Annotated in this window: 118 protein-coding genes, 1 tRNA gene and 3 rRNA genes (2 of these 122 only partly in view); 90 read left to right on the forward strand and 32 right to left on the reverse strand. The window is 51.5% G+C overall.

Features of this window, described 5'->3' with window-relative positions; genetic code table 11:
* Both yrfG and H4F65_RS20050 read right to left on the reverse strand, forming a co-directional pair.
* Positions 1-499, reverse strand: partial view of a GMP/IMP nucleotidase gene (gene yrfG / locus H4F65_RS20045; protein WP_010277704.1) — the 5' portion only. The gene continues 188 nt to the left of window position 1, outside the view; only the first 499 of its 687 coding nucleotides appear in the window; the start codon lies at positions 497-499; the stop codon falls past the left edge of the window.
* 117 nt (positions 500-616) lie between these two features.
* Entirely contained in the window at positions 617-2764 is a 2148-nt protein-coding gene (locus H4F65_RS20050; protein WP_010277700.1) for an intracellular growth attenuator family protein, read from the reverse strand.
* A 438-nt stretch (positions 2765-3202) separates the two neighbouring features.
* Between H4F65_RS20050 and nudE the strand changes: the two genes are divergently transcribed.
* Positions 3203-3760 carry an ADP compounds hydrolase NudE gene (gene nudE, locus H4F65_RS20055; RefSeq protein WP_010277697.1) on the forward strand — a complete coding sequence of 186 codons (558 nt, stop codon included), beginning with the start codon at positions 3203-3205 and terminating at the stop codon, positions 3758-3760.
* 231 nt (positions 3761-3991) lie between these two features.
* The gene (locus tag H4F65_RS20060; protein ID WP_010277694.1) at positions 3992-5416 is read left to right on the forward strand and encodes a DUF1593 domain-containing protein; all 1425 of its coding nucleotides are present in this window, start codon (positions 3992-3994) and stop codon (positions 5414-5416) included.
* A 91-nt stretch (positions 5417-5507) separates the two neighbouring features.
* On the opposite strand, the gene mrcA is transcribed toward H4F65_RS20060, so the two are convergent.
* Positions 5508-8063 carry a peptidoglycan glycosyltransferase/peptidoglycan DD-transpeptidase MrcA gene (gene mrcA / locus H4F65_RS20065; RefSeq protein WP_010277693.1) on the reverse strand — a complete coding sequence of 852 codons (2556 nt, stop codon included), beginning with the start codon at positions 8061-8063 and terminating at the stop codon, positions 5508-5510.
* A gap of 111 nt (positions 8064-8174) precedes the next feature.
* On the opposite strand from mrcA, the gene pilM reads away from it, so the two are divergent.
* From pilM to trpS, 12 genes are all read left to right on the forward strand, one after another.
* On the forward strand, positions 8175-9026 hold the full coding sequence (gene pilM, locus H4F65_RS20070; RefSeq protein WP_010277690.1) for a type IV pilus biogenesis protein PilM: 852 nt from the start codon (positions 8175-8177) through the stop codon (positions 9024-9026).
* 2 nt (positions 9027-9028) lie between these two features.
* A complete protein-coding gene (locus H4F65_RS20075) occupies positions 9029-9598 on the forward strand; it encodes a PilN domain-containing protein (protein ID WP_010277688.1) in 570 nt (189 codons plus the stop codon).
* Positions 9591-10175 (forward strand): hypothetical protein, encoded by a 585-nt coding sequence (locus H4F65_RS20080; RefSeq protein WP_010277687.1) that lies wholly within the window; start codon positions 9591-9593, stop codon positions 10173-10175. Before H4F65_RS20075 ends, H4F65_RS20080 begins: the two co-directional genes overlap by 8 nt.
* Entirely contained in the window at positions 10172-10549 is a 378-nt protein-coding gene (locus tag H4F65_RS20085; RefSeq protein WP_010277684.1) for a HofP DNA utilization family protein, read from the forward strand. The genes H4F65_RS20080 and H4F65_RS20085 overlap by 4 nt, the downstream gene beginning before the upstream one ends.
* 99 nt (positions 10550-10648) lie before the next feature.
* The gene (gene hofQ / locus H4F65_RS20090) at positions 10649-11923 is read left to right on the forward strand and encodes a DNA uptake porin HofQ (protein WP_072152308.1); all 1275 of its coding nucleotides are present in this window, start codon (positions 10649-10651) and stop codon (positions 11921-11923) included.
* A gap of 351 nt (positions 11924-12274) precedes the next feature.
* Positions 12275-12796, forward strand: coding sequence for a shikimate kinase AroK (gene aroK / locus H4F65_RS20095; protein WP_005969451.1), 522 nt, complete (start codon positions 12275-12277; stop codon positions 12794-12796).
* A 51-nt stretch (positions 12797-12847) separates the two neighbouring features.
* Positions 12848-13933: a 3-dehydroquinate synthase gene (gene aroB / locus H4F65_RS20100; protein WP_010277670.1), complete on the forward strand. Its 1086-nt coding sequence runs from the start codon at positions 12848-12850 to the stop codon at positions 13931-13933.
* A gap of 165 nt (positions 13934-14098) precedes the next feature.
* Positions 14099-15115: an SPOR domain-containing protein gene (locus H4F65_RS20105; RefSeq protein WP_010277667.1), complete on the forward strand. Its 1017-nt coding sequence runs from the start codon at positions 14099-14101 to the stop codon at positions 15113-15115.
* A 79-nt stretch (positions 15116-15194) separates the two neighbouring features.
* Complete coding sequence (dam, locus tag H4F65_RS20110; RefSeq protein ID WP_010277664.1) at positions 15195-16007, forward strand: adenine-specific DNA-methyltransferase; 813 nt, start codon at positions 15195-15197, stop codon at positions 16005-16007.
* A 112-nt stretch (positions 16008-16119) separates the two neighbouring features.
* Positions 16120-16797 (forward strand): ribulose-phosphate 3-epimerase, encoded by a 678-nt coding sequence (rpe, locus tag H4F65_RS20115; RefSeq protein ID WP_010277661.1) that lies wholly within the window; start codon positions 16120-16122, stop codon positions 16795-16797.
* On the forward strand, positions 16790-17494 hold the full coding sequence (locus H4F65_RS20120; RefSeq protein WP_010277657.1) for a phosphoglycolate phosphatase: 705 nt from the start codon (positions 16790-16792) through the stop codon (positions 17492-17494). The genes rpe and H4F65_RS20120 overlap by 8 nt, the downstream gene beginning before the upstream one ends.
* Complete coding sequence (trpS, locus tag H4F65_RS20125; RefSeq protein ID WP_010277651.1) at positions 17491-18495, forward strand: tryptophan--tRNA ligase; 1005 nt, start codon at positions 17491-17493, stop codon at positions 18493-18495. Before H4F65_RS20120 ends, trpS begins: the two co-directional genes overlap by 4 nt.
* A 75-nt stretch (positions 18496-18570) precedes the next feature.
* On the opposite strand, the gene H4F65_RS20130 is transcribed toward trpS, so the two are convergent.
* From H4F65_RS20130 to nirB, 8 genes are all read right to left on the reverse strand, one after another.
* Complete coding sequence (locus H4F65_RS20130) at positions 18571-20028, reverse strand: M20 family metallopeptidase (RefSeq protein ID WP_010277647.1); 1458 nt, start codon at positions 20026-20028, stop codon at positions 18571-18573.
* Positions 20029-20122: 94 nt separating this feature from the next.
* Positions 20123-20992 carry a transporter substrate-binding domain-containing protein gene (locus H4F65_RS20135; protein WP_010277641.1) on the reverse strand — a complete coding sequence of 290 codons (870 nt, stop codon included), beginning with the start codon at positions 20990-20992 and terminating at the stop codon, positions 20123-20125.
* 76 nt (positions 20993-21068) lie between these two features.
* Positions 21069-21833, reverse strand: coding sequence for an ABC transporter ATP-binding protein (locus H4F65_RS20140; RefSeq protein WP_010277637.1), 765 nt, complete (start codon positions 21831-21833; stop codon positions 21069-21071).
* The gene (locus tag H4F65_RS20145) at positions 21830-22564 is read right to left on the reverse strand and encodes an ABC transporter permease (protein WP_010277633.1); all 735 of its coding nucleotides are present in this window, start codon (positions 22562-22564) and stop codon (positions 21830-21832) included. Before H4F65_RS20145 ends, H4F65_RS20140 begins: the two co-directional genes overlap by 4 nt.
* A complete protein-coding gene (locus tag H4F65_RS20150) occupies positions 22564-23280 on the reverse strand; it encodes an ABC transporter permease (RefSeq protein ID WP_010277628.1) in 717 nt (238 codons plus the stop codon). The genes H4F65_RS20145 and H4F65_RS20150 overlap by 1 nt, the downstream gene beginning before the upstream one ends.
* A gap of 487 nt (positions 23281-23767) precedes the next feature.
* Entirely contained in the window at positions 23768-25147 is a 1380-nt protein-coding gene (cysG, locus tag H4F65_RS20155; RefSeq protein ID WP_010277624.1) for a siroheme synthase CysG, read from the reverse strand.
* 26 nt (positions 25148-25173) lie between these two features.
* On the reverse strand, positions 25174-25542 hold the full coding sequence (gene nirD / locus H4F65_RS20160; protein ID WP_010277621.1) for a nitrite reductase small subunit NirD: 369 nt from the start codon (positions 25540-25542) through the stop codon (positions 25174-25176).
* The gene (nirB, locus tag H4F65_RS20165; protein ID WP_010277618.1) at positions 25539-28091 is read right to left on the reverse strand and encodes a nitrite reductase large subunit NirB; all 2553 of its coding nucleotides are present in this window, start codon (positions 28089-28091) and stop codon (positions 25539-25541) included. Before nirB ends, nirD begins: the two co-directional genes overlap by 4 nt.
* A 636-nt stretch (positions 28092-28727) precedes the next feature.
* Here nirB and H4F65_RS20170 point away from each other — a divergent pair.
* The 7 genes from H4F65_RS20170 (at position 28728) to ppiA (ending at position 36132) form a co-directional block, all read left to right on the forward strand.
* Positions 28728-29882 (forward strand): mandelate racemase family protein, encoded by a 1155-nt coding sequence (locus H4F65_RS20170; RefSeq protein WP_010277611.1) that lies wholly within the window; start codon positions 28728-28730, stop codon positions 29880-29882.
* A 99-nt stretch (positions 29883-29981) separates the two neighbouring features.
* Entirely contained in the window at positions 29982-31592 is a 1611-nt protein-coding gene (locus tag H4F65_RS20175) for an ABC transporter substrate-binding protein (RefSeq protein ID WP_039311390.1), read from the forward strand.
* Between the two features lie 131 nt (positions 31593-31723).
* Entirely contained in the window at positions 31724-32764 is a 1041-nt protein-coding gene (locus H4F65_RS20180; RefSeq protein WP_010277605.1) for an ABC transporter permease, read from the forward strand.
* Between the two features lie 38 nt (positions 32765-32802).
* The gene (locus H4F65_RS20185; RefSeq protein ID WP_085996924.1) at positions 32803-33684 is read left to right on the forward strand and encodes an ABC transporter permease; all 882 of its coding nucleotides are present in this window, start codon (positions 32803-32805) and stop codon (positions 33682-33684) included.
* Entirely contained in the window at positions 33656-34543 is an 888-nt protein-coding gene (locus H4F65_RS20190) for an ABC transporter ATP-binding protein (RefSeq protein ID WP_080727618.1), read from the forward strand. The genes H4F65_RS20185 and H4F65_RS20190 overlap by 29 nt, the downstream gene beginning before the upstream one ends.
* Positions 34544-34587: 44 nt before the next feature.
* A complete protein-coding gene (locus tag H4F65_RS20195; protein ID WP_172645013.1) occupies positions 34588-35364 on the forward strand; it encodes an ABC transporter ATP-binding protein in 777 nt (258 codons plus the stop codon).
* Between the two features lie 195 nt (positions 35365-35559).
* Positions 35560-36132, forward strand: a complete 573-nt coding sequence (gene ppiA / locus H4F65_RS20200) for a peptidylprolyl isomerase A (protein ID WP_010277593.1) — start codon at positions 35560-35562, stop codon at positions 36130-36132.
* 86 nt (positions 36133-36218) lie between these two features.
* On the opposite strand, the gene pelZ is transcribed toward ppiA, so the two are convergent.
* From pelZ to pelA, 4 genes are all read right to left on the reverse strand, one after another.
* Complete coding sequence (gene pelZ / locus H4F65_RS20205; RefSeq protein WP_010277586.1) at positions 36219-37496, reverse strand: pectate lyase PelZ; 1278 nt, start codon at positions 37494-37496, stop codon at positions 36219-36221.
* 176 nt (positions 37497-37672) lie between these two features.
* Positions 37673-38797 (reverse strand): pectate lyase PelC, encoded by a 1125-nt coding sequence (gene pelC / locus H4F65_RS20210; protein WP_010277583.1) that lies wholly within the window; start codon positions 38795-38797, stop codon positions 37673-37675.
* Between the two features lie 710 nt (positions 38798-39507).
* Positions 39508-40635 (reverse strand): pectate lyase PelB, encoded by a 1128-nt coding sequence (pelB, locus tag H4F65_RS20215; protein WP_010277580.1) that lies wholly within the window; start codon positions 40633-40635, stop codon positions 39508-39510.
* A gap of 668 nt (positions 40636-41303) precedes the next feature.
* Complete coding sequence (pelA, locus tag H4F65_RS20220) at positions 41304-42428, reverse strand: pectate lyase PelA (protein WP_010277576.1); 1125 nt, start codon at positions 42426-42428, stop codon at positions 41304-41306.
* A gap of 852 nt (positions 42429-43280) precedes the next feature.
* On the opposite strand from pelA, the gene H4F65_RS20225 reads away from it, so the two are divergent.
* The 3 genes from H4F65_RS20225 to argD all read left to right on the forward strand — a co-directional run bounded on the left by H4F65_RS20225 (position 43281) and on the right by argD (position 45810).
* Entirely contained in the window at positions 43281-43535 is a 255-nt protein-coding gene (locus H4F65_RS20225) for a hypothetical protein (RefSeq protein ID WP_010277568.1), read from the forward strand.
* 353 nt (positions 43536-43888) lie between these two features.
* On the forward strand, positions 43889-44464 hold the full coding sequence (locus tag H4F65_RS20230; RefSeq protein WP_010277561.1) for an aminodeoxychorismate synthase component II: 576 nt from the start codon (positions 43889-43891) through the stop codon (positions 44462-44464).
* A gap of 119 nt (positions 44465-44583) precedes the next feature.
* On the forward strand, positions 44584-45810 hold the full coding sequence (gene argD, locus H4F65_RS20235; protein WP_010277558.1) for a bifunctional acetylornithine/succinyldiaminopimelate transaminase: 1227 nt from the start codon (positions 44584-44586) through the stop codon (positions 45808-45810).
* 222 nt (positions 45811-46032) lie between these two features.
* Here argD and crp read toward each other — a convergent pair whose 3' ends face one another.
* On the reverse strand, positions 46033-46665 hold the full coding sequence (crp, locus tag H4F65_RS20240; RefSeq protein WP_004090925.1) for a cAMP-activated global transcriptional regulator CRP: 633 nt from the start codon (positions 46663-46665) through the stop codon (positions 46033-46035).
* A gap of 374 nt (positions 46666-47039) precedes the next feature.
* Between crp and H4F65_RS20245 the strand changes: the two genes are divergently transcribed.
* Positions 47040-47447 (forward strand): OsmC family protein, encoded by a 408-nt coding sequence (locus H4F65_RS20245; protein WP_010277531.1) that lies wholly within the window; start codon positions 47040-47042, stop codon positions 47445-47447.
* A 113-nt stretch (positions 47448-47560) separates the two neighbouring features.
* Here the strand turns inward: H4F65_RS20245 and H4F65_RS20250 are convergent, their stop codons facing one another.
* The 3 genes from H4F65_RS20250 to H4F65_RS20260 all read right to left on the reverse strand — a co-directional run bounded on the left by H4F65_RS20250 (position 47561) and on the right by H4F65_RS20260 (position 49827).
* Entirely contained in the window at positions 47561-48430 is an 870-nt protein-coding gene (locus H4F65_RS20250) for a phosphoribulokinase (protein WP_010277528.1), read from the reverse strand.
* 123 nt (positions 48431-48553) lie between these two features.
* Complete coding sequence (locus H4F65_RS20255; RefSeq protein WP_010277524.1) at positions 48554-48790, reverse strand: YheU family protein; 237 nt, start codon at positions 48788-48790, stop codon at positions 48554-48556.
* Positions 48787-49827: a hydrolase gene (locus tag H4F65_RS20260; protein ID WP_010277516.1), complete on the reverse strand. Its 1041-nt coding sequence runs from the start codon at positions 49825-49827 to the stop codon at positions 48787-48789. The genes H4F65_RS20255 and H4F65_RS20260 overlap by 4 nt, the downstream gene beginning before the upstream one ends.
* 106 nt (positions 49828-49933) lie before the next feature.
* Between H4F65_RS20260 and H4F65_RS20265 the strand changes: the two genes are divergently transcribed.
* Positions 49934-50536, forward strand: coding sequence for a LysE family translocator (locus tag H4F65_RS20265; RefSeq protein ID WP_010277514.1), 603 nt, complete (start codon positions 49934-49936; stop codon positions 50534-50536).
* Positions 50537-50602: 66 nt separating this feature from the next.
* Here the strand turns inward: H4F65_RS20265 and H4F65_RS20270 are convergent, their stop codons facing one another.
* Positions 50603-52510, reverse strand: a complete 1908-nt coding sequence (locus H4F65_RS20270) for an ABC transporter ATP-binding protein (protein WP_010277512.1) — start codon at positions 52508-52510, stop codon at positions 50603-50605.
* A 125-nt stretch (positions 52511-52635) separates the two neighbouring features.
* On the opposite strand from H4F65_RS20270, the gene kefG reads away from it, so the two are divergent.
* The 4 genes from kefG to slyD all read left to right on the forward strand — a co-directional run bounded on the left by kefG (position 52636) and on the right by slyD (position 55924).
* Positions 52636-53187 carry a glutathione-regulated potassium-efflux system ancillary protein KefG gene (gene kefG / locus H4F65_RS20275; protein WP_010277508.1) on the forward strand — a complete coding sequence of 184 codons (552 nt, stop codon included), beginning with the start codon at positions 52636-52638 and terminating at the stop codon, positions 53185-53187.
* A 1-nt stretch (position 53188) separates the two neighbouring features.
* Positions 53189-55000 (forward strand): glutathione-regulated potassium-efflux system protein KefB, encoded by a 1812-nt coding sequence (gene kefB / locus H4F65_RS20280; RefSeq protein WP_039320306.1) that lies wholly within the window; start codon positions 53189-53191, stop codon positions 54998-55000.
* Positions 55001-55024: 24 nt separating this feature from the next.
* Positions 55025-55219, forward strand: a complete 195-nt coding sequence (locus H4F65_RS20285; protein WP_010277506.1) for a YheV family putative zinc ribbon protein — start codon at positions 55025-55027, stop codon at positions 55217-55219.
* 120 nt (positions 55220-55339) lie between these two features.
* Entirely contained in the window at positions 55340-55924 is a 585-nt protein-coding gene (slyD, locus tag H4F65_RS20290) for a peptidylprolyl isomerase (protein ID WP_010277503.1), read from the forward strand.
* Positions 55925-56040: 116 nt separating this feature from the next.
* Here slyD and H4F65_RS20295 read toward each other — a convergent pair whose 3' ends face one another.
* The gene (locus tag H4F65_RS20295; RefSeq protein ID WP_010277499.1) at positions 56041-56259 is read right to left on the reverse strand and encodes a protein SlyX; all 219 of its coding nucleotides are present in this window, start codon (positions 56257-56259) and stop codon (positions 56041-56043) included.
* A gap of 282 nt (positions 56260-56541) precedes the next feature.
* Between H4F65_RS20295 and fkpA the strand changes: the two genes are divergently transcribed.
* Positions 56542-57360: an FKBP-type peptidyl-prolyl cis-trans isomerase gene (fkpA, locus tag H4F65_RS20300; protein ID WP_039320309.1), complete on the forward strand. Its 819-nt coding sequence runs from the start codon at positions 56542-56544 to the stop codon at positions 57358-57360.
* 137 nt (positions 57361-57497) lie between these two features.
* Here the strand turns inward: fkpA and pdxR are convergent, their stop codons facing one another.
* Positions 57498-58991 (reverse strand): MocR-like pyridoxine biosynthesis transcription factor PdxR, encoded by a 1494-nt coding sequence (gene pdxR / locus H4F65_RS20305; RefSeq protein WP_010277489.1) that lies wholly within the window; start codon positions 58989-58991, stop codon positions 57498-57500.
* A 103-nt stretch (positions 58992-59094) separates the two neighbouring features.
* Here pdxR and H4F65_RS20310 point away from each other — a divergent pair, with 103 nt between their 5' ends.
* Positions 59095-59907 carry a YggS family pyridoxal phosphate-dependent enzyme gene (locus H4F65_RS20310; protein WP_010277486.1) on the forward strand — a complete coding sequence of 271 codons (813 nt, stop codon included), beginning with the start codon at positions 59095-59097 and terminating at the stop codon, positions 59905-59907.
* A 32-nt stretch (positions 59908-59939) separates the two neighbouring features.
* The gene (gene glyA, locus H4F65_RS20315; protein WP_010277484.1) at positions 59940-61208 is read left to right on the forward strand and encodes a serine hydroxymethyltransferase; all 1269 of its coding nucleotides are present in this window, start codon (positions 59940-59942) and stop codon (positions 61206-61208) included.
* Positions 61209-61281: 73 nt separating this feature from the next.
* Here glyA and pmrB read toward each other — a convergent pair whose 3' ends face one another.
* From pmrB to eptA, 3 genes are read right to left on the reverse strand one after another with little or no spacing between them, the layout of a single operon-like run.
* A complete protein-coding gene (pmrB, locus tag H4F65_RS20320) occupies positions 61282-62376 on the reverse strand; it encodes a two-component system sensor histidine kinase PmrB (RefSeq protein WP_010277482.1) in 1095 nt (364 codons plus the stop codon).
* Complete coding sequence (gene pmrA / locus H4F65_RS20325) at positions 62373-63041, reverse strand: two-component system response regulator PmrA (protein ID WP_010277480.1); 669 nt, start codon at positions 63039-63041, stop codon at positions 62373-62375. Before pmrA ends, pmrB begins: the two co-directional genes overlap by 4 nt.
* Positions 63038-64684: a phosphoethanolamine transferase EptA gene (gene eptA / locus H4F65_RS20330; RefSeq protein WP_039320317.1), complete on the reverse strand. Its 1647-nt coding sequence runs from the start codon at positions 64682-64684 to the stop codon at positions 63038-63040. The genes pmrA and eptA overlap by 4 nt, the downstream gene beginning before the upstream one ends.
* Before the next feature lie 177 nt (positions 64685-64861).
* Between eptA and H4F65_RS20335 the strand changes: the two genes are divergently transcribed.
* The 39 genes from H4F65_RS20335 (at position 64862) to H4F65_RS20525 (ending at position 86512) form a co-directional block, all read left to right on the forward strand.
* Positions 64862-65584 carry a helix-turn-helix transcriptional regulator gene (locus H4F65_RS20335; protein ID WP_010277474.1) on the forward strand — a complete coding sequence of 241 codons (723 nt, stop codon included), beginning with the start codon at positions 64862-64864 and terminating at the stop codon, positions 65582-65584.
* Complete coding sequence (gene tusD, locus H4F65_RS20340) at positions 65584-65973, forward strand: sulfurtransferase complex subunit TusD (protein WP_010277471.1); 390 nt, start codon at positions 65584-65586, stop codon at positions 65971-65973. Before H4F65_RS20335 ends, tusD begins: the two co-directional genes overlap by 1 nt.
* Positions 65974-65982: 9 nt before the next feature.
* Complete coding sequence (gene tusC, locus H4F65_RS20345; RefSeq protein ID WP_010277467.1) at positions 65983-66342, forward strand: sulfurtransferase complex subunit TusC; 360 nt, start codon at positions 65983-65985, stop codon at positions 66340-66342.
* Between the two features lie 17 nt (positions 66343-66359).
* Positions 66360-66647, forward strand: a complete 288-nt coding sequence (gene tusB, locus H4F65_RS20350) for a sulfurtransferase complex subunit TusB (RefSeq protein ID WP_010277464.1) — start codon at positions 66360-66362, stop codon at positions 66645-66647.
* 131 nt (positions 66648-66778) lie between these two features.
* Entirely contained in the window at positions 66779-67153 is a 375-nt protein-coding gene (gene rpsL, locus H4F65_RS20355) for a 30S ribosomal protein S12 (protein WP_005969567.1), read from the forward strand.
* 96 nt (positions 67154-67249) lie between these two features.
* Positions 67250-67720, forward strand: a complete 471-nt coding sequence (rpsG, locus tag H4F65_RS20360; protein WP_009111198.1) for a 30S ribosomal protein S7 — start codon at positions 67250-67252, stop codon at positions 67718-67720.
* A gap of 96 nt (positions 67721-67816) precedes the next feature.
* Positions 67817-69931 carry an elongation factor G gene (gene fusA, locus H4F65_RS20365; RefSeq protein ID WP_010277445.1) on the forward strand — a complete coding sequence of 705 codons (2115 nt, stop codon included), beginning with the start codon at positions 67817-67819 and terminating at the stop codon, positions 69929-69931.
* Positions 69932-70000: 69 nt separating this feature from the next.
* Positions 70001-71185 carry an elongation factor Tu gene (gene tuf / locus H4F65_RS20370; RefSeq protein ID WP_010277443.1) on the forward strand — a complete coding sequence of 395 codons (1185 nt, stop codon included), beginning with the start codon at positions 70001-70003 and terminating at the stop codon, positions 71183-71185.
* A gap of 204 nt (positions 71186-71389) precedes the next feature.
* Positions 71390-71584, forward strand: a complete 195-nt coding sequence (bfd, locus tag H4F65_RS20375) for a bacterioferritin-associated ferredoxin (RefSeq protein ID WP_005970281.1) — start codon at positions 71390-71392, stop codon at positions 71582-71584.
* A gap of 72 nt (positions 71585-71656) precedes the next feature.
* Entirely contained in the window at positions 71657-72130 is a 474-nt protein-coding gene (gene bfr / locus H4F65_RS20380; protein ID WP_010286186.1) for a bacterioferritin, read from the forward strand.
* A 304-nt stretch (positions 72131-72434) separates the two neighbouring features.
* Positions 72435-72746, forward strand: coding sequence for a 30S ribosomal protein S10 (gene rpsJ, locus H4F65_RS20385; protein WP_001181005.1), 312 nt, complete (start codon positions 72435-72437; stop codon positions 72744-72746).
* A 32-nt stretch (positions 72747-72778) separates the two neighbouring features.
* Complete coding sequence (gene rplC, locus H4F65_RS20390; RefSeq protein WP_010286182.1) at positions 72779-73408, forward strand: 50S ribosomal protein L3; 630 nt, start codon at positions 72779-72781, stop codon at positions 73406-73408.
* A gap of 10 nt (positions 73409-73418) precedes the next feature.
* Positions 73419-74024, forward strand: a complete 606-nt coding sequence (gene rplD, locus H4F65_RS20395; RefSeq protein WP_010286181.1) for a 50S ribosomal protein L4 — start codon at positions 73419-73421, stop codon at positions 74022-74024.
* Positions 74021-74323, forward strand: a complete 303-nt coding sequence (rplW, locus tag H4F65_RS20400) for a 50S ribosomal protein L23 (RefSeq protein ID WP_005970277.1) — start codon at positions 74021-74023, stop codon at positions 74321-74323. The genes rplD and rplW overlap by 4 nt, the downstream gene beginning before the upstream one ends.
* Positions 74324-74340: 17 nt before the next feature.
* Positions 74341-75162 (forward strand): 50S ribosomal protein L2, encoded by an 822-nt coding sequence (gene rplB / locus H4F65_RS20405; protein WP_010286179.1) that lies wholly within the window; start codon positions 74341-74343, stop codon positions 75160-75162.
* A 16-nt stretch (positions 75163-75178) separates the two neighbouring features.
* Complete coding sequence (rpsS, locus tag H4F65_RS20410; protein ID WP_004929772.1) at positions 75179-75457, forward strand: 30S ribosomal protein S19; 279 nt, start codon at positions 75179-75181, stop codon at positions 75455-75457.
* Between the two features lie 14 nt (positions 75458-75471).
* Positions 75472-75804 carry a 50S ribosomal protein L22 gene (gene rplV, locus H4F65_RS20415; protein WP_005970275.1) on the forward strand — a complete coding sequence of 111 codons (333 nt, stop codon included), beginning with the start codon at positions 75472-75474 and terminating at the stop codon, positions 75802-75804.
* A gap of 17 nt (positions 75805-75821) precedes the next feature.
* Complete coding sequence (gene rpsC / locus H4F65_RS20420) at positions 75822-76523, forward strand: 30S ribosomal protein S3 (protein ID WP_005970274.1); 702 nt, start codon at positions 75822-75824, stop codon at positions 76521-76523.
* Between the two features lie 12 nt (positions 76524-76535).
* The gene (gene rplP / locus H4F65_RS20425) at positions 76536-76946 is read left to right on the forward strand and encodes a 50S ribosomal protein L16 (protein WP_005970273.1); all 411 of its coding nucleotides are present in this window, start codon (positions 76536-76538) and stop codon (positions 76944-76946) included.
* The gene (rpmC, locus tag H4F65_RS20430) at positions 76946-77137 is read left to right on the forward strand and encodes a 50S ribosomal protein L29 (RefSeq protein WP_005970272.1); all 192 of its coding nucleotides are present in this window, start codon (positions 76946-76948) and stop codon (positions 77135-77137) included. Before rplP ends, rpmC begins: the two co-directional genes overlap by 1 nt.
* Positions 77137-77391 carry a 30S ribosomal protein S17 gene (rpsQ, locus tag H4F65_RS20435; protein WP_010286161.1) on the forward strand — a complete coding sequence of 85 codons (255 nt, stop codon included), beginning with the start codon at positions 77137-77139 and terminating at the stop codon, positions 77389-77391. Before rpmC ends, rpsQ begins: the two co-directional genes overlap by 1 nt.
* A 161-nt stretch (positions 77392-77552) precedes the next feature.
* A complete protein-coding gene (rplN, locus tag H4F65_RS20440; RefSeq protein ID WP_000613954.1) occupies positions 77553-77924 on the forward strand; it encodes a 50S ribosomal protein L14 in 372 nt (123 codons plus the stop codon).
* Between the two features lie 10 nt (positions 77925-77934).
* Positions 77935-78249, forward strand: coding sequence for a 50S ribosomal protein L24 (gene rplX, locus H4F65_RS20445; protein ID WP_005970267.1), 315 nt, complete (start codon positions 77935-77937; stop codon positions 78247-78249).
* Positions 78250-78263: 14 nt separating this feature from the next.
* A complete protein-coding gene (gene rplE / locus H4F65_RS20450) occupies positions 78264-78803 on the forward strand; it encodes a 50S ribosomal protein L5 (protein WP_005970265.1) in 540 nt (179 codons plus the stop codon).
* Positions 78804-78816: 13 nt separating this feature from the next.
* Positions 78817-79122 carry a 30S ribosomal protein S14 gene (rpsN, locus tag H4F65_RS20455; RefSeq protein WP_010286114.1) on the forward strand — a complete coding sequence of 102 codons (306 nt, stop codon included), beginning with the start codon at positions 78817-78819 and terminating at the stop codon, positions 79120-79122.
* Between the two features lie 33 nt (positions 79123-79155).
* Positions 79156-79548 carry a 30S ribosomal protein S8 gene (gene rpsH / locus H4F65_RS20460; protein ID WP_005970261.1) on the forward strand — a complete coding sequence of 131 codons (393 nt, stop codon included), beginning with the start codon at positions 79156-79158 and terminating at the stop codon, positions 79546-79548.
* A 12-nt stretch (positions 79549-79560) separates the two neighbouring features.
* Positions 79561-80094: a 50S ribosomal protein L6 gene (gene rplF, locus H4F65_RS20465; RefSeq protein ID WP_005970259.1), complete on the forward strand. Its 534-nt coding sequence runs from the start codon at positions 79561-79563 to the stop codon at positions 80092-80094.
* A gap of 9 nt (positions 80095-80103) precedes the next feature.
* A complete protein-coding gene (rplR, locus tag H4F65_RS20470; protein WP_010286111.1) occupies positions 80104-80457 on the forward strand; it encodes a 50S ribosomal protein L18 in 354 nt (117 codons plus the stop codon).
* Positions 80458-80471: 14 nt separating this feature from the next.
* The gene (gene rpsE, locus H4F65_RS20475; RefSeq protein ID WP_005970257.1) at positions 80472-80972 is read left to right on the forward strand and encodes a 30S ribosomal protein S5; all 501 of its coding nucleotides are present in this window, start codon (positions 80472-80474) and stop codon (positions 80970-80972) included.
* A gap of 5 nt (positions 80973-80977) precedes the next feature.
* Positions 80978-81157, forward strand: coding sequence for a 50S ribosomal protein L30 (rpmD, locus tag H4F65_RS20480; protein ID WP_004846568.1), 180 nt, complete (start codon positions 80978-80980; stop codon positions 81155-81157).
* Positions 81158-81160: 3 nt separating this feature from the next.
* Positions 81161-81595, forward strand: a complete 435-nt coding sequence (gene rplO / locus H4F65_RS20485; RefSeq protein ID WP_010286086.1) for a 50S ribosomal protein L15 — start codon at positions 81161-81163, stop codon at positions 81593-81595.
* Between the two features lie 7 nt (positions 81596-81602).
* Entirely contained in the window at positions 81603-82934 is a 1332-nt protein-coding gene (gene secY, locus H4F65_RS20490) for a preprotein translocase subunit SecY (protein ID WP_010286083.1), read from the forward strand.
* A 33-nt stretch (positions 82935-82967) separates the two neighbouring features.
* Positions 82968-83084, forward strand: a complete 117-nt coding sequence (gene rpmJ / locus H4F65_RS20495) for a 50S ribosomal protein L36 (RefSeq protein WP_002227352.1) — start codon at positions 82968-82970, stop codon at positions 83082-83084.
* A gap of 146 nt (positions 83085-83230) precedes the next feature.
* On the forward strand, positions 83231-83587 hold the full coding sequence (rpsM, locus tag H4F65_RS20500) for a 30S ribosomal protein S13 (protein WP_010286058.1): 357 nt from the start codon (positions 83231-83233) through the stop codon (positions 83585-83587).
* Between the two features lie 16 nt (positions 83588-83603).
* Positions 83604-83993, forward strand: a complete 390-nt coding sequence (rpsK, locus tag H4F65_RS20505; RefSeq protein ID WP_002919257.1) for a 30S ribosomal protein S11 — start codon at positions 83604-83606, stop codon at positions 83991-83993.
* Positions 83994-84023: 30 nt separating this feature from the next.
* Positions 84024-84644 carry a 30S ribosomal protein S4 gene (gene rpsD / locus H4F65_RS20510; RefSeq protein ID WP_010286047.1) on the forward strand — a complete coding sequence of 207 codons (621 nt, stop codon included), beginning with the start codon at positions 84024-84026 and terminating at the stop codon, positions 84642-84644.
* A 25-nt stretch (positions 84645-84669) separates the two neighbouring features.
* A complete protein-coding gene (locus H4F65_RS20515) occupies positions 84670-85659 on the forward strand; it encodes a DNA-directed RNA polymerase subunit alpha (protein ID WP_005970247.1) in 990 nt (329 codons plus the stop codon).
* 40 nt (positions 85660-85699) lie between these two features.
* Positions 85700-86092, forward strand: coding sequence for a 50S ribosomal protein L17 (gene rplQ, locus H4F65_RS20520; RefSeq protein ID WP_005970246.1), 393 nt, complete (start codon positions 85700-85702; stop codon positions 86090-86092).
* 207 nt (positions 86093-86299) lie between these two features.
* On the forward strand, positions 86300-86512 hold the full coding sequence (locus tag H4F65_RS20525) for an alternative ribosome-rescue factor A (RefSeq protein WP_010286032.1): 213 nt from the start codon (positions 86300-86302) through the stop codon (positions 86510-86512).
* Positions 86513-86542: 30 nt separating this feature from the next.
* On the opposite strand, the gene mscL is transcribed toward H4F65_RS20525, so the two are convergent.
* The 5 genes from mscL to def all read right to left on the reverse strand — a co-directional run bounded on the left by mscL (position 86543) and on the right by def (position 91321).
* Positions 86543-86956 (reverse strand): large-conductance mechanosensitive channel protein MscL, encoded by a 414-nt coding sequence (mscL, locus tag H4F65_RS20530; RefSeq protein WP_010286030.1) that lies wholly within the window; start codon positions 86954-86956, stop codon positions 86543-86545.
* A gap of 91 nt (positions 86957-87047) precedes the next feature.
* Positions 87048-88424 carry a Trk system potassium transporter TrkA gene (gene trkA, locus H4F65_RS20535; RefSeq protein ID WP_010286028.1) on the reverse strand — a complete coding sequence of 459 codons (1377 nt, stop codon included), beginning with the start codon at positions 88422-88424 and terminating at the stop codon, positions 87048-87050.
* A 56-nt stretch (positions 88425-88480) separates the two neighbouring features.
* Positions 88481-89770 (reverse strand): 16S rRNA (cytosine(967)-C(5))-methyltransferase RsmB, encoded by a 1290-nt coding sequence (rsmB, locus tag H4F65_RS20540; RefSeq protein WP_010286027.1) that lies wholly within the window; start codon positions 89768-89770, stop codon positions 88481-88483.
* A gap of 67 nt (positions 89771-89837) precedes the next feature.
* Positions 89838-90785: a methionyl-tRNA formyltransferase gene (gene fmt / locus H4F65_RS20545; RefSeq protein ID WP_010287016.1), complete on the reverse strand. Its 948-nt coding sequence runs from the start codon at positions 90783-90785 to the stop codon at positions 89838-89840.
* A gap of 23 nt (positions 90786-90808) precedes the next feature.
* Positions 90809-91321: a peptide deformylase gene (gene def / locus H4F65_RS20550; RefSeq protein ID WP_010287013.1), complete on the reverse strand. Its 513-nt coding sequence runs from the start codon at positions 91319-91321 to the stop codon at positions 90809-90811.
* Positions 91322-91449: 128 nt separating this feature from the next.
* On the opposite strand from def, the gene dprA reads away from it, so the two are divergent.
* From dprA to H4F65_RS20580, 6 genes are read left to right on the forward strand one after another with little or no spacing between them, the layout of a single operon-like run.
* Positions 91450-92571 (forward strand): DNA-protecting protein DprA, encoded by a 1122-nt coding sequence (gene dprA, locus H4F65_RS20555; protein ID WP_039320746.1) that lies wholly within the window; start codon positions 91450-91452, stop codon positions 92569-92571.
* Positions 92543-93016, forward strand: coding sequence for a DUF494 family protein (locus H4F65_RS20560; protein WP_010287009.1), 474 nt, complete (start codon positions 92543-92545; stop codon positions 93014-93016). The genes dprA and H4F65_RS20560 overlap by 29 nt, the downstream gene beginning before the upstream one ends.
* Positions 93017-93036: 20 nt before the next feature.
* Positions 93037-93594: a DNA topoisomerase family protein gene (locus tag H4F65_RS20565; protein ID WP_010287008.1), complete on the forward strand. Its 558-nt coding sequence runs from the start codon at positions 93037-93039 to the stop codon at positions 93592-93594.
* Positions 93587-94156 (forward strand): L-threonylcarbamoyladenylate synthase type 1 TsaC, encoded by a 570-nt coding sequence (gene tsaC / locus H4F65_RS20570; RefSeq protein WP_010287006.1) that lies wholly within the window; start codon positions 93587-93589, stop codon positions 94154-94156. The genes H4F65_RS20565 and tsaC overlap by 8 nt, the downstream gene beginning before the upstream one ends.
* A 19-nt stretch (positions 94157-94175) precedes the next feature.
* Positions 94176-95003: a shikimate dehydrogenase gene (gene aroE / locus H4F65_RS20575; RefSeq protein ID WP_010287005.1), complete on the forward strand. Its 828-nt coding sequence runs from the start codon at positions 94176-94178 to the stop codon at positions 95001-95003.
* The gene (locus tag H4F65_RS20580) at positions 95000-95257 is read left to right on the forward strand and encodes a DUF1488 family protein (RefSeq protein ID WP_010287003.1); all 258 of its coding nucleotides are present in this window, start codon (positions 95000-95002) and stop codon (positions 95255-95257) included. The genes aroE and H4F65_RS20580 overlap by 4 nt, the downstream gene beginning before the upstream one ends.
* Here the strand turns inward: H4F65_RS20580 and H4F65_RS20585 are convergent.
* Positions 95242-95790: a gamma carbonic anhydrase family protein gene (locus H4F65_RS20585; RefSeq protein WP_010287002.1), complete on the reverse strand. Its 549-nt coding sequence runs from the start codon at positions 95788-95790 to the stop codon at positions 95242-95244. The two genes, H4F65_RS20580 and H4F65_RS20585, sit on opposite strands and share 16 nt — an antisense overlap.
* A 504-nt stretch (positions 95791-96294) precedes the next feature.
* Between H4F65_RS20585 and H4F65_RS20590 the strand changes: the two genes are divergently transcribed.
* From H4F65_RS20590 to aceK, 8 genes are all read left to right on the forward strand, one after another.
* A 16S ribosomal RNA gene (locus tag H4F65_RS20590) occupies positions 96295-97836 on the forward strand.
* Between the two features lie 140 nt (positions 97837-97976).
* Positions 97977-98052 (forward strand) — tRNA-Glu (locus H4F65_RS20595).
* Between the two features lie 227 nt (positions 98053-98279).
* Positions 98280-101185, forward strand: a 23S ribosomal RNA gene (locus H4F65_RS20600).
* Positions 101186-101325: 140 nt separating this feature from the next.
* A 5S ribosomal RNA gene (rrf, locus tag H4F65_RS20605) occupies positions 101326-101441 on the forward strand.
* The 16S, 23S and 5S rRNA genes sit together here with 1 tRNA gene alongside, the layout of an rRNA operon.
* A 237-nt stretch (positions 101442-101678) precedes the next feature.
* Entirely contained in the window at positions 101679-102608 is a 930-nt protein-coding gene (gene metA / locus H4F65_RS20610) for a homoserine O-acetyltransferase MetA (RefSeq protein ID WP_010283169.1), read from the forward strand.
* A 282-nt stretch (positions 102609-102890) separates the two neighbouring features.
* Entirely contained in the window at positions 102891-104489 is a 1599-nt protein-coding gene (aceB, locus tag H4F65_RS20615) for a malate synthase A (protein WP_010283167.1), read from the forward strand.
* A gap of 31 nt (positions 104490-104520) precedes the next feature.
* Complete coding sequence (gene aceA, locus H4F65_RS20620; protein ID WP_010283165.1) at positions 104521-105828, forward strand: isocitrate lyase; 1308 nt, start codon at positions 104521-104523, stop codon at positions 105826-105828.
* Between the two features lie 49 nt (positions 105829-105877).
* On the forward strand, positions 105878-107674 hold the full coding sequence (gene aceK, locus H4F65_RS20625; protein ID WP_010283163.1) for a bifunctional isocitrate dehydrogenase kinase/phosphatase: 1797 nt from the start codon (positions 105878-105880) through the stop codon (positions 107672-107674).
* 252 nt (positions 107675-107926) lie between these two features.
* Here the strand turns inward: aceK and iclR are convergent, their stop codons facing one another.
* On the reverse strand, positions 107927-108757 hold the full coding sequence (gene iclR, locus H4F65_RS20630; protein ID WP_010283162.1) for a glyoxylate bypass operon transcriptional repressor IclR: 831 nt from the start codon (positions 108755-108757) through the stop codon (positions 107927-107929).
* A gap of 193 nt (positions 108758-108950) precedes the next feature.
* Here iclR and metH point away from each other — a divergent pair, with 193 nt between their 5' ends.
* The 4 genes from metH to foxA all read left to right on the forward strand — a co-directional run.
* Complete coding sequence (gene metH / locus H4F65_RS20635; RefSeq protein ID WP_010283161.1) at positions 108951-112634, forward strand: methionine synthase; 3684 nt, start codon at positions 108951-108953, stop codon at positions 112632-112634.
* 118 nt (positions 112635-112752) lie between these two features.
* A complete protein-coding gene (locus H4F65_RS20640) occupies positions 112753-112902 on the forward strand; it encodes a hypothetical protein (RefSeq protein ID WP_155278064.1) in 150 nt (49 codons plus the stop codon).
* A 279-nt stretch (positions 112903-113181) separates the two neighbouring features.
* Complete coding sequence (locus H4F65_RS20645) at positions 113182-114138, forward strand: helix-turn-helix transcriptional regulator (RefSeq protein ID WP_010283158.1); 957 nt, start codon at positions 113182-113184, stop codon at positions 114136-114138.
* 191 nt (positions 114139-114329) lie between these two features.
* Positions 114330-114458, forward strand: partial view of a ferrioxamine B receptor FoxA gene (gene foxA / locus H4F65_RS20650; RefSeq protein WP_010283157.1) — the beginning only. 1977 nt of this gene lie beyond the right edge of the window; only the first 129 of its 2106 coding nucleotides appear in the window; the start codon lies at positions 114330-114332; its stop codon lies beyond the right edge, outside the window.

The raw sequence follows: 114458 nt of genomic DNA on the forward strand, positions 1-114458 counted from the left end.
CGGGGTTGAAGCCAGTCTGCTGCTGTACGGCCTGCCACAAACGCTGATTCTCTTTCGGATACCCATAAGTATGGGTGGAAAGTAATAAATCAAGGTGCTGATCCAGCCCGGTGTGTTCGATTTTTACCGCCAGACTGTGTGGATGGGCGTTGGTCAGCAGAATCGTCTTTTTACCGCATTCGCGTAGCGCCGCTAAAAATGGCGTCGTGTCATCGCGCAATCGGGCTCGCGTACCGATATCCGTCGTCATTTGATAGATATCCAGATCGAGACGTTCTGACCAATAATCGAAACAGTACCAGTTTAGCGTGTGTTGAACGGCCTGGTATTCGTGTTCGATAAGCTGGTGCGCCTGTTCAAGGCTGATGCGACGTTTTTCACTGAGCGACTGTGGTACCAGTTGAAGCCAGAAATAGCTGTCAAACGCCAGATCGAGCAGCGTGCCATCCATATCCAGTATCACGGTGTCGATGTCGTGCCAGTTAACGTGGGGATTCATAACGACTCCAGATGTCGCGTCGTGCTATAGGGGTGATGCAGCAGAAGACGCGCAATGCAATTGTGACGAGAGTGACGGCCGCTAGGTTAGCATAACCACGGAGCGGGCACGATGCCGCTAGCGGGGGAGCTGTGGGCGATTGTCCGGGAACGCATTCGTCATCATATTGAACCGTGAGGCGTAATAGCGCTGAATATCGGTCACTCGCTTCTGGCTTTTACGCATCTTAATCCCGGTCAAAACCGCATTAATGATAAACGTTGCAGAAAAGAGCAGCAGCAGCAGACACGTGCCGAGATAGCGCCAGACGGTAATGACATCGGGTTCGCTGTGCAGGCTGATGTGCTGGGTTCCGTTAGCATCGGTATTCAACTGCGTGATCACGCCCGTGGCATTAAACGGCGTATGCAACAGCATCGCGGAAAGCCGCTGGAGTTCCTGCCACTGATCCGACGGACGATATTCATTCAGCGGCATCGGAGGAAGCGGATGGTTAACGAACTGTCGGCCTTCGTCGCTGCGAATCAGGAATCCACCGGGCGGCGGGCTGTTCAGAGAATCTGCCGCGTTATTGATTTCCTGATAGAAGAATTGATCGGTAGAACTGTTGACCAAGGATTCTAGCGTTTCTGCGCTGACGGCGGGCAGCACCACATTCATACCTTTCAGCGTGCCGGAATTGGCGTCTTTTACCAGTGTATTCCAGTTCTTGACGTCGCTTAGATTCACCAGCGCATTTTTCAGGCGAGAGCAATCGTTTTCCTGCCGACACAAATCTTGTGTTCTCAGGACAACTTCAGCGAAGTTTTTCATCAGGATCAGCCCTGATTTCTGGATCGTAGACGCTAACTGAGAGTTAACCTGACCTTCTTTTTCCGCTTGCGGATGGAGCTGGCTATTGACGGATTTCAGTAAGGCAGAGGCTTTTTCAATCGTCTCGGATTCCGGTAATGGCAGCGGCGCAGCTTTATTCCAGTAAATAGCGGAACAGTCAAAGGGGCTGAACGCATAGGACGATGGTGCGGAAACGGGATGAATGCCTGCGGGCACATAGCACATGCCGTTGCCACGGACAGCCAGCGTGTCACCAATGCGGAGCTGAGCGGTTTCCAGATCGCTGACCTGCGTGACCTGAATACGCTGCGCACCTTGAAGCCAGGCCAGACTGAGCTTGAGCGGCAGTTCAAGCTGTACGTTAGTGACGAGCAAAATCAGGCTGAGCAGTGAACCAGCGGCCAGCAGTAGATTCCTGCCCCAGCGCTGTAGCGGGAAATGTTTCACTTCATCATGCAGCGACAGGTGCTCTCCCTGACGGATCACCTGTCGGTTGAGATAGATATCGACATCCGTTTTTCGCCCGAGATCCTGCGTGATATAGGGCTGCCAGTGAGGCGGATAAATCAGATCGATATTACCGAGTGAGATATTGCCGAGCGGCCCCTGATTGGATTCGCCAAACAGCCCCAAGCCTTGCGGTGTGCCGTGAAGGCAGTGCACATCGCGCAGTTCCTGAGCGGACGGCGAGCGGAAAAGTTGCCACAGGCTCCAGCCTGCTAATAATGATGCGGTACCGATCAGCCAGGGGAGCAGGACGATAGGGCTATTCAAACTGATGAACAAAAGCAGAAAAGACACGCAGAGCACGGCGGTTTCCTTCAGGCCCCTAGAGTGGTGCATGGCGTGTTCTTCACGTGTTTCCTTACGGATAGTGACCAACTCGGCATGCTCACTCCCTTCCTGACGGATGGAGGCGTTCGGGACAGGGACTTCGCTCGGCAGTGGGGCGAGTGGACGATCTTCGAGACACTCGGTTAGCGAGTGTCCATTCAAGGAAATGACCAGTGGGATCGAGCGCGTCTTAATCAGTTCGACGGTGTTATTTTCGGTAATGAACGGTTCCCAACTGGGCGGCAGATGGATTTCTTGCGTATCAATATAGTAGCGCCACTTATTCTGAGCGTCGGTGCTCAGGCCATAGCGTGTAATCGTATGGGTGATGGGGTAAACCCGATTACTTTGCAGGGAACGCGGCAGTTTTGGCTGATCGTTGGGGGTATCAAGCGGCGTGGTTTGCTGGCTGTTTTCCTGAGCCAGATAACGCTCAATGGCGATCCGTTCATCTTCAGTTAACCGTCGCGGAAGCGATTGCGAAACGGGTAACGGCGGAGTGGAGAAGAAACGGTGTCGCATACGGTAGGCGATAAAACCCCCGACAACGATCAGACAGGCAAGCAATATCGCCAATAGGGTAAATATTGTGCTCATGTCATCTCCATTCCAAAACGCGATGCTCCTTGTTCTCGTCGGAGTTTAACAAAATTATACAATCGATGATAACCCGTATGGCATTGTTTTCTTAGATTAATAACGTAATTGTGAATGGAATTAATCGCATAAGGTGATGATAGTAACAAGCAAAAAACGCCTCTTGAATGAGGATATTCCTATTTTTTTTAAGTTATTGACTTTTTCTGGTGGTTTCTCATACAGGATGTATCCTTCATGTTGCCCACACGTAAATTCATCGTCACGATAGTTGCAGCGAAGGTGACTGTTAACGCACAATGTGAACAGAATCAAAAAAGAATATTTACGATCTCTTCTTATTCAACAGCATGCCATATTCAGGTTGCGATAAATGCAGCCTCTCATGCGCGTTGGGCTAAGGTGCCGTTCTGGTCGTAACTCTCTGGGGGGGCATCAATGAGTCATAACCTGAAAAAACCTAAAATCCTCAAGGTGGAAACAGTAGCGCGTTCGCGCTTGTTCAATGTGGAATCCGTCGATCTTGAATTTAGCAACGGGGTACGTCGGGTTTATGAACGGATGCGTTCAAGCGGCCGACAGGCGGTGATGGTTGTCCCGATCATTGATGATGAACTGCTGTTGATTCGTGAATACGCCGTCGGCATTGAAGAATACGAACTGGGCTTTCCCAAAGGGCTGATCGATCCCGGCGAAACGGTTTTCGAAGCCGCTAACCGCGAGCTAATGGAAGAAGTCGGTTTTGGGGCGGAAAAGCTGGAGTTGCTGGCGACGTTAACGATGGCCCCCTCCTATTTTTCCAGCCAGATGAATATCGTTGTGGCACGTGGGCTGTATCCGCAGAGTCTGGAAGGCGATGAGCCGGAGCCGATGCCCCAAGTCCGCTGGCCGATAGATAACATGATGTCGTTGCTGCAAGAGCCTGATTTCCGCGAAGCGCGTAATGTCAGCGCGCTGTTTTTGGCCCAAGACTGGCTGCGTCGTACACCTCGCTAATTTCCTGTGACATAACGGAGAGCGTACGTCTTTTCCGGTGATGTTGGTCACACATCCTTTTTTCGTTCGTTGTCGTGACAGGTGCAGGCGTCTATAACGTCTGCACAGGGCGTGACTGATAAATGAAGGCGAACCTGCCGTGGATAGCAAAACCTGCTATTCACGGCGGGTTTTTTTGTTTTTCAGCCCTGATAAATGTGTAAAACAACACCGACGAAAGAAGGAGATAAGATGAACATACCGAAGGGGATCATACGTGCGCCGTTGATGTTACTGGCGCTGGTGAGCACGCTGCTATTGCCTGCACTGGGGCAGGCAGCGGAAACCATGTCGGAGAAAACCCGAATACTTATCCTGACGGACATTGGCAATGAGCCGGACGATTCGCAGTCTTTGGTTCGTTTCCTGCTCTACAGTAATGAATTCGATGTTGAGGGAATTGTGGCAACCACCTCAACCTGGCTGAGGGATAAGGTCAACCCAGAGATGATTATGCAGCGCCTTGATGCTTACGAGAAGGTGTTGCCTAACCTGCGTCAGCATGCGTCCGGCTACCCGTCTGCGGAGGCATTGCGCCAGGTTGTCAGATCTGGCCGTGCCGGATTTGGCATGGACGTTGTGGGTGAGAATAACGCGACGGAGGCCTCTCGGTTGATTATTCAGGCGGTGGACAAACAGGATGCGCGCCCGCTGTGGATCACGGTGTGGGGCGGTGCGGTGGATTTAGCGCAGGCTCTCCATGACGTACGCGCTACCCGCACGCCGGATCAGGTGGCAACGTTTGTCAGTAAGATTCGCGTGTACGCGATCTCCGATCAGGATAATACCGGTGCCTGGATTCGGGCGAATTTCCCGACGCTGCGTTACATCACCAGTATCCACGCCTGGAATGATTACTTTATCTCCACCTGGATTGGCATGTCCTCGTCGTTTGCCGAAGGTAGCGACATGAGTCAGGTGAATAACGAATGGCTGAGCAAACGTATCCGTAGCAAAGGCCCGCTCGGGGCGGTCTATCCTGCGATTGAATATACGATGGAAGGTGACACGCCTTCATTCCTCTACCTGATCCAAAACGGGCTTGGCGATCCAGAACACGCGGAATACGGCAGTTGGGGAGGACGCTACGCGCCCATCGTACCGGGCGACACCAGCGGACTGCGTGTCAGCACCTCCGATCAGGTCATGAGTAAAAATGGCAAAATGTACCGTACCGCATCGGCCACGATCTGGCGCTGGCGCGACGCATTCCAGAATGATTTTGCCGCTCGTATGGACTGGACGCTGCCTAAGGAGAGTAGCAAGGCTAACCATAACCCTGACCTTGTACTGAATGGTCAGGCTGGGCGTTCTATTGTGACTTTGAGTGTGAAATCGGGTGAGACGGTGACGCTGTCCGCCGATGGTTCGCACGACCGCGATGGCGACAAGGTGAATTATACCTGGTGGCAATATAAGGAACCCACTGCCACCGCGATAGGCGTACATTTTGCACCAGAGGTGAAACTGGCCAACGAGTCAGGCATGCAAACGCAGTTTGTCGCCCCAGACGTTAAAGCACCAACGCCTTTCCATATTATTTTGCAGGCGAAAGATGAGGGAACGCCGAACCTGTTTTCCTATCGTCGGGCGATTGTCACCGTGATGCCGAAGTGATGTGCGGTGAAAGGCTAAGAGATTGATTGCTGACAGCGCCATAAAAAATGGCCTTCCGTCAGGAAGGCCATCAATAACGTGATGCCGGATATTAGAACAGTTCTTCGCTTTGTCCGTTATCCATCAACGTAGTGCCGACTTCATGCACTTCGTATTCTTTCGGCTGCGTTCCATCAATGAAGTATTCGGAACGGCTATTCCCGCCACCGTTGGACAGCTTGCCGCTGCTGCGGTCAATGACCACACTGACGATGCCAGGCGGCGGCGTCAGCGGTTGTTCCGGTACGCCATCCAGCGCGGCTTTCATGAAATCATCCCACGCAGGCTGCGCTGATTTCGCACCGCCTTCATAACCGGAGATCTGATCTTTGATGACGCCAGATGCGCTGCTGGCACCCAGATCGCGACGGTGATCGTCGAAGCCAATCCAGACTGAGGTCACCAGATTCGGGCCATAGCCGGAGAACCAGGCGTCTTTGGAACTGTTCGTGGTACCGGTTTTACCGCCGATATCACGACGTTTCAAATCACGACCCGCACGCCAGCCCGTTCCCATCCAGCCCGGTTCGCCAAAGACGTTGCTGTTCAGCGCGTCTTTAATCAGGAACGCCAACGGCGTATTGATCACGTGCGGTGCATAAGGCTGTGCAGCGCTTTGCTGTGCGGCTTCTGGCGTAACAGGTTCCAGCTCTGGCTGCGGCAGGCCTACCGGCGGCGCTTCGTTTGACGTGGCAACATCTTCAACGTTAGTGGTCGCCAACACCGGAGAACGTGGCGTTTCACCGTAGACCAGCGGTAGATTACAGGTATCACAAACGACTTTCGGCGTCGCAGTAAACACCGTACCGCCTGCCTCGCTTTCTATCTTACTTATCAGATAAGGGTCGACCAGATAGCCGCCGTTTGCCATGACGGCATAACCACGTACGACCTGTAGCGGGGTAAACGAGGCCGCGCCCAGAGCCAGCGATTCGGTATGAACGATATTCTGCGCCGGGAAACCGAAGCGTTGCAGGTAATCCGCAGCATAGTCTACGCCCATCGCACGCATGGCACGTACCATCACCACGTTTTTGGACTGACCCAGTCCCTGACGCAAACGAATCGGACCATCGTAGGTTGCCGGTGAGTTTTTCGGCCGCCAGTCAGATCCTGCACCGGCATCCCAACGGGTAATCGGTACGTCGTTCAGAATCGTTGCCAGCGTTAAACCTTTGTCCATCGCAGCGGTATACAGGAACGGTTTGATGTTGGAACCAATCTGACGCAGTGCCTGCGTCGCACGGTTGAATTTGCTTTGGTTAAAGTCAAAACCGCCAACCAGCGCTTCTATCGCACCGTTTTTCGGGTTAAGCGAGACGATGGCCGAGTTGACGTCCGGCACCTGTGCCAGCCACCAGTCATCGTTCACTTTACGGACCCAGACCTGCTGACCGGCCTGTACCACGTCCGTGACGCGCTTCGGTGTTGGCCCTTGCTGCGTATCGGAACGGTAGGCTCGTGCCCAGCGCATGCCCGCCATCGGCAGGGCAATATTGCTGCCGTCAGACAGGATCGCAATCGCGTTGTCAGCCGTGGTGCTGGTGACGATGGCCGGATAGAGCGGGCCGTAGACCGGCAACACTTTCAGGGCGGCAATCATCTTCGCCTGATCCCAGACGCCTTCGCCTACTTTCCAGAGCACTTTGCTCGGTCCGCGGTAACCGTGGCGCATGTCATAGGCGAGGATGTTATTACGCAGCGCATCCTGTGCAGCGGTTTGCAATTTTTTGGTGACCGTCGTGTAGACCTTATAACCGTCGTTATAAGCATCTTCACCGTAGCGTTTGACCATCTCCTGCCGTGCCATTTCTGCGACATACGGGGCGGAGAACGAAATATTCGGTGCGTGATAATTTGCGACCAGCTTTTCGTTACGTGCCGCATCGTATTGCGACTGGTTGATGTAGTTTTCATCCTTCATACGTGCAAGGACGACGTTGCGACGGGCAACGGCACGGTCGTAGGAATAGAGCGGGTTGAACGTCGATGGCGCCTTCGGCAGACCGGCGATCATCGCCATTTCGCTCAGCGTCAACTGGTCAACAGGGCGGCCAAAGTAAACCTGTGCCGCCGCGCCAACGCCATAAGCGCGATAGCCGAGGTAAATCTTGTTCAGATAAAGCTCAAGGATTTCATCCTTGGTCAGCATCTGCTCAATACGGATAGCCAGAAACACTTCCTTGATCTTACGAATCAGGGTGCGTTCCGGGCTCAGGAAGAAGTTCCTGGCGAGCTGTTGCGTAATGGTACTCGCCCCTTGAGAGGCGTGACCCGATGTGAGCGCGATAGACGCGGCGCGGATGATCCCGACGGGATCGACACCGTGGTGATCATAGAAGCGGCTGTCTTCGGTCGCGATAAAAGCGTGTACCAACTCAGGGGGAACCTGATCCAGCTTGAGTGGGATACGGCGTTTTTCACCAAACTGAGCGATCAGTTCGCCATCGGCGCTGTAAACCTGCATAGGCGTTTGCAGCCGAACGTCTTTCAGCGTGGCGACATCGGGCAGTTGGGGTTCGATATAACGGTACAAACCGTATATCGAGGCAGCTCCCAGCAGAATGCAAGAGACTGCAAGGATGAGTAGATACTTTACGAACTTCACCTGGGATTTTCCATTCAGTAGCGTTTGGACAGTTTATAAACAACCGGGCGCTAGTATAAAGGTAAGCCAGCACTGTGGATATGTTTATTGGATAAGGAAATCGGGTTGAACATGGGTTATCACATCTGGCGGGTTGGCGTGGATATACAAAACGGCTTCATGCGTGCGCTGGCGGTTCAGCGCCGCCGCGATGGCTGGCAGCTTCGTCACTGGTGGCAATATCCGCTACCAGACGACACCTTGCGCACGGGTAGTCTACACCATACTGAGGCACTTTGTGAGGCCTTGCGAACATGGCGTCGTTTACTGCCTGGACACATTTCGCTACGGGTGGGGTTCCCTGCTCAGTTGATTTTACAGCAGCATTTACCGATGCCCGACCCGCGTTTACAGGAGCCGGAGCGTAGCCTCTACATCGAAACCCTGGCGTCTCGTAAGCTACCGATCAGCAGTGAATCGCTGGCGATAGACTATCGGGAAGATCCACAGATGCAGGGTTCGCTGCTGGTGACGGCCGCGCGCCGACAGGAGGTCGATAACTGGCTGGCATGCCTGAATAGCGCGGGGCTACACCCCGATGTGCTTGAGGTTTCAACCTGTGCGCTTCGGGCGATGGCGCAGCGGGCTGGGCTTGAAACTCACCGTCTGTTGCTGCATCGCTTGTTGGATGGCTGGCTATGGGTTTCCCCGTTGAACCATGCTTTTCACTCGGGCGTGATACACCTTGATGAGCTGAATGACGAGGCCGATATCTTATCGGTTGTAAGCACTCGCTATCAGCATGATGTCGATGACATAGCCTATTACTCTAGCGTCTCGCCCGATTTACCCAGCCAACAACCCGATGTATTACAGCCGTGGTCGCCGTTAACGGTGTTTAACCACATGCAGCCGCCGCTGCCGAGTTTCCCCTCGGCTTTTGCGATTGCGGGTGGGTTAGCATTGCGTCCTGAGGATGCCTGACTATGTTGCTGATTAATCTTTTACCCTGGCGCAACACTCGGATGCGTCAGCGGGCACGTCGTTGGTTATGGCTGCTGTGGCTACAGACGGGGTTGATGCTATGCCTTATTGCGGCGAGCTATCTGCTTTGGCAAAACAGGCAGCAACGCGCGCAGGATGAACTCAATGCGGTGCTGGCCCAACAGCAGCAACTGACGGTGCAATATCAACAAACGCATCAGGCGCGAGAAGCGCTGCGTCGCTATCTGGAACAGGAGCGCAGCGAGGCGAGAGTCCGGCACGACAATCGTCGTAACCTCCATCTGTTAGATCAGCTTGCTGGCATGGTGCCCGCGCGTCTGTGGCTGACGGAAATCGCTGACCGCGAATCGTATCTGCTGCTGTCCGGTGTAAGTGAAAACTATCACGATATCATTACGCTACAGCACGCGTTATCACGTCATATTTCCGTCGAGCGTGTGCAGTTGCTGCATACGTCCCGAGAGCGTGGTGTGAATACCCCGTTGCGCTTTTCCTTTCAGGCCAACTGGCGCGATGCGGGTGTTTCCTTACCGGGGGAAGACCATGATTAATCAAGCGATCGTGACTGCTGTCGTACTGAATCGGCCTGAGCTAGTGAATAAACCGCTCTGGCAGCAGCTAGCGCTTCAATTGGCGTTTGTCGCCGCTGCTGGGCTGTTAGCAGGCTGGTTCCTCATCGGTGAAGTACGGCAGGCGGTGATTAGCATAGAAGAGCAAACCGTTCAGGCGCGTCTGGATGTAGGGGAACTCCAGCAAAAACTAGATGCGATGCCACTGCTCTCGGTGCTACGCACGCAATTAACGGAGAAAACCGCGCAAGACGATCCCTTTCAGCCCGACAGGCTGGCACAGCTTATCGTTGAGCCGCTGTCGCTGGCGGGGGCGTCGCTTCTATCCTGGCAGCCCGCTCCGCCTGATTCGGGAGCCCCCCATCAGGAACGTTGGCAATTGGCATTTAGCGCGAATTACACGGGCGTATTGCAGGTGCTTCGTGCGCTGACGGCGTTACCTTATGTGCTGCGAATAACGCAACTGACGGTAAAGCCTGATGGCGCTCCAGCGGCAGCGTCGGAAAAACCGCGGCTTCTGGTTGAACTAACGCTAATCAGGCCGGAGGTATCGCCATGAGCCACATAATACGTTGTATCGCATTGATACTGCTCTTTGCGCCACACGGCGTACAGGCGGAAAAACTCGCAGAGCGTATCGACCCTTTTCAGCCTCTGGCTGCTTCACGCTGTCTGCCCTCAGCGACACTGCCAGCGTGGCAGCTAAAAGGCGTGATTGGTTCTGGCGACCGTTGGACTGGCTGGTTAGCGCAGCCGGAGGCTGGTTGGCTCAGGCTGACACGCGGCGAGACGATCCCTCCCGGGAATTGGATGGTCAGTCAACTGGATAAATCAGGTGCCAAACTTGTCCCGACAGCGCATGAGGCAGGCTGTGACGGTCTGCCAGAGAATCTGCTGCTGATTTCTCCGTTTATCGCTAAGCCTGTGGAATAGATGCAGTCTGCCTGACGCACGTATTTTGAACGCCGTCTTTGGACAACAGTTTGTTGAAAACAATGCTGGCAACAGCGTATCTCGATAACAAGGAAGGTTATGAATATGAGGATGTTATGTCGGGTGGTGGCGTTGAGTGGGTTACTTCTTCTCGCCGCGCCGTTTCAGGCCAGTGCGGAAAGTTCGGTATCGATGGCGTTTGAAGATTCACCGATACCTCGGGTGCTACAGGCGTTAGCCGATCATCAACAACTCAATGTGGTGATCGCTCCGGGCGTGACGGGGAATCTTAGCCTGAGGTTGGTAGATATTCCCTGGCAGCAGGCACTGGATATTGTTCTACGCATGGGGAAGCTCAGTGTCGAGCGGAACGGCAACGTACTGATGGTTTTCCCTGCTGGGCACCTTGAATCCTTACAGAAAGAACGAGACGAACAGGCGGCGGAGCAGGCGCAGAAATTGCCGCTGCATAATATCTCTGTTGCATTGCAATATGCTGATGCGACGGAAGTGGCGGCCAGCGTTCAGGCTCAGCGTGGAACGCTACTCTCTACGCGCGGCAGCGTCACCGTGGATAAGCGGACGAATACCTTATTGATTCGCGATACGGAAGAGGCTCTGGCACAGCTCGAACCGTGGGTGAAAGAGCTCGATCTGCCGCTAGCGCAGGTGCAACTGGCGGCGCATATTGTCACCATCAGTAGCGAGCACCTGCAGGCGCTGGGCGTGAATTGGGGGTTGGGTGAAGGGAGCGCGGCGAACAAGGCACTCAGGTTGAATAATTTTAACGTTGGCCTGCCAGTCGATACGCCCGCGATCAATGCCGGATTCCATTTGGCACGCTTGAATGGTCGCCTGCTGGACCTGGAATTAATGGCGCTGGAACAGGAAAGTCAGGTCGAGATTATCGCCAGCCCTCGCTTGTTTACCGCGCACCAGCAGACCGCCAGTATTAAACAAGGCACGGAAATTCCGTATCAGGTCTCCAGTGGTGCCAGCGGATCGACGTCTATCGAGTTCAAGGAGGCGGTATTAGGGATGGAGGTCACGCCAGACATTCTGCGTGCCGGACGGATTACGCTGAACCTGAAAATTAGCCAAAACATGCCGGGGCAGACGATTAAGCAGGGCGATAATGGCGAAGCATTAGCGATCGATAAACAGGAAATCCAAACCCAGGTGACGGTCGCTGATGGAGAAACCATCGTATTAGGCGGCATTTTCCAGCAGCAAAAAAAGAACAGCGACAGACAGGTACCCATATTGGGCGAGGTTCCCGTATTTGGTCATCTGTTCAGAAACCATACTCAGCAGCATACGCGACGAGAATTGGTCATTTTCATTACGCCGACGCTGATACCCGCATCATCGTGAGTAAACTCAGGCGGGCTCTGATGTCATACGGTGTTTTTTGTTCGGATTGGGCGCAATATTTTGTCACGTTCGTCGCTTATGAGTTTGACGCTGCGGCGGATTTAGCTTACAAGGGTTAGCGAATTGAGCACTGAAGTGTTGTTCCACCGAAAATGTCGATAAAACATACTGCATTGACCCCCTGTGGTCGGTGTGACATTTTATTCGGTTGCCAAACTACCCTGAGTCTTGAGATAATTTTTTGTCTGATTCTCGCACTATCGCTCATGAGGTTTCAGTTTAGGTCCCGCCGCTGGGTTGATTGGCGGGGCGGGTTATCATTAACGAATTGTCTTAGTAATACCAAAAAACATGGCAGAGAAACGCAATATCTTTCTGGTTGGGCCTATGGGTGCCGGCAAAAGCACTATTGGCCGTCAGTTAGCTCAGCAACTCAATATGGAGTTTTTCGACTCCGATCAAGAAATTGAGCGACGCACTGGGGCTGATGTGGGCTGGGTATTCGATGTGGAAGGCGAAGAAGGCTTCCGCGATCGTGAAGAGAAAGTCATTAATGAATTGACGGAAAAGCAAGGCATCGTGCTGGCGACAGGCGGTGGCTCAGTCAAATCACGTGAGACGCGCAATCGTCTTTCCGCGCGCGGCGTTGTCGTTTATTTGGAAACGACAATCGAGAAACAGCTTGCCCGCACGCAGCGTGACAAGAAGCGTCCGTTACTTCAGGTTGAAACCCCTCCACGTGAAGTATTGGAAGCGTTGGCGAAAGAGCGGAACCCGCTTTATGAAGAAATCGCTGACGTTACCATTCGGACTGACGAGCAAAGTGCCAAGGTCGTTGCTAACCAGATTATTAATATGCTGGAAAGTAACTAAGAGCATACCTTATCCGCATTGAGCGGATCTTGAACGGGTTGTTTAACGCGCATGGAAAGAATTACCGTAACACTAGGGGAACGTAGTTATCCCATTACGATAGCCGCTGGATTATTTGATGATTCGGCTTCTTTTATGCCGTTGAAAGCGGGGGAGCAGGCCATGCTGGTGACGAACCAGACGTTGGCTCCTCTGTACCTTGACCGCGTTCGTGGCGTGTTGGAAAACAGTGGCGTGCATGTCGATCAGGTTATCTTACCTGACGGCGAGCAGCACAAATCGCTGACCGTATTGGATCAGGTTTTTACCGCGCTGTTGGCGAAACCGCATGGTCGTGATACGACGATTGTTGCCTTGGGTGGCGGTGTCATCGGCGATTTAGCCGGTTTTGCCGCGGCCAGCTATCAGCGTGGCGTCCGATTTATTCAGGTGCCGACAACGCTGTTATCGCAGGTAGATTCTTCCGTCGGTGGTAAAACCGCCGTCAATCACCCGTTGGGTAAAAACATGATCGGGGCGTTCTACCAGCCCGTATCGGTTGTGATCGATCTGGACTGCCTGAAATCTTTACCGGCACGGGAATTGTCATCCGGGCTGGCGGAAGTCATCAAGTACGGCATTATTCTGGATCGCGATTTCTTTCTTTGGCTCGAAGAAAACATTGAAGCCGTGCGTGCGCTACAGCATGACGCGCTGGCTTACTGCATTCGACGCTGCTGTGAAATCAAAGCGGCGGTGGTTGCAGCAGATGAACGCGAAAGCGGTATGCGTGCGCTGCTCAACTTGGGCCATACTTACGGGCATGCCATTGAAGCAGAAATGGGCTACGGTAACTGGCTTCACGGCGAAGCGGTTGCGGCAGGCATGGTGATGGCTGCACATACGGCACGTCGCCTTGGGCAGTTCTCCGTTGAGGATGTCGAGCGAGTCAAGTCTCTGCTGATTCGCGCTGGCTTACCTGTAAACGGCCCAACGCAAATGACACCTGAATCCTATCTTCCTCATATGATGCGCGACAAGAAAGTGCTGGCGGGCGAGTTACGTCTGGTGCTGCCAACGGCAATCGGTCAATCTGAAGTTCGTGGCGGCGTCGCGCATGACATGGTGTTGGCTTCGATAGCTGATTGTCTTGCCTGATGCGTAATGCTATCGGGTTATGAAAGACTGCAGTTATGAAAGATAAGTATTAACGACAGACACGCCCTAATGGGTTATGGTTAATAAAATACAATGCGTTACGATTCAATGATTCGCCTTGGCGACCGCTTGGTGAATTCGAGCTTTTTAGTGGGGAGATGTTAAATGGATGAGTTCAAGCCGGAAGATGAGCTGAAGCCTGATACCAGTGACCGTCGACCTACTCGTCAGCAGAAAAGCAGCAACTTCGCGGTACCTAAAATCGCGCTTTCCAGACAGCACCTGATGATTGGCATCGGGATTGTGGTGCTGGTGTTGCTGATCGTGGGTATTGGGTCTGCCTTGCAGGCACCTTCTCAGCCACAAACCTCACAGACGCAGAATCAAGCGAGTGGCGAGCGAAATATCGATCTCTCTTCCTCGTCCTCCATGACCCAGAACACGCAGCCTTCCTCTCCGAGTGAAAGCCCCGCGGCCGTTTCCGGCGAGGCCAGTCATGGTCAAATGCCAGGGCAGGCGTCTTCTCAAACGCCGACGTCGCCCCAGACATTGAGTGCTCCTCCGATTTCCGGTACGCCGACGGATGCACAGATTCAACCGCCGGTGGCAGGCCAGCAGCGTATTGAGCTGCCGGGCAATATCACCGATGCGCTGTCGCAACAGCAAGGGCGCGTGAGCGAATTCTCTCAGGGTGCGGCAGGAAACTCGACGCTGCCAACGGCACCTGCGACGGTTGCTCCGACCGGGAAAACGCCTGCGACCTCATCCGCTAAAAATACGCACAACACGACGCCTGCACATGCTAACAACGCTAAGCCTGCTGCGAACAGTGCGCCAAAAGCGCCAGTCGCAAGCAAACCCGCAGCTAACGCAAAAGCGGCGCCTGCTGCGGCCGGGCAGAACGTTTCCGTACAGAATGCGCCCGCCAGCAGTTTTACGTTGCAACTGAGCAGCGCATCACGCTCGGATACGCTGAAAGCCTACGCAAAACAACATAATCTCGCCCATTCGTGGGTGTATGAAACGAAACGAGACGGAAAATCCTGGTATGTGTTAGTGACCGGAGTCTATGCTTCTTCTGCGGAGGCGAAACAGGCAATTGCCGCGTTGCCCGCAGAGGTACAAGCGAAAAAACCATGGGTTAAGCCGATCCGCCAGGTGAAGCAGGACTTGAATAAGTAACACCAATTTTAGCCCTGATGTGCTGTCTGACACAGAGTACAATCCGCGGCTCTGAAACGTATGAGTAACTAACGACGGCATGAAGAAGAACCGCGCTTTTTTAAAATGGGCTGGTGGTAAATATCCGCTGGTAGAAGAAATTCGTCGCTATTTACCCGCAGGAGACTGTCTCATTGAGCCCTTTGTTGGCGCGGGTTCCGTGTTTCTGAATACGGAATACGATCGCTACATACTGGCTGATATTAATAGCGACCTGATTAATCTCTACAATATCGTTAAATCGAATGCAGATGACTTTGTTACCGACGCCCGTAAACTTTTTACGGATGAGGTCAACACGTCAGAGACGTTTTATCTGCTGCGTGACGAATTTAACCTTTGCAGCGATGCCTATCGGCGCGCGCTGCTGTTTCTCTATTTGAATCGCCACTGCTATAACGGCCTGTGCCGTTACAACATGCGCGGTGAATTCAATGTTCCTTTCGGGCGCTACAAGAAGCCCTATTTTCCTGAAGAAGAAATTCGCTGGTTCGCCTTCAAAGCGCAAAATGCCACTTTCGTCTGTGAGCATTATCAGGACACGCTGGAAAAAGCAGAGAAGGGATCGGTCATTTATTGCGATCCGCCTTATGCGCCGCTGTCTGCGACCGCGAATTTTACGGCCTATCACACCAATAATTTCAGTCGTGCCGACCAGCAGAGTTTGGCGCAATTGGCGCGCCGTTTATCAGCAGAAAGCCAGATTCCGGTACTGATTTCCAATCATGACACGTTACTGACTCGTGAGTGGTATCAGGAAGCGGTGCTTTATGTTGTTAAAGCGCGCAGAACGATTAGCCGTAATATTTTAGGGCGTAGTAAAGTAAACGAGTTATTAGCCCTATATCGGTAATACCGTTTGGGGTAAACAGAGCGCGGTGAATCGGCTAATGCTGTCTGAGAAGCGTCATTAGCCGGGAATAGGTTACCCGCAGGCATTCAGACTTTACCGTTTGGAGAAATGAATGAAACCGTTTTTAATCGCGCCGTCCATTCTGTCGGCTGATTTTGCCCGTCTTGGTGAAGATACCGCTAACGTATTGGCTGCCGGGGCGGATGTGGTCCATTTTGATGTCATGGATAACCACTATGTGCCAAATTTGACGATTGGCCCGCTGGTCCTGAAATCCCTGCGCGATTACGGCATTACCGCGCCGATTGACGTCCACCTGATGGTGAAACCGGTCGATCGTATCATCCCAGATTTCGCCAATGCGGGAGCCAGTTTCATTACTTTTCATCCCGAAGCCACGGATCATCTCGATCGTTCACTGCAACTGATCAAAGATCACGGCTGCAAGGCTGGGCTGGTGTTTAACCCAGCAACGCCGCTGAGTTATCTCGATTACGTCATGGATAAGCTGGATATCATTCTGCTGATGTCGGTTAACCCTGGATTTGGCGGTCAGTCCTTTATTCCCAGCACGCTGGATAAACTGCGTCAGGTTCGTCGCTTGATCGACGACAGCGGTTACGACATTCGACTGGAAGTCGATGGCGGCGTAAAAGTAGACAATATCGGCGCAATTGCTGAAGCGGGCGCGGATATGTTTGTGGCGGGCTCGGCGATTTTTGGTCATCCAGATTACCGTGCCGTCATTGATCAAATGCGCAGTGAAATTTCAAGGACGACACATGACTGAATTAACCGCAGTTCGCGGAGTAGCTTTTGATTTGGACGGGACGCTAATTCACAGCGCACCGGGTCTGGCGGCGGCGATCGATCAGGCCTTAGTGGCGCAGTCGTTGCCTGCTGCGGGCGAAGCTCGTGTCGCAACCTGGATTGGTAACGGTGCGGACGTGATGGTTGAACGGGCGCTGCGCTGGGCTGGCGTTGAGCCTACAGGTGCACGCTTGCAAGAAACGCGTGAGCGGTTCGATGTCTATTATGCGCAGACGGTGGATAGCGGCAGCACGCTGTTTCCACAGGTAAAAGAGACGCTGGCGCAGTTGGCGCAGCAGGGCGTTCCGATGGCGGTGGTGACCAATAAACCCACGCCGTTCGTTGCCCCGCTCTTGGCAGGCCTGGGGATTGGCGACTATTTTTCGCTGATCATCGGTGGCGATGATGTCATTGTGAAAAAGCCGCATCCTGCGCCGCTCTATCTGGTACTCGGTAAGCTGGGGCTGCGTGCCAGCGAGCTTCTGTTCGTCGGCGATTCCCGCAATGATATTCAAGCGGCACAGGCGGCGGGCTGTCGCAGTGTCGGCATGACGTATGGTTATAACTATGGTGAAGCGATCGAGCTGAGTCAGCCGGATGTCGTTCTGGATCGTTTTGCCGATATTTTGCCCCTGATCGGGCAGTCTTCTTCACACAATCAGGAACCCTTAGTATGAGCAAGCCCATTGTATTTAGCGGTGCGCAACCGTCTGGTGAATTGACCATTGGTAACTACATGGGGGCGTTACGTCAGTGGGTCAACATGCAGGACGATTACGACTGCATCTATTGCATTGTGGATTTGCATGCCATCACGGTACGTCAGGATCCGCAGGCGCTGAGAAAAGCGACGCTGGATACGCTGGCGCTGTATCTGGCCTGCGGCATCGATCCGAAAAAGAGCACCATTTTTGTTCAGTCGCACGTACCTGAGCACAGCCAACTGAGCTGGATACTGAACTGCTACGCGTATTTCGGCGAACTGAGCCGCATGACGCAGTTCAAGGATAAATCCGCGCGTTATGAAGAGAACATCAACGCCGGTCTGTTTAGTTATCCGGTGCTGATGGCGGCGGATATCCTGCTGTACCAAACGAATCAGGTGCCAGTGGGTGAAGATCAGAAACAGCATCTGGAACTGAGTCGTGACGTCGGACAGCGCTTCAACAGCCTGTATGGCGATATTTTCAAAGTGCCAGAGCCGTTCATTCCGAAATCGGGCGCGCGCGTGATGTCGCTGCTGGAACCGACCAAGAAGATGTCCAAGTCCGACGATAACCGCAATAACGTTATCGGGCTGCTGGAAGATCCGAAAGCGGTGGTGAAGAAGATCAAACGCGCCATGACAGATTCCGATGAGCCGCCAGTCATTCGCTATGATGTGAAGAATAAAGCCGGGGTATCCAACCTGTTGGATATTCTGTCTGGCGTGACGGGAAAACCCATCCCTGAGCTGGAGCAGGAATTCGATGGCCAGATGTATGGTCACCTGAAAGGCGCGGTGGCGGATGCCGTATCCGGTATGCTGTCTGAACTGCAAGAACGTTATCACCGTTTCCGCAACGATGAGGCTTTCCTGCAACAGATCATGCGTGAAGGGGCTGATAAAGCGAGTGCTCGCGCACAGGAAACGCTGAAGAAAGTCTACGACGCTATCGGTTTTGTTGCCCGTCCGTAAGTCTTAATTACCGTCAGGAGGCTCTCTCCTGACGGTTTCCTGCTACTGCTTATCTATTCCTTCGCATCCGCTATCTTATCCTTGCGGGATAGGCGGAAACACGTCGTCTGGAATCGGGTTCTCAAACGGTGTCTGCTGCAATCTTTCCTGATGGTCGGCTTTTGCCTGTGCAACCAGTTCGGGCGTGACCAGCAGATCGATAGCCAGTGAGGCCATCGCTTTCGCCGCATACTCCGTGCCTTTGTGTGCGGCCCCGGTTTTCCCCTGAGCGACCAACTGCCATGAATGTGCCGGCGTGCCGATGGCATAGGTGGCGCTGCGAATCTGTACGGTTGGTACAACCCAACTGACCGTTCCCACGTCGGTAGAACCAATGAAGGCATCATTCGGGCTATACAGCGGATAAATCCCGTCGTGCAGCGTTAAACCCGGTTGCGGTTTAACACCGAAACGCGCGTAGGATTCGGCAATGTCTTCGGCACTCAGCGCGGTCTGGAACATCGCTGCCATTTTGCGGTCTTCGTCATCGAACGGTATCGGGCCGAGCGCCAGCAGATGTTCGTGCATACGCGCTTCCAGCGGCGGGTTTGCCAGCAGATTGGCATCACCGCTAATCACTTCGCTGCTGACTTCGGTTTCCGTCATCAGCGCCGCGCCTTCGGCAATTTTCTTCACGCGCTTGACCAACTGGTGCAGTTCCGGTAACTGGCGAGCTCGTACGAGGTAACGCACGGTGGCATTGGCCTGAACGACGTTCGGAGCATGGCCGCCGCTGTCGGTAATCGCATAGTGGATGCGGGCGGAGGACGGCATGTGTTCGCGCATGTAGTTCACGCCAACGTTCATCAGTTCCACCGCATCCAGCGCGCTGCGCCCCAGATGTGGGCTGCTGGCGGCGTGAGCCGCGCGACCTTTGAAGTAAAAATTCAGTTCATTACAGGCCAGTGAGACCGGGCTGTTGACGCCGGTGAAGGTCGCCGGGTGCCAGCAGAGGGCGATATCGACGTCGTCAAAAACGCCTTCTTTGACCATAAAACCTTTGGACGATCCGCCTTCTTCTGCAGGGCAGCCGTAAAAGCGCACGGTTCCAGATAATGCGTGCTTTTGCAGATAATCTTTCACCGCCGTCGCTGCCTGTAGTGCCGCGGTGCCGAGCAGGTTATGTCCGCAGCCGTGGCCGTTGCCACCGTTTTCCAACGGCTTTGGCTCAGCGACATTCGCCTGCTGGCTCAGGCCCGGCAGTGCATCGTATTCACCCAGAATGGCGATAATCGGCAAACCTTCGCCGAATTCACCCAGCAGTGCGGTCGGCATGTCGGCGATGCCTTTCGTCAGACGGAAGCCTTCTACTTTCAGGATGGCTTCGTGCTGTGCTGCCGAACGATGCTCTTCGTAGTTCAGCTCTGGCGTATCCCAGATGCCGTCGCTCAGCGTACAGAACTGCTGCCGCTTGGTGGCAATCAGATCGCAGATTTCTTCCACGTTCTGGCGATTAACGGCCGGCAGCGTTCCTTCATTGTGTGTTGCATTCATGCGTGGTGTGCTCGTTTGATTTCTCGGATGGCATTGGCGAGGTGCGTGTCACAGCCAATCAGCCATGACACGCGATTCAGCGATTGGGTAATGCTTAGAGCGGCGTGGTGTCCATACCGAACCATTTTTCGCTCAGTTTTCTGATCGTACCGTCTTGCTTAGCTTGATCGATGGCCTTGTTGAACATGGCTTTCAGCTCTGGATCGCTCTTACGCAGGCCAACGGAAGAGCCGCTGCCCAAAATGCCGCCAATGAACTGTGGCCCTGGCGTTACGATATCGGCATTGCCCGGTTTTTCAGAAATGCTTTTCAGGTAAGGCGCGGAAGCGATAACCAGATCGACACGTCCCGCTTTCAGATCCAGATCGTGTTCTTGCGTGGTTTTATATTCACGTACCTTCATCACGCCTTTCATATACTTATCCAAAAAGGCGCTGGCGATAGAGGCGGACTGCACGCCGATGGTTTTGCCTTCCAGCAGCGGTTTCAGTTTCTCAATTTCAGCCTTTGCGGTGGCTTCATCGGCAGGATTAATGGAGAAACGTTGTCCTGCATCTGGGAATGCTTTAGCGAGTTTGCTGGATTTCAGCACGGCGAAAGTCTGTCCTGCCTGCGTGTACGGCTGGCTGAAATCGATCACCTCACGGCGTTTTTCCGTAGCGGACATACCAGAAATAATGGCGTCGAACTTACCAGCATTTAGGGCAGGAATGGTGCTGGTGAACGGTTGAACCATGATCTCGCATTTCACCTGCATGTTGTTACACAGCACTTTGTACAGTTCGATCTCCATACCATCCAGCGTACCGTCTGGTTTGGTGAAGTTATACGGGTGGTAAGCGCCTTCGGTGGCGATGCGGACGGTCGTCCATTTTTTCTCTTCCGCTGAGGCGGTGAATGAAGCGGCCAATGTTCCTGCCATGCACAGTGAACAGGCGAGCAGTGTGAGTTTTGATTTGATCATTGGTGTTCTCCCGGCGTTTTATATCGTTATATTTTGTTTATTTCCCACCACTGTGACGATAGTGGTGGGGTTGTGTTTACCAACTGGCAATAAATTGCCGGAAGCGAGCCGACTGGCTGGCAGTGAAAACGTGCTCCGGCGTTCCCTGTTCTTCAATTTCCCCCTGATGGAGGAAGACGATGCGGTTGGAGACTTCGCGGGCAAAATCCATTTCGTGGGTCACGACCAGCATGGTCATCCCTTCGTCCGCCAGCGTGCGCATGACGCGCAGCACTTCGCCGACCAGTTCTGGGTCAAGTGCGGAGGTCGGCTCATCAAACAGCATCACTTTGGGTTCCATCGCGAGCGCACGGGCAATTGCGGCGCGCTGCTGTTGTCCACCGGACAAATGCGCAGGATAATAGTGACGCTTATCCGCCAGACCGACTTTCTCTAACAGCTGCTCGGCGTGCTCTACGCACTCCGCCTGTGGACGTTTTAAGACGTGCACGGGCGCTTCGATGATGTTTTCCAGCACGGTCTTGTGTGACCAGAGGTTAAAATTCTGGAACACCATGCCCAACTGGGTACGAATTCTGTCGATCTGTTTGAGGTTCGACGGGCGATTCTGCCCTTTGCGGTTCGGCTTCATTTCAATTGCTTCTCCGCCGACGATAATCTCGCCCTGATCGGGAAGCTCAAGCAGGTTGCTACAGCGCAATAGCGTCGATTTGCCTGAACCGGACGATCCCAGAATTGAGATGACTTCCCCCTGATTGGCCTCAATCGAAATCCCTTTCAGGACGTCCAGAGAACCGAAGCTTTTATGAATGTTGCGCAGGCTAATGGCGGGTGTCGTCATTGCAGATCTCCCAATTTCTTGATTTTTTTCGCTGCCGGTTGCGCACCCGGCGCACGGAGATGAGGGGTAAGCGTAAATTCTGTCCACATCAGTAAACGGGTCAGAATAAGGTTAATAAACAGATAAATAGCACCAGCGACCAGGAATACTTCGAGCGCCCGGTAGGTTTCCGCGATGAGACGTGCAGCAATTCCGGTGATTTCCATCAGTGTGATGATGGAAGCCAGCGAGGTCGATTTGACCATCGAGATCAGCTCATTACCGTAAGCAGGGAGCGCCTGACGAATTGCCAGCGGAAAAACGATACGCTTGAAAATCATGAACGACGGCATGCCGCAGGCGCGCGCCGATTCAATCTGACCAACCGGAACGGACTGCAATCCGCCACGGATAATTTCACTGGCATAGGCTCCGGTACACAGGCTGAGTGACAGCAGGGCGCACCAGTGCGGTTCTCGCAGGAATGGCCAAAGCATACTTTCCCGAACCCAGGTGAATTGCCCCAGCCCGTAGTAAATCAGGAACAGCTGAACCAGCAGCGGCGTACCGCGGAAAAACAGCACGTAGGTCCGGGCAATTGAGCGCAGTACGGCAAAGGATGACAGCTGCATCAACGCCAAACCCAGCGCCAGGAAGAAGCCCAGAAAGACCGAGCTGACCGCCAGCTGCAGCGTTAACGGGATACCGGGAATAATCTCCAGAAACGTTTCGTACAGAAAAGGGAAATCCATCAGCGTTTCACACCCCGGGAATAATGAGACTCAGCACGGCGCATAATCCAGCCGGAACAGATTGAGATAGCCAGATACAGCAGCGCGGCCGCCATGAAGAAATCAAACGGTTTGCCGGTAGAGCCCGCGCCAGTTTGTGCCTGCGTCAATAGTTCAGCGACGCCGGTAACGGAAACTAGCGCAGAGGTTTTCAGCACCAGTTGCCATACGTTGCCTAGTGGGGGAATCGCGTGGCGCAGCAGAAGCGGGATGATGATGCGGCGCAGGCGCAGTAACGTTGGCATACCGCAGGCTTTGGCGGCCTCAATTTCCCCTTTGGACACGGCGTAGAAGGCACCGCGGTAGACTTCCGTCTGCTGCGCGCCGGAGGAAATGCCGACGGCGATGACCCCGGCGAGGAAGCCGGGAAAGCCAAAGAACTCATTGCTGCCAAACAGCTTGGCGAGCAGGGTTAACGCAGAGCTGCCGCCGAAATAAAGCAGGTAGATGATGAGTAGATCGGGGACGCCACGGATAAGCGTCGTGTAGCCATCGGCCAGATAGCGCACGGGGCGATTGCCGCAAATTTTGGACCAGGCACCGATCGTGCCGATCACTGCCCCTAGCAGGAAGCCGCCGATCGCCAGTGCGAGCGTCATTCCTGCCCCGATGAGTAATAATTTCCCCCAGCCATGTTCACCAAAACTGATGAGCTGCCAGAAAGTAACGTCTTCCACAAGTGACTCCAAACTGCTTGCTTATTGTTCTGCTGAGCAGAACTGTTTTTGTGATGAGAGGACTACATACTCCGTTCAGGAACGAGAGTAGAAATACGTAATGACGCGATGTATCACCTTTCGATATGTACTCGTTCGGTGAGGCACTCATTTCGATAAACCACGATGGCTTGACGATGAAATCGGTTCGATAGGAACGATTCAGAGGTCGTGCCGCGAATCTATTAGAAAGCTAAGCAATAGTCGGGCCACGTTTTACGTAAACGATTATTGATTATTTATTCATATAGTCTGCTTATTAATGGGTTTTGTTTTAGTCAAAATAAGGCAGATGTGGCCTGCGGTAAAGCATTAAAGTGACATTTTGTAAGGGAGTATGTTCAAAATAGTGCATTATTATGCTATTTGACGGGGCGTTGCATTATGATGGTGCATAACCGCTATCCGGTAGAGCGGATAGCGGGTGAGTAGGGTAGTAAGGAGAGGATTATGCTGTCTGGTCAGAGAACCAGCTCAATTTTTCCCGCAGCCCGACAACGTTACCGATGATGATCAAACTCGGGCTGCTGGCCTGCTGTGCTAATTCGCTCAGTTGGGAGAGCTGTCCAGTCAGAACGCGCTGTTTGGTTGAGGTGCCGTTTTCGATAATCGCGACAGGCACGGTTTCCGGTAACCGCTGTTCGATGAGCTTACTTTGAATGTGTTCAGCCTGCTGAAGCCCCATGTAAAACACCAGCGTCTGTTTTTCCGCTGCAAGGCTGGACCAGTCCAGATCGGTGTCGTGCTTGACGTGTCCGGTGATCAGCCTGACGCCCTGCGAGTGATCGCGATGGGTGAGCGGGATACCGCTGTAGGCTGAACAGCCCGATGCGGCCGTAATGCCGGGGACAACGGAGAACGGGACGCCCGCCTGTTGCAGGTGCTCCAGCTCTTCGGCTCCACGGCCGAAGATAAAGGGGTCGCCGCCTTTCAGCCTGACGACCCGATGACCGGCGCGTGCCTTTTCTTCCAGTAGCTGATTGATTTGATCCTGCGGCACGCTGTGATAGCCAGATGCTTTACCGACGAAAATTCGCTCGGCGTCGCGGCGTGACAGGTTGAGGATCTCTTTCGATACCAGTCGATCGTAAACGACGATGTCGGCCTGTTGGAGATGCTGAAGGCCTTTCAACGTCAGTAATCCTGCATCTCCAGGCCCTGCACCGACCAGCGTGACCTCGCCCCGGTCATCGAGCGGCGCGGAGAAAAGCAGTTCGGTCAGTTGTTGAACGCTCTGGCTATTGTCATTTGCCAGCGCCTGCGCCAGTCGATCGTGTACGAAGAGTTTTTCCCAGAAACGACGACGTGCGCTCATATTGCGGAACCGGCTTTTGACCCGACTGCGCAATTCACCTGCGTATGTCGCCAGCTTACCGAGATTTTGCGGCAGAATACTTTCCAGTTTTTCCCGCAGTAGCCGAGCCAATACCGGCGCAGCGCCGCCAGAAGACACCGCGACCATCAGCGGCGAACGGTCGATGATCGACGGCATAATAAAGCTGGCGCGTTCTGGTGAATCCACCACGTTACAGAAAATCCGGCGCTCGCTGGCGCTGGCATAGACATGGTTATTGACGTCCTGATCGTCGGTAGCGGCAATCACCAGCCACACCGCGTCCAGTAACGTAGGATCGAAGGTGCCGTGTACCAGCGTTAATTGAGCATCCTGCTCCCACGCCCGAAATTGATCGTTAAAATCGAGCGCATTGACGGTAATCACTGCGCCAGCATCCAGCAATAGCCGGGCTTTACGCTCGGCTATTTCACCCCCTCCCACCAATAGACAAGGTTTATCGTGCAACTGACAGAATATTGGCAGGTAATCCATGTAACGCCTCTTGAAAGCTCAGGTTATTAGGGTAATGGTTGGCTATTATCAACCGCGATGTCACGGTCTGCGATGGATATTTGCACATTACCGTTTGTTACCTGAGTATCATAAGCTGCAACAGAATAGGCTCCATCCTCCAGACAGAAGCCATCATAAAGGCGAAAATGCTGTTTTTTCAATGGGCTTGCGACCCAGAGATCGTCTTGATGCTCTCCCACTATCCCGCGACTTAATACGCTCGCCTGCGCGAACGGGTCGATATTGCTGATGGCGTAAACCTGCTCATCGTTACGTGGGCGGAACACGGCAATCTGTTGCTGCTCGACGAGTGCGCACACGCCTGTGCCGGGCAGGATGTCGTCTAACTTACATACGGTCGTCCACTGGCTCATGCGTTTTCCTCCTCTAGCGCAATCTGTTTCACCGGAATACGCTCGGCAGGGCGTGCCGGGCGGTGTTGTTGACGTTCATTCACCATTTGCACGTTCGGGTCACGTACCGGGCTGTTAATGAAGTGGGCAAAGCGCTTCGGTGCTTCCGGATCTTCCAGCGTCGCTTGCCATTCGCAGACGTAGCCTTCCCGCAGACGTGCGATATCGGCTTCAAGCTGATCGTTAATGCCCAGTTTGTCTTTCACAATCACATTGCGCAGATAGTCGATGCCGCCTTCGAGATTATCCAGCCAGACGGACGTACGCTGAAGCTTATCGGCCGTGCGAATGTAGAACATCATGAAGCGGTCCAGATAGCGGACTACCGTTTCGCGGTCTAAGTCGGCTGCCAGCAGGTCGGCGTGACGCGGCTTCATCCCGCCGTTGCCGCATACATAGAGGTTCCAGCCTTTTTCGGTGGCGATAATCCCCACGTCTTTACCCTGTGCTTCTGCACATTCCCGCGTACAGCCGGAGACGCCAAACTTCATTTTGTGCGGCGTGCGGATGCCTTTGTAGCGGTTTTCCAGCTCGACGCCAAAGCCCACGCTGTCGCCGACGCCAAAGCGGCACCAGGTGCTGCCGACGCAGGTTTTTGCCATACGTAATGCCTTGGCGTAAGCGTGGCCGGTTTCAAACCCGGCTTCGATAAGCTGAGCCCATACGTCAGGCAGGTCGTCTTTCTGTACGCCGAATAGCGCCATGCGCTGAGAGCCGGTCATTTTGGTGTACAGGTTATATTGCTTCGCGATACGACCGATGGCGATCAGGCCATCCGGCGTGATTTCCCCGCCTGCGGAGCGTGGGATCACGGAGTAGGTACCGTCTTTCTGGATATTGCCGAGGAAGTTATCGTTGGAATCCTGCAACGGCGTGTGCTGCGGTTTGAGTACGTATTCGTTCCAGCAGGAAGCCAGCAGGGATGCGACGGTCGGTTTACAGACCTCACAGCCGTAGCCTGAACCGTGTTTCTCCAGCAGTTGATCGAATGTTTTGATTTTTTCGATTTGGATCAGGTGGTACAGCTCCTGACGCGAATAGGCGAAGTGTTCACACAGGTGATTATTGACTTCGATCCCCTGTTTGCTGAGTTCTGCGTTCAACACCTGCGTAAGCAGCGGGATACAGCCGCCGCAGCCCGTACCAGCTTTGGTGGTTTCCTTAAGCGCCGCGACGGTATGACAGCCGCCGTTAATCGCTTTGATGATGTCGCCTTTGGACACGTCGAAGCAGGAGCAGATTTGCGCACTTTCTGGCAGCGCATCGACACCCAGCGTCGGTTTCGCACTGCCAGCGGACGCAGGAAGAATCAGCACTTCAGGAGAATCCGGCAGCGGGATTTTGTTCAGCATGAATTGCAGCAGGTTGCCGTAATCCCGCGTGTCGCCGACCAGCACTGCACCGAGCAGCGTTTTATTGTCGGCGCTGACGATCAGTCGTTTGTAGGTTTCTTTATTTTCATCCAGCCACATGTAGCTGCGGGAGCCCGGCGTATGGCCGTGTGCATCACCAATCCCGCCGACATCGACGCCCATTAGCTTGAGCTTGGCGCTCATGTCGGCACCCTGGAATCGGTTTTCGTGCCCTAACAGGTGGTCGACGGCAACCTGCGCCATCTTGTAGCCGGGGGCGACCAGACCAAACGGTCGACCATGCCAGGCGGCACATTCGCCGATAGCGTAGACGTCCGGGTCAGAGGTTTGGCACCAGTCGTTAATCGCGATACCGCCGCGTGGGCCGATTTCCAGCGCACACTGACGCGCCAGTTTGTCCTGTGCGCGGATACCGGTTGAGAACACGATGAAGTCGACTTCCAGCGTGCTGCCGTCGGCAAAAACCATCGTCTTGCGGTTTTCCAGACCGGAATGCTGAATGGCCTGCGTATTCTTGCTGGTGTGCACTCGCACACCCATGTTTTCAATCTTGCGTTGTAGCAGGGCGCCGCCCTGTGCATCCAGCTGTTCGGCCATGAGTACGGGGGCGAACTCAATAACGTGCGTTTCCACGCCAAGGTGTTTCAGTGCGCCAGCCGCTTCCAGACCTAATAGACCCCCGCCGATCACCGCGCCGCGTTTGCTACGGCGTGCGCAGTTTTCGATGGCGTTGAGATCTTCAATGGTGCGGTAGACAAAACAGTCTTGCCCGTTTGATCCTTTGATTGACGGGATCCACGGATAGGAGCCGGTGGCCATGATTAACTTATCGTAATACACGGTACGGCCAGAATTAGAGTGAATGGCTTTTTCACTGCGGTTGATGGTGATGGCGCGTTCACCGAGCAGGACTTTAACGCCATTTTTTTCGTAGTAGCCTTCGCGTACTAAAGAGAGCTCTTCTACCGTGTGGTGCGCGAAGTAAGAAGAGAGGTGGACACGATCGTAGGCGACGCGGGGTTCTTCACAAAAAACGGTAATCTCGTAGGTGGACGTTGGGGCCTTATCCAGCAACTCTTCGATAAAACGGTGGCCAACCATCCCGTTACCGATAACAGCGAGTCTGACTTTGTTCATTTTTGCCTCAAAATTGCTTCTTCTGAGGTTACCTTATCGCTCCACACTGGACGCTTATTGATGTACATCAAATTGTCTTTTGTATACTACTTTATGAGTATCTCGATGATTTTACTTATTTTTTCTTAAGTCTTGGTTTTTGCAGGAGTTTTAGTGGCGGGCAAAAATGAGATCTATAGCACGCTTTTGGTCAGAAGCCGACTGGTTAGCGGGCAATCCGCTATCAGAGTAATCGTCCCCCTCGTCAATCATTCACGTTCCTGAGCGCTTAAAAATAAAACTAAGGGATTATCCATTTGTTTAATAAGGATATGAAATGTTCTGGTGATAATGCTCACAAGGTTGTGTGCAATTGCACAGTTATCGGCGACATAATTTCGTCATATGGAAGAAATTGCCTAATGACTAACGGCATCACAACCTTAATAATTGAAAATAAAACAGCATTTTTTTTTAATTAGCACACTATTTCTTTTCTGTGACATTGATCGACTTATAAGGTCGTACCAGAAAAATAGCGGTGTTTTTTAGCGACAAGGCCAACACAGTCAGTGGAGTTATTCTTTAATTATTTATACGGCTTACATTCGTCAATCTTGTACATGAGTTGTGTTAAACATCAAGGCAGGTAACAACGTGAAAATAGAATCAATTGATGTCACCGTCTTCACTTATCCCACACGTCGGGTTTCCGACAGTGCGGGTCATTCACACCCGGGACCTGAAAATCAGGCCAAGATGGCGCTGTTAACCATCACGGCAGATGACGGCCAAAAAGGCTACGCTTTCGCGCCGCCGGAAGTGATTCGTCCTCATATCGTTAATGCTTTCTTCCGCAAAGTGTTGATTGGGCAAAACCCGTTCGACCGTGAGCGCCTGTGGCAGGATCTGGTTCACTGGCAGCGCGGTAGCGCCAACCAACTGACCGATCGCGCGCTGTCGATTGTGGAATCCGCACTGTGGGATCTGCAAGGTCGCGTGCTGAACATGCCTGTGCATAAGCTGCTCGGTGGCTATCGTGAAAAAGTCCCTGCTTACGGCAGCACCATGTGTGGTGACGAGCTGGAAGGCGGCTTATCTACGCCAGAGGAATATGGCCAGTTCGCAGAAAAGCTGGTGCAGCGCGGCTATAAAGCCATCAAGTTGCATACCTGGATGCCGCCGGTTTCATTCGCGCCTAGCCCGAAGATTGACGTACAAGCCTGTGCGGCAGTACGTGAAGCGGTCGGCCCGGATATCTGCCTGATGCTGGATGGTTACCACTGGTACAGCCGCAGCGATGCACTGTACATCGGCCGTGAACTGCAAAAGCTCGATTTCACCTGGTTTGAAGAGCCGATGGAAGAACAGAGCATGGCGTCTTACAGCTGGCTGACCAAGAGTCTGGATATCGATGTTATCGGGCCAGAAAGTCTGTCAGGCAAATACTTCAGCCGTGCTGACTGGGTTAAAGAAGGCGCATGCGACATTTTACGCGCGGGCGTGCAAGGCGTGGGCGGTCTCTGGCCGTGTATGAAAGTCGCGAGCCTGGCGGAATCCTTCGGTATGGACTGCGAAGTTCACGGTAACGGCGCGCCAAACCTCAACGTCGTGGGTGCGATCAAAAACTGCCGCTGGTATGAGCGTGGGCTGCTGCATCCTTTCCTCGATTATGACGAACCTGCTGCTTATCTGAATTCGATTGTCGATCCAATGGACCGCGAGGGCTTTGTGCATCTGCCGCAACGTCCAGGGCTGGGAGAAGATATTAATTTTGACTGGATCGAGGAGCATACCCTAAGTAAAGAATAACGCTTTGTTCTAATCGTTTTTTGTTCGACCTGAAAGATAGCCTTACCTAAAAAATAAAAAGTTGTCGTCTTCCATGCTCCCACACCTTGGAGAATAATGATGAAAGCACGAGCAATACTCCGTACCCTGCTGTTAGGTTCACTCTGCATGGCCGCAACGCCGGCCATTCTATCGGCAAAAACCCCTGACGATCAGCTGATCGTGGGGATGAACATGAACAACATGCTCTCACTTGATCCGGCCGCCATGACCGGTAACGAAGTGGTGGGCATTATCGTCAACCTCTATGACTCGCTGGTGGTGCTGGATCCCGCCAACCTGAGTAACATCCAGCCTTCTCTGGCGAAAAGCTGGAGCGTCAGTGATGATGGTAAGGTCATTACCTTCAATCTGGTGGATAACGCCAAATTCCATTCCGGTAATCCCGTAACGGCGCAAGACTTCGCCTGGTCGATGAAGCGTCTGCTTAACCTCAATATGGCACAGGCCACGACGTGGAAATCCTACGGCTTCACCGCGGAAAACGTGGAGAAAATGATCCGTGCCAAAGATGCTCACACCGTTGAAATCGAACTGCCAAAACCGAACGATCCAAAACTGGTGATCTACTCGCTGGCGACGCTGGGTAGCGGCTCGGTACTGGATAGCAAAACGGTGATGAAGCATGAGAAAAACGGCGACTGGGGTAATGGCTGGCTGACCACGAACGAAGCCGGTTCCGGCCCATTCAAGCTGGACGTGTGGCAGGCGAAAGATGTGCTGCGCATCAGCAAAGTTGAGAACAACTGGCAGGGCGACGCGAAAATGCGTCGCGTGATTTTCCGTCACATGACTGAATCACAGGCGCTGCGCCTGATGATTGAAAAAGGCGATATTGACGTTGCCTCTGGCATGTCGGTGCCGGATATCAATGCATTGAAACAAGATAAAAACGTTGTGGTTGATGAGGTGAAAAAAGGCACGTTGTACTACGTTGCCATGAGCTTGAAAAATGAATACTTCGCCAAACCGAAAGTGCGCGAAGCGGTTCGTTACCTGATTGATTACGATGGTGTCAATAAGACGGTGATGCCTGGCTATGGTTTCTATCATCAGCGCCCTATCCAGAAAGGAATGGATGCGACGCTGCCGGATCCTGGCTACAAGCTGGATGTGCCACGCGCCAAGGCACTGCTGGCCGAAGCGGGCTACCCGAATGGATTTGAAACCACGCTGCGTGTTTTGTCCGATCAGCCGTTCCTGAATCTGGCGACATCGGTACAGTCCACGCTGGCACAGGCGGGCATCAAAGCCAAAATCATCTCCGGCACCGGTAATCAGGTTTACGGCGCAATGCGCGATCGTAACTTCGATATGCTGGTCGGCCGCGGCGGTGGCGGCGTCGATCCGCATCCTCACTCCAGCCTGCGTTCTGTTGTCTATAACCCGGATAACAGCGACGAAGCCAAACTGACCAACTTCCAGGGCTGGCGCACGTCTTTCTACGATAAGCCTCTGAACGACATGATCGATCAGGCGCTATTGGAGAAAGACCCTCAGAAACAGAAGCAGATGTATATCAACGTGCAGAATCGCTATGAAGAACTGTTCCCGGCCATCATTCCGGTGTCGCAGATGATCGATTCTGTGGTGTTGCGTAAGGACGTGAAAGGCTATGTGCCACATCCGTCTTCTACGACGCATCTGCGTGAGGTGTATAAGCAGCGCTAGTGTCCACACGTTAAACCGGATGATTAGCCGATACGTTCCCGGCTAATCATCCCGATCAGATACGTTAAAAGAGATGACCGCGTGAGTGGTGATTTGCTGTCGCCGTTTACCGGGATATCAGGAGAAAGAACATGGTTTTCTCTGATTGGATCAAGCCGGGTGGAGTACTGCGTCGTTTGGCAAAACGTCTGTTTCAGGTCGTCGTCACGCTGTTCGGGTTATTAATCCTGACTTTCGTGATCGGCCGCGTGATGCCAATCGATCCAGTCCTGGCTATTGTCGGACAGGATGCCGACCAAAGTACCTATCAACAGGTTTACCAGCAACTGGGGTTGGATAAGCCACTGTATGTGCAGTTCTTTATTTACTTCAATTCATTGATGCACGGGGATTTGGGCAATGCCCTCCTGACTGGGCGACCGGTCGTGGATGACATTATCCGGGTTTTCCCTGCCACCATCGAGCTTGCCACCATGGCGATTATCGTCGGTGCCGGTCTGGGCGTGCCATTAGGCGTGTTGGCTGCGGCGCGACGCGGCAAGTGGGCGGATTATGTGGTGCGTTTTATCAGTCTGGCCGGTTATTCCACGCCAATATTCTGGGTCGGGATGATGGGGCTGTTGGTGTTCTACGCCTGGCTGAACTGGGTGGGCGGTGCCGGACGGGTTGATATGGCTTACGACGGTCTGGTGGAGAACCGTACCGGCCTGCTGCTGGTGGATTCGCTACTGGCGGGTGAGTGGGATGTGTTCCGCAGCGCGCTGAACCATCTGGTGTTGCCAGCCACGATTCTCGGTTTCCACTCGCTGGCCTATATCAGCCGTATGACGCGTAGCTTCATGCTGGCGCAGCTTTCACAGGAATACATCATTACCGCGCGAGTGAAAGGACTGTCTGAGTTCCGCGTTGTCTGGGCGCACGCGTTTCGCAATATTCTGGTTCAGCTTCTGACGGTGGTGGCGCTGGCGTATGGCTCGCTGCTGGAAGGGGCAGTACTGATCGAAACGGTCTTCTCATGGCCTGGCTTTGGTTCCTATCTGACAGGCAGCCTGCTGCTGGGGGATATGAACGCGGTTATGGGATGTGTGCTGCTAGTCGGGTTGATCTTCGTGACGCTTAACCTGCTGTCGGACATGTTGTATCAAATCTTTGATCCGAGGACGAACGCATGAATATTTCCTCTGAGCCGCCGGTCAGCCGTGAATCGGTAATGCGGACACCGCCGGAAAAACGTGTGAGCCGCCTGCGGCTTCGCGGTGCGCGAATCGGCGGGTTTCTGTTGACGATGATGCGCAACCCGCTGACCGCGATTGGTTCTGCGATTGTGCTGATGTTGGTTCTGGTCGCCATTTTTGCCCCGTGGATCGCCACGCACGATCCGCTGGTACAGGATTTGGCTAACTCGCTACAGGCCCCGAGTGCGGCGCATTACTTTGGCACCGATGAGTTTGGGCGCGATGTGTTTAGTCGTCTGGTCTATGGTTCACGCATCACGCTGTATATCGTTGCGCTGGTGTCGGTAACCGTGGGGCCTATTGGGCTGGCGCTGGGTGTGATCTCTGGGTATTACGGCGGCATCGTCGATACCATTTTGATGCGTATCACCGATATCTTCATCTCTTTCCCTAGTCTGGTGTTGGCGCTGGCGTTCGTTGCGGCACTCGGTCCCGGTCTGGATCATGTGGTAATCGCGATTACGCTGACGGCCTGGCCGCCGATTGCCCGTCTGGCAAGGGCGGAAACGCTGTCGCTGCGTCACGCGGACTTTGTGTCTGCCGTGAAGCTGCAAGGTGCATCCTCTATCCGTATCCTGCTGCACCACATTGTGCCACTGTGCCTGCCGTCGGTGATTATTCGTATCACCATGAATATGGCGGGCATCATTCTGACTGCGGCGGGTCTGGGCTTTCTGGGGTTGGGGGCACAGCCGCCCGATCCTGAATGGGGCGCGATGATCTCTGCAGGTCGTCGTTACATGATGGAGTGCTGGTGGTTAGTAACTATTCCGGGGCTGGCGATTTTGATTAACAGCCTGGCGTTCAACTTCCTTGGAGACGGCCTACGTGACATCCTCGATCCCAGAACTGAATAAGTCTTCTCAACGTGTGCCGGGAAGCTCGCCCCTGATGGAAGTGGAAAATCTGCGGGTAAGCTTCGTGAACCGTGGTGCCGTGACGGATGCCGTGCGCGGCGTCTCCTTCTCATTAGGCTGTGAAAAGCTGGCCATTGTCGGCGAATCCGGCTCCGGTAAATCGACGGTCGGCCGTGCGCTGCTGCAACTGCATCCGCACAGCGCGCGGATTACGGCGGATAAACTGCGCTTCGGCGATACCGATCTGCTGAAAGCGGATGAGGCGCGGATGCGTCAGATTCGCGGCAAGCGCATCTCCATGATTATGCAGGATCCAAAATATTCGCTGAACCCGGTGGTGTGCGTCGGCGATCAGATTGCCGAAGCCTATCTGGCGCACCATAAAGTGTCGCACCGCGAGGCGAAAGCAAAGGTCATGGCGATGCTGGACGTGGTACGTATTCGCCAGCCAGAGCGCGTCTACAATCTGTACCCTCATGAAATCTCGGGTGGGCAGGGGCAGCGCATCATGATTGCGATGATGCTGATTACTGAACCTGAAATCGTGATTGCCGATGAACCGACCTCCGCACTGGATGTGTCCGTGCGTCTACAGGTGCTGGCAATGCTGGACGATCTGGTCAGCGAGCGCGGTCTGGGGCTGATTTTCATCAGTCACGATATCAATCTGGTACGCAGCTTCTGCGATCGGGTGCTGGTGATGTATGCCGGACGCGTCGTGGAGTCCATTGCCGCCGCCGATCTGGATAACGCGCAGCATCCTTATACGCGTGGGTTGCTGAATTCGCTGCCGGATATCGACCATCGACGCCCGCGTTTGCCGGTGATGAATCGCGATCCAGCCTGGATCAATGGATAAAGGGGATAATCATGGCAACTGAAGCAATGAGTCAGCGCAAGCCGATGATCGAAGTGAGTAACCTGAATCTCTCTTTTGGGCAGGGCAGCACGGCGAATCAGGTGTTGTACGATGTGAACCTTACCGTCAACGATGGCGATATCTTTGGTCTGGTAGGGGAATCGGGTTCCGGTAAAACCACGGTGCTGAAGTGCCTGGCCGGGCTTTTTAATCATTGGGAAGGCACGCTGCATATTGACGGGAAGAAACTTGCACACCGAATCGATCAGGCGCGCTGTCGCCGAGTGCAGATGGTGTTTCAGGATCCGTACGGATCGCTGCATCCCCGTCATACCGTAGAGTCGATTCTGGAAGAGCCGCTGTCGATCCATCGCTTTGACGATCGTGACGATCGTATCGATACCTTGCTGGAGAAAGTGGGGCTGGGAACGCATTTCCGTCGCCGCTATCCGCACCAGCTTTCGGGTGGACAGCGTCAGCGTGTGGCGATTGCCCGAGCGCTGATTCTGGAACCGAGAGTGCTGCTGCTGGATGAGCCGACGTCGGCGCTGGATGTGTCGGTGCAGGCGGAAATTCTCAACCTTCTGACGGAGTTGCAGCAGCAGGAAAAGCTGACCTATCTGATGGTGACACATGACTTGGGCGTGATTTCCCACCTGTGCCATAAAGTAGCGGTGATGCAATACGGGAAGATACTGGAAACGTTGGAAACCGACGACCTGACCAGCGATGTACCGAAGGACGCGTATACCTCCATGCTGGTGGACGCCAGCCGTCAGTACAGCCGCGATTTGGCGGTGCGTTCGGAGCGTATGGGCTAGGTACGTTGCATGATAATCATCATCAGTGAGGGCCGAGCAATCGGCCCTTTTTTTATCTTACGTACCGGTTTTCGCTCACAGTTGGTTACGAACAGACTTTTATACGTAAAAAAAGGTAAATGGGTAGCGTTGAAGGGTGCGGATACTTACAATCATTACGCTTTCTGTAGTTGGCCTCTTCAAAAAGGAATTCTCATGTTCAAACGTACTCTGGTTGCTGCGGCAGCCCTTATTTCACTGACGGCATTTTCTCCTGCCTTTGCGGCTTCCGACACCACCACGCGCGTGCTGTTGACGACGTCTGCGGGCAATATCGAACTGTCTTTAGATAATCAAAAGGCACCGGTTTCGGTAAAAAATTTCGTCGAGTACGTTAACAACGGTTTTTATAACGGGACGACGTTTCACCGTGTGATCCCTGGCTTTATGGTGCAGGGCGGCGGCTTTTCTGGCGAAATGAGCCAAAAGGCGACGAACGCGCCGATCAAGAATGAAGCCGATAATGGTTTACGTAACCAGCGCGGCACAATCGCGATGGCACGCACGTCTGATAAAGACAGTGCAACCAGTCAGTTCTTTATCAACGTCGCGGATAACGCGTTCCTCGATCACGGCCAGCGTGATTTTGGCTACGCCGTGTTCGGTAAAGTCGTGAAGGGCATGGACGTCGTGGATAAGATCTCTCAGGTGCCAACGAAAAACGTCGGGCCTTATCAGAACGTACCGACTACGCCAGTGGTGATTCAGTCTGCCAAAGTGCTGCCCTGATTGGCAAGATAGATAAGCAAAGAACCGAGAATACGAAAAAGGCCACTGATGTGGCCTTTTGCGATCTTAACGTCTCGACTACCGCATTATTCCAGCGCTTTTGCCATCTGCTGTAGCCAGGCATCCACGCCGGTGCTCGGCACGTTCAACTGACGGTAGGTCGCTGTTGCAACGGGATAGCCGCCGACGTCTTCCTGACTATTCACGAAGCCACCTTTCCGCTGTTTGAAATTCTCCACGATACGTTTATCAACGGCATCACGATCTTTAGGGCGTGCGCCTGCGCTTTGCAGTACCTGATTGGTGACGGCGCTGGCCGGTGATGCCGTTAAGCCCGCAGGCCAAATAGGGGACACTTTGAGTAAATTAATTCCGCTGCCTGACGTTTGCGGTGCGGCTTTGCCCTTGGCATCGTACGCGAGGTTATCTGACATCCAGACATCGCCGGAGCTGTTGCTTCCTACCAATCCTAAACCTGCTTTGGTATTCGCGCCGTAGTGCATCACGTTACCTGCGACGGAGACGCGTGGGCTGGCAGGCATGGTTTTCCCTTCCCACTCTTTTGCTACTCCACCAACGCGAAGCCCCCAGATGCCGGGGTTGTAGATCAGGTTATTGACCATGACGCCCGTAGAACCAGCCTTGAACCAGGCATTACGCTCGTTGTTGTGCGCATAGAGGCTGCCCACAATCGATACGTCAGTCACGTTATCGTGAACCAGCGTCCCCATTGAGTGAATACCTTTGGTGTGAGCCGAATCGTATAGGCCTTCAGCAACGATATTATTCGAGAGTGTGATGCGGTGCGCCGTGCCCTGCGTCCCGTCATAGCGTGGGCCGGAAATAGACAGGTTTTCGTCCGTACCCCAGGCGAAGCTAGAATGGTCGATCACGACGTTGTAGGCATCTTTGCCGTTGATGGAAACATCGCGTTCAAAGCCGCTTTTTTTACCCGTACCGGCATCGCCGATGCGAAAACGAATATGCTGCATGAGCACATCATGGGTGCTGATCCCCATTCCGCCGCGAATGATGGTGATACCGGGAGAGGGAGCGGTCTGACCGGCAATGGTGACAAACGGCTCAGTTAACCGGAGGTCACTTTTATTCAGGTCGATAATGCCGCCAACCTCAAAAACGATAATGCGTGGCCCTTTGGCGGCCAGCGCTTCCCTGAGTGAACCCGCCCCAGAAGAGGCCAGCGTTGTGACGCGAATAATGCGTCCACCGCTGCCTGCAACTGTATCCGTTCCGAATCCTTTCAACTCTGGTGCTGCCGGAGTGGCGGCGCTAGCCATCGGTACGCCAACACTGAATACTAAGCCAGTGCTGAACAGTGCGGCGAACAGAAGAGAACGTTTCATTTCATTTCCTTGAATATTAACGATAAAAATGAGCGAGCCCTTAGGACTCGCTCAAGTGCGGCCCGAACGATAAACCGACGGGCGTTAAGCGCGCTTGCAGGCTCCGGTTAGCACAGGACAATGAGGGGCGGAGCCTGCAGTTTGCTTATTTACCCTTCACGCGTTACACATCGCAATTAGTTGCAATTTGCAGCTGTCAGCACGGCAAGGTTTTTGTTCACGCCAGCATAGTTCGCCAGTTTGTCCTTCACGCACTGTGGTGAAACGGTAGAGTAGCTGTAAGGAAGAGAAGGGAACGTGCCTGTGCTCTTCCAGTCTTCAGCATTCACGTAAGGCTTGGAATCTTTATCCCAGGTGATGTTGTATTTCGCGAAGTCAGCCGGGCTCATGACGTTGTTATTACGCAGATCCCAGGTACCGAAGTTGGAACCGTCGTAACGCGAGGTCACCGGGTTTTTCGCATTCTCGAACCAGTTACGTTCGATCAGCGCAATCCCATTCTGGCGCACGTTCAGGCCAGAACTGGTGATTCCAGTATACAGGTTGTTATAGGCGTGAACTTTACCGCCACGTTGCAGCGGGAGGCGAGCGTTAACGTCGTCGTAAATATTGTGATGGTAAGTCAGGTCACGGCCCGTATCGCTGCTGCTGAAGCCGCTCAGCCCCACTTTTTTGATGCCGTGAATGTAGTTGTACGATACCGTCACGTTGGTTGAGGCTTTCTTGATATCAATCGCCGATTCGAATGTGGTGTCACCGTCTTTTGTGCCTGCGCATTCAAAGTTTTTCGCGAAGATCTCGTTGTGGTCAATCCAGACGTTCGGCGTGTTATCGATACGAATGGCATCACCATCCTGTGCGCCGCCCGGCATGTAGCCAAAACGCATGTTACGGATGACGATATCGGATGATTTCGTCAGCCAGATCCCGAAGTTGGCGGACGATCCATTGGTTCCGATGATGGTAATCCCTTTGGTGAACTCTTTGATTTCTACACCGCGGGCGTCTTTCTTCCACTGACCACAGATATCGTTCTCTGCGGCTTTGATCAGCGCGTCTTCATTACCGTTATAGGTGATGACGAGCGGGTAAGCGCCACCTTTGACTTTCTTTCCATTGGAATCCAGCTTCGCGGCTTCGATGATATCAATAATATCTTGCATGGAGCGCGCCGTTTTTTTCACGGCACCGGCAACGTCACCACCATCAGTGGTAGCATAACCCCCCGTATTTGCCGCCATCGTTGGTTGGGCCGCAAGCAATAACAGCCCAGCGGCTGCAGAAGGCAGTAGGTATTTCATTAAGGTACTCTCCTTGGAATTGAATTTTTGTTTGGGCATTTATGATCCACATAACCCAGATTATATTATTTTGGCGTTTCAATAAAAATGAAATCAAGGTTTATTGAAACCCCAATTAAGTCTTACCATAAAAGAAAAATAATTCAATATTTCGATATTAAATATATAGGGTAAATAACGATGGAAATACGAATAGATAATAAGTGACTATTTTAAAAGGTAATATTTTTTTCATTTTTTCTAAAATCAATCCGCGTTGAATTTTTATGAAAAATAAAATTATATTTCGTTTTATTACCCGCTGCTGGATGAGATTTGATAGAGGTGATAAATGTGAGCGGCATCAATAAATAAGTAAAATCCCCTTATTGAGATGATGGTGTAAGAAATATTTGATGCCGATCAAATTATTAATTAATCATGTGTTGATTGAATGCTGTTATTTTTATCGATTAATCCTTAATTAAATAATGGTTTCTTTATTAATAAATTAAGCTATTAATTCAATATCTAAATAATTAGCATGGTATTTAATTTGTGCCTACTTTTTAGGAATACCTATCCACTCTCATGCGTAGGTTCCATAAAAAACGAGCGAGCTCTTAGAGCTCGCTCGGATAGAACCATGTCTTAGCGTGAAGAGTCATGGCCGCGGGACATTCAGGCTTATTGCTTCCTGTCTTGATTAGACAGAGAAAGCCTGACCGCGTTTATTTGCAGTTAGCTGCTGTCAGTACTGCCAGGTTTTTACCTACGCCGGCATAGTTTGCCAGTTTATCCTTCACACACTGCGCAGAAACTGGAGTGTACTTATAGGAGACGGAAGGGAATTTCCCCGTGGTCTTCCAGTCATCCGCATTGATATGAGGAGAGGACGGTTTGCCCCAGGTAATTTTGTATTTCGCGAAGTCTGCTGGGCTCATGACGTTGTTATTACGCAGCTCCCAGGTACCAAAGTTGGAGCTGTCGTTACGTGCCGTCACTGGGTTCAGCGCATTTTCGAACCAGTTACTTTCGATGAGGGCTTTCCCTTTCTGGCGGACGTTAAAGCCTGAACCGGTGATGCCGTCATACAGGTTGTTGTACGCGTGGACCAGACCACCACGTTGCAGCGGCAGGCGTGAGTTAACATCACGGTAGATATTGTGATGGTAAGTCAGGTTACGAGCCGTCGTATCCGAACTACTTGAACCGCTCAGGCCGACTTTCTTGATGCCGTGGATGTAGTTGTAGGACACTGTGACGTTGGTTGACCCTTTCTTGATATCAACCGCTGATTCAAAGGTGGTGTCATTGTCTGGCGTACCGGCGCATTCGAAGTTCTTGGCAAAGATCTCGTTGTGGTCGATCCAGACGTTTGGTGAGTTATCGATACGAATGGCATCGCCGTCTTGCGCGCCGCCCGGCATATAGCCAAAGCGCATGTTACGTACCACGACGTTAGAGGAATTCACGATCCAAACACCGAAGTTGGCGGATGAGCCATTGGTGCCCTGGATAGTAATGCCTTTGGTGAACTCTTTGATTTGTACGCCGCGGGCGTCCTTACTCCACTGGCCGCAGATATTCTTTTCAGCCGCTTTGATTAATGAATCTTCATTGCCGTTATAGGTGATGAAGAGCGGGTAAGCACCGCCTTTGACTTTCTTGCCTTTTGAATCCACTTGCGCGGCTTCAATAATATCCACAATTTCTTTCATAGAACGTGCTGTTTTTTTCACGGCACCGGATACGTCTCCACCATCCGTAGTGGCATAGCCGCCCGTATTTGCGGCCATCGCGGGTTGAGCAGCGAGTAATAATAATCCCGCGGCTGCCGTAGGCAATAGGTATTTCATTATGATTGTCTCCTTGGAATAGAATTTTCATGGGCATTTATCGATCCCTATGCCCGATGTAACAGGTACACGTTTTTCAAAAAAAATGAAACTCAATTTTGGTGAAAAACCAAGGGGAGTGTGGTCAAAAAATAAGATCAGTTCAAGGGTGAAATGTTAAATGTATTATGGTTGAAACATTTTGTAATACTGATGATTGGATAATTTGGGTTTTATAAGAAACGATTTTCTTTTAAAGTAACCGAAAATCATAAAGTTATTTTTTTTGTAGGGAATAAATGTACTCGGGTTTCTTTATTGGTTGGGTTTTAAATGGGTATTTTGATTGTGGCAATCGCTGCCGCTAGTGCAAGGAAATCATCTTAAGTCAAAATATACTATCATCGGCATATTCAATATTTTTTACGTGATGCGTCAATTTTATCGTGAATTTTAGTTTGTTAAAAAATAATTATTATTAGTCGCTATATGGCGTTTCTTTAGGTGATAAGCCAAAAATAGACCTCATTATTCATCGCGGTTTATTGGCTAAATTATCATTGGCATGACGTCTATTTTCATGAAGGTCATGCTGACAATCTTGCGCAGGTCTCATTAAAAATGAGCGAGGCCGAAGCACTCGCTCAGGAAGAACCCGACGCAGAGTGAATGCGTCGGGCTTAACGCGTTTATTTACAGTTAGCTGCTGTCAGGACTGCCTGGTTTTTACCTACGCCAGCATAGTTTGCCAGTTTATCTTTCACGCACTGTGCGGAAACTGGTGAGTAGCTATACGGAACGGCTGGGAATTTACCTGTGCTCTTCCAGTCATCCGCATTAATGTGCGGGGTAGATGGTTTACCCCAAGTGATCTTGTATTTAGCAAAATCAGATGGGCTGGTAATGTTGTTGTTACGGAGTTCCCAGGTACCGAAGTTAGAATCGTCGTTACGTGCAGTCACTGGGTTAAGTGCATTTTCGAACCAGTTACTTTCGATCAGTGCGATCCCTTTCTGACGGACGTTAAAGCCTGAACTTTTGATACCGTCATACAGGTTGTTATAAGCATGCACTTGACCACCACGTTGCAGCGGCAGACGTGAGTTAACATCGCTGTAAATATTGTGATGGTAAGTCAGGTTACGACCGGTATCCGTGTTGCTTGAGCCGCTCAACCCGACCTTTTTCACGCCATGGATATAGTTGTACGACACGGTGACATTGGTTGAGGCTTTCTTGATATCAACCGCTGATTCAAAGGTGGTGTCGTTGTCTGGCGTACCAGCACATTCGAAGTTCTTGGCGAAGATCTCGTTGTGGTCGATCCAAACGTTCGGCGTGTTATCAATGCGGATGGCATCGCCATCTTTTGCCCCGCCCGGCATATAGCCGAAGCGCATGTTACGCACGACAACGTTGGAAGAGTTAACCATCCAGATACCGAAGTTAGCGGAAGATCCGTTGGTACCGAGGATGGTGATCCCTTTGGTGAACTCTTTGATTTCTACACCGCGCGGATCTTTGCTCCATTGACCGCAGATGTTAGCTTCAGCAGCTTTGATTAGCGCATCTTCATTACCGTTATAGGTAATGACAAGCGGGTAGGCGCCACCTTTGACTGCTTTACCGCTTGAGTCCTTTTTCGCGGCCTCAATGATATCGACAATTTCTTGCAGAGAGCGTGCGGTTTTTTTCACAGCGCCGGAAACGTCGCCGCCGTCAGTGGTGGCATAACCTCCCGTATTTGCCGCCATTGTCGGTTGGGCAGCGATCAGCAACAGCCCAGCGGCTGCAGAAGGCAGTAGGTATTTCATTATGTACTCTCCTTGACATAGAATTTTTTGGGTATTTATCACTACACACCCTGTGTAATAAAAAAGGCTGTTTCAACAAAAATGAAACCAAAGTTTGTCTATAAAGCCGAGCTAAGTGTTAACAGAAAAAATAAACAATACAAGATGGGGCGTTAAATATATATATTAAATAACAGAGGACAGCTGAGAGGATTTGTGTATATTACTTTTAAATAGAAACTAATTTCCATTTAAATCATTTAAATTCATGAACTTATGTTTTTTATATTTTATTTTCCCATTTGGATTCTTTATTTTTTACCCATCTAACATGCGTGGTTTATTCGCTTTCTTAGCAATTGTGACCGTCATCAAAAATTAAAAATAAACATCAATGGAAAGGTTTTTTTACCTGGCCCCCTCTTCCTTTTTAAAAAAATTAATTAATTCATGAGGTTTAGTGGTTATTGTTTTTTTTGTTAAAAATGATTTCAAATTAATCGATTACTATAGTGAATTTAATAAATAAGACCTATTAATAAATGTATTTATTACGGAAATAAATCATTTGTTAGTGAGATAATTATTATTGTGATAATTTTATTTTCTGGGGCTGTGCAATCACAGAGAGCCGGTTTTACTCTGTTTGCAGATAGTGTGTATCGTTGAATATTGTTGTTCCTGCTGTGAAGCGATAAGAAATAACTAAAAAGAGGGAAGCCGCAGACAGGCCGCAGTCGTCTTTCTGTGTCAATACTTTTGGTACATATTTTTTGTTGACAAGATAAGTTTTTCTTGACTGTTAAATGTGTGAGGGGTAGCGTTATTAGAATGCAGGGAAGCTATTTTCAGACATACCATTAGGATGGTAATATGTTTATCTCGGATAAAAAAATCGCAGCCGGTTTAATTGAAAAATCCATCGTTCTTATCGAACAAATCAAAGCAGAATTAGCGGTGCTAAAAACTGAATTACCTCAGGAAGAGTATGAGAAATGCCTGCATGTTGCTGGGCACTTAATTTATACGCTAACGGGTAAAGTGATAAATGATATTTCAATTTATCATCCAGATTTAAAACCAGACGGCTTTACGGTTTATGTGAATAAGGATGTGAGTGAGGAATAACAGTTAGGTTTTTCTAATGGGGAATGAAGTGAATTATAGGGTTTAAGTCATCGTTAGCCTTTATCCTGGATGACGTTTAATGATTGTACTTGTCGCTCTAATCAATATTGAACCAAACCAGAGATTCCGCACTGTCCTCAAATTTCATTCGGAATCTCTGTCTCCTATCATCTGCCCCCTAGATTTAGACAATCCCCAATCTCTTGTCATCCTGCTAATCACGTATACAGATGCAATAACCTGTGTTGCACTCGCCTATGAAAAACGCATCGACATCATTTTCGGGTATTATTGTGGGTATCAAACGTGGCGTTAATTTAAATAACCAATATCTATCAATACATTAAGTCAATATGCTGCTAATTATCGATAACTACGACTCCTTTACCTACAACCTTTACCAATACTTTTGTGAGCTTGGTGCACAGGTTGTGGTGAAGCGTAATGATGAACTGACGCTGCGTGAGATTGAACAGCTTGCGCCTGAGCGATTGGTTATTTCACCGGGCCCTTGTACGCCGGACGAGGCGGGTATTTCACTGGCTGCAATCTGTCACTTTGCCGATAAATTGCCTATTTTGGGCGTGTGTCTTGGCCATCAGGCGATGGGACAGGCGTTCGGCGCGCGCGTGGTGCGGGCACGACAGGTCATGCACGGGAAAACCTCAGCGATTGTGCATAGCGATGCGGGGGTTTTCACGGGGTTGGCACAGCCGTTGACGGTCACCCGTTATCATTCACTCATTATTGATTCCGCCTCGCTACCCGATTGCTTTGAAGTTACGGCCTGGAGCGAACATGAAGGAAAGCGTGATGAGATTATGGGGATTCGCCATCGTACATTGCCGCTGGAGGGGGTGCAGTTTCACCCAGAGAGCATTCTTAGCCAGCAAGGGCATCAGCTTTTGGATAATTTCCTTAAAATTTAGCCATATAGAAAGTTATTCTCCTCAGTAGCCGATTTAATATTGCCTGTAATTGATTTTTTATGCATATTTATTGACTATATTTTCATTCCGATATGATGGACAGCAGAGTGAGGCAGCAAATGGCAGCAGAGCAGAAAGCAGTGACACGGGATACTCACGATAAAGTGATTTTGCCAGTTTATGCACCCGCGAAGTTTGTACCCGTGAAAGGTAAAGGGAGCCGCGTCTGGGATCAGGACGGCCGCGAGTATATCGATTTCTCCGGCGGCATTGCGGTTACGGCGCTGGGTCACTGCCATCCTGCATTGGTGAACGCGTTGCAGCAGCAGGGTGAAAAGCTGTGGCACACTAGCAATATTTTCACTAATGAGCCTGCGTTACGCCTCGCCAGCAAATTGATTGATGCTACTTTTGCCGACCGCGTGTTCTTTGTTAACTCCGGTGCTGAGGCTAACGAAGCTGCCTTTAAGCTGGCGCGTCACTATGCAGTTAAACGCCATAGTCCGTATAAAACCAAGATCATCTCCTTCTACAATGCATTCCATGGCCGGACGCTGTTCACCGTTTCGGTTGGCGGACAGCCTAAATATGCCGATGGTTTCGGGCCTAAGCCTGCCGACATTGTTCATGTACCCTTCAACGATCTGGCTGCTGTTAAAGCGGTGATGGACGATCACACCTGCGCAGTCGTGCTCGAACCGGTTCAGGGGGAAGGGGGAATTACGCCTGCTACGCCTGAGTTTTTACAAGGCGTTCGCGATCTGTGCGATCAGCACAAGGCGCTGCTGGTGTTTGATGAAGTGCAGAGCGGAATGGGGCGTACTGGCAAACTATTCAGCTACATGCACTACGGCATTACGCCAGATATTCTCACAACGGCTAAAGCATTGGGCGGTGGTTTCCCAATTAGCGCGATGCTGACGACGGAAGAGATCGCATCGGCTATGACGGTTGGGGTACACGGCACCACCTATGGCGGCAACCCGCTGGCCTGTGCGGTGGCGGAAGCCGCGCTGGATATTATCAACACGCCAGAAGTGCTGTCAGGCGTGGCGGATCGCCACGATCGCCTTGTCAGTGAGCTTGAGAAAATCAATCAGCAGTACGGCGTATTCGAACAGGTTCGCGGTATGGGGTTGCTGCTGGGCGCAGAACTGAAACCGCAATGGCATGGTCGTGCGGGCGAGTTTCTGGCGGCGGCAACGTCTCAGGGGCTTATGGTGCTGATGGCTGGGCCGAATGTGATCCGCTTTGTACCGTCGTTGATCATTGATGAAGACGATATTGCGCAGGGGATGGCGAAATTCGCTAAAGCCGTCGCGCAGGTTGTTAACGTAGCAAACTGATTACGTTACGCCATAAAAAAACGTAGGGAACGTTTTTCAACGTCGCTTGCGACGGCCCGTTAGGGTGGCGGCCAGGGATGGCACGCCATAAAAAACGTAGGGAACGTTTTTCAGCGTTGCGTTAGCAACGACCCGTAGGGTGGTGAGCAGGAAGCTCGCCATAAAAAAAGCGTGAGGCCGAGGCTTCACGCTTTTTTATTGGTAGGGTACAGCGACAGGGATTTAGCGAGTGCCGTAAACGACAATCGTTTTACCGTGTGCAGAGATCAGGTTCTGGTCTTCTAACATTTTCAGAATGCGGCCCACGGTTTCACGCGAGCAGCCAACGATTTGCCCAATTTCCTGACGGGTAATTTTTATTTGCATGCCATCTGGATGCGTCATGGCATCAGGTTGTTTGGCCAGGTTGAGTAGGGTTTGGGCAATACGGCCGGTCACATCAAGGAAGGCGAGGTTGCCGACCTTCTCAGAGGTAACCTGAAGTCTGCTTGCCATTTGTGCAGACAGACGCATGAGGATATCCGGGTTAACCTGGATGAGCTGGCGGAATTTTTTATAGGAAATTTCAGCCACTTCACAGGCGGTCTTTGCCCGAACCCAGGCACTGCGTTCCTGACCTTCTTCAAACAGGCCGAGCTCGCCGATAAAATCGCCCTGATTGAGGTAGGAGAGAATCATTTCCTTGCCTTCTTCATCTTTGATTAGCACTGCGACAGAGCCTTTCACGATGTAGTAAAGCGTTTCTGCTTTTTCACCTTGGTGAATCAGCGTGCTCTTCGATGGATACTTGTGAATATGACAATGGGAAAGGAACCATTCGAGAGTTGGATCTGTTTGCGGTTTGCCGAGAACCATTCGCTATCATCCTCTGTTGTAATTCACTGCGCAAATTACAGGGGTCAGAGTTCCCTGTACGGCGTGTTTAACTGCTAAAAAAATAAAATTCAGTCTAGGCAGAATGACGTCAGGGAATATACTGAAACCACTGTACCCTTTATTTTCCGGTTGCTGCCTTGCCGCACCGTAAACGTGGCTGGGTATGTCTGGCCAGGTCATCATCTTCTTCGTTTCTGGGTTTGTCCAGAAAAGGTCTATTCTATTTTCGTTTTAACACAGCTTTAAGGACGTGTCTTGTGTTGTCTCGCTTCAGCATGACAAAGCGCTGATTAACGCTGGTTTTTGTACAGTAACGGTATAAATTTTCAAAAAATTTTTAGTGGAGAGGCATCATGCAGGCACGGGTAAAATGGGTTGAAGGTTTAACATTTTTGGGCGAATCCGCATCAGGGCATCAGATATTGATGGATGGCAATTCCGGTGATAAAGCGCCCAGTCCGATGGAAATGGTGTTGATGTCCGTAGGGGGATGCAGCGCGATTGATGTGGTATCGATTCTGCAAAAAGGCCGCAACGATGTAGCGGATTGCGAAGTGAAATTAACGTCAGAACGTCGGTCTGAAGCACCGCGTTTATTTACCCATATCAATCTGCATTTTATCGTGACGGGAAAAGGATTGACCGATAAGGCCGTCGAACGTGCTGTTGAGCTGTCGGCAGAAAAATACTGTTCTGTGGCACTGATGCTGGGCAAAGCCGTTGAGGTGACGCATAGCCACGAAATTAGAGTGCTGGCTTAATCTCTTTCACTGGGCACTAATTCTGGTCACTTAAGCCTGTTATTAGGGGAAACACAGGGGGAGGTTCCCGTAGGGAGGCCTCACCCCTGTGGTCGCCCCGTGTATCTCGATGCTTATTCGATGGTTTTCCCTTCAATTAACCGCTGCACCAGCGGCGCCATGATCAATTCCATCGCCAACCCCATCTTCCCACCGGGAACGACCAGCGTGTTGATGTGCGAAATAAACGAACCCTGCAACATCGCGAGCAGATAGGGATAATCAATATTGTCCAATCCCTGAAAGTGAATAACGACGAAGCTTTCATCCAGTGAGGGAATCGACTTGGCGGCGAACGGGTTGGAGGTGTCCACGGTAGGCACACGCTGGAAGTTGATGTGTGTGCGAGAGAACTGTGGCGTGATATAGGTGATGTAGTCTTCCATTGAGCGGACGATGGAATCCATCACCGCTTCACGCGAGTGGCCGCGTTCATTAACGTCACGAATCAGCTTTTGAATCCATTCCAGGTTGACGATCGGCACTACGCCGACGAGTAAATCCACATGCTGTGCCACATCATTTTGCTCGGTGACTACGCCGCCGTGGAGCCCTTCATAGAACAGGATGTCGGTGGGTTCCGGCATTGGCTCCCATGGTGTGAACGTTCCGGGAACCTGATTATAGGGAATCGCTTCATCGTAGGTATGCAGGTATTTACGCGTCTGACCACGTCCGTGCTGACCATATTCGATAAACGACTGTTCCAGCAGGCTGAAATCATTCGCTTCCGGGCCGAAATAGCTGATGTGGCGCCCTGAATCACGCGCTTTACGAATCGCCATATCCATTTCCGGGCGGGTATAGCGGTGAAAGCTATCGCCTTCTAACTGGGCTGCGCGCAGATCAAACTGCTGGAAAATCTTACGGAAGGCCAGACTGGTTGTTGTAGTTCCCGCTCCGCTGGAGCCGGTAACCGCAATAATCGGATGCTGATGTGACATAAGGTGCGTGACTCCGTGATCGCGATGCCCGCGTAGACCGAAGGCCTGCGCGCATCCTCAAAAAAGACGTAATGTCATCATTGTTAGCATGTTTGACGCGTTCTTTCACGACTTTCGGCGTGCTCAATAAGGGGCATGTCCTCCGGAATTGAGCTGGTTACGCGGCATGATATTGAGGGTTTCATGTAACTCAGACCATACCAACACCACCTCTCCAGACTGGAGTTGGCCGCGGATATCTTCCACTTTCTGCGCCAGCGAACGCTCCTGTTCGCCATAATCGGTGCCTTCCCGCAGAACGAAAGATTCGATGATGTTATCCAGCGTTTCTGGATCGAGCTGTTGCCAGGGAATAATCACGCTATTTTTCCTGATTCAAAGGGTTCCTGAGTAAAAACGGTTCCTGAAGGAAAAGAGCCGCTGGCCTGGTCCAAAAATGGGCTAAGCCAGTTGGGAATGCGCTGTTCCAGCCACATTTCCGGTTTCAGCAACGTTCCGCCGACGAAGCCGACATGCCCGCCATGTTCCGTTAGCTGATACTCAATATTAGACGGTAACTGCGACAGATCGGGAATCACCTCTGACGTCATGAAAGGATCGTCCTTCGCATGGATGATGAGTAGCGGTTTACGTATCTGAGGCAAGAGTGGCAGAGCGCTACAGCGTCGATAGTAGTCGGCTGCATCGCGGAAGCCGTGGATACGTGAGGTAATGACGTCATCAAACTCTCGCAGTTGGCGGATTCGCTTCAACTGCGGTAGCTGAATTGGCAATGTATCTGGGTAAGCCGCCAGCTTGCGGCCGGCGTTTTGTTTCAATAGGCGCAGCAGGTAGTGCTGATAGACGCGGGAGAAACCTTGTTCCATCCGGCGGCTACAGGGTTCGAGCATCAGTGGTGCGGAAACAATGACGGCCGCGGACAGGGAACAGGATTCACCTTGCTGCGCGAGCAGATAGGCCAACATGTTGCCGCCGAGGGACACGCCGATGGCGGCGGTAGGCGCATCGCCCAGCGTCTCCTGCATCCAGCGCAGGAAATAACTGGCATCGCTGGTTTCACCAGAATGATAAATGCGCTTCATCCGGTTGGGCTTCCCGCTGCATCCGCGAAAATGCATGATGACGGCCAACCAGCCGCGCTGCTTACAGGCATGTAGCAGGCCGTGAGCGTAGGGGCTATGAAAGCTACCCTCTAGGCCGTGGAACAGCACCACGCGCGGTTTGTGCCGTGCCTGTTCGGGCGCTTCGCTCCAGGCCAAATCGACGAAATCACCGTCCGGCAGTTCAAGTGACTGCCAGACTGGCGAGAACTGCGCATGACGGCGGATCAGACGCGGTAATAGCGTTTGCAGATGCGGATTATGAGCGCCGCTCAGCGGACGAAAATGGTCATACATAAAGGATATAGAAATCTTGTTGTCGGCTCTTGTACGATCAATATCACACTGTTAGCTTCAATGCTGCCAGTTGGTACGATATTTGGGTCAGGAGCGCCCACAAATAATGGAACTGAGTTTATTTCTGTCGATGTTGGGGTTTTTGTGGGTAGCGGCCATCACACCAGGGCCGAATAATATGCTGTTGACCACCTCGGGCGCGAATTTTGGTTTTATGCGCTCGCTGTGGCTGATGATCGGCATCATGCTGGGCATGCAGAGCATTTTGCTGCTGGTGGCATTCGGTGTTGGTGGCTTGATTCTGATTTACCCTTCGCTGCACTTTATCCTGAAAGTCCTTGGTAGCGCCTATCTGCTCTGGCTGGCATGGAAAATTGCCACGGCGGCTTACGAACGGCTGGAAACGTCTATTGCACCGCCCCAGCCGATCCGGCTTTATCAAGGGTGGTTGCTGCAATTCCTGAACCCGAAAGCGTGGCTCATGGCGCTGGGTGCGGTTGCCAGCTTTAGTCTGGCGGGGGAAGGTTATAACCAGTCTGTGATCGCGATAAGCATCGGGATTGTGTTGGTCAATCTGGTGTCCGGTGTTATCTGGCTTGGGTTTGGCACGATGATTGGGCGACTGCTGCGCAGTAAGAAAGCGTGGATTATCTTTAATGTGTCAATGGGGCTGCTGACCGCCGCCTGCGTGCTGCTGATTTGGCATTAAGGCTTCGTTGATAACGTCGCGAGCGGTTTTTCGCTCGCGGCGCTTTCCAGGCGAGAGAGACTGAATTTACTCGCTCTGCATCATCTGCTCTAGCTGTTCCTGCGCGTCCAGCCAGGATAGCTCCGTTTCTTCCAGCTCGATTTTGACTTTGGTTTGCTGTTGCAGGCAATCGGTGAGTTCGGTCTTGCGGCTGATGTCGTAGATGGCGCTGTCTGCCAGTCGAGCTTCAAGCGCTGCGAGCGTTTCCCCCAGCTTTTCCATCTGCTGTTCAAGCTTGGTTATCTGTTTGCGCAGCGGCTGCGTTTGCGTTCTCAACTCAGCTTCGCGGCGTTTCTGATCTTTTCTGCCCTGTGCGCTGTTGGCGGCATTTTCTTTTGGCGTTTCATCGGCCGCATTTTCCTGACGTTGCAGGCCGACCAGCCACTGCTGGTAGTCTTCCAAATCGCCGTCGAACGGTTCTACTTTCTGATCGTGCACCAGGTAGAGATCGTCCGTAGTAGAACGGATCAGGTGTCGATCGTGCGAGACGACAACCAGCGCGCCTTCAAAATCGATTAACGCTTCGGTCAACGCCTGACGCATATCCAGATCGAGGTGGTTGGTCGGTTCGTCGAGCAGCAGGAGGTTCGGGCGCTGCCAGACGATCAGTGCTAGCACCAGACGAGCTTTTTCACCGCCGGAGAAGCGCTCGGTAATCTCGGTGACTTTGTCGCCCTGAAAACCGAAGCCGCCGAGGTAGTCGCGCAGTTGCTGTTCCGTTTCCCGTTCCGCCAGACGCACCAGATGCTGCAAGGGCGATTCGTCCGCACGTAGAAACTCTAACTGGTGCTGGGCGAAATAGCCGAGTTTTACACCTTTTGCCAACCCAATTTCCCCTTTCAGCGGGGCGAGCGTGCCAGCAAGCAGTTTGATCAGCGTGGATTTACCCGCGCCGTTATGGCCGAGCAGCCCGATGCGTGAACCCGGTACTAAATTGAGTTTGATGGATTCCAGAATCAGCTTGTCGTTGTAGCCTGCGCTGACCTTTTCCATCTTCATGAGTGGATTGGGCAACGACTCCGGGGCGCGAAAGCTAAAGCGGAAAGGGTTATCGACATGCGCTGGCGCAATCATCTCCATGCGTTCCAGCATTTTTATCCGGCTTTGTGCCTGCTTGGCTTTGGTCGCTTTCGCGCGGAAGCGGTCGATGTAGTGTTGCAGATGCGCGACGCGCTCCTGCTGATGTTCATAGAGCGATTGCTGCTGTGCAAGACGAGTGGCGCGCTGGCGTTCAAACGAGGAGTAGTTACCCGTGTACTCGTTGAGCGACTGCTGCTCGATGTGCAGGATCTTGGTTACCACCGGATCGAGGAAATCGCGGTCGTGCGAGATCAGGACCAGCGTGCCCGTATAGTTTTTCAGCCACTTTTCCAGCCAGATAACGGCATCCAGATCGAGGTGGTTGGTCGGTTCATCCAGCAGCAGCAGGTCTGAACGACAGATCAGCGCCTGTGCCAGATTCAGACGCATCCGCCAGCCGCCGGAAAAGGCGCTGACGGGCTGCTGTAACTGTGACTGAGAAAACCCTAGCCCATTGAGCAGGCTCGATGCTCTGGCCTGAATCGTCCAGGCCTGAATCGCATCCAGCTTGCCGTGCAGCGTGGCAATGGCGTTGCCATCGTTTTCTTCGTTGGCGGTCTGCAACGCGGCTTCCAACTGGCGAAACTCACGGTCGCCGTCAATCACGTAGTCCAGCGCGGGTTTGTCCAATGCCGGCGTTTCCTGATTGACCCAGGCCAGTGACCAGTTTTGCGGGAAGGTCGCACTGCCACCATCGGCGCTGATTTCACCTTTCAGTAATGACAGCAGGGTAGATTTACCGCAGCCGTTCTTGCCAACCAGACCGACTTTCTGGCCGGGATTAACTGTTGCTGTCGCGTTGTCGATCAGAACGCGTACACCACGTCGAATTTGCAGCGAAGAGAAAACAATCATAAAGCGCCGTATGTTCAGAGTATGTTAAATTATGGACATCTCAGGACACGCGGTGTCCTGTTTTTAGTCGTTGCGCAGCATGGTAACGGAAAACAATTATCATGACGACGCTTTGGAGGGGAATGATGTCGCAGCCACCGAAGATTTTGCTGCTGTATGCCCATCCGGAACCACAGGATTCGGTAGCAAACCGGGTCTTATTGCAACCGGCACAGCAGTTGGCGAATGTAACCGTGCACGATCTTTACGCGCACTATCCTGACTTTTTTATCGATATTCATCATGAACAACAACTGCTGCGCGAGCATCAGGTCATTGTTTTCCAACATCCGTTTTATACCTATAGCTGTCCGGCTTTGCTGAAAGAGTGGCTCGATAGGGTGTTATCCCGTGGTTTTGCCAATGGGATCGGCGGGAATGCGCTGGCGGGGAAATATTGGCGCTCGGTGATTACTACGGGTGAGCCGGAAGATGCCTACCATGCTGACGGGAGCAATCGCTACCCGATGGATGATTTGCTACGTCCGTTTGAGCTGACGGCAGCCATGTGTCGCATGCATTGGATGCACCCCATGATTATTTACTGGGCGCGTCGGTTACAGCCTGATGTGTTATTGAGTCAAGCCAAAGCCTACGGTGAATGGCTATCCTCCCCTTTATCTGAAGAGGAACGCTAATATGGAGAGTTCCGCGCTACTGACCGCCGGAGTCTTATTTTTGTTTGTGGCGGTGGTAGCTGTACCGATTGCTGCCCGATTAGGCATTGGTGCCGTACTGGGCTATTTGATCGCTGGAATCGCCATTGGCCCTTGGGGGCTTGGCTTTATCCGAGATGTGGAAGCCATCCTGCATTTCTCGGAGCTGGGTGTCGTTTTCCTGATGTTCATCATTGGCTTGGAACTGAATCCGTCCAAGCTTTGGACGCTGCGTCGCTCGATCTTTGGCGTTGGGGCGGCTCAGGTTGGCCTTAGTGCGCTGATTTTAGGCGGAGCCCTGTATCTGACGGATTTCTCGTGGCAGTCCGCGCTGATTGGCGGCGTGGGGCTGGCAATGTCGTCAACGGCCATGGCGCTGCAGCTGATGCGCGAAAAGGGCATGAACCGCAATGAGTCGGGGCAGTTGGGCTTCTCCGTTCTGCTGTTTCAGGATTTAGCCGTTATCCCGGCGCTGGCGCTAATCCCGATTCTGGCCGGTGTGCAGGGTGACTTCGGCGATTGGGAACGGATTGGGCTGAAGGTCGCCGCGTTTCTTGGCATGCTAATCGGCGGTCGCTATCTGGTGCGTCCGCTGTTCCGCTTTATTGCGGCATCCGGCGTGCGCGAGGTGTTCACCGCCGCTGCGCTGTTGCTGGTGCTCGGTTCTGCGCTGTTTATGGAAGCATTAGGGCTTTCCATGGCGTTAGGCACCTTTATCGCCGGTATTCTGCTGGCGGAAAGCGAATATCGGCATGAATTGGAAATTGCCATTGAGCCGTTTAAAGGCTTGCTGCTTGGGCTGTTCTTTATCTCTGTAGGAATGGCGCTGAATCTCGGGATCCTCTACACCCACATCGTGAAAATTATGGTTGCGGTGCTGGTGCTGGTGGCAGTGAAAGCGGCTGTACTGTATTTCCTTGCGCGAATTAATCGTATGCGCCGCTCCGAGCGCTTGCAGTTTGCCGGAGTGCTGAGTCAGGGCGGTGAGTTCGCTTTCGTCCTGTTTTCCGCCGCGGCTTCATTCAACGTACTGAAAGGCGAGCAACTGCCGCTGTTGCTGGTGACGGTGACGCTATCAATGATGACGACGCCGCTGCTGATGCAGTTGATCGACCGCATTCTGGTACGTCGCTATAACGTGCAGGATGTGCCGGATGAGAAACCGTATGTCGAGGACGACGAACCGCAGGTGATTGTGGTGGGCTTCGGACGTTTCGGGCAGGTGATTGGCCGCTTATTAATGGCGAACAAAATGCGGATTACGGTTCTGGAGCGCGATATCAGCGCCGTGAGCCTGATGCGTAGCTATGGCTATAAGGTTTATTATGGCGATGCCACGGAGCTGGAACTGCTGCGTTCGGCGGGCGCGGATAAAGCACGCTCAATCGTGATTACCTGTAATGCGCCGGAAGATACGATGGAGATTGTACATCTCTGTCAGCAACACTTTCCAAATCTGGAGATTCTGGCGCGGGCCCGTGGGCGCGTGGAAGCTCATGAGCTGTTACAGACCGGCGTAAGACATTTCTCGCGCGAAACCTTTTCCAGTGCGCTGGAGTTAGGGCGTAAAACGCTGGTGACGGTGGGCATGCACCCCCATCAGGCGATGCGTGCGCAACAGCATTTCCGCCGTCTGGATATGCGCATGCTGCGTGAGCTGATGCCGCAACTGACGGGGGATGTCGCGCAAATCTCTCGTGTGAAAGAGGCTCGCCGTGAGCTGGAGGATATTTTCCAGCGGGAAATGCTGCGCGAGCGACGTCGGCCCAGTGTGTGGGATGAAGACGACGAGTAAGAGTCGAGATGAATGGGAGTTATCATGCGTAAACGTTTTATTGCAGGGGCGGTGTGCCCGACGTGTCAGGCGCAGGACACGCTTGCCGTTGGACGAGAAGATGACGTCGAGGTTGTGGTGTGCGTGAAGTGCGGATATCGCCAGAGCCAGACAGAAGAACCTGCGGCGGCATCCGCCCCGCAGGCTAACGAGATTATCGGGATCTTCCGGCCAGAATGAGGGATGCGTGTCGTGGTGGCATTGTCACCACCCGTTGACGTTTTTTGATTCCAGACGGTACATAGGGACATTTTTCAGCTACAATTTGCGCCAGTTTGAATTCCAACGGTAGGAGATATCATGAAAGTAGCAAAAGATCTGGTGGTCAGCCTGGCCTATCAGGTACGTACAGAAGACGGTGTGTTGGTTGATGAGTCTCCGGTGAGCGCGCCGTTGGACTATCTGCATGGCCACGGTTCCCTGATTTCTGGTCTGGAAAAAGCGTTGGAAGGCCGTGAGGCTGGCGCGAAGTTTGATGTGAACATTGGTTCCAGCGACGCTTACGGCAACTATGATGAGAATCTGGTTCAGCGCGTACCGAAAGATGTCTTTATGGGCGTTGACGAGCTGCAGGTTGGCATGCGTTTCCTGGCTGAGACCGATCAGGGTCCAGTGCCAGTTGAAATCACCGAAGTTGAAGACGACCACGTTGTTGTCGACGGCAACCACATGTTGGCAGGCCAAAACCTGAGCTTCAACGTTGAAGTTGTTGCTATCCGTGAAGCGACGGAAGAAGAGCTGGCGCACGGTCACGTTCACGGCGAGCACGATCATGAACACGGCGACGGCTGCTGTGGCGGTCACGGCCATGATCATGACCACGATCACGGTCACCAGCACGGTAAAGGCGGCTGCGGCGGCAACGGTGGATGCGGCTGCCACTAATTAGTCGTAGCGCATACGCATGAAAGAAACCTCAGGTTGATGAAGATCACCTGAGGTTTTTTTATTTATTGTTATATCTGGACAGTGGTGTGCGGAGACATAACGGGTCCCGAATCTCAGTAATGCGGCGGCGGCGTTTCTTCCGACTGGGGGGCAACGAGCGAGGTTTGCTGGCTGCGCAGCCGGTCGGTGAGTAGACGGACATGTTCACGCAGGCGGCTAATTTCCCGCTCGTGTTGAATAACCGTTTGGTTAAGTTCTTCTATGGTTAATTCCTGAAAAGCCTGTCGGCTTTCCAACTGTTCGAGCCGTTCTTCAAGTGCTGATGGTGACATCGGTATTCCCCTTACTTCTTGTTACCCGCGAGTTTGTCAGAAAGCGGAAACTTCTGGTAGTAAAAACGGTCGCAGTAGGGCGCAATGGACTATCCGGATCGGGGCATATCGTTGCCAGAAGGCCTTAGGACGACACAAATGATGTCGGAAAAGCTTCCTGACGTTTTTTATCAAAGGATTGTCGAGTGCGTCGTTGTGTTGTCTTCGTCCGCACAGTTATAGTAGGCGCGAATTTATTTTAATGATGGCTGGAGCGCGTCGCTCCAGATGCTGGAGAAATGGATGAAATCACTGTTTAAAGTAACGCTGTTAGCAACAACGATGGCTCTGGCTCTGAACGCAGGCCAGGCTCTGGCGGCAGACAAAGCGCAGGCATCTGACACCACTGCGGCAGCCAAATTTAAGAACGATGAGCAGGCAGCGGCTTATGCGTTAGGTGCATCTTTAGGGCGTTACATGGATAACTCTCTGAAAGAGCAAGAAAAATTAGGTATCAAGCTGGATAAAGATCAGCTGATTGCTGGCGTTCAGGATGCCTTTGCTGATAAGAGCAAGCTGACTGACGAAGAAATCGAGAAAACGCTGCAAGGCTTTGAAGGTAAAGTGAAAGCCGCTGCTGAAGCTAAGATGAAGCAAGATGCGAAAGATAACGCGGATAAAGGCGCTAAGTATCTTGAGTCCTTCGCCAAAGAAAAAGGCGTGAAGAAAACGGCATCTGGCCTTCTGTATCAAGTTGAGAAAGAAGGTAGCGGTAATGCGCCGAAAGACAGCGATACTGTAGTCGTTAACTACAAAGGTACGCTGGTTGACGGTAGCGAGTTCGACAACTCCTACAAACGCGGTGAGCCACTGTCTTTCCGTCTGGACGGCGTGATCCCAGGCTGGACTGAAGGTCTGAAGCACGTTAAGAAAGGCGGCAAAATCAAGCTGGCTATCCCACCGGCTCTGGCCTATGGCGAGAACGGCGTGCCTGGCATTCCGGCTAACTCCACGCTGGTGTTTGACGTTGAACTGTTGGACATTAAATCTGAAGCTGACCTGAAAGCAGCGGATGATGCGAAAGCTGAAAAACCCGCAGCCGAACAGAAAGCGGCTAAATAAGCATCGCGATAATGGCGATATAACCGCAGGCTTCGACCTGCGGTTTTTTTGTTTCACCATCATTTCCCTGCGATCGAATCCCTTTTCCCGTTAACCATGACGGCACCTCTCTGTCATCCACCACTCACAACCCATCATCAGCACAGTGCGCGTAGCACCTTCGCCAACGTCTTGACCGCCGTTTCCAGTTCATGCGGTGCGTGGGCAGCAAATCCCATGAGGAAACCAGCTTGATGCTGACCCGACGCATACAGTGCTGTTAGCCCGAGCAGGTCGATACCGGCCCGACGCGCGGATTCCACAGCATCGTGTTCAGAGATGTCACGGATGAAGAGACAGGGCATCTGCATGCCTCCGGCTGGCACTCGTGGCTCGACAAAATCAGCCAGATGCTGGCGAACGAGTTGCGTCAGCACATCGCGGCGTTTCGCGTAAATAGTGCGCATCGTGCGTATATAGGCACCGAAGTGGCCTCCTTCGATAAAACGCGCCAGCGTGAGCTGTGGAATGGGCGCACTGTGCCCATCCATCAGCGTGCGGGCCACGGTCATGGGAGCAACCAACTGCGGCGGTAGTACCATGTAACCGATGCGCAGGCCGGGAAACAGCGATTTAGTGAAGGTGCCGATATAGATCGTTCTATCGTGCGGGTCGAGCCCCTGAACGCAGGCGGTAGGTTTGCCCGCGTAGTGAAACTCGCTGTCGTAATCGTCTTCAATAATCCAGCTCTGTTGCTGCCATGCCCATTCAATCACGGCCAGACGCCGATCCAGCGCCAGCGTTGCGCCAGTTGGAAACTGGTGTGAGGGCGTCATGAACACGGCTTTAGCGGGTACATTATGTTTGTTGCTTGCCTCAAGCAGGTGTTCGACCTGCAAGCCATCGGCGTCTAATGGGATCGGCACGCATGCGAGTCCCGCTGCCTCGAATGCCTTGCGTGCGCCGTGGTACACGGGATCTTCAAGGAAGATCGGATCGCCAGCATCCAGCAATACAGTCGCACACAGGGTGAGCGCTTGCTGGGAACTGGTCAGCACCAGTACGCGATCGGGCGTGGCACGAGCTCCCCGTTCGAGATTGACATAATCTGCGATGGCGCGTCTCAGCGCTTCCATACCCTGCGGTGGGCTGTGTAGCAGCGCCCGCGTGCCATATTCCTTTAGCACCTGCCGCTCCAGCCGTTCCCACGTCTGGAGGGGAAAGCTGCGGGTTTCTGGCACGCCGGGAGCGAACGCGCGCGGGATGATGAAGTCGCGAACGCCACCATTCTGGAACATAGCGCTGCCGCGTTGACTGAGGCGTAGTTCTGCTTTGCTATCTCCCGTTTTCCGGGCTTTGCCACGCCCCGGCAGACGCTTTGCCCGCTCCGACACGAAACTGCCGCTGCCGACGCGACGTTCGATAAATCCTTCTGCATGCAGCTGGCTATAAGCCGACTCGACCGTATCACGTGATACCCCCAGTGATGTAGCCAGCGCACGTGAGGCGGGTAAGGGCTTGCCCACATCAAGAACGCCATCGAGGATTAACTGGCGAATCGCTCGCTGGATGCGGGCGTGCAGGGGTAGAGCACCTTGCGCGGGGTCGCCAATCCAGGCCTTGACCGATTCAAGCTGGGCGTGTTTGAACAATTGGTCTGCCTCTTATCAGGAAAATGGTGGGGAACATCCAGCTATTTTAAATCTATAAATACGTTTCACAATCTATTCATCTTCTTCGTCAGGAGTGACGCTGATGTCGATATCCTCCGATACACAAACTCGCCACGACAGGCACGGCTGCTATCCCGACGCTCTTACGGTTGACGATTTCCAACTCAATCTGGCGGCAGTTCAGGCTCGTATTGCAGCTGCTTGTCAGCGCGTCGGGCGCGATCCTGCAACAGTGCGGCTGCTGCCCGTCAGCAAAACCAAGCCTGAAAACCGCCTGCGTATGGCTCATGCGGCGGGTTGTCGGATATTGGGTGAAAACAAGGTGCAGGAAGCGTTCCGTAAATGGGAAGCCATGCAGGATTTAACAGATTTACAGTGGTCGGTCATTGGTCACCTGCAAACCAACAAAGCTAAGCTGGTGGCACGCTTCGCTACCGAGTTTCAGGCGCTGGACAGTCTGCGGCTGGCTGAAGCGCTGGATCGTCGCTTGCAGATTGAAGGGCGCTCGCTGGATGTATTTGTGCAGGTGAATACCTCCGGTGAGGCCAGCAAATACGGCCTGTCTCCCGAAGATGTACCAGCTTTTATTCAGGCGCTTCCCGCATTCTCTGCGCTACGTGTGCGCGGGTTGATGACGCTCGCGCTGTTCTCCAGCGACGCTGAACGCGTGCGCCAGTGTTTTATACGGCTGCGTCAGTTGCGCGATCGGTTGCAGCAAAACCTTCCGGTCGGCATTGCGCTGGATGAATTATCCATGGGCATGTCCGGCGATTTTGAAATAGCCATTGAGGAAGGTGCCACCGTGGTGCGCGTCGGGCAGGCAATCTTTGGCGCGCGTCCTCTGCCGGATAGCTACTACTGGCCTGATAGCCCCATTACCGAATCACATTCTTAAAAACTCCGTGACTAACGCATAGGACGATGCCCATGTATGACGCTTCTCTTACTCTTACCGACTTCGACCCGGAACTGGCCGACGCCATCCGGCATGAAGAACACCGACAGGAAACTCACATTGAACTGATCGCCTCAGAGAACTATGCCAGCCCGCTGGTGATGGCGATCCAGAACTCCGTGTTCACCAACAAATATGCGGAAGGCTACCCAGGCAAGCGCTACTACAGCGGCTGTGAGTATGTCGACGTGGCTGAACGTCTGGCTATTGAACGGGCTAAAGCGCTGTTTGACTGCGATTATGCTAATGTCCAGCCTCATGCTGGCGCTCAGGCTAATGCGGCCGTGTTTCTGGCATTGACTAACCCGGGCGATACCGTGATGGGCATGAACCTCGCTCAGGGCGGGCATTTGACCCACGGTAATCCCTCCAACTTCTCTGGCCGCCACTACAGGATCGTCCCCTATGGGTTAGATCCTGACACAGGGCTGATCGACTACGATGAAATGGAGCGTATTGCGTTGGAAACCCGGCCAAAGATGCTAATCGGCGGGTTCTCCGCCTATTCTCGCCACAAGGATTGGGCTCGTATGCGCGCGATTGCGGACAAGGTAGGCGCTATTTTCTGGGTGGATATGGCGCATGTTGCTGGTTTGGTGGCTGCCGGAGAGTATCCGAATCCGCTCCCTCATGCACATGTTGTAACCAGCACAACCCATAAGACGCTGCGCGGCCCGCGCGGTGGGATTATTTTAGCCAAAGGTCAGAGCGAGGAATTCTACAAAAAGCTTAACTCTGCCGTATTCCCCGGTATTCAGGGCGGTCCGTTAATGCACGTTATCGCCGCCAAAGCGGTGGCATTCAAGGAAGCGCTGCGCCCTGAATTCACGGTTTATCAGCGTCAGGTGGTGACCAACGCCCGTGCTATGGCGCGCGTCCTCCAACTGCGTGGCTACAAGATTGTCTCTGATGGCACAGACAATCATTTGATTCTGATCGACCTATCCGACAAGCCGTATACCGGTAAAGATGCCGATGCTGCGCTGAGCGAGGCTTACATCACGACAAACAAGAACTCGGTGCCTAACGATCCGCGTTCACCCTTTGTGACCTCAGGTCTGCGTATTGGAACGCCAGCCGTGACGACGCGCGGTTTTGGTGTGGCGGAGTGCGAGCAACTGGCAGGATGGCTATGTGATGTACTGGATGGGCTTGGCGAAGGGAATGACGCATTAACGGCGGTACGCGATCGTGTGCGCCAGCAGGTAGTGGCGCTGTGCCAACGCTATCCTGTGTACTAATAACTGAGGCGAGGTTTGTGCACAGGGATGTGCCGTCTCACTACTGATGAGGTGTGGGGCACAGCTTTATCATTCAGGCAGAATCGGGGTATTCGTCAGGGGCGGTGAGCACCACGCGAGCGAGTGCACCGGAACGTTGTGCTCGGTTGCAGAGGAAAAATTTTCCGTCGTGCAACTGAGCAATGCGCGTCACGATACTTAGCCCGAGGCCGATCCCGCCATAGCGGCTATCCATGCGAACGAACGCCTTACTTAATTCACCGACCTTGCTTTCATCGATCCCTGGTCCTTCATCCTCAACCTGTAGTTCAAGATGTTGCCTCGTACTCAGGCTCACGGTGATCTGACTGGCTTCCGGGCTATAGCGATAGGCGTTTTCTACCAGATTGCGTAGCAGTAGCTGGAGCAACGTCGCATCGCCGCGCAGGGTGATATCTTCTGGCGGCAATATCCATTTCAGCGTCTGCTGACGTTTTTGCAGCATCTCTGCCAGTTCATCCTGCATAGGAAAAATGACGTCTTTCAGGAACGCGACATTTTGGTGATGGCCCGCTGAAAACTCTTGCCCGACACGCGCAAGCAGCAAAAGTTGTTCTACCGTTTTCACCATTTTATCAATGCGTTTGATGAGCGAACTACAGTCAATCTGATGTTGCTGCTGGTGCAATTCGAGGTGCAGTCGAATACCGGATAACGGGGTTCGTAATTCATGAGCGACATCCGCAGTAAATTGCCTGTCGCGTTTCAACGTTTCGTCCAGACGTTGAAAAAGCTGGTTGATGGTATGAGTGACAGCAGCAATTTCTTTAATGTCACTCTGCTGTGGCAGCGGCTCCAGGTTTTCCGCCGTGCGATCCTGCAATTCTTCCTGTAGGCGGGAAAGCGGACGAGTGATCCAACTGACCGCCTGAAAGCACATGAGCAATGTCAGAATGACCATCACCAGACTTGGGATACTGAGCGAGGCGATCGCCTCATTGATCTCTTGATCGATCTGCATGTTCTGAGCACTGGCGCTCAGGGATTTATCAACCAGTAGGCTGATCTGCTCTTCGCTTTCGTGCCAAAGCCAGAATACGCTGATCATCTGACAGACGAGCAGGATGCCGCCCAGTGCCAGCACTAAACGGCGACGCATGCTGGTAACGGTGTCGGCATCGCTCTTCATGGCTGTTCACCTTTAGTCAGCAGATAGCCAAAGCCTCGCAGGGTTCGGATGCGGTCTTTCCCTATCTTGTGACGCAGATTATGGATATGCACTTCCAGCGAATTGGAGGATGGGTCGTCGTTCCAGGCGTAAATATCCTGATGCAGGACCTCGCGATGTACCTGAGAACCGGCTTTCAACACCAGACGGGACAGGATCGCAAACTCTTTTGGCGTCAGCACTACTGGCTTGTTGTCCAGTAACACCTGTTGATTGTTTAAGTCCAACGTAATGTTGTCGACCTGTATTGTGCTGTTGCTTGAACCCTGATGGCGGCGAATCAGCGCGCGTACGCGCGCCTGTAATTCCGTCAGGGCGAAGGGCTTGGCAAGGTAATCGTCTGCACCGACATCCAGCCCGCTGACGCGATCGTTTACCTTATCCCGCGCGGTTAAGATGAGTACGGGATGCTGGTAATGATTCTTACGCCAGCGTGAGAGCAGGGTGAGTCCGTCTTCATCCGGTAAGCCAAGATCGAGAATAACCAGACTGTAATGCGCGCTGCTGATGAGCGCGTCCGCTTCTTTGGCCGTGCCTGCACAATCACAGGCATAACCTTCATGACTCAACGCCAATAACAATCCTTCCTGCAACAGCTTATCGTCTTCAACAATCAATAATTTCATGTTGCCTTGTCCCTGCACGGATGAAGGATATCAAGCTGAGGCTGATATTCTTTCGTGGCGATAGTAAACATCCCCAGTATGGTATGGAAAAGATTATCTTGCGAGTAATCCAACTGCTTCGCGTTCTGGCGCAGACAGGAATCCTGAATACCTTGTTGCTGCTGATAACCCGTTGATAACCACATTAGCATTGGCACATGTGTTTGCTGCTTCGGCGCAATAGAGTAGGGCATGCTATGCAGGTAGATGCCGTTTTCCCCTAACGATTCGCCGTGGTCGGACAGGTAAACCAGCGACGTATTAAATTTATCCTGATGCTGTTTCAGTAAATTGATCGCTTTATCCAGAACAAAATCGACATACAGGATCGTATTGTCATACGTATTGGTCAGTGCTTCCTGCGTACAGGTCTGAATCTGATTGGTATCGCACGTTGGCGTAAATTTCTTAAAGGCGTCAGGATAGCGTTGGTAATAGCTCGGGCCGTGGCTGCCTATCGTATGTAATACGATAATGCCGTCGTTATCGAGCTTGTTAATATAATCTTCAACGCCGTGGAATAACGCTTCATCGTGGCATTCACCGTTGGTGCATAATCCCGGCAGTTTCAGCGATGTCACATCAACCGTTGGCACTCGTGTACAGGCATCTTTGCAGCCGCCGTCATTCTCCTGCCAAAGCACGTTAACGTTCGCACGTTGTAATATATCCAGCAGCCCTTCCTGATGGCTGGCTACATCGCCGTTAAAACTTTGACGCGGCATGTTGGAAAACATGCAGGGAACGGAAACGCCCGTTGATGTGCCACACGATGAGGTGTTTTCAAAGTAGATAACGTTGTCTTTCGCCAGCAGCGGATTGGTCTCTTTTCCGTAACCACCCCGCGAAAAGTTTTGCGCCCGGGATGTCTCGCCAACCACCAGAATAACCAGATTCTTTTTTGCCGTCGGGGATGGAGGGGCCGCTTTGTGGGCATCCAGACCAATTTGCTCCAGGGGCAAATTAGCCAGCACACTATGTTTATGGTAGGACAAGCTGGCCGCCACAATATTGCTGGGCGTAATTGCTTTTACCAACTCTTTGTTATTACGCATGAACGAGGCGTAATCTTTATAAAAGAATGCCGCGATAGATAAAATAGCGAATAACGAAATAATGACGCTAAGGAAGCGCATGCCAATATAGAACGTTGTCGGCTTGGCGGGCTTTATTTTTATCCAGACGGCGAGCGCCGCAGGAATGACGCCAATAAAGAATATCCAGGCGACAAGTTGTGGCGTAAGCAGTGAAAAGGATTCGCCAGCTGTTGTCTCCAGGATATTCTGGATCATGGTTCGGTCAATGATAATGCCGTAGTTCAGCATAAAGTATTGTGCTGCGGCACCGGTCAGCAGGAAAAGAACAATGACGGCCTTACGCAGATAAGGTACTGCCAGAAGTGTGAAAATGATATTCAGCACCGCGAAAATCACAACGGGCATGCTGAGAAAGAAAGGGATAGTAATCCAGTCTGTCATGTCCAGCAGTTGCAGCGTTTGGCGGTAGTAGGCAATGTTCTGGACCAGAGTAATAAAGGCAGAAAATATCAGCACGAACGTGATGCTGCTCAGGTGTGGTCTGCCCATCGGTATTCGTTTTTTCATACACGTCTCTCGTGATTTCCATGATAGAGAGGAAAGAAGACGCTGACTCTAGCGGGATTAAATTAATGCAACCTTAAGAGGTAGCCCGTTAAATTCAGGGACGTGAGTGTGGACATTTGCTAGACTGTGTCCCTGTCAATACAAAATAAATAGATGACGTTGAGGGTGGTGTCTGCCATGTCTAATTCGCTTATATCTGGCGAATCTTATGAGCTTGATTTGCTGGATGAACGTCCTTTCAGTCAAACGGACTATGAGATCCTGAAATCGTATGAAGCGGTGGTTGATGGCTTGGCCATGTTAATTGGCGAGCATTGTGAGATTGTGTTGCACTCGCTTGAGGATCTTAAATGTTCCGCCGTGCGTATTGCGAATGGGGAACATACCGGCAGGAAGATTGGCTCGCCGATTACGGATCTTGCATTGCGTATGCTGCATGACATGGCAGGTGAAGATAGCAGCGTGTCGAAAGCCTATTTTACCCGTGCAAAAAGCGGCGTGTTGATGAAGTCAGTGACGATTGCCATTCGCAATCGCGATCAGCGCGTGATTGGGCTGCTGTGTATCAACATGAATTTGGATGTGCCTTTCTCCCAGATTGTGCAGACCTTTATTCCACCTGAAACGCATGATGTCGCTTCTTCCGTTAACTTTGCGTCATCCGTTGATGATCTCGTGGCACAAACGCTGGAGTTTTCGATTGAGGAAGTCAATGCGGATCGTAACGTCTCCAATAATGCGAAAAATCGCCAAATTGTACTGAGCCTGTATGAGAAAGGCATCTTTGATATTAAAGACGCCATCAACCAGGTCGCCGAACGCCTCAATATCTCTAAACACACGGTCTATCTTTATATTCGTCAATTCAAAAGCGGCGACTTCAGCGGGCACGAACGTTAATGCTGAGTTACTGTTTGCTGGTGACTGGCCCGGCTTATGGCACACAGCAAGCGAGCAGCGCGTTGCAGTTTGCACAGGCGCTGTTGGCTGAAGGGCACAGGCTGAAAAGCGTGTTCTTCTATCGCGAGGGCGTGCTAAATGCCAACCAGCTAACGTCACCCGCTAATGATGAGTTTGATCTTGTACGCGCCTGGCAGCAGTTAGGCGAAACGCATCAGGTGGCGCTGAATGTCTGTGTCGCCGCTGCATTACGAAGAGGTGTTACCGACGCGCAGCAAGCGACTCAGCTCAACCTTGCTGGCGCGAATCTGCAACCCGGCTTTGTTCTGAGCGGGTTGGGGGAACTGGCGCAATCGGTGCTGACCTGCGATCGGGTTATTCAGTTTTAAGGTAGCGTTATGAAGCGAGTCGCATTTGTTTTTACGCATTCCCCACACGGGAGCGCTTCCGGACGGGAAGGGCTGGATGCGCTATTGGCGATGTCAGCCCTGACGGAAGAAATTGGCGTATTTTTTGTTGGTGATGGCGTACTGCAACTGCTGCCGCATCAACAGCCGGAAAAGATTTTGATGCGTAATTACATCGCAACGTTTGGCGTGCTGCCGTTATACGATATCGACGCTTGTTATCTGTGCGAGACTTCTGCGCGCCAGCGTGGGTTGAGTATAGAGACAGACTGGGTTTTGGATGTAGAGCTATTAGGGCCGCAAGCATGGCGCAGTAAGTTGGCCGATTATCATTCCATCCTTTCATTCTAGCGACGGATCTCCCCTTTATGCTGCATACACTCTCACGTTCTCCTTATCACGTTGACCTGGATGTACTCTTGCGCAGTTTAGATCAGGGTGATGCTTTGGTCTTATTGCAAGACGGTGTTATCGCTGCGCTGGCCGGTGGAGATATTATTCAGCGTCTTCTTGATTCAGCGGTTCTTCTCTACGCGCTCCAGCCTGATACCGCGGCAAGAGGAATGACTGAACAAATTTCAAACAATGTGACACTCATTGACTATAATCAGTTTGTTCAACTGACAGTGGAGCACCCGCAGCAACTCGCGTGGTAACGCCGAATTTTTGTATATTTCTTGACTCCTTCCACTGCCAGCCCTAAAATTCTGCGTCCTCATACTTTGCCTTGCGCAAACATGAGGCGATTTATTACGTGTTTACGAAGCAAAACCCAGGAGCTTTTTGAATGGCAACGATTAACCAGCTGGTACGCAAACCACGCTCCCTGAAGGCTGCTAAAAGCAACGTTCCGGCGCTGGAAGCATGCCCGCAGAAACGTGGCGTATGTACCCGTGTATATACTACCACCCCTAAAAAACCGAACTCCGCACTGCGTAAAGTATGTCGTGTTCGTTTAACCAACGGTTTTGAAGTTACCTCCTATATTGGTGGTGAAGGTCATAACCTGCAGGAGCACTCCGTGATCCTGATCCGTGGCGGTCGTGTTAAAGACCTGCCAGGTGTGCGTTACCACACCGTTCGTGGCGCGCTGGACTGCTCAGGTGTTAAAGACCGTAAGCAATCCCGTTCCAAATACGGCGTGAAGAAGCCAAAGGCTTAATGGTTCTCCGTTAAGTAAGGCCAAACGTTTTAACTTAAATGTCAAACTAAACTCGTAGAGTTTTGGACAATCCTGAATTAACAACGGAGTATTTCCATGCCACGTCGTCGCGTCATTGGTCAACGTAAAATTCTGCCGGATCCTAAGTTCGGATCAGAACTGCTGGCCAAATTTGTAAACATCCTGATGGTAGATGGTAAAAAATCTACTGCAGAAGCAATCGTCTATACCGCGCTGGAGACCCTGGCTCAGCGTTCTGGTAAAGATCATCTGGAAGCTTTTGAAGTAGCTCTGGACAACGTTCGCCCGACTGTCGAAGTTAAGTCGCGCCGCGTTGGTGGTTCTACTTATCAGGTACCAGTAGAAGTCCGTCCGGTTCGTCGTAATGCGTTGGCAATGCGTTGGATCGTAGAAGCTGCTCGTAAACGCGGTGATAAATCTATGGCTCTGCGCCTGGCGAACGAACTTTCTGATGCAGCAGAAAACAAAGGTACTGCTGTTAAGAAACGTGAAGACGTTCACCGTATGGCCGAAGCTAACAAGGCGTTCGCTCACTACCGTTGGTAATCCCTTCGCTGTAGTCATGCTAACCAAGCGGGCGCTAAAAATAGCCAACCCGCTTGGGTTAACTAAATTGAACGCCCTAGTAAATAGAGGATACAAATGGCTCGTACAACACCCATCGCACGCTACCGTAATATCGGTATCAGTGCGCACATCGACGCCGGTAAAACCACTACTACCGAACGTATTCTGTTCTACACTGGTGTAAACCATAAAATCGGTGAAGTTCATGACGGCGCAGCTACCATGGACTGGATGGAGCAGGAGCAGGAGCGTGGTATTACTATCACCTCCGCAGCGACTACTGCATTCTGGTCTGGTATGGCTAAGCAGTATGAACCGCATCGCGTAAACATCATCGACACCCCGGGACACGTTGACTTCACTATCGAAGTAGAACGTTCCATGCGTGTACTGGATGGTGCGGTAATGGTTTACTGCGCAGTTGGTGGTGTTCAGCCACAGTCTGAAACCGTATGGCGTCAGGCAAACAAATATAAAGTTCCACGCATTGCGTTCGTTAACAAAATGGACCGCATGGGTGCGAATTTCCTGAAAGTTGTTGGTCAGATCAAATCCCGTCTGGGCGCGAACCCTGTTCCGCTGCAGCTGGCAATTGGTGCTGAAGAAGGTTTCACCGGTGTTGTTGACCTGGTGAAAATGAAAGCCATCAACTGGAACGATGCCGATCAGGGCGTGACCTTCGAATACGAAGAGATCCCAGCTGATATGCAGGAACTGGCTGAAGAATGGCACCAAAACCTGATCGAATCCGCAGCAGAAGCTTCTGAAGAGCTGATGGAGAAATACCTGGGTGGTGAAGAACTGACTGAAGAAGAGATCAAAAAAGCTCTGCGTCAGCGCGTTCTGAACAACGAAATCATCCTGGTAACCTGTGGTTCTGCATTTAAGAACAAAGGTGTTCAGGCGATGCTGGATGCGGTAGTTGACTACCTGCCATCCCCAGTTGACGTACCTGCGATCAATGGTCTTTTGGATGACGGTAAAGACACACCGGCTGAGCGTCACGCAAGTGATGACGAGCCGTTTGCTGCACTGGCGTTCAAAATTGCAACCGACCCGTTTGTTGGTAACCTGACGTTCTTCCGCGTGTACTCTGGTGTAGTTAACTCCGGTGACACCGTACTGAACCCAGTTAAATCAGCACGTGAGCGTTTTGGTCGTATCGTTCAGATGCACGCTAACAAGCGTGAAGAGATCAAAGAAGTTCGTGCGGGCGATATCGCTGCTGCTATCGGTCTGAAAGATGTAACGACGGGTGACACTCTGTGTGATCCAGATAACGTCATCATTTTGGAACGTATGGAATTCCCAGAGCCGGTAATCTCCATCGCGGTAGAACCGAAAACCAAAGCTGACCAAGAAAAAATGGGTCTGGCATTGGGTCGTCTGGCTAAAGAAGACCCGTCTTTCCGTGTATGGACTGACGAAGAATCTAACCAGACCATCATCGCTGGTATGGGTGAACTGCACCTCGACATCATCGTTGACCGTATGAAGCGTGAGTTCAACGTTGAAGCAAACGTGGGTAAACCACAGGTTGCTTATCGTGAAGCCATTCGCTCGAAAGTTACCGATATTGAAGGTAAACACGCCAAGCAGTCTGGTGGTCGTGGTCAGTATGGTCATGTTGTTATCGACATGTACCCGCTGGAACCGGGCTCAAATCCGAAAGGTTACGAGTTCATCAACGACATCAAAGGTGGTGTAATTCCTGGTGAATACATCCCTGCCGTTGATAAAGGCATCCAGGAACAGCTGAAAGCGGGTCCGTTGGCTGGTTACCCAGTGGTTGATCTCGGCGTGCGTCTGCACTTCGGTTCTTTCCATGACGTTGACTCCTCTGAATTGGCGTTTAAACTGGCTGCTTCTATCGCCTTTAAAGACGGCTTTAAGAAAGCAAAACCTGTTCTGCTTGAGCCGATCATGAAGGTTGAAGTTGAAACGCCGGAAGAGAACACTGGTGATGTCATCGGTGACCTTAGCCGTCGTCGTGGTATGCTGCGTGGTCAGGAATCTAACGTTACTGGCGTTGTGATTCACGCTGAAGTTCCGTTGTCTGAAATGTTCGGATACGCAACTCAACTGCGTTCTCTGACCAAAGGCCGTGCTTCTTACTCCATGGAGTTCCTGAAGTACGATGATGCGCCTAACAACGTTGCTCAGGCCGTAATTGAAGCCCGTGGTAAATAAGCCTCAGGGTTAAAACAAAATCCCGTGCTCTCTCCATAGGGGGAGAGCATTTGAGTAAGGAATATCGCCGTGTCTAAAGAAAAATTTGAACGTACAAAACCCCACGTTAACGTCGGTACTATCGGCCACGTTGACCATGGTAAAACTACTCTGACTGCTGCAATCACTACCGTTCTGGCTAAAACCTACGGTGGTAGCGCGCGAGCATTCGACCAGATCGATAACGCACCGGAAGAAAAAGCACGTGGTATCACCATCAACACGTCTCACGTTGAATACGATACCCCGTCTCGCCACTACGCGCACGTTGACTGCCCAGGACACGCCGACTATGTGAAAAACATGATCACCGGTGCTGCCCAGATGGATGGCGCGATCCTGGTTGTTGCTGCGACTGACGGCCCAATGCCTCAGACCCGTGAGCACATCCTGCTGGGTCGTCAGGTTGGCGTTCCTTTCATCATCGTGTTCCTGAACAAATGTGACATGGTTGATGACGAAGAGCTGCTGGAACTGGTTGAGATGGAAGTGCGTGAGCTGCTGTCTCAGTACGACTTCCCAGGCGACGACACCCCAGTGGTTCGTGGTTCTGCTCTGAAAGCGCTGGAAGGCGAAGCTGAGTGGGAAGCAAAAATCATCGAACTGGCAGAGCACCTGGATTCTTACATTCCAGAACCAGAGCGCGCCATTGACAAGCCGTTCCTGCTGCCAATCGAAGACGTATTCTCCATCTCCGGTCGTGGTACTGTTGTTACCGGTCGTGTAGAGCGCGGTATCGTTAAAGTCGGTGAAGAAGTTGAAATCGTTGGTATCAAGGATACCGCGAAATCTACCTGTACTGGCGTAGAAATGTTCCGCAAACTGCTGGACGAAGGTCGTGCAGGTGAGAACGTTGGTGTTCTGCTGCGTGGTATCAAGCGTGAAGAAATCGAGCGTGGTCAGGTACTGGCTAAGCCGGGTTCAATCAAGCCGCACACTCAGTTCGAATCCGAAGTGTATATCCTGAGCAAAGATGAAGGCGGCCGTCATACTCCGTTCTTCAAAGGCTACCGTCCTCAGTTCTACTTCCGTACAACTGACGTAACGGGCACCATCGAACTGCCAGAAGGCGTAGAGATGGTAATGCCGGGCGACAACATCAAAATGGTTGTTACCCTGATCCACCCAATCGCGATGGACGACGGTTTGCGTTTCGCCATCCGTGAAGGCGGCCGTACAGTAGGCGCGGGCGTTGTTGCTAAAGTTATCGCTTAATCGCTGATAAACTTAATGCAGGAAAAAGGCACTTCGGTGCCTTTTTTTACGTCCTAATGATTAGGTGGGAATTGAAATAAAAATAATTCTTATTTAGAATAACTCAGTTGGTTAAAAAATCGCTAGGAGCGGTTTCAAATGCTGGTTGTAGTGTCCTGAAAGGTAGTGCGAAAGACACTCGCGATAACAATGAGTCATTCTGATATGTATGTGTGTTTGTGCAACGCGATTTCTGACAAAGTCATTCGTAATGCTGTTCGTCAGCACCAGCCTCAATCTATGCAGCAATTACGCAAACTCGTCCCTATCGGGACTGACTGCGGTAAGTGTATTCGTCAGGCGCGTGTCATTTTTGAGGAAGAGCAGGCTAAAATTCCTGATATGTATGAAGTAGCATAAAATGTAGGGTTGTTTTTTTGACTCTCTGCTTACCGGTTCTACACTTTAAGAACTGGAGCGGAGGAGCATGTCATGAAAGGCGATAAAAAAGTCATCACACACCTGAATAAGTTATTGGGCAACGAGCTGGTAGCCATTAACCAATATTTTCTTCATGCCCGAATGTTTAAAAACTGGGGCTTAACCCGTCTTAACGATCACGAATATCATGAGTCTATTGACGAAATGAAACATGCTGATCGCTACATCGAACGAATCCTGTTTCTCGAAGGCATCCCTAATCTACAGGATTTGGGTAAGTTAAACATTGGCGAGGATGTCGAGGAGATCTTACGTTCTGATCTTCAACTTGAATTGGATGGCGCAAAGAATTTGCGTGAGGCAATTGCCTATGCTGATTCGGTGCATGACTACGTCAGTAGGGATCTAATGATAGAAATTCTTGCCGATGAAGAAGGGCACATCGACTGGCTGGAAACAGAATTAGACTTGATTTCACGTCTTGGTATACAAAACTATCTTCAAGCTCAGCTAAAAGCTGAGTAACCGATTATCATAGCCTGCTATGTAATTTATGCCCCAATTCGGCCGGACTGTGCACATTGCTCCGGCCGCATTAAAATCATTTCATCCTGCTTATTGCTTCCCCAGCCAATTTGCGTATAATGCGCGAGCTTACCGAAACTAGGTAAGCCTGATTCAATCCGAATCAGGCGGTCAATATTCATTTATTGACCAAAACAATACTCCCGATATGGGGGTTATGTGCTGACGATTACACTCCCCCATCAATCGAAATGGGTGTGAGGAGTAATCATTTACGTTTATAAATAATTGGAGCTCTGGTCTCATGCAGAACCAAAGAATCCGTATCCGCCTGAAAGCGTTTGATCATCGTCTGATTGATCAATCAACTGCGGAAATCGTCGAGACTGCTAAGCGCACTGGTGCGCAAGTACGTGGTCCGATCCCGCTGCCGACCCGCAAAGAGCGCTTTACCGTTCTGATTTCTCCGCACGTCAATAAAGATGCGCGCGATCAGTACGAAATTCGCACTCACAAGCGTCTGGTTGACATCGTTGAGCCAACCGAGAAAACCGTTGATGCTCTGATGCGTCTGGATCTGGCTGCTGGTGTAGACGTGCAGATCAGCCTGGGTTAATCAGGTCATTGAGCGATTGAGAGGTTGAAACAATGATTGGTTTAGTCGGTAAAAAAGTGGGCATGACCCGTATCTTCACTGAAGATGGCGTATCTATCCCCGTAACCGTTATCGAAATTGAAGCAAACCGCGTAACTCAGGTTAAAGACCTGGCTAACGACGGTTACCGCGCTGCGCAAGTAACTACTGGTGCTAAAAAAGCAAACCGTGTTACTAAGCCAGAAGCAGGTCACTTTGCTAAAGCTGGCGTAGAAGCTGGCCGTACTCTGCGTGAATTCCGTCTTTCTGAAGGCGAAGAGTTCACTGTAGGTCAGAGCATCAGTGTCGAAATTTTCGCAGACGTTAAAAAAGTAGACGTTACTGGTACATCTAAAGGTAAAGGTTTTGCTGGCACAGTTAAGCGCTGGAATTTCCGTACTCAGGATGCTACTCACGGTAACTCCTTGTCCCACCGCGTTCCGGGTTCTATCGGTCAGAACCAGACTCCGGGCAAAGTGTTCAAAGGCAAGAAAATGGCAGGACAGCTGGGTAACGAACGTGTAACCGTTCAGAGCCTGGACGTAGTGCGTGTTGACGCTGAGCGCAACCTGCTGCTGGTTAAAGGTGCTGTTCCGGGAGCTACCGGTAGCGACCTGATCGTTAAACCAGCTGTGAAGGCGTGAGGAGATAGCAATGGAATTAGTATTGAAAGACGCGCAAAGCGCGCTGACTGTTTCCGAAACTACCTTCGGTCGTGATTTCAACGAAGCGCTGGTACATCAGGTTGTTGTTGCTTATGCAGCAGGTGCCCGTCAAGGTACTCGCGCCCAGAAGACCCGTGCTGAAGTAACTGGTTCCGGTAAAAAACCTTGGCGTCAGAAAGGTACTGGCCGTGCGCGTTCTGGTTCTGCTAAGAGCCCGATCTGGCGTTCCGGTGGTGTAACCTTCGCTGCTAAGCCACAGGACCACAGTCAGAAAGTTAACAAAAAGATGTACCGCGGCGCGCTGAAAAGCATTCTGTCCGAACTGGTACGTCAAGATCGTCTGATCGTTGTCGAGACGTTCTCTGTAGAAGCACCGAAAACTAAGTTGCTTGCGCAGAAACTGAAAGAAATGGCACTGGAAGACGTGTTGATCATCACCGGTGAACTGGATGAAAATCTGTTCCTGGCTGCACGTAACCTGTACAAGGTTGACGTGCGTGATGCAGCAGGTATCGACCCAGTTAGCTTGATCGCCTTCGACAAAGTCGTTATGACTGCTGATGCAGTTAAGCAAGTTGAGGAGATGCTGGCATGATCCGTGAAGAACGTCTGCTGAAAGTACTGCGCGCGCCGCACGTATCTGAAAAAGCATCTACCGCGATGGAAAAAACTAACACCATCGTTCTCAAAGTTGCTAAAGACGCGACTAAAGCAGAGATCGTTGCTGCTGTAGAGAAACTGTTCGAAGTAGAAGTTAAAGACGTAAACACCCTGGTAGTTAAGGGTAAAGTTAAGCGTCACGGACAGCGTATTGGTCGTCGCAGCGACTGGAAAAAAGCTTACGTCACCCTGAAAGAAGGCCAGAATCTGGACTTCATCGGCGGCGCTGAGTAAGTCGGAGGAGAAAGACAATGGCAGTTGTTAAATGTAAACCGACATCTCCGGGTCGTCGCCACGTTGTTAAAGTGGTTAACCCTGAGCTGCACAAGGGCAAGCCTTATGCCCCGTTGCTGGAAAAGAACAGCAAATCCGGTGGCCGTAACAACAATGGCCGCATCACTACCCGTCACATCGGTGGTGGTCACAAACAGCAATATCGTCTGATTGACTTCAAACGCAATAAAGACGGTATTCCTGCGGTTGTTGAGCGTCTGGAGTATGATCCGAACCGTTCCGCGAATATCGCGCTGGTTCTGTACAAAGACGGCGAACGTCGTTACATCCTGGCGCCGAAAGGCCTGAAAGCCGGCGACCAGATTCAATCTGGCGTTGATGCTGCGATTAAAGCGGGTAACACCCTGCCGATGCGTAACATTCCAGTCGGTTCAACGGTTCATAACGTAGAAATGAAACCAGGTAAAGGCGGCCAACTGGCTCGTTCTGCTGGTGCTTACGTTCAGATCGTTGCTCGTGACGGTTCTTACGTTACCCTGCGCCTGCGTTCTGGCGAAATGCGTAAAGTCGAATCCGACTGCCGCGCTACGCTGGGCGAAGTTGGCAACGCTGAGCACATGCTTCGCGTTCTGGGTAAAGCTGGTGCTGCACGCTGGCGTGGTGTTCGTCCTACCGTTCGCGGTACGGCAATGAACCCAGTCGACCATCCACACGGTGGTGGTGAAGGTCGTAACTTTGGTAAGCACCCGGTTAGTCCGTGGGGCGTTCAGACCAAAGGTAAGAAGACCCGCAGCAACAAGCGTACTGATAAATTTATCGTACGTCGCCGTACTAAATAATCTTAGAGGATAAACCATGCCACGTTCTCTCAAGAAAGGTCCATTTATTGACCTGCACTTGCTGAAGAAGGTAGAGAAAGCGGTGGAAAGCGGAGACAAGAAGCCTTTGCGCACTTGGTCCCGTCGTTCAACGATCTTTCCAAATATGATCGGTTTGACCATCGCTGTCCATAATGGTCGTCAGCACGTTCCGGTGTTTGTTTCCGATGAAATGGTCGGTCACAAACTGGGTGAATTCGCGCCGACTCGTACTTATCGCGGCCATGCGGCCGACAAAAAGGCCAAGAAGCGCTAAGGTAGGAGGAAGAGATGGAAACTATCGCTAAACATTGCCACGCTCGTTCTTCTGCTCAAAAGGTTCGCCTGGTGGCAGACCTGATTCGCGGTAAGAAAGTGTCGCAAGCTCTGGAAGTTCTGACCTACACCAACAAGAAAGCTGCTGGTCTGGTTAAAAAAGTGCTGGAGTCTGCTATTGCTAACGCAGAACACAACGATGGCGCTGACATTGATGATCTGAAAGTCGCGAAAATCTTCGTTGACGAAGGCCCAAGCATGAAGCGCATTATGCCGCGTGCTAAAGGTCGTGCGGATCGCATCCTGAAGCGTACCAGCCACATTACTGTGGTTGTGTCCGATCGCTGAGACTCTGGAGACTAGCAATGGGTCAGAAAGTACATCCTAATGGTATTCGCCTGGGTATTGTCAAACCTTGGAACTCTACCTGGTATGCGAATACCAAAGAATTCGCTGACAACCTGGACAGCGATTTTAAAGTTCGTAAATACCTGACGAAGGAACTGGAGAAGGCTTCTGTTTCTCGTATCGTTATCGAACGTCCGGCAAAAAGCATTCGTGTGACTATTCACACTGCTCGCCCGGGTATCGTTATCGGTAAAAAAGGTGAAGATGTTGAAAAACTGCGCAAAGTCGTAGCGGATATCGCTGGCGTACCTGCACAGATCAATATCGCAGAAGTTCGTAAACCTGAACTGGACGCAAAACTGGTTGCTGACAGCATCACTTCTCAGCTGGAGCGTCGTGTGATGTTCCGTCGTGCTATGAAGCGTGCGGTACAGAACGCCATGCGTCTGGGCGCTAAAGGTATTAAAGTTGAAGTAAGTGGCCGTCTTGGCGGCGCTGAAATCGCGCGTACCGAATGGTACCGTGAAGGTCGTGTTCCATTGCATACACTGCGTGCGGATATCGACTACAACACCTCCGAAGCGCACACCACTTATGGTGTTATCGGTGTGAAAGTGTGGATCTTCAAAGGTGAGATCCTGGGTGGTATGGCTGCCGTTGAACAACCGGAAAAACCGGCTGCTCAACCTAAAAAGCAGCAGCGTAAAGGCCGCAAGTAAGGAGAGTCGCTGATGTTACAACCAAAGCGTACAAAATTCCGTAAGGTGCACAAGGGCCGCAACCGTGGTCTGGCGCAGGGTACGGATGTTAGCTTCGGCACTTTCGGTCTGAAAGCTGTTGGCCGCGGTCGCCTGACTGCTCGTCAAATCGAAGCTGCACGTCGTGCCATGACTCGTGCTGTTAAGCGTCAAGGTAAGATCTGGATCCGTGTATTCCCGGACAAACCGATCACCGAGAAACCGCTTGAAGTTCGTATGGGTAAAGGTAAAGGTAACGTGGAATATTGGGTTGCCTTGATTCAGCCAGGTAAAGTCCTGTACGAAATGGACGGTGTGCCGGAAGAGTTAGCCCGTGAGGCATTCCAACTGGCAGCAGCGAAACTGCCTATCAAAACCACCTTTGTAACTAAGACGGTGATGTAATGAAAGCAAATGAGCTGCGTGAAAAAAGCGTCGAAGAGCTGAACACTGAACTGCTCGGCCTGCTGCGCGAGCAATTTAACCTGCGTATGCAGGCTGCCAGTGGTCAGTTGCAACAGACTCACCTGGTAAAACAAGTGCGTCACAATATTGCACGTGTTAAGACTTTACTGACTGAGAAGGCGGGTGCGTAATGACCGATAAAATCCGTACTCTGCAAGGTCGTGTTGTAAGCGACAAAATGGAGAAATCCATGGTTGTTGCTATCGAACGTTTTGTGAAACACCCGCTTTACGGTAAATTCATTAAGCGTACGACTAAGCTGCACGTACATGACGAGAACAATGAATGCGGTATCGGTGACGTGGTTGAAATCCGCGAATGCCGTCCGCTGTCCAAAAATAAGTCTTGGACACTTGTTCGCGTTGTAGAGAAAGCGATTCTGTAATAAAGTAGCGCTCTTCTCTTATGATAAACGGCTCTGCAAAGGGCCGTTTATTTTTTCTACCCATACCAAGGAAGCGGTGTTATAATGCTGCGCCCTCAATTATGGGGTATTTAATGGCCCGAAAGGGTCCTAGAGTAGTAGTTGACAAGCGGAGCACTAAAATGATCCAAGAACAGACTATGCTGAACGTGGCCGATAATTCCGGTGCACGTCGCGTAATGTGTATCAAGGTTCTAGGTGGCTCGCACCGTCGCTACGCAGGCGTCGGCGATATCATCAAAATTACCATCAAGGAAGCAATTCCTCGCGGTAAGGTGAAGAAAGGCGATGTTCTGAAGGCGGTAGTGGTGCGCACCAAGAAGGGTGTTCGTCGCCCGGACGGTTCTGTCATTCGCTTCGATGGCAATGCTTGCGTTATTTTAAACAATAACAGCGAACAGCCTATCGGTACGCGTATTTTTGGGCCGGTAACTCGTGAACTGCGTAATGAGAAGTTCATGAAAATTATCTCTCTGGCACCAGAAGTACTTTAAGGAGCGAATCATGGCAGCGAAAATCCGTCGTGATGACGAAGTTATTGTGCTAACCGGTAAAGATAAAGGTAAGCGCGGTAAAGTAAAAAATGTCCTGTCTGCTAGTAAGGTCATTGTTGAAGGTATTAATCTGGTTAAAAAACATCAGAAGCCGGTTCCGGCCCTGAACCAACCAGGTGGCATCGTTGAAAAAGAAGCTGCAATTCAAGTTTCTAACCTTGCAATCTTCAATGCGGCAACTGGTAAGGCTGACCGTGTAGGCTTTAGATTCGAAGACGGAAAAAAAGTCCGTTTCTTTAAATCTAATAGCGAAACTATCAAGTAATTTGGAGTAGTACGATGGCGAAACTGCATGATTACTACAAAGACGAAGTAGTTAAAAAGCTCATGACTGAGTTTAACTACAATTCTGTCATGCAAGTCCCTCGGGTCGAGAAGATCACCCTGAATATGGGTGTTGGTGAAGCGATCGCTGACAAGAAACTGCTGGATAACGCAGCAGCTGATCTGGCAGCAATCTCCGGTCAAAAACCGTTGATCACCAAAGCACGCAAATCTGTTGCAGGCTTCAAAATCCGTCAGGGCTATCCGATCGGCTGTAAAGTAACTCTGCGTGGCGAACGCATGTGGGAGTTCCTTGAGCGTCTGATTTCCATTGCTGTACCGCGTATTCGTGACTTCCGTGGCTTGTCCGCTAAGTCATTCGATGGTCGTGGTAACTACAGCATGGGTGTGCGTGAGCAGATCATCTTCCCGGAAATCGACTACGATAAAGTCGATCGCGTTCGTGGTTTGGACATTACCATTACCACTACTGCGAAATCCGATGATGAAGGCCGTGCGCTGTTGGCCGCCTTTAACTTCCCATTCCGCAAGTAAGGTAGGGTTACTAATGGCTAAGCAATCCATGAAAGCACGCGAAGTTGTTCGTGTGAAACTGGCTGAAAAATACCGCGCTAAACGCGAGGAATTGAAAGCTATCATCTCTGGTGTGAACTCATCCGACGAAGATCGTTGGGATGCAGTTCTTAAGCTGCAGACTCTGCCGCGTGATTCCAGCCCGTCTCGTCAGCGTAACCGCTGCCGCCAAACTGGTCGTCCGCACGCTTTCCTGCGGAAGTTCGGGTTGAGCCGTATCAAGGTCCGTGAAGCCGCTATGCGCGGTGAAATTCCGGGTCTGAAAAAGGCTAGCTGGTAATTGTCACCAATTGAATCACGGGAGTAAAGACAGATGAGCATGCAAGATCCGATCGCGGATATGCTGACCCGTATCCGTAACGGTCAAGCCGCGAACAAAGTTGCGGTCACCATGCCTTCCTCCAAGCTGAAAGTGGCAATTGCCAACGTGCTGAAGGAAGAAGGTTACATTGAAGATTTCAAAATCGAAGGCGACACCAAGCCAGTTCTGGAATTAGAACTTAAATATTTCCAGGGCAAGGCAGTGGTAGAAAGCATTCAGCGAGTAAGCCGTCCAGGTCTGCGCATCTATAAAAGAAAAGATGAGCTGCCAAAAGTTATGGCCGGTTTGGGTATCGCAGTTGTTTCTACCTCTAAAGGTGTTATGACTGATCGTGCAGCTCGCCAGGCTGGTCTTGGTGGCGAGATTATCTGCTACGTAGCTTAATCGGGAGGAAAAATGTCTCGTGTTGCAAAAGCACCCGTCGTCATTCCTGCCGGCGTAGAGGTAAAACTCAACGGTCAGGATGTTTCGATTAAGGGTAAAAACGGCGAGCTGAGTCGTAAGATCCACGATGCTGTTGAAGTGAAACAAGCTGACAACGCTCTGACTTTCGCTCCGCGCGAAGGTTTTGTTGACGGATGGGCCCAAGCGGGTACCACTCGTGCTCTGTTGAACGCAATGGTTATCGGTGTTACCGAAGGCTTCACTAAGAAGCTGCAACTGGTTGGTGTTGGTTACCGTGCTGCTGTTAAAGGCAACGTGGTTAACCTGTCTCTCGGGTTTTCTCACCCAGTAGAGCATGCACTGCCGGCAGGTATTACTGCAGAATGCCCAAGCCAAACTGAAATCGTACTGAAAGGTGCTGATAAGCAGGTTATTGGTCAGGTTGCTGCGGAATTACGCGCCTACCGTCGTCCTGAGCCTTATAAAGGCAAGGGTGTCCGTTACGCCGACGAAGTCGTGCGTACCAAAGAGGCTAAGAAGAAGTAAGGTAACACTATGGATAAGAAAGCAGCTCGTATCCGTCGTGCGACCCGCGCACGCCGCAAGCTCCAGGAACTGGGTGCGACGCGTCTGGTGGTACATCGTACTCCACGCCATATTTATGCGCAGGTCATTGCACCGAACGGTTCTGAAGTCCTGGTAGCCGCTTCTACTGTAGAAAAAGCTATCGCTGAACAACTGAAGTCTACCGGTAATAAAGACGCAGCAAGTGCAATAGGTAAAGCTATTGCAGAACGCGCGTTAGAAAAAGGCATCAAAGATGTCTCTTTCGACCGTTCCGGTTTCCAATATCATGGTCGAGTCCAAGCACTGGCAGATGCTGCCCGTGAAGCTGGCCTTCAGTTCTAAGGTAGAGGTGTAAGATGGCTCACATCGAGAAACAAGCTGGCGAACTGCAGGAAAAGCTGATCGCGGTAAATCGCGTATCTAAAACCGTTAAAGGTGGTCGTATTTTCAGCTTCACCGCACTGACTGTAGTGGGTGATGGCAACGGCCGCGTTGGTTTTGGTTACGGTAAAGCTCGCGAAGTTCCAGCAGCGATCCAGAAAGCGATGGAAAAAGCCCGTCGCAATATGATGAATGTCGCGCTGAACAACGGCACCCTGCAGCACCCAGTTAAAGGTGCTCACACGGGTTCTCGTGTGTTCATGCAGCCAGCTTCCGAAGGTACCGGTATTATTGCCGGTGGTGCAATGCGCGCCGTTTTGGAAGTTGCAGGGGTTCACAACGTATTGGCTAAAGCCTATGGTTCCACTAACCCGATTAACGTGGTTCGTGCAACGATTGATGGTTTGGCAAATATGAAGTCCCCAGAAATGGTCGCTGCCAAGCGTGGTAAATCCGTTGAAGAAATTCTGGGGTAATGACCGTGGCAAAGACTATTAAAATTACTCAAACCCGTAGTGCAATCGGTCGTCTGCCGAAACATAAGGCGACACTGCTTGGCCTGGGTCTGCGTCGTATTGGTCATACAGTTGAACGTGAGGATACTCCTGCGGTTCGCGGTATGGTCAACGCGGTTTCCTACATGGTTAAAGTAGAGGAGTAACAGATGCGTTTAAATACTCTGTCTCCGGCCGAAGGTGCTAAACACGCACCGAAGCGTTTAGGTCGTGGTATTGGTTCTGGCCTGGGCAAAACCAGTGGTCGTGGTCACAAAGGTCAGAACTCTCGTTCTGGCGGTGGCGTGCGTCGTGGTTTTGAAGGTGGTCAGATGCCTTTATATCGTCGTCTGCCGAAATTCGGTTTTACTTCTCGCAAAGCGATGATCACGGCAGAAGTTCGTCTGTCTGATTTAGCTAAAGTAGAAGGCGACGTGGTTGACCTGAATACGCTGAAAGCCGCTAATGTTATTGGCATTCAGATTGAGTTCGCGAAAGTGATTCTGTCTGGTGAAGTTGCTCGTCCGGTAACGATTCGTGGTCTGCGTGTCACTAAAGGTGCTCGTGCTGCTATCGAAACTGCTGGCGGTAAAATTGAGGAATAAGTAGCAGATGGCTAAGCAACCAGGATTAGATTTTCAAAGTGCTAAAGGCGGAGTTGGTGAACTGAAGCGCAGACTTTTGTTTGTTATCGGTGCGCTAATTGTTTTCCGTATTGGCTCTTTTATCCCAATTCCTGGTATTGATGCCACTGTGCTTGCCAAATTGCTTGAACAGCAGCGAGGCACCATCATTGAAATGTTTAACATGTTCTCTGGTGGTGCTCTCAGCCGTGCTTCTATCTTTGCACTGGGTATTATGCCGTATATTTCGGCGTCGATTATTATCCAGTTGCTGACGGTGGTTCATCCCGCGTTGGCTGAAATAAAGAAAGAAGGGGAAGCTGGCCGTCGTAAGATCAGCCAGTATACCCGTTACGGTACCTTGGTATTGGCTATATTCCAGTCGATCGGTATTGCTACCGGTTTGCCGAATATGCCTGGAATGCAAGACTTGGTGATAAATCCAGGTTTTGCTTTCTACTTTACCGCTGTTGTGAGCCTGGTTACTGGGACAATGTTCCTGATGTGGCTGGGAGAACAGATTACGGAACGTGGTATCGGTAACGGTATCTCGATCATAATCTTCGCTGGTATTGTTGCGGGACTACCGCCGGCCATTGGCCATACTATCGAGCAAGCTCGGCAAGGCGACCTGCACTTCCTCCTGTTGCTGTTGGTTGCAGTTTTAGTGTTTGCAGTAACCTTCTTCGTTGTTTTCGTTGAGCGTGGTCAACGTCGTATCGTCGTTAACTATGCAAAACGTCAACAGGGGCGTCGTGTTTATGCAGCACAGAGTACGCATTTACCGCTGAAAGTGAACATGGCTGGGGTTATCCCTGCAATTTTCGCCTCCAGTATTATTCTGTTCCCAGCCACGATTGCATCTTGGTTTGGGGGCGGTACCGGTTGGAACTGGCTGACAACTATTTCGCTGTATTTGCAGCCCGGACAGCCGCTTTATGTGTTACTCTATGCGTCTGCAATCATCTTCTTCTGTTTCTTCTACACTGCGTTGGTTTTCAACCCGCGCGAAACAGCAGATAACCTGAAGAAGTCCGGTGCATTCGTGCCAGGAATTCGTCCGGGAGAGCAAACGGCGAAATATATCGATAAAGTGATGACTCGTCTGACTCTGATTGGTGCGATGTATATTACTTTTATCTGCCTGATCCCGGAGTTTATGCGTGACGCAATGAAAGTACCTTTCTATTTCGGGGGTACATCTTTATTGATCGTTGTTGTCGTCATCATGGACTTTATGGCTCAAGTGCAAACTCTGATGATGTCGAGTCAATATGAGTCTGCATTGAAGAAAGCAAACCTGAAAGGCTATAACCGCTAATTAGGTGAGTTTGAGAAGTTACGGAGAGTAAAAATGAAAGTTCGTGCTTCCGTCAAGAAATTATGTCGTAACTGTAAGATTGTTAAGCGTAACGGTGTCGTTCGTGTGATCTGCAGTGCCGAGCCGAAGCATAAACAGCGTCAAGGCTGATTATCTCGCATATTTTTCTTGCAAAGTTGGATTGAGCTGGCTAGATTAGCCAGCCAATCTTTTGTATGTAGCTGCAACATTATTTGAGTATCCTGAAAACGGGCTTTTCAGAATGGTGTTGCTGTATAAAATTGTAGGAGTGCATAGTGGCCCGTATAGCAGGCATTAACATTCCTGATCATAAACATACCGTTATTGCGTTAACGTCGATTTTCGGTATCGGTAAAACTCGGTCGCAGGCTATTTGTGCTGCAACAGGGATTGCCGAAGATGTTAAGATCAGTGAGCTGTCTGAAGAGCAAATCGATAAGCTGCGTGACGAAGTTGCCAAGTTTGTTGTAGAAGGTGATCTGCGTCGTGAAGTTACCCTGAGCATCAAGCGTCTTATGGACCTTGGTACTTATCGTGGTTTGCGTCATCGTCGTGGTCTGCCGGTTCGCGGTCAGCGTACCAAGACTAACGCCCGTACCCGTAAGGGTCCGCGCAAACCGATCAAGAAATAATCGGGGTGATTGAATAATGGCAAAGGCACCTATTCGTGCACGTAAGCGTGTAAGAAAGCAAGTCTCTGACGGTGTGGCTCATATCCATGCTTCTTTCAACAACACCATCGTAACCATTACTGATCGTCAGGGTAATGCGCTGGGTTGGGCAACTGCCGGTGGTTCCGGCTTCCGTGGTTCTCGTAAATCTACGCCGTTCGCTGCTCAGGTAGCTGCAGAACGTTGCGCAGAGGCCGTGAAAGAGTACGGTATTAAGAACCTGGAAGTTATGGTTAAAGGACCTGGTCCGGGCCGTGAGTCTACTATCCGCGCATTGAACGCGGCTGGTTTCCGCATCACTAATATTACTGATGTGACTCCGATCCCTCATAACGGTTGTCGTCCGCCGAAAAAGCGCCGCGTATAACGCCGCTTTTAGGATTGTTGGAGAAAGAAAATGGCAAGATATTTGGGTCCTAAGCTCAAGCTGAGCCGTCGTGAAGGCACCGACCTGTTCCTTAAGTCTGGTGTTCGTGCGATCGATTCCAAGTGTAAAATTGAACAAGCTCCTGGCCAGCACGGTGCGCGTAAACCGCGTCTGTCTGACTATGGTGTACAGTTGCGTGAAAAGCAAAAAGTCCGCCGTATCTACGGTGTTCTGGAGCGTCAGTTCCGTAACTATTATAAAGAAGCTGCACGTCTGAAAGGCAACACAGGTGCAAACCTGCTGCAACTGCTGGAAGGTCGTCTGGATAACGTTGTTTATCGTATGGGTTTTGGTGCCACTCGTGCTGAAGCACGTCAGATGGTAAGCCACAAAGCTATCATGGTAAACGGTCGCGTTGTTAGCATCGCTTCTTATCAGGTATCCCCGAATGACGTAGTCAGCATCCGTGAGAAAGCGAAAAAGCAATCTCGCGTGAAAGCCGCTCTGGAGCTGGCTGAACAGCGTGAAAAGCCAACTTGGCTGGAAGTTGATGCTGCCAAGATGGAAGGTGTGTTCAAACGTATTCCTGAACGTACCGATCTGTCTGCGGACATTAATGAACACCTGATCGTCGAGCTTTACTCCAAGTAAAGCTTAGTACCAAAGAGAGGACACAATGCAGGGTTCTGTGACAGAGTTTCTAAAACCGCGCCTGGTTGATATCGAGCAAGTGAGTTCGACGCACGCCAAGGTGACCCTTGAGCCATTAGAGCGGGGCTTCGGCCATACTCTTGGCAACGCACTGCGCCGTATTCTGCTTTCATCCATGCCAGGTTGCGCGGTGACCGAGGTTGAGATTGATGGTGTACTGCATGAGTACAGCACCAAAGAAGGCGTACAGGAAGATATCCTGGAAATCCTGCTCAACCTGAAAGGGCTGGCGGTGAGAGTTCAAGGCAAAGATGAAGTTATTCTTACCCTGAATAAATCTGGCATTGGCCCTGTGACTGCAGCCGACATCATCCATGATGGTGATGTCGAAATCGTCAAGCCGCAGCACTTAATTTGCCATCTGACCGATGAGAACGCATCTATTAGCATGCGTATCAAAGTTCAACGTGGTCGTGGTTATGTGCCGGCATCTGCCCGTATTCATACGGAAGAAGATGAGCGCCCGATTGGTCGTCTGTTAGTTGATGCTTGCTACAGCCCTGTAGAGCGTATTGCCTACAATGTTGAAGCAGCTCGTGTAGAACAGCGTACTGACCTGGACAAGCTAGTCATCGAAATGGAAACCAATGGCACGATCGATCCTGAAGAGGCGATCCGCCGTGCGGCTACCATTCTGGCTGAACAACTTGAAGCTTTTGTTGACTTACGTGATGTTCGTCAGCCAGAAGTTAAAGAAGAGAAACCAGAATTCGATCCGATCCTGCTGCGCCCTGTTGACGATCTGGAATTGACTGTCCGCTCTGCTAACTGCCTTAAGGCAGAAGCTATCCACTACATCGGTGATCTGGTACAGCGTACCGAGGTTGAGCTGCTCAAAACGCCTAACCTGGGTAAAAAATCTCTTACTGAGATTAAAGACGTACTGGCTTCCCGTGGTCTGTCTCTGGGCATGCGCCTGGAAAACTGGCCACCGGCAAGCATTGCTGATGAGTAACCAGATCACAGGTTAAGGTTTTACTGAGAAGGATAAGGTCATGCGCCATCGTAAGAGTGGTCGTCAACTGAACCGTAACAGCAGCCATCGTCAGGCTATGTTCCGTAACATGGCTAGTTCTTTGGTTCGTCATGAAATCATCAAGACGACCCTGCCGAAAGCGAAAGAGCTGCGTCGCGTTGTTGAACCGCTGATTACTCTTGCCAAGACCGACAGCGTTGCTAATCGTCGTCTGGCATTCGCCCGTACTCGTGATAACGAGATCGTGGCAAAACTGTTTAATGAACTGGGCCCGCGTTTCGCGAGCCGTGCCGGTGGTTACACTCGTATTCTGAAGTGTGGCTTCCGTGCTGGTGACAATGCGCCGATGGCATACATCGAGCTCGTTGATCGCTCAGTTTCGCAGACAGAAGAAGTGGCTACTGCAGAGTAATCTGTAAGAGCGTAAAAAAACCGGGGAAACCCGGTTTTTTTATATCTGAAATAAGTCATGCTTTCGCATAAATATACGTGGTAAGAAACGACCTGTGTCTGAGTGAGCTGAAAAACACATCCCACCTATTCTCATCTACCCATTTCGACTATATACTCTGCACGCTTTATTGATGTACATACCAACCTGAGTTCCTTAGGAGTAATGATGACCACATACCGCCATAAACGTGGGAAAATCCAGGACAACGCCATTGAGGCATTGCTACATGACCCACTGTTTCGCCAACGAATTGAAGTGAATGAAAAAGGGAAAGGAAGTTATCGTAGAAAAGAGAAGCACATGAAGAAAGGTAATTGGGAGGCCAGTGGTAAGCAATCAAATGATTATTTACCTCTGGCCTTTCTACTGTCTGCGTAACGATTCTGAATCTAAGTAGAAACTTAATTCTTACTGTCTAGTTTGTTGTGCTTTTAGTAAGTCGCGAATTTCAGCTAGTAGCTTCTCTTCTGCACTCGGTTTTGGTGGGGCGGCAGGAGTATCTTCTTGTTTACGGCGCATTTTATTCATAAGCTTGATGGCTATAAAAATCGCGAAAGCGACGATGACAAAGTCAAAAATATTCTGGATGAAAGTGCCATAATTCATGACAACGGCAGGAATTTCGCCTTGTGCATCCCGGAGAATAAGGCTGAATTGTTTAAAATCGACACCACCAATCAAAAGCCCAAGTGGCGGCATAATAATATCTGATACCAGAGACGAGACGATTTTGCCGAAAGCTGCACCAATAATGACACCCACAGCTAAATCGACAACGTTGCCACGCATGGCAAACTCTCTGAATTCTTTGATAATGCTCATATCCGTTCTCCTTACCAAAATTTATAAATTAATTCTAACCAATAGCCGTATCTTTGCCAGATTATCGATGAGCAATAAATCTGTTCCCACATTATAAAAAGAAGGGACTCGGTTGAAATAGACGTTCAACATCAGGCACAAATTTCTTGTCAGCCAGGAACATGATGACATGATCACCTTGTTCAATTTTGCTATTTGCGTTGGCAATGATGACGTCATCACCGCGAACAATAGCACCGATGGTCGTACCTGGTGGAAGCTTAATATCTTCGATCATTCTGCCGACAACTTTCGATGTGCCCTCATCTCCGTGGGCGATGGCTTCGATTGCTTCGGCTACACCACGACGTAAAGAAGATACGCTAACGATATCCGCCTTGCGGACATGGCTGAGTAGCGCAGAAATTGTTGCCTGCTGTGGAGATATTGCGACATCGATGACGCTGCCCTGAACCAGGTCGACATAAGCCCGACGCTGGATAAGTACCATTACCTTTTTCGCGCCCATACGTTTAGCCAACATAGCTGACATAATATTCGCTTCGTCATCGTTGGTAATGGCGATGAATACATCGATCTGCTCGATATGTTCTTCGGCGAGGAGTTCTTGATCTGAAGCATCGCCATGGAATACGACCGTATTTTGCAGAAGCTCAGCCAGCTCCACAGCTCGGTCTGCATTTCGTTCTATTAACTTGATGCTGTAGTCTTTTTCTAACCGCAGCGCTAATCCTGCACCGACGTTCCCACCACCAACGATCATGATCCTTTTATACGGTTTTTCAAGGCGCTGCAGCTCGCTCATCACCGCACGAATATGCTGTGACGCGGCGACAAAAAACACTTCATCTCCAGCTTCGATAATGGTGGAACCCTGTGGGCGAATCGGACGATCGTGACGAAAAATAGCCGCAACACGGGTATCTACGTGAGGAATGTGTTCACGGAGGGAGGTGAGGGCATTACCGACCAGTGGACCACCATAATAGGCGTTAACTGCTGCAAGGCTCACTTTGCCTTCAGCAAAGTTGACGACCTGAAGTGCTCCGGGGTATTCGATCAGTTTGTAAATGTTATCGATCACCAACTGTTCCGGGGAGATCAGGTGATCGATGGGAACGGCTTCTGGTAAAAACAGCTGTTCTGATTCACGAATGTATTCAGCGGCACGAATGCGCGCAATCCGGTTTGGTGTTTTGAAAAGAGAATAAGCAATCTGGCAGGCTACCATATTCGTTTCATCTGAATTGGTAACGGCGACCAGCATATCAGCATCTTCTGCTCCCGCTTCACGCAGCACGCGTGGATGAGAGGCATAGCCTGTAACGACACGCAGGTCAAACTTATCCTGAAGCTGGCGTAACCGATTTGCATCAGTATCAACGACAGTGATGTCATTGTTTTCACCCGCTAGATTTTCCGCCAGTGTTCCGCCGACCTGACCCGCGCCAAGAATGATAATTTTCATAGTAAGCCATGCCGTTTATTGATTGCTGTCTGTTGCAGACAATACTGGGTTCAATATCAGTTTTTTACCAGCTTCGCATAAAAGAAACCATCACCACCATCGGCATGGGGAAGCATCTGTATACCCGGCATTTCTCTTGTTCCTGTATCGACAAGCGTCGCATCGGTATGGCGAGTCAGGAAATCAGCAACTTGTTGGGTATTTTCTTGCGGTAGAATAGAGCAGGTAGCATAGACCAACGTGCCGCCTGTTTTGAGATGTGGCCAGATGGCATCAAGAATTTCTTTTTGCAATGCCACTAGCTCCTCGATGTCTCTGTCTCGGCGCAACCACTTAATATCAGGATGACGGCGAATCACACCAGTGGCCGAGCAAGGGGCATCTAACAGAACGCGATCAAATACACGTCCTTCACACCATGAATCAGGATAACGTCCATCACCTTGTTTTACTTCGGCATGCATTTGTAGCCGCAGTAAATTTTCTTTTACCCGGCCTAAACGGGTTTCATCTACATCGACAGCGAGTACATGAGATTTTGGTGCCGCTTCTAAAATGTGTGTCGTTTTTCCGCCGGGTGCCGCGCAGAGATCGAGGATCTGTTCGCCATCTTGTGGATCGAGCCAATAGACGCAACCTTGAGCTGATGCATCCTGCACCGTTGCCCACCCTTGCGAAAATCCTGGCAATTGATCGACCGCACAGGGAGCTGCAAGTCGTATCGCATCGTTGTATTCAGCATGAGGAAATGCCTCAATTCCCTCTTGATCTAACAAGTTTAAATACGCTTCGCGTGTGTGGTGTAATCGATTCACACGTAGCCACATTGGGGGGCGTTGATTATTCGCCTCAACGATATTTTGCCAGTGATGTGGGTAGGCACGCTCAATGCGCGTCAGCAGCCAGCTTGGATGCAGGTAGTGAGATGAGTGAGTTGCCTCACGTTGAATCAGTTCTTCCTGCTGACGCTGAAATTGGCGTAATACACCATTAATCAGTCCCTTGAGCTGTGGCCGCTTTAATGAGACGGTACCTTCTACTGTTTCTGCCAGGGCCGCATGTGGCGGGATCCGAGTGTAGTGCAACTGGTAGATACCGACCATGATGAGGTAGTGCAGCGTGCGTTGTTTACCCGTCAGAGGTTTAGCCATCAGTTGTTGAATACACCATTCCAACTGCGGTAAAACGCGTAATACGCCGAAGCAAAGCTCTTGCAAAAGCGCGCGATCTTTATCGGAGACTTCACGCTGATAGACAGGTAATAAGGCACTGAGTGATTGTCCCTGATCCAGAACCTGCCCCACCACTTTTGCGGCAATACTGCGTAGATTGTATGAGCTTTTCATGTGTTAGCGATGACGTATACGTAAAAGAGAGAGGATATACCGGCATGGTGCCGGTATGAAAAATAGATTAGTCCAGTGTATTACCGGGAACGAACCACTCACGACGTGAGTTAAGCAGATCCTGCGCACCCATGACTTTTTTGCCTGCGGGCTGCAATTCCTGAATATTCAAGATGCCATCGGCTGTTGCTATCTGAATACCTTGCTTGTCTGCCTGTATGATTGTACCGGGCTGTGAGCCATGGGCTTTGGCTATGGCCTCAGCTTTCCAAACTTTCACTGGCTGTTCATCGACGATGAAATAGCTGACTGGCCAAGGATTAAAAGCACGAATACAGCGTTCAAGCTGCTTGGCAGATAACAGCCAGTCGAGACGAGCTTCTTCTTTGCTGAGCTTTTCTGCATAGGTGGCAAGGGCATCATTTTGTGTTTCAGCAACAGCGCTACCATCCGCAAGCTGTTCCAGCGTTTCCAATAAGCCACGTGGGCCCAGCTCAGCAAGTTTATCGTACAAGGTTGCGCTAGTATCCTGTGCCAGGATTGGGCACGAAATTTTATGCAGCATTGCGCCAGTATCAAGTCCAACATCCATTTGCATGATTGTCACGCCGGTTTCACTATCCCCAGCCCACAATGCACGTTGAATGGGCGCCGCGCCGCGCCAGAGAGGCAATAGAGAACCGTGAACATTAATGCAGCCAAGGCGAGGCATGGATAACACGGGCTGCGGCAGAATTAAGCCGTAGGCGACAACGACCATAACATCGGCATTTAACGCCTGAACCATCGCTTGATTTTCTTCCGGCCGCAGAGATTTAGGCTGGAAAACGGGGATGCTCTGCTGCTCTGCCAGTACTTTTACCGGACTTGGAGTGAGCTTGTTGCCCCTGCCTGCTGGACGATCGGGCTGGGTGAAAACGCCAACGACTTCATGGCCCGATGATAAAAGTGCGTCGAGGTGACGCGCTGCAAAGTCAGGGGTTCCGGCAAAGATTATGCGTAAAGAATCAGACACGGTGCTTCCTGTCAGAATGAAAATTATCGGGCCCGACTATTCTGCTTAGCCAGTTTTTCCAGTTTTTGACGAATGCGCTGGCGTTTAAGCGGGGAAAGGTAATCGATAAACAGTTTCCCAACCAGATGGTCCATTTCGTGCTGAATACAAATGGCGAGTAGCTCGCTTGCTTCAAGTTCGAACGGCTTACCTTCACGATCCAATGCGCGCACTTTCACATGCTCTGCACGAGGAACCAGCGCACGCGTTTCAGGGATCGACAAACAACCCTCTTCGATTCCCGTATCGCCGCTCTTTTCAATCAGCTCGGGATTGATCAGCACCAGTCGTTGGTCTCGTTCTTCAGAGACGTCAATAACAATAATGCGCTGATGAATATCCACCTGTGTCGCAGCCAGCCCAATACCTTCTTCTTCGTACATGGTATCGAACATATCATCCACGATACGTTGAATATCTGCATTGACTTCTTTTACTGGCTGCGCAGTGATGCGGAGCCGCTCGTCTGGAAAATGTAATACCTGCAAAACTGCCATATATGTTTAGATCTGTATCTGAATAGTGAGAGAGTCTTAGTCCTCATTCTAGACATTTCCTGCCCCGATTGACAGCATCGGCACTGAATTGCAGCACTTATCTGAACAGAGTTGAGTAAGGGACACCGATGCGATCAACGGAAATCTGGCTACGTATGACGGGCGTAAGGCATCTGGGTGCCAGGCGTGCTTGGGCGATTGTCAGAAAGCTTATTGACTTAAACTCGTTCGATAACGAGATCTTGAGGGCGTTAGGCCTGTCTGATACCCAAATAGCCCAATTCTGTGCCTACGATCGTAAGACTCTGGAAGAAACCCTTAATTGGCTGTCTTATCCCAATCATCATATCGTGACGTGTGAAGATGTTTTATATCCTTTTCTATTGAGCAATATTCGTGATTTTCCGCTTCTACTTTTTGTTTCTGGCTCTCCTGAGTTATTGGCATCGCCACAAATATCGATTATTGGTAGCCGGGGGAGTAGTGCTTACGGTGAACGCTGGGGATGCTTTTTCGCCCAGGAGCTTGCCGCGAATGAACTCACGGTGACAAGCGGACTAGCGATTGGCATTGATGGTATTGCTCATCGTGCTGCTTTGGATGCGGGAGGGCGAACCATTGCAGTGCTGGGAAGCGGGTTGAAGAATATTTATCCCAAGCGGCACGCTAAGCTTGCCGAACGTATCTGTGGCGGTGGCGGTGCGTTGGTCTCTGAATTTCCCCTCGCGATGCCGCCTTTTCCAACCAACTTTCCCAGAAGAAATCGTATTATCAGCGGGTTAGGGCTGGGTGTTCTGGTCATTGAAGCGACTATCCGCAGTGGGTCGTTGGTCACTGCGCGTTATGCTTTGGAGCAAGGACGAGAGGTTTTTGCTTTGCCGGGGCCGATTGGCAACCCGATGACTGAGGGAACACACTGGTTGATCCAGCAAGGAGCCAGCCTGGTTACACACCCGAAAGATATTCTTGAGCAGTTGGTGAGTGAGTTACAGTGGCTGCCGATGGAAAGCGGGCAAACTATTTCTAACGAAGAAGAGGATGGCGAATTGCCATTTGCCGACGTGTTGGCTAACGTAGGAGATGAGGTTACACCTGTTGACGTTGTCGCTGAACGTGCCGGCCAACCTGTGCCAGAGATAGTCACTAAGCTATTAGAGCTGGAGTTAGCAGGATGGATCGCAGCAGTACCCGGCGGCTATGTCCGATTAAGGAGGGCAGGCCATGTTCGACGTACTCATGTACTTGTTTGAGAGCTACATCCACAATGAAACTGAAATGCGTGTCGATCAGGATACGTTAACTGATGACCTCACCCGCGCTGGATTCCATCGTAACGATATCTATAGCGCGTTGAGTTGGCTGGAAAAACTGGCTGATATTCAGGAAGGGCAGACTGCGCCGCTTTATTTAGCGAACGATCCTCTGGCTATACGGATCTATACGCAGGATGAGGCGCAGCGTCTTGATGCGGAATGTCGTGGCTTTTTATTGTTCCTTGAGCAAATTCAGGTTCTGAACCTTGAAACGCGGGAAATGATCATTGAACGCGTCATGGCGTTGGAAACACCGGAATTTGATCTGGAAGATCTGAAGTGGGTCATTCTCATGGTGCTTTTCAATGTACCTGGTTGTGAGAATGCCTATCAGCAAATGGAAGAATTACTCTTTGAGGTCAATGACGGTTATGTGCAATAGCCAGAGGAATAATAGTTCGAATGGCTAAGCCTGCACTGTTTGCTGAAAAAAAACAGGAAATGTGTCCAGACTGTGGGTCAGTGCTGGTTATCCGTTCTGGTCGGCACGGCCCATTTCTTGGCTGTTCTGCGTATCCAGAATGTGAGTTCATTCGCCCGCTGAAAGCACAAGCTGATGGACATATCGTCAAAGTGTTGGATGGGCAGCAATGTCCGCTTTGTCAGTCGACCTTGGTCTTACGGCAAGGCCGTTATGGGATGTTTATCGGCTGTGGCAATTACCCTGAATGCCATCATACCGAGACTATCGATCGCCCTGATGAGACGGCGATTCGATGTCCACAGTGTAATGAAGGCACGCTGTTACAGCGTAAATCTCGCTACGGCAAGGTGTTTCATTCTTGCGATCGCTATCCCGATTGCCAGTTTACGTTAAACCATAAGCCGATAGCGGGTGAATGCCCTTCTTGCCATTACGCTTTATTGTTTGAGAAAAAAACGGCACAAGGTATCAAGCTATTTTGTGCCAGTAAATTATGTGGAAAACCGATAGCGGTAGAAGTTGATAAGAATGAGTGATGTGTCTGATGAACGAATGATTCCCGTTTTGCGGGAGTTACATGACGAGCAGGTTATTGCATATCCGACTGAAGCGGTATTTGGGTTGGGATGCGATCCTGATAGTGAAGTGGCGGTTAACCGACTGCTGGCGTTAAAACAACGCCCTTGGCAAAAAGGGTTGATCCTGATTGCGGCAGATTTTAGCCAACTTGCTCCTTATATTGATGACAGTGCGTTATCCGATGAGCAGAAAGCCGTGATGTTTTCCACATGGCCAGGCCCGGTTACTTGGGTATTGCCAGCAAAACGCACGACTCCGCAGTGGTTAACGGGCCAATTTTCTTCACTTGCGGTGCGCGTTAGCGACCACCCATTAGTCAAGGAACTGTGTCTGCGCTACGGTAAACCGTTGGTATCGACCAGTGCCAATTTAAGTGGTAAACCGCCTTGCCGCACGGCTCAGGAAGTTTCTCTACAGTTTGGTGATGATTTTCCTGTGCTGGTTGGGGATGTCGGCGGAAGAATGAACCCATCAGAAATCAGGGATGTATTAACAGGCGAGCTTATTCGTCAGGGGTAACGACAAGTTGGAGAGGAACGTGTCTGAAGTAACGTCTTTTGCGGTTTTTGGCAACCCGATTGCGCATAGCAAATCACCTCGTATACATGAGTTATTTGCTGCACAGACGGGGATAACGTTGACGTACCAGCGCGTGTTGGCGCCTCTGGATAATTTTGAGCAGATGCTGCGCCAGTATTTTCGTGATGGTGCTGGTGGGGCGAATGTGACAGCGCCCTTTAAAGAGCGGGCCTTTGCTGAGGCCGATGAGTGTAGCGAGTGTGCCGCGCTTGCGGGTGCGGTCAATACATTGAAAAGATTGAGTGACGGCCGATTGTTTGGCGATAACACCGATGGCATCGGTTTGCTCAGCGATCTGCAACGATTGGCGCTGGTGAAGCCGTTGGATCGTGTTTTGCTGGTTGGGGCGGGTGGTGCGGCGCGGGGTGTTATCCAACCTCTGCTGGCTTATGGTTGTACAGTGGTGCTGACGAATAGGACCTTTTCCAAGGCTGATGCCTTAGCTAAGATCTTCCGTGACATTGGTGATATTAACGCTGTTGCTCTCGATGATTTACAGGGGCAGTCGTTCGATCTGATCATCAACGCCACATCTTCTGGTATGTACGACAGCGTTCCTAACTTACCGACAGAACTTATTTCGCCGGAAACGTGCTGTTATGACATGTTTTACCTGCCGCAGCTGACACCATTTTTGTCATGGTGCGCACAGCATGGTGCCCTCCATTATGCAGATGGTTTGGGAATGCTGGTGGGGCAAGCGGTACATGCGTTTAAACTTTGGCATGGCGTCATGCCAGATGTGGAACCCGTGATTGCTTTACTAAAGCAGGATCTTGCTAAATGAATCAGGCGATCCAGTTTCCCGATCGTGAAAGCTGGGATGATAAGGTAATGGCGGTCCGCTTTCCTGTTTTAGTGAATGGTTTTCAGCAGGAATGTTTAGTGAGTGCTGAGCTGCTCCAGCAACGCTATGGCGGTGATAGCCCTGAACGATGGCTGGCACTGTTCAGGGAATATCGATGGGATCTTGAAGATGAACTGGAACAAATGATCGTTGTTGAAGAATGGGATGACGAAGGTTGTTACTCGTTGTCCTGAGCAAGGTATTCATCTTTCCAGCGAACATAGTTGTTTGCCGAGTAAATCAACCCTTCTATTTCTTCTTGTGTGAGTGGCCGAATTTTTTTGACTGGGCTGCCGAGGTATAGATGTCCCTTCTCTAGCCGTTTTCCTGGGGGGACTAAGCTACCAGCACCAATCATGACATCATCTTCAACAATTGCTCCATCCAGAAGTATTGATCCCATCCCGACCAGAACCCGATTTCCTATTTGGCAACCGTGCAGCATCGCTTTATGACCTACCGTGACGTCTTCACCAATAATAAGCGGATTACCTTCTGGTTTTTTCTCTGAGCAATGGGTGACATGAAGTACAGAACCGTCCTGAACGTTACTCCTTGCACCAACAGTAATGTAGTTAACATCACCGCGTATGGTGACAAGGGGCCATATGCCGACATCATCGCCTAGTGTTACCTTGCCAATCACCACGCTGGAATGATCGACCATGACCCTTTCGCCTAAAACGGGAGAAATACCGTTATAACGGCGGAATGTTTTTGCACTCATCGATAACCTCGTAATTATTTAGCATATGTAGTTATTTGCCACATACTGATGATTCGTTTTAGACAAAATATCGACAGATATGGGATGTCGGCAACTGAAAAGTGGTGTGGATCGAGTAAGATCTCATCGAAAGGGTCGAAAAACACGCGAACAGAAAAAAAGATCAAGAAAGTTGTTGTGTAACGAAAACGGATCCCTATAATGCGCCTCCATCGACACGGCGCTGTGAACACACAACCGGGTCGATAAAGAAAGAGAAAGCGCTTTAAAATAAGCGTTGACTCTGAAGGTGAAAAGCGTAATATACGCCGCCTCGCGAAGTGGTTAAGGCCACAACGCACTGCTCTTTAACAATTTAATCAGACAATCTGTGTGGGCACTCACAAGACCGTATCTTAACGATATAAAAAAGTCTTGAAGAGTGAACAACAGTAAATTCATTACGAATAAACAGTTTTAATTCTTTGAGCATCGCTGACGAGTTCAGCAAATCAAACAAATCTTAAATTGAAGAGTTTGATCATGGCTCAGATTGAACGCTGGCGGCAGGCCTAACACATGCAAGTCGAGCGGTAGCACAGAAGAGCTTGCTCTTTGGGTGACGAGCGGCGGACGGGTGAGTAATGTCTGGGAAACTGCCTGATGGAGGGGGATAACTACTGGAAACGGTAGCTAATACCGCATAACCTCGCAAGAGCAAAGAGGGGGACCTTAGGGCCTCTCGCCATCAGATGTGCCCAGATGGGATTAGCTAGTAGGTGAGGTAATGGCTCACCTAGGCGACGATCCCTAGCTGGTCTGAGAGGATGACCAGCCACACTGGAACTGAGACACGGTCCAGACTCCTACGGGAGGCAGCAGTGGGGAATATTGCACAATGGGCGCAAGCCTGATGCAGCCATGCCGCGTGTGTGAAGAAGGCCTTCGGGTTGTAAAGCACTTTCAGCGGGGAGGAAGGCAGTAAGGTTAATAACCTTGCTGATTGACGTTACCCGCAGAAGAAGCACCGGCTAACTCCGTGCCAGCAGCCGCGGTAATACGGAGGGTGCAAGCGTTAATCGGAATGACTGGGCGTAAAGCGCACGCAGGCGGTCTGTTAAGTTGGATGTGAAATCCCCGGGCTTAACCTGGGAACTGCATTCAAAACTGACAGGCTAGAGTCTTGTAGAGGGGGGTAGAATTCCAGGTGTAGCGGTGAAATGCGTAGAGATCTGGAGGAATACCGGTGGCGAAGGCGGCCCCCTGGACAAAGACTGACGCTCAGGTGCGAAAGCGTGGGGAGCAAACAGGATTAGATACCCTGGTAGTCCACGCTGTAAACGATGTCGATTTGGAGGTTGTGCCCTTGAGGCGTGGCTTCCGGAGCTAACGCGTTAAATCGACCGCCTGGGGAGTACGGCCGCAAGGTTAAAACTCAAATGAATTGACGGGGGCCCGCACAAGCGGTGGAGCATGTGGTTTAATTCGATGCAACGCGAAGAACCTTACCTACTCTTGACATCCACAGAATTCGGCAGAGATGCCTTAGTGCCTTCGGGAACTGTGAGACAGGTGCTGCATGGCTGTCGTCAGCTCGTGTTGTGAAATGTTGGGTTAAGTCCCGCAACGAGCGCAACCCTTATCCTTTGTTGCCAGCGATTCGGTCGGGAACTCAAAGGAGACTGCCGGTGATAAACCGGAGGAAGGTGGGGATGACGTCAAGTCATCATGGCCCTTACGAGTAGGGCTACACACGTGCTACAATGGCGTATACAAAGAGAAGCGACCTCGCGAGAGCAAGCGGACCTCATAAAGTACGTCGTAGTCCGGATTGGAGTCTGCAACTCGACTCCATGAAGTCGGAATCGCTAGTAATCGTAGATCAGAATGCTACGGTGAATACGTTCCCGGGCCTTGTACACACCGCCCGTCACACCATGGGAGTGGGTTGCAAAAGAAGTAGGTAGCTTAACCTTCGGGAGGGCGCTTACCACTTTGTGATTCATGACTGGGGTGAAGTCGTAACAAGGTAACCGTAGGGGAACCTGCGGTTGGATCACCTCCTTACCAAGAAGATGTGTGTTGCGTGAAGTGCTCACACAGATTGTCTGATGAAAATACTGAGCAAGCGCACCTGTTGATGTCATGAGTGTAGACTCATGCTGACGCGAGCGTGCCGGGTTTATGACCTGGTGCGGATTTTTCGTGTCCCCATCGTCTAGAGGCCTAGGACACTGCCCTTTCACGGCTGTAACAGGGGTTCGAATCCCCTTGGGGACGCCAATCCGATAATGAGTGAAAGACATTATCACGAATATCTTAAAGATGATTCTTCGGAGTCATGTTTACGATATTGCTCTTTAACAATCTGGAACAAGCTGAAAATTGAAACATGACAGCTGAACATTGATGACTGCCTTCGGGCGGGTCGTGATGAATCAGCCTGTCAATGAGTCTCTCAAATAATCGCAGCGCGATGATGAATCAATCGAAACATCTTCGGGTTGTGAGGTTAAGCGACTAAGCGTACACGGTGGATGCCTAGGCAGTCAGAGGCGATGAAGGGCGTGCTAATCTGCGATAAGCGTCGGTAAGCTGATATGAAGCGTTATACCCGACGATACCCGAATGGGGAAACCCAGTGTGTTTCGACACACTATCATGACATGAATACATAGTGTCATGAGGCGAACCGGGGGAACTGAAACATCTCAGTACCCCGAGGAAAAGAAATCAACCGAGATTCCCCCAGTAGCGGCGAGCGAACGGGGAGGAGCCCAGAACCTGAATCAGTTTGTGTGTTAGTGGAAGCGTCTGGAAAGTCGCACAGTAAAGGGTGATAGTCCCGTACACAAAAATGCACAAGCTGTGAGTTCGATGAGTAGGGCGGGACACGTGACATCCTGTCTGAATATGGGGGGACCATCCTCCAAGGCTAAATACTCCTGACTGACCGATAGTGAACCAGTACCGTGAGGGAAAGGCGAAAAGAACCCCGGCGAGGGGAGTGAAATAGAACCTGAAACCGTGTACGTACAAGCAGTGGGAGCCTACTTGTTAGGTGACTGCGTACCTTTTGTATAATGGGTCAGCGACTTATATTCTGTAGCAAGGTTAACCGTATAGGGGAGCCGCAGGGAAACCGAGTCTTAACTGGGCGTTAAGTTGCAGGGTATAGACCCGAAACCCGGTGATCTAGCCATGGGCAGGTTGAAGGTTGGGTAACACTAACTGGAGGACCGAACCGACTAATGTTGAAAAATTAGCGGATGACTTGTGGCTGGGGGTGAAAGGCCAATCAAACCGGGAGATAGCTGGTTCTCCCCGAAAGCTATTTAGGTAGCGCCTCGTGAACTCATCTTCGGGGGTAGAGCACTGTTTCGGCTAGGGGGTCATCCCGACTTACCAACCCGATGCAAACTACGAATACCGAAGAATGTTATCACGGGAGACACACGGCGGGTGCTAACGTTCGTCGTGAAGAGGGAAACAACCCAGACCGCCAGCTAAGGTCCCAAAGTCATGGTTAAGTGGGAAACGATGTGGGAAGGCACAGACAGCCAGGATGTTGGCTTAGAAGCAGCCATCATTTAAAGAAAGCGTAATAGCTCACTGGTCGAGTCGGCCTGCGCGGAAGATGTAACGGGGCTAAACCATGCACCGAAGCTGCGGCAGCGACACTTAGGTGTTGTTGGGTAGGGGAGCGTTCTGTAAGCCTGCGAAGGTGGCCTGTGAGGGCTGCTGGAGGTATCAGAAGTGCGAATGCTGACATAAGTAACGATAATGCGGGTGAAAAACCCGCACGCCGGAAGACCAAGGGTTCCTGTCCAACGTTAATCGGGGCAGGGTGAGTCGACCCTAAGGCGAGGCTGAAAAGCGTAGTCGATGGGAAACAGGTTAATATTCCTGTACTCGGTGTTACTGCGAAGGGGGGACGGAGAAAGCTAGGTTATCCGGGCGACGGTTGTCCCGGTTTAAGCGTGAAGGTGGATGACTTTGGTAAATCCGGGTCATCGTTAACACTGAGGCGTGATGACGAGTCACTACGGTGATGAAGTAACCGATGCTACGCTTCCAGGAAAAGCCTCTAAGCTCCAGGTAACATCAAATCGTACCCCAAACCGACACAGGTGGTCAGGTAGAGAATACTCAGGCGCTTGAGAGAACTCGGGTGAAGGAACTAGGCAAAATGGTGCCGTAACTTCGGGAGAAGGCACGCTGATGGTAAGTGAAGTGACTTGCTCATGGAGCTGAAATCAGTCGAAGATACCAGCTGGCTGCAACTGTTTAATAAAAACACAGCACTGTGCAAACACGAAAGTGGACGTATACGGTGTGACGCCTGCCCGGTGCCGGAAGGTTAATTGATGGGGTCAGCCGCAAGGCGAAGCTCTTGATCGAAGCCCCGGTAAACGGCGGCCGTAACTATAACGGTCCTAAGGTAGCGAAATTCCTTGTCGGGTAAGTTCCGACCTGCACGAATGGCGTAATGATGGCCAGGCTGTCTCCACCCGAGACTCAGTGAAATTGAACTCGCTGTGAAGATGCAGTGTACCCGCGGCAAGACGGAAAGACCCCGTGAACCTTTACTATAGCTTGACACTGAACCTTGAGCCTTGATGTGTAGGATAGGTGGGAGGCTTTGAAGTGTGGACGCCAGTCTGCATGGAGCCAACCTTGAAATACCACCCTTTAATGTTTGATGTTCTAACGTGGACCCGTGATCCGGGTTGCGGACAGTGTCTGGTGGGTAGTTTGACTGGGGCGGTCTCCTCCCAAAGCGTAACGGAGGAGCACGAAGGTTAGCTAATCCTGGTCGGACATCAGGAGGTTAGTGCAAAGGCATAAGCTAGCTTGACTGCGAGAGTGACAGCTCGAGCAGGTGCGAAAGCAGGTCTTAGTGATCCGGTGGTTCTGAATGGAAGGGCCATCGCTCAACGGATAAAAGGTACTCCGGGGATAACAGGCTGATACCGCCCAAGAGTTCATATCGACGGCGGTGTTTGGCACCTCGATGTCGGCTCATCACATCCTGGGGCTGAAGTAGGTCCCAAGGGTATGGCTGTTCGCCATTTAAAGTGGTACGCGAGCTGGGTTTAGAACGTCGTGAGACAGTTCGGTCCCTATCTGCCGTGGGCGTTGGAAGATTGAGAGGGGTTGCTCCTAGTACGAGAGGACCGGAGTGAACGCACCACTGGTGTACGGGTTGTGATGCCAATTGCATTGCCCGGTAGCTAAGTGCGGAAGAGATAACCGCTGAAAGCATCTAAGCGGGAAACTTGCCTCGAGATGAGTCTTCCCTGGGCACCAGATGCCCCTGAAGGGCCGTTGAAGACGACGACGTAGATAGGCTGGGTGTGTAAGCGTAGCGATACGTTGAGCTAACCAGTACTAATGACCCGAGAGGCTTAACCTTACAACACCGAAGGTGTTTTGTGGGTGATGAAAGACTCATAGAGAACGATGTTCAGCTTGTTCAGAGATTGGTTCTGGTGGTTACGTGATGACAAGAGAGATAAAGTCAGCACAGTAACGGCTGGAATGAAACAGAATTTGCCTGGCGGCGATAGCGCGGTGGTCCCACCTGACCCCATGCCGAACTCAGAAGTGAAACGCCGTAGCGCCGATGGTAGTGTGGGGCTTCCCCATGTGAGAGTAGGGAACTGCCAGGCATCAAATAAGTGGAAAGCCTCTGTCGAAAGACAGGGGCTTTTTGCTATGGGTTGTTCTCCTGAGTGATTCTGACGCGCTTAAGCGTATTCAGCAGAAGTAGCACTGATGGCGCATACTAGGTTTCGTGAAACATTTTCACCTTATGCGCTGAGTGCTCGACATTAGTACGAAAACTCGCTATCTTCGGGCATCTGGATGTCTAAACGTTTAAACGTATGCTTTGAGGATATAAGGTTATGCCAATTCGGGTTCCTGATGAGTTACCAGCCGTTAATTTTCTGCGGAATGAGAACGTCTTTGTGATGACGTCCTCGCGTGCTAAAACGCAGGAAATTCGTCCCCTCAAAGTGCTGGTTCTGAACCTGATGCCTAAAAAGATCGAGACTGAAAACCAGTTTCTGCGCCTGTTATCCAATTCCCCCTTACAGATCGATATCCAGCTGCTGCGTATCGATAGTCGTGAATCAAAGAATACGCCTGCTGAGCATTTGAATAACTTCTACTGTGATTTCGACGACATCCAAAACGAAAATTTTGATGGCCTGATTGTGACTGGCGCACCGCTTGGATTAGTCGATTTCTGCGATGTTGTTTATTGGCCACAGATTGCACGTGTCATCGAGTGGGCAAAAGAGCATGTTACCTCCACATTATTCGTGTGTTGGGCTGTGCAGGCTGCTCTCAATATCCTCTACGGTATTCCCAAGATGACGCGTAAGGAAAAACTATCCGGTGTTTACCTACATCAAACGTTGCAACCTCATGCGTTGTTGACCCGCGGCTTTGATGAAACGTTCCTGGCACCACATTCACGCTATGCAGATTTCCCCGCTGATGTCATTCGTCAGCATACGGATCTAGAGATTCTGGTTGAATCGGAGCAGGCCGGAGCCTATCTGTTTGCCAGCAAAGATAAGCGTCTGGCGTTTGTTACCGGACACCCAGAGTATGATGTCTCGACGCTAGCGGGCGAGTTTTTCCGTGATTGCGACGCTGGATTGGATCCGGCCGTTCCGGTGAATTATTTCCCCGATGACAACCCTGACCTGGCACCGAAAGCGAGCTGGCGTAGCCACGGTCATCTGCTTTTTGTTAACTGGCTGAATTACTATGTTTACCAGATTACGCCTTACGATTTACGCCGAATGAACCCTACGCTGGACTAACCCATTCCCTTTTTTTCTCTAAGGCACCTTTTCAGGTGCCTTTCTTTTTTGTGCTGAACTCTTTCATTTCTGTTGGTTAGTGAAAGTTATTTCTCTTCCTTTTTGATTTTAATTTTCATTTTTATCATGGGGTTATTTTTACTTTATTATTAAAATGGAAATTGTTTTTGATTTTGTTTTTTATTGTATTACGCTTAATTCTGTCGGCTAAGAAATGTACATACCGGTTTGCCGATTTGGCGGTTGTTGATAAATGAAGCGGAATCTGAAAAGGAACCACGAATGATGCAGCAGACGATAAACAGAGAATTGGCGTTTAGTCAGCGTTTTGGTGAAGGTGAGAAGCAAATTCTTACGGAAGAAGCGATTGATTTCTTAACAGAGCTGGTCGCACGTTTCACGCCAGCCCGTAATCAATTACTCGCCGAGCGGCAGGTACAACAGCGTAATATCGATCAGGGTAAGCTGCCTGATTTCATTTTAGAAACAGCTTCCATTCGTGATAAGGCGTGGACAATACGCGGTATTCCCGATGACCTTCAGGATCGTCGCGTTGAGATTACCGGTCCGGTCGAACGCAAGATGGTGATCAATGCATTAAATGCCAACGTGAAAGTTTTCATGGCGGACTTTGAGGATTCGCTGTCACCGGGATGGGAAAAGGTGATCGATGGGCAAATCAACTTGCGTGATGCCGTACGCGGTACGATTTCCTACATCAATGAAACAGGAAAGATCTACCAACTGAAACCCAACCCTGCCGTATTGATTTGCCGCGTGCGCGGTTTGCATTTGCCCGAAAAACACGTGTCCTGGCAGGGGGAAGCGATTCCCGGCAGCCTGTTCGACTTCGCGCTGTATTTTTTCCACAACTATCAGGAACTACTGAAGAAAGGTAGTGGCCCTTATTTCTATCTGCCAAAGACCCAATCATGGCAGGAAGCGGCCTGGTGGAATGATGTCTTCTGCCATACGGAAGATCGCTTTGATCTGCCGCGTGGGACGATCAAAGCGACGGTGTTGATTGAAACGCTGCCTGCCGTTTTCCAGATGGACGAAATTCTCTATCACTTACGTGACCATATCGTTGGGCTGAACTGCGGCCGCTGGGATTATATCTTCAGCTATATCAAAACATTAAAGAACCACAGCGATCGCGTTCTGCCCGATCGCCAGTCGGTGACGATGGAAAAACCCTTTCTTAGCGCTTACTCGCGGCTATTGATCAAAACCTGTCACCGTCGCGGCGCGTTCGCTATGGGCGGGATGGCGGCGTTCATTCCGAGTAAGGATGCGGAACGCAATAACTGGGTGTTGGATAAGGTACGTAAAGACAAAGAGCTGGAAGCTCACAATGGTCACGATGGCACCTGGGTGGCGCATCCGGGGCTGGCCGATGCGGTGATGGAAGTGTTCGATCGGGCGCTAGGTGATCGTAAAAATCAGCTCGATATCAGCCGTGAACAGGATGCGCCCATCCGTGCAGAAGAGTTGCTGGAGCCTTGCCCAGGAGAGCGCACGGAAGTGGGGATGCGCGCGAATATCCGTGTTGCGGTGCAGTACATCGAAGCATGGATATCCGGTAATGGCTGCGTCCCGATTTATGGGCTGATGGAAGATGCGGCGACAGCAGAAATCTCCCGCACCTCAATCTGGCAGTGGATTCGCCACGGCAAGACGTTGAGCGATGGCCGTGTGATCACCAAGGCGTTGTTCCGCCAAATGCTGGCCGAAGAACTGTTTGTGATTCAGGAGGAACTCGGTGATGCCCGTTTCAGCGGAGGGCGCTTTGATGAAGCAGCTCGACTGATGGAGCAAATTACCACACAAGATGAGCTGATCGACTTCCTGACGCTACCTGGCTACGCATTGCTTGATTAATCCTGACTGATAATAAAAAGGAACCTCTGCTATGACGACCTCTCGTACTCAACAAGTCCAGCATATCGCAAAAGAGTGGAAAACCGCCCGCTGGGAAGGGATTACGCGCCCCTACAGCGCAGAAGATGTGATTAATCTACGGGGTTCGGTGAACCCGGAATGCACGCTCGCGCAGCTCGGCGCGGCAAAGCTATGGAACCTGCTGCATGGTGACTCGCGCAAAGGCTATGTGAATTGCCTGGGCGCGCTGACGGGAGGGCAGGCTTTACAGCAGGCGAAAGCGGGCATCGAAGCGATTTACCTTTCCGGCTGGCAGGTGGCGGCGGATGCCAATCTGGCGTCCAGCATGTATCCCGACCAATCGCTCTACCCGGCGAACTCCGTACCTGCGGTGATTGAGCGCATCAATAACACCTTTCGACGCGCCGATCAGATTCAGTGGGCGAACCGCATTGAACCGGGCGATAAGCGTCATACCGACTACTTTCTGCCGATTGTTGCGGATGCGGAAGCGGGGTTTGGCGGCGTGTTGAATGCGTTTGAGCTGATGAAGTCGATGATCGAGGCGGGTGCTGCGGCGGTTCACTTTGAGGATCAACTGGCATCGGCGAAGAAATGCGGGCATATGGGCGGCAAGGTGCTGGTACCGACGCAGGAGGCCATTCAGAAACTCGTTGCGGCCCGTCTGGCGGCGGATGTCTTGGGTGTGCCGACTTTACTGGTTGCGCGAACCGATGCGGATGCGGCGGATTTGCTGACTTCCGATTGCGATGAATATGACCGTGATTTCATCACCGGAGAGCGTACGGTGGAAGGCTTCTATCGCACGCGAGCCGGGATCGAGCAGGCAATCAGTCGCGGTCTGGCCTACGCACTGTATGCCGATTTGGTGTGGTGCGAAACCTCAACGCCGGATTTATCGCTGGCGCGTCGTTTTGCTGAGGCTATCCACGCGAAGTTCCCCGGTAAGCTCCTGGCGTACAACTGTTCACCTTCGTTTAACTGGAAGAAGAATCTGGATGACAGCACGATCGCACGTTTTCAGGATGAGCTGTCGGCGATGGGCTATAAGTACCAATTCATTACGCTGGCCGGCATCCACAGCATGTGGTTCAACATGTTTGATCTGGCGCACGCCTATGCGCAGGGCGAAGGGATGAGGCACTACGTAGAAAAAGTGCAGCAGCCTGAATTTGAAGCGATTAAAGACGGCTACACCTTCTCATCGCATCAGCAGGAGGTCGGTACTGGCTACTTCGATAAGGTGACGAACATCATTCAGGGAGGCGAGTCTTCAGTGACGGCGCTGACGGGATCGACGGAAGAACAACAGTTCTGATCCTAACCCGGTCAGTGTTCGGCTGGCCGGGGTTCATCGGGAGATCATGATGACGCGTGACCTTGAAAAGCTGGTGGCGCAGACGATCCTGCAAGGGTTTGATGCGCAATATGGACGTTTTCTCGAAGTGACGGCAGGGGCGCAGCAGCGCTTTGAACAGGCCGACTGGCCTGCCGTACAACAGGCAATGAAACAGCGTATTCACCTCTACGATCACCACGTTGGTCTGGTGGTTGAACAGCTGCGCTGTATTACCGGTATCCGCTGCGATGATGCGGATTTTTTGGCTCGCGTGAAGCATATCTACACCCGCTTACTGCCGGACTACCCACGTTTTGAGATTGCAGAGAGTTTCTTCAACTCCGTGTATTGTCGGCTGTTTAACCATCGGGAACTGACGCCGGATAAGCTGTTTGTTTTCAGCTCTCAGCCTGAACAGCGCTTTCGTGAAATCCCTCGGCCTATCGCCAAGACGTTTGTGCCCACTGACGGCTGGCAGAACATGTTGGAAAAGCTGCTGAGCGATGTACCGCTGCGCTTACCGTGGGAGGATTTGCCGCGTGATATTGGTTATATCACTGCGTATTTGCAGCGTACTTTTTCAGCGGAGCAGCTTGCGCAGGCGACGCTACAGCTGGCTAATGAGCTGTTTTATCGTAACAAAGCGGCCTGGCTGGTGGGAAAACTGTCGCTCCCTGACGGTGTTTTTCCGTTCCTGCTGCCGATTCACCACAACGAACGCGGGGCGCTATTTATTGATACCTGCTTAACCAGTCAGACAGACGCCAGCATTGTGTTCGGTTTCGCCCGCTCTTACTTCATGGTGTATGCCCCGTTGCCGTCGGCGCTGGTGGCCTGGCTGCGTGACATTTTGCCGTGGAAGACGACAGCGGAGCTGTATCTGGCCATTGGCTGCCAGAAGCACAGCAAAACCGAGTATTACCGCGAATATCTGCACTACATCGCCGAATCAGAAGAGCAGTTTATTATCGCTCCCGGCGTAAAAGGTATGGTGATGTTGGTGTTTACGCTGCCGTCGTTCGATCGCGTATTTAAGGTCATCAAAGATCGTTTCGCGCCGCAGAAAGAGGTAAGTGCAGAGCGAGTCATGGCGTGTTATCAACTGGTGAAAGAGCACGATCGCGTAGGGCGCATGGCGGATACGCAGGAATATGAAAACTTCGTCATTGATAAGCATCGCATCAGCCCAGAACTACTGGATGAGCTTTGGCGTGAGGTACCGGAAAAGCTGGAAGATCTGGGCGATCAATTGGTGATCCGACACTTGTACATGGAACGCCGGATGACGCCGCTGAACCTCTATCTGGAACAGGCAAGCGCACAACAGTTGCATGATGTGATTGAAGAATACGGCAATGCCATCAAACAGCTGGCCGCGGCGAATATTTTCCCCGGCGACATGCTATTCAAGAATTTCGGCGTCACGCGTCATGGGCGAGTCGTATTTTATGACTACGATGAAATTTGCTACATGACTGAAGTAAATTTCCGCAAAATCCCGCCGCCGCGTTACCCAGAGGACGAACTGGCCGCCGAGCCGTGGTACAGCGTCGCGCCAAACGATGTGTTTCCCGAAGAATTCCCCCATTTCCTGTGTAGCGACCGCCACATTCGTACGCTGTTTGAGGAAATGCACGGCGACCTGTTTTGTGCGGATTACTGGCGAGCATTACAGCAGCGTATCCGGGAAGGGCATATTGAGGATGTTTACGCCTACCGACGCCGCAAGCGTTTCAGTCAACGTGCTGAGCCGCTATACACCACAACTGAGAATGATTCAGGCCTTTGCCGATCTGGCGTAAAAATTATGCAGCGGTGGGCTTGACCGCCGAGTGAGCGACAGGACGTCGCGAAAGCCAGTGCCGCGTAGGGAACGCGTCACTGGCGGCTCGACTAGCGGTCAGGAACACCGGTGGAACCGCGTAGCGGCATAATTCCCGCCGAAAGCCTGGGGTCACGGAGCGAGCGGCGTTTGAGCCGCCCCGTGTCGGGCGCGTGCTATGAGGTAGCATTAAGATGGAGGCATTATCGCGCACGAAACCTTCCCACAGTCTGCATAAACATGCGCCTGAAAGGATTATAACCCACTGTATTCCTGCATGACCTGCTTGGCGGCTTTGATCACCAGCGCGCCGAGTTCTGTGACGCGGTCGTCCGTTATGCGTGAAACAGGGCCGGAGATGGAAATGGCGGCGAATGCTTCATGATGTTCATCCAGAATGCAGGCCGCGATACAGCGCAGCCCTAGCGCGTGCTCTTCGTCATCGAACGAATAGCCCTGCTTACGAATCAGCGACAGGTTTTCTTTCAACGCTTGTGGCGAGCTGAAGGTGTGTGGCGTGTAGCCGTGCAGCCCTTTCTTGTGTAGCAATTGAGTGACCTGAGCATCGGGTAAATGCGCCAGAAAGGCTTTCCCAGCACCGGAAGCATGCATCGGCAGCTTACCGCCAATCGGTGCAGACATACGCATCAACGCCGTACACTGCACCTGATCGATGATGATCGCCTGGCTGTCGGTCTGATCGAGCACGGCCAGATTGACGGTTTCACCAGAGTCTTCCATTAACTTGCGTACTATCGGATGCACAATCGCCAGCAGGTTGCGGCTTTGCAGAAAGCTGCTGCCGACGATAAACGTGTGTGAAGCAATCGTCCACAGCCCCAAGTCGCCAACCTGACGCACAAAGCCCTGTTGCTGCATGGTGGTGAGCAGACGGTGGGTCGTGGAATTCGGTAAACCGGCCTGCTGAGCGAGATCGGTTAGCGCTACGCTGCCGTTGGCTTTGGCGATATATTCAAGCAGCGTCAGGCCACGGGTCAGCGACTGTACCTGCCCGGTTGGCTGTGCGGCGGTGCTCGCGCTGGCTCTGGGTTTTTTCCCGCGTTTGGCTGGCTCTGGTGGCGTCATGGCGTCGATTCCTTTTTATGGTAATGGAATTGATTTTCGTTTTTTCACCGCAGAATGCAACTCTTCTTTCTCTGCACTTTTTATCGGCAAATGACCTGAAAAAGTCTCATGCGACACCGCGTTAGCGTGCTCACAACTTATGCTAGGATAGACGCAATATATATCGTATTTATTGGCCGGGAATGGGGTTCGCGTGAGTAATCGGGTAGACGAATTGCGGCGTCAGTTGGCGCAACGCATTATGGTGCTGGATGGTGGTATGGGTACCATGATCCAGGGTTATCGCCTGCAGGAAGCAGATTATCGCGGTGAGCGCTTTGCTGACTGGCCGAGTGATGTGAAGGGAAATAACGATCTGCTGGTGCTCACCAAGCCGCAGGTGATTAGCGAAATCCATGACGCCTATCTGGAAGCTGGTGCCGACATTCTCGAAACCAACACCTTCAACGCCACCACCATTGCGATGGCGGACTATGATATGCAGGCGTTGTCAGCTGAAATTAATACCGTTGCTGCACAGCTGGCGCGTGCCAGCGCGGACAAATGGACGGCTTTAACGCCGGATAAGCCACGTTATGTTGCCGGTGTGCTTGGCCCGACGAACCGTACTGCGTCGATCTCTCCCGATGTTAACGATCCGGCATACCGTAACGTCAGTTTTGATCAACTGGTGGAAGCGTATCGCGAATCGACACGCGCATTGATCGCGGGCGGTGTCGATCTGATCATGATCGAAACCATTTTCGATACTTTGAACGCTAAAGCGGCGAGCTTCGCGGTAGAAAGCGAGTTTGAGGCATTAGGCATCGAGCTGCCGGTGATGATTTCCGGCACGATAACGGATGCGTCAGGGCGTACGCTATCCGGCCAGACAACAGAAGCGTTTTACAACTCCTTACGTCATTCCCGTCCGCTATCTTTCGGCCTGAACTGTGCGTTGGGGCCGGATGAACTGCGTCAGTATGTCGCTGAGCTGTCACGTATTTCAGAATGCTATGTGAGCGCGCACCCGAACGCAGGGCTGCCCAACGCCTTTGGGGAGTACGATTTAGATCCGGCCGATATGGCGAAACATATCGGCGAATGGGCGCGATCCGGTTTTCTGAATATCGTCGGTGGCTGCTGCGGATCGACACCCGCGCATATTGCAGCGATGGCGAAAGTGGTGGAAGGCGTGCCGCCGCGCAAGCTGCCAGAGATTTCGGTGGCCTGCCGCTTATCCGGCCTGGAACCGCTGAATATTGATGCCGACACGCTGTTTGTTAACGTCGGGGAGCGAACGAACGTCACTGGCTCCGCACGTTTTAAGCGTCTGATCAAAGAAGAAAAATACAACGAAGCGCTGGATGTTGCCCGTCAGCAGGTGGAAAGCGGCGCGCAAATTATCGACATCAACATGGATGAAGGCATGCTGGATGCGGAAGCGGCGATGGTCCGTTTCCTGAACCTGATTGCCGGTGAACCGGATATTGCCCGCGTACCGATCATGATCGACTCCTCTCGGTGGGAGGTGGTTGAAAAGGGGCTTCAATGTATTCAGGGCAAGGGCATTGTTAACTCGATTTCCATGAAAGAAGGCGTTGAGGCTTTTGTGCATCACGCCAAACTGGTACGGCGCTACGGCGCGGCTGTGGTGGTGATGGCGTTTGATGAAGTCGGTCAGGCGGATACTCGCGCGCGTAAAATTGAAATTTGTCGCCGGGCCTACCGTATCCTGACGGAAGAAGTCGGTTTCCCACCGGAAGATATCATCTTCGACCCGAACATTTTCGCCGTGGCAACGGGGATCGACGAGCACAACAATTACGCGGTGGATTTCATCGAAGCCTGTGCGGACATCAAGGCGCAGCTGCCGCATGCGATGATCTCCGGCGGGGTATCCAATGTTTCTTTCTCATTCCGCGGCAACGATTTGGTGCGCGAAGCTATCCACGCCGTCTTCCTTTATTACGCGATCCGCAATGGTATGGACATGGGGATCGTCAACGCCAGCCAGTTGGCGATCTATGACGATCTCCCTGCGGAATTACGCGATGCGGTGGAGGACGTGATCCTTAACCGTCGTAGCGATGCCACCGAGCGCATGCTCGAACTGGCGGAAAAGTATCGCGGCAGCAAAACGGAAGACGAAGGCAGCAAAACACAGGCGGAGTGGCGCGGCTGGGACGTGCGGAAGCGTCTGGAATATTCGCTGGTTAAAGGCATTACCGAATTTATCGAACTGGATACCGAAGAAGCGCGCCAGCAGGCGACGCGACCGATCGAGGTGATTGAAGGCCCGCTGATGGATGGCATGAACGTCGTCGGCGATCTGTTCGGCGCGGGGAAAATGTTTTTGCCGCAGGTCGTGAAATCCGCCCGCGTGATGAAGCAGGCGGTGGCCTATCTCGAACCCTACATTGAAGCCAGTAAAGACAAAGGGAGTTCCGCAGGGAAAGTCCTGCTGGCGACGGTAAAAGGCGACGTCCACGATATCGGCAAGAATATTGTTGGCGTGGTGCTGCAATGTAACAACTACGAGATTATCGATCTGGGCGTGATGGTGCCGACGGACAAGATTCTGAAGACCGCACGCGAAGAAAAGGTCGATATTATCGGGTTGTCCGGGCTGATTACGCCGTCGCTGGACGAAATGGTCAACGTGGCGAAAGAGATGCAGCGTCAGGGCTTTACGCTGCCGCTGCTGATTGGTGGCGCGACGACGTCTAAAGCGCATACCGCCGTGAAGATTGAGCAGAACTATAGCGGCCCGACGGTCTACGTGCAGAATGCTTCGCGCTCTGTCGGTGTGGTATCGGCGCTGCTGTCCAGTGCGCAATATGACGACTTTGTTGCACGTACCCGTAAAGAGTACGAAACCGTGCGTATTCAGCACGCGCGTAAAAAGCCGAGAACGCCGCCCGTGACGCTGGAAGCGGCGCGCGCTAACGCTTCCGATCTTGATTGGGAGAACTACACGCCGCCCGTTGCGCATCGGCTGGGCGTGCAGGCGGTGACAGCCAGCATCGAAACGCTGCGCAACTACATCGACTGGACGCCGTTCTTTATGACCTGGTCGCTGGCCGGGAAATATCCCCGCATTCTGGAAGATGACGTCGTGGGTGAAGAGGCCAAGCGCCTGTTTGCCGATGCCAACGCGATGCTGGACGATTTGTCAGCACGCGGTGCGCTGAATCCGCGTGGTGTGGTGGGTTTATTCCCAGCGAACTGCGTTGGCGATGACGTAGTGCTTTATACCGATGAACGGCGTGAAACGGTGCTGTCAGTGAGCCACCATCTGCGTCAGCAGACGGAGAAAACCGACTTCCCGAACTATTGCCTGTCTGATTTTGTGGCTCCGAAGTCCAGCGGTAAACCGGACTATCTCGGTGCCTTCGCGGTGACCGGTGGGCTGGAAGAAGATACATTGGCCGATCAATGGGAAGCGCAGCATGATGATTACAACAAGATCATGGTGAAGGCGATCTCTGACCGTCTGGCGGAAGCCTTTGCGGAATACCTGCATGAGCGTGTGCGTAAGGTCTACTGGGGTTATGCGCCGAATGAGAACCTCAGTAATGAGCTGCTGATCCGCGAGAACTATCAAGGCATCCGTCCTGCACCGGGTTATCCGGCTTGCCCAGATCACACGGAGAAAGTGCAAATCTGGCAGTTGCTGGATGTGGAAAAGCATACCGGCATGAAGCTCACCGAATCCTATGCCATGTGGCCGGGCGCGTCGGTATCCGGCTGGTACTTCAGCCACCCCGACAGCAAATACTTCGCCGTCGCGCAAATTCAGCAAGATCAGGTAGAGGATTACGCGGTGCGTAAAGGGATGGATGTGAGCGAAGTGGAGCGCTGGCTCGCGCCGAATCTAGGCTATGATGCTGATTAAGATGCCAGTAAAAGAAATAATATCTGTGGGTTAACAAGTGTTGGTTTTCAACTGGCGTTAAAATTCTGCTGAGGTGGGCGTGGCCGCCGGGTGAGCCGCATGGACGCGGCGAAAGTCAGTGCCGCGTAGGGAACGCGTCACTGACGGCCCGAACAGCGACCACGAACGCCGAAGGCACCGCGTAGCGGCAGAATTCCGCCAAAAAGCCTGGGTTCTCAGGGCGGCGGCGATTGAGCGCCCTGAGTCGGGCGTGGTGCTGATGGCATAGAGAAATACTCGGCTTACCACGCACGAAACGTCTGCTTTTTTGCATAGCGGTACTGGTTTCGTGATTGAGCCCATGCAATATCTTCCCCGCTGATGATCCTGTGTTACGCGAACACCATTTCAATGAGAATAGTTATCAGTCTTATTGATGAGATTTCATGGTAATGGTAAGGTGAGCACCAATTAAGCAGAAAGCATTTTTCTGTTTTCATTCCACGGATTTCCGCTAACCGCTGGCCTGATTCTGGGCGTTAAACAGGATGAGGGTATCTTCCCGCCCATGCTAAAACGACTCTTTTCCATTGAGGATTTCTTCGACATCGGTGAACGTTACGGGATTGATTACCACTTCCCGCAGCTGTCGTCCTGCCGTGAGCGCGCGAAAGAAAAGCGTATCGTGGTGCAGGGTGATGTCGAAGAGATGACGCTGTCCTCTGGGATTTGCCTGACGAATTCCAACGTGCAGGTGTTGCAACCTTACGAATCGACGTCGTTGCACTGCTGTCCGTTTTATACGCTGGTGGTACTGGAAGGGCGGGTCGCGCTGCGTCTGAACGGCAAGGAATTTGTTGTGCGGTCTGGTATGGCATTCAGCACCCGGTTAGGTGACCCGTTAGTGATGAACGCCAGCCACCTTGCAGACTGTCATCTTCGCACCGTATCGTTGGGCATTTTCCCCACCACTTTTGTTTTGGATCCGCTGTTGGGCTCGTTGCTGAACGAGTGGGAACAGGGCGGCAATCCGACATTTCTATGGCAGGTTCCCGGCTATTTATTATCTGGGTTGCAGCACGCGCTGGAAAACACCGTGCCGGGATTATCACGCCAGCTTATGCTGGAAGGCGTGATGCTACAGCTACTAGGGCAAGGCCTGTCATTCGGGCAACGTGGGGGAGAGCGGCGCGTATTGCCTCCGCCCGGCGAACAGGAGCGGCTGGAGAACGTTCGGCGGCTTCTGGCGCAACAGCCTGAAAAAGAGTACACCCTCAATGAATTAGCGCAGCTGGCCGCGATGAGCACCAGTAGCCTGCGTACCAAGTTTCGTCAGGCGTATGGTCATTCGGTCTTTGACTATCTGCGTGATTGTCGGCTGGAACTGGCTCGGCGCTATCTGGTGCAAGGATACAGCGTTCAGCAGGCGGCCTGGATGTCGGGCTACCAGCACGCGACCAACTTTGCTACGGCTTTCCGGCGGCGTTACGGTATGGCGCCGAGCGATGCACGCATGGTCATCTAGCATTTCCTTTCTTATCAATCTTCTGAGCCTTATTTATGCCAGATATTGTCACTTGGCTGCCCGTTTGACGCTTTCTCGCTGAGTTCCCGTTTTGTCATTGCGCATACGCAAGTTGTCACTGCGCATAGCTATCGCAAGACTAAAAACAGTAATAATTCTTATTTACAATAATAAGGTCTGTGGAGATTCCCATGTTCAGAAAAACGCGGCTGGCGCTGGTGGTTGGCTGTTTCACCAGTGGATTAACGGTGTCGGTACTGGCGCAGGATACGCCATCCTCTTCTTCTCAGGGTGATACGTTAGTCGTGACGTCTCAAACG

The sequence above is a fragment of the Pectobacterium brasiliense genome (assembly GCF_016950255.1).
GTDB lineage: Bacteria > Pseudomonadota > Gammaproteobacteria > Enterobacterales > Enterobacteriaceae > Pectobacterium > Pectobacterium brasiliense.

Excerpts from the sequence above, each read along its gene's own strand:
- H4F65_RS20050 (WP_010277700.1), bottom strand. The coding sequence starts at position 2,764 with ATGAGCACAATATTTACCCTATTGGCGATATTGCTTGCCTGTCTGATC.
- nudE (WP_010277697.1), top strand. The coding sequence starts at position 3,203 with ATGAGTCATAACCTGAAAAAACCTAAAATCCTCAAGGTGGAAACAGTA.
- H4F65_RS20060 (WP_010277694.1), top strand. The coding sequence starts at position 3,992 with ATGAACATACCGAAGGGGATCATACGTGCGCCGTTGATGTTACTGGCG.
- pilM (WP_010277690.1), top strand. The coding sequence starts at position 8,175 with ATGGGTTATCACATCTGGCGGGTTGGCGTGGATATACAAAACGGCTTC.
- H4F65_RS20075 (WP_010277688.1), top strand. The coding sequence starts at position 9,029 with ATGTTGCTGATTAATCTTTTACCCTGGCGCAACACTCGGATGCGTCAG.
- H4F65_RS20080 (WP_010277687.1), top strand. The coding sequence starts at position 9,591 with ATGATTAATCAAGCGATCGTGACTGCTGTCGTACTGAATCGGCCTGAG.
- H4F65_RS20085 (WP_010277684.1), top strand. The coding sequence starts at position 10,172 with ATGAGCCACATAATACGTTGTATCGCATTGATACTGCTCTTTGCGCCA.
- hofQ (WP_072152308.1), top strand. The coding sequence starts at position 10,649 with ATGAATATGAGGATGTTATGTCGGGTGGTGGCGTTGAGTGGGTTACTT.
- aroK (WP_005969451.1), top strand. The coding sequence starts at position 12,275 with ATGGCAGAGAAACGCAATATCTTTCTGGTTGGGCCTATGGGTGCCGGC.
- aroB (WP_010277670.1), top strand. The coding sequence starts at position 12,848 with ATGGAAAGAATTACCGTAACACTAGGGGAACGTAGTTATCCCATTACG.
- H4F65_RS20105 (WP_010277667.1), top strand. The coding sequence starts at position 14,099 with ATGGATGAGTTCAAGCCGGAAGATGAGCTGAAGCCTGATACCAGTGAC.
- dam (WP_010277664.1), top strand. The coding sequence starts at position 15,195 with ATGAAGAAGAACCGCGCTTTTTTAAAATGGGCTGGTGGTAAATATCCG.
- rpe (WP_010277661.1), top strand. The coding sequence starts at position 16,120 with ATGAAACCGTTTTTAATCGCGCCGTCCATTCTGTCGGCTGATTTTGCC.
- H4F65_RS20120 (WP_010277657.1), top strand. The coding sequence starts at position 16,790 with ATGACTGAATTAACCGCAGTTCGCGGAGTAGCTTTTGATTTGGACGGG.
- trpS (WP_010277651.1), top strand. The coding sequence starts at position 17,491 with ATGAGCAAGCCCATTGTATTTAGCGGTGCGCAACCGTCTGGTGAATTG.
- H4F65_RS20130 (WP_010277647.1), bottom strand. The coding sequence starts at position 20,028 with ATGAATGCAACACACAATGAAGGAACGCTGCCGGCCGTTAATCGCCAG.
- H4F65_RS20135 (WP_010277641.1), bottom strand. The coding sequence starts at position 20,992 with ATGATCAAATCAAAACTCACACTGCTCGCCTGTTCACTGTGCATGGCA.
- H4F65_RS20140 (WP_010277637.1), bottom strand. The coding sequence starts at position 21,833 with ATGACGACACCCGCCATTAGCCTGCGCAACATTCATAAAAGCTTCGGT.
- H4F65_RS20145 (WP_010277633.1), bottom strand. The coding sequence starts at position 22,564 with ATGGATTTCCCTTTTCTGTACGAAACGTTTCTGGAGATTATTCCCGGT.
- cysG (WP_010277624.1), bottom strand. The coding sequence starts at position 25,147 with ATGGATTACCTGCCAATATTCTGTCAGTTGCACGATAAACCTTGTCTA.
- nirD (WP_010277621.1), bottom strand. The coding sequence starts at position 25,542 with ATGAGCCAGTGGACGACCGTATGTAAGTTAGACGACATCCTGCCCGGC.
- nirB (WP_010277618.1), bottom strand. The coding sequence starts at position 28,091 with ATGAACAAAGTCAGACTCGCTGTTATCGGTAACGGGATGGTTGGCCAC.
- H4F65_RS20175 (WP_039311390.1), top strand. The coding sequence starts at position 29,982 with ATGAAAGCACGAGCAATACTCCGTACCCTGCTGTTAGGTTCACTCTGC.
- H4F65_RS20180 (WP_010277605.1), top strand. The coding sequence starts at position 31,724 with ATGGTTTTCTCTGATTGGATCAAGCCGGGTGGAGTACTGCGTCGTTTG.
- H4F65_RS20185 (WP_085996924.1), top strand. The coding sequence starts at position 32,803 with ATGCGGACACCGCCGGAAAAACGTGTGAGCCGCCTGCGGCTTCGCGGT.
- H4F65_RS20195 (WP_172645013.1), top strand. The coding sequence starts at position 34,588 with ATGATCGAAGTGAGTAACCTGAATCTCTCTTTTGGGCAGGGCAGCACG.
- ppiA (WP_010277593.1), top strand. The coding sequence starts at position 35,560 with ATGTTCAAACGTACTCTGGTTGCTGCGGCAGCCCTTATTTCACTGACG.
- pelZ (WP_010277586.1), bottom strand. The coding sequence starts at position 37,496 with ATGAAACGTTCTCTTCTGTTCGCCGCACTGTTCAGCACTGGCTTAGTA.
- pelC (WP_010277583.1), bottom strand. The coding sequence starts at position 38,797 with ATGAAATACCTACTGCCTTCTGCAGCCGCTGGGCTGTTATTGCTTGCG.
- pelB (WP_010277580.1), bottom strand. The coding sequence starts at position 40,635 with ATGAAATACCTATTGCCTACGGCAGCCGCGGGATTATTATTACTCGCT.
- pelA (WP_010277576.1), bottom strand. The coding sequence starts at position 42,428 with ATGAAATACCTACTGCCTTCTGCAGCCGCTGGGCTGTTGCTGATCGCT.
- H4F65_RS20225 (WP_010277568.1), top strand. The coding sequence starts at position 43,281 with ATGTTTATCTCGGATAAAAAAATCGCAGCCGGTTTAATTGAAAAATCC.
- H4F65_RS20230 (WP_010277561.1), top strand. The coding sequence starts at position 43,889 with ATGCTGCTAATTATCGATAACTACGACTCCTTTACCTACAACCTTTAC.
- argD (WP_010277558.1), top strand. The coding sequence starts at position 44,584 with ATGGCAGCAGAGCAGAAAGCAGTGACACGGGATACTCACGATAAAGTG.
- crp (WP_004090925.1), bottom strand. The coding sequence starts at position 46,665 with ATGGTTCTCGGCAAACCGCAAACAGATCCAACTCTCGAATGGTTCCTT.
- H4F65_RS20245 (WP_010277531.1), top strand. The coding sequence starts at position 47,040 with ATGCAGGCACGGGTAAAATGGGTTGAAGGTTTAACATTTTTGGGCGAA.
- H4F65_RS20250 (WP_010277528.1), bottom strand. The coding sequence starts at position 48,430 with ATGTCACATCAGCATCCGATTATTGCGGTTACCGGCTCCAGCGGAGCG.
- H4F65_RS20260 (WP_010277516.1), bottom strand. The coding sequence starts at position 49,827 with ATGTATGACCATTTTCGTCCGCTGAGCGGCGCTCATAATCCGCATCTG.
- H4F65_RS20265 (WP_010277514.1), top strand. The coding sequence starts at position 49,934 with ATGGAACTGAGTTTATTTCTGTCGATGTTGGGGTTTTTGTGGGTAGCG.
- H4F65_RS20270 (WP_010277512.1), bottom strand. The coding sequence starts at position 52,510 with ATGATTGTTTTCTCTTCGCTGCAAATTCGACGTGGTGTACGCGTTCTG.
- kefG (WP_010277508.1), top strand. The coding sequence starts at position 52,636 with ATGTCGCAGCCACCGAAGATTTTGCTGCTGTATGCCCATCCGGAACCA.
- kefB (WP_039320306.1), top strand. The coding sequence starts at position 53,189 with ATGGAGAGTTCCGCGCTACTGACCGCCGGAGTCTTATTTTTGTTTGTG.
- H4F65_RS20285 (WP_010277506.1), top strand. The coding sequence starts at position 55,025 with ATGCGTAAACGTTTTATTGCAGGGGCGGTGTGCCCGACGTGTCAGGCG.
- slyD (WP_010277503.1), top strand. The coding sequence starts at position 55,340 with ATGAAAGTAGCAAAAGATCTGGTGGTCAGCCTGGCCTATCAGGTACGT.
- H4F65_RS20295 (WP_010277499.1), bottom strand. The coding sequence starts at position 56,259 with ATGTCACCATCAGCACTTGAAGAACGGCTCGAACAGTTGGAAAGCCGA.
- fkpA (WP_039320309.1), top strand. The coding sequence starts at position 56,542 with ATGAAATCACTGTTTAAAGTAACGCTGTTAGCAACAACGATGGCTCTG.
- H4F65_RS20310 (WP_010277486.1), top strand. The coding sequence starts at position 59,095 with ATGTCGATATCCTCCGATACACAAACTCGCCACGACAGGCACGGCTGC.
- glyA (WP_010277484.1), top strand. The coding sequence starts at position 59,940 with ATGTATGACGCTTCTCTTACTCTTACCGACTTCGACCCGGAACTGGCC.
- pmrB (WP_010277482.1), bottom strand. The coding sequence starts at position 62,376 with ATGAAGAGCGATGCCGACACCGTTACCAGCATGCGTCGCCGTTTAGTG.
- pmrA (WP_010277480.1), bottom strand. The coding sequence starts at position 63,041 with ATGAAATTATTGATTGTTGAAGACGATAAGCTGTTGCAGGAAGGATTG.
- eptA (WP_039320317.1), bottom strand. The coding sequence starts at position 64,684 with ATGAAAAAACGAATACCGATGGGCAGACCACACCTGAGCAGCATCACG.
- H4F65_RS20335 (WP_010277474.1), top strand. The coding sequence starts at position 64,862 with ATGTCTAATTCGCTTATATCTGGCGAATCTTATGAGCTTGATTTGCTG.
- tusD (WP_010277471.1), top strand. The coding sequence starts at position 65,584 with ATGCTGAGTTACTGTTTGCTGGTGACTGGCCCGGCTTATGGCACACAG.
- tusC (WP_010277467.1), top strand. The coding sequence starts at position 65,983 with ATGAAGCGAGTCGCATTTGTTTTTACGCATTCCCCACACGGGAGCGCT.
- tusB (WP_010277464.1), top strand. The coding sequence starts at position 66,360 with ATGCTGCATACACTCTCACGTTCTCCTTATCACGTTGACCTGGATGTA.
- rpsL (WP_005969567.1), top strand. The coding sequence starts at position 66,779 with ATGGCAACGATTAACCAGCTGGTACGCAAACCACGCTCCCTGAAGGCT.
- rpsG (WP_009111198.1), top strand. The coding sequence starts at position 67,250 with ATGCCACGTCGTCGCGTCATTGGTCAACGTAAAATTCTGCCGGATCCT.
- fusA (WP_010277445.1), top strand. The coding sequence starts at position 67,817 with ATGGCTCGTACAACACCCATCGCACGCTACCGTAATATCGGTATCAGT.
- bfd (WP_005970281.1), top strand. The coding sequence starts at position 71,390 with ATGTATGTGTGTTTGTGCAACGCGATTTCTGACAAAGTCATTCGTAAT.
- bfr (WP_010286186.1), top strand. The coding sequence starts at position 71,657 with ATGAAAGGCGATAAAAAAGTCATCACACACCTGAATAAGTTATTGGGC.
- rpsJ (WP_001181005.1), top strand. The coding sequence starts at position 72,435 with ATGCAGAACCAAAGAATCCGTATCCGCCTGAAAGCGTTTGATCATCGT.
- rplC (WP_010286182.1), top strand. The coding sequence starts at position 72,779 with ATGATTGGTTTAGTCGGTAAAAAAGTGGGCATGACCCGTATCTTCACT.
- rplD (WP_010286181.1), top strand. The coding sequence starts at position 73,419 with ATGGAATTAGTATTGAAAGACGCGCAAAGCGCGCTGACTGTTTCCGAA.
- rplW (WP_005970277.1), top strand. The coding sequence starts at position 74,021 with ATGATCCGTGAAGAACGTCTGCTGAAAGTACTGCGCGCGCCGCACGTA.
- rplB (WP_010286179.1), top strand. The coding sequence starts at position 74,341 with ATGGCAGTTGTTAAATGTAAACCGACATCTCCGGGTCGTCGCCACGTT.
- rpsS (WP_004929772.1), top strand. The coding sequence starts at position 75,179 with ATGCCACGTTCTCTCAAGAAAGGTCCATTTATTGACCTGCACTTGCTG.
- rplV (WP_005970275.1), top strand. The coding sequence starts at position 75,472 with ATGGAAACTATCGCTAAACATTGCCACGCTCGTTCTTCTGCTCAAAAG.
- rpsC (WP_005970274.1), top strand. The coding sequence starts at position 75,822 with ATGGGTCAGAAAGTACATCCTAATGGTATTCGCCTGGGTATTGTCAAA.
- rplP (WP_005970273.1), top strand. The coding sequence starts at position 76,536 with ATGTTACAACCAAAGCGTACAAAATTCCGTAAGGTGCACAAGGGCCGC.
- rpmC (WP_005970272.1), top strand. The coding sequence starts at position 76,946 with ATGAAAGCAAATGAGCTGCGTGAAAAAAGCGTCGAAGAGCTGAACACT.
- rpsQ (WP_010286161.1), top strand. The coding sequence starts at position 77,137 with ATGACCGATAAAATCCGTACTCTGCAAGGTCGTGTTGTAAGCGACAAA.
- rplN (WP_000613954.1), top strand. The coding sequence starts at position 77,553 with ATGATCCAAGAACAGACTATGCTGAACGTGGCCGATAATTCCGGTGCA.
- rplX (WP_005970267.1), top strand. The coding sequence starts at position 77,935 with ATGGCAGCGAAAATCCGTCGTGATGACGAAGTTATTGTGCTAACCGGT.
- rplE (WP_005970265.1), top strand. The coding sequence starts at position 78,264 with ATGGCGAAACTGCATGATTACTACAAAGACGAAGTAGTTAAAAAGCTC.
- rpsN (WP_010286114.1), top strand. The coding sequence starts at position 78,817 with ATGGCTAAGCAATCCATGAAAGCACGCGAAGTTGTTCGTGTGAAACTG.
- rpsH (WP_005970261.1), top strand. The coding sequence starts at position 79,156 with ATGAGCATGCAAGATCCGATCGCGGATATGCTGACCCGTATCCGTAAC.
- rplF (WP_005970259.1), top strand. The coding sequence starts at position 79,561 with ATGTCTCGTGTTGCAAAAGCACCCGTCGTCATTCCTGCCGGCGTAGAG.
- rplR (WP_010286111.1), top strand. The coding sequence starts at position 80,104 with ATGGATAAGAAAGCAGCTCGTATCCGTCGTGCGACCCGCGCACGCCGC.
- rpsE (WP_005970257.1), top strand. The coding sequence starts at position 80,472 with ATGGCTCACATCGAGAAACAAGCTGGCGAACTGCAGGAAAAGCTGATC.
- rplO (WP_010286086.1), top strand. The coding sequence starts at position 81,161 with ATGCGTTTAAATACTCTGTCTCCGGCCGAAGGTGCTAAACACGCACCG.
- secY (WP_010286083.1), top strand. The coding sequence starts at position 81,603 with ATGGCTAAGCAACCAGGATTAGATTTTCAAAGTGCTAAAGGCGGAGTT.
- rpmJ (WP_002227352.1), top strand. The coding sequence starts at position 82,968 with ATGAAAGTTCGTGCTTCCGTCAAGAAATTATGTCGTAACTGTAAGATT.
- rpsK (WP_002919257.1), top strand. The coding sequence starts at position 83,604 with ATGGCAAAGGCACCTATTCGTGCACGTAAGCGTGTAAGAAAGCAAGTC.
- rpsD (WP_010286047.1), top strand. The coding sequence starts at position 84,024 with ATGGCAAGATATTTGGGTCCTAAGCTCAAGCTGAGCCGTCGTGAAGGC.
- H4F65_RS20515 (WP_005970247.1), top strand. The coding sequence starts at position 84,670 with ATGCAGGGTTCTGTGACAGAGTTTCTAAAACCGCGCCTGGTTGATATC.
- rplQ (WP_005970246.1), top strand. The coding sequence starts at position 85,700 with ATGCGCCATCGTAAGAGTGGTCGTCAACTGAACCGTAACAGCAGCCAT.
- H4F65_RS20525 (WP_010286032.1), top strand. The coding sequence starts at position 86,300 with ATGACCACATACCGCCATAAACGTGGGAAAATCCAGGACAACGCCATT.
- mscL (WP_010286030.1), bottom strand. The coding sequence starts at position 86,956 with ATGAGCATTATCAAAGAATTCAGAGAGTTTGCCATGCGTGGCAACGTT.
- trkA (WP_010286028.1), bottom strand. The coding sequence starts at position 88,424 with ATGAAAATTATCATTCTTGGCGCGGGTCAGGTCGGCGGAACACTGGCG.
- rsmB (WP_010286027.1), bottom strand. The coding sequence starts at position 89,770 with ATGAAAAGCTCATACAATCTACGCAGTATTGCCGCAAAAGTGGTGGGG.
- def (WP_010287013.1), bottom strand. The coding sequence starts at position 91,321 with ATGGCAGTTTTGCAGGTATTACATTTTCCAGACGAGCGGCTCCGCATC.
- dprA (WP_039320746.1), top strand. The coding sequence starts at position 91,450 with ATGCGATCAACGGAAATCTGGCTACGTATGACGGGCGTAAGGCATCTG.
- H4F65_RS20560 (WP_010287009.1), top strand. The coding sequence starts at position 92,543 with ATGTTCGACGTACTCATGTACTTGTTTGAGAGCTACATCCACAATGAA.
- H4F65_RS20565 (WP_010287008.1), top strand. The coding sequence starts at position 93,037 with ATGGCTAAGCCTGCACTGTTTGCTGAAAAAAAACAGGAAATGTGTCCA.
- tsaC (WP_010287006.1), top strand. The coding sequence starts at position 93,587 with ATGAGTGATGTGTCTGATGAACGAATGATTCCCGTTTTGCGGGAGTTA.
- H4F65_RS20580 (WP_010287003.1), top strand. The coding sequence starts at position 95,000 with ATGAATCAGGCGATCCAGTTTCCCGATCGTGAAAGCTGGGATGATAAG.
- H4F65_RS20585 (WP_010287002.1), bottom strand. The coding sequence starts at position 95,790 with ATGAGTGCAAAAACATTCCGCCGTTATAACGGTATTTCTCCCGTTTTA.
- metA (WP_010283169.1), top strand. The coding sequence starts at position 101,679 with ATGCCAATTCGGGTTCCTGATGAGTTACCAGCCGTTAATTTTCTGCGG.
- aceB (WP_010283167.1), top strand. The coding sequence starts at position 102,891 with ATGATGCAGCAGACGATAAACAGAGAATTGGCGTTTAGTCAGCGTTTT.
- aceA (WP_010283165.1), top strand. The coding sequence starts at position 104,521 with ATGACGACCTCTCGTACTCAACAAGTCCAGCATATCGCAAAAGAGTGG.
- aceK (WP_010283163.1), top strand. The coding sequence starts at position 105,878 with ATGACGCGTGACCTTGAAAAGCTGGTGGCGCAGACGATCCTGCAAGGG.
- iclR (WP_010283162.1), bottom strand. The coding sequence starts at position 108,757 with ATGACGCCACCAGAGCCAGCCAAACGCGGGAAAAAACCCAGAGCCAGC.
- H4F65_RS20645 (WP_010283158.1), top strand. The coding sequence starts at position 113,182 with ATGCTAAAACGACTCTTTTCCATTGAGGATTTCTTCGACATCGGTGAA.